The following is a 107185-nucleotide window of genomic DNA, read 5'->3' as shown; positions in this document are numbered from 1 at the left end:
CTCTCTATTGGAGTGATGCCCCCGAAACGCGGCGGGCATGTGGCACGAATGCCAAAGGCACATTCGCGCCAACCGACATATATAGGAACAAAACCAGAAAGACAGGCATTTGTTCAACACGAAACAGTGTGTCACGCTGAAGTGAACAACGCCGGTCAGGTTTTCAGGTGGTTGGTTCAGAGCTTGCGGAAGCCGTCGACGAGTTCCTCCATGTCCCACGGTATCGCTGCTTCGAACCTCATCGTTAGATGGGTATCGGGATGGCGAAATGCAAGGAGGCGGGCGTGCAAAGCTTGTCGCGGAAACGCCTTTACCTTGCTCCTTAGCGGCTCGGGTAACCGGTTGGCCTTGGTGCGGAAAGCCTGGCCGTATTCGGGGTCGCCGATCACCGGATGGCCGATATGGGCCAGGTGGACGCGTATCTGGTGGGTGCGACCGGTCTCCAGCCGGCATTCGACCAGGCTCGCCGTGGCGAATTCCTGCTGCTGCTCGCCAAAGCGCTCGACGACGGTGAAATGCGTTATGGCATGGCGCGCATCGTCGCGGCCTTGCGGCACCACGGCACGGCGTACCCGGTCGGCGGCGCGGCCGAGCGGCGCATCGACCGTCCCGGTCGGCCTTGCCGGTATGCCCCAGACCAACGCCAGATAGGCGCGCTCGAGATCGCCGGTCAGGCCGTGGTCGGCAAAGGCCTCCGACAACGCCTTGTGGGCGCGATCGGTCTTGGCGACGACCATGACGCCACTGGTCTCCTTGTCGAGGCGGTGGACGATGCCCGGCCGTCTCACCCCGCCGATGCCCGACAGGCTGTCACCGCAATGATGGATCAGCGCGTTGACCAGCGTGCCGGTCCAGTTGCCGGCGCCGGGATGCACGACCAGCCCGGCCGGCTTGTTGATGACGATCAGCTCGCTGTCCTCGTAGAGGACGTCCAGCGCAATATCTTCGCCTTGCGGCTCCGCCGGTTCCGGCTCCGGCATGTCGACCGACACGCTGTCGCCTTGTGCCATCTTGCGCTTCGTCTCGTTGGCTGGCTTGCCGCCGATCCTGACCGCGCCCTGCTTTATCAGCATCTGCACCCGGCTGCGCGACATGTCGGGGCCGAGCCTGGCCGCCAGCCATTGGTCGAGCCGCTGGCCGGCGGCATCGGCGCCCGCCTCCAGCACGATCGGTCCGGCCCCTATTAATTGTCTGACCTCTTCGTTATGAGCGCTCATCGAAAACAGTTCCGGAATCTGCTGCCATGGCCCGGCCGCTTGCCGACGAAGACGAGGAAAAGCCGCTCGACCCCGAGGTCGAAAAGGTGCGGAGGAAGCTCGTCCGCTTCGTCGCCATCAATCTCGGCCTGCTGTTCCTCGCCCTTATGGTGGTGATAGCAGCACTTGTCTACGAAGCGCGCAACGCGCCGCCTGCCGCCCCGCCGCTGAGCAGCGACATCCAGGTGCCGATCGGCGAAACGGTCAACGGCGACATCGTGCTGCCGGTCGGCGCCAGGGTGGTCAGCCAATCGCTCTCCGGCAATCACCTGTCGATCGACGCCGAGCTGCCCGACGGCAGCCGCGCTATCTTCGTCTATGACATCACTGAGCGCCGTATCATCGGCCGTTTTTCGATCAGGAACAAATGACCGGTTTTGCCGAACGCCGCAGCATTGCCACGGTCGCGCTTGTCGTCGCAAATTATGACGAGGCGATTTCCTGGTATGTCGACCGGCTGGGTTTTGTCCTCACCGAAGATGTCGATCTCGGCGGCGGCAAACGCTGGGTCACCATCACGCCGGGCAAAGGGCAGGGCGCGCGGCTGCTTCTCGCCGAGGCATCCGGCGATGCGCAAAGGGACGCGATCGGCAACCAGACCGGCGGGCGGGTCTTTTTGTTCCTCGAAACCGACGATTTTGCCCGTGACCATGCGCTGATGCTCGAAAAGGGCGTGGAATTCCGTGAGGCGCCCCGGCACGAGACCTATGGCACTGTGGCGGTTTTCGCTGATCTCTATGGCAATCTCTGGGACCTGATCGAGCCAAAACGATAGGCTTGCAGCGGATATTTCGTCTATGCGAGCAGTGGCCCTGAGCCTAGTTGCTTTTTCCCAGCCGTCAGCCTATATCGCCGGTTCTTGAACGCGCCCATCGTCTAGCGGTCAGGACACCGCCCTCTCACGGCGGGAACAGGGGTTCGATTCCCCTTGGGCGTACCAAGTCTCTCCAAGGTCTCGGCAAACCATCAATCCGATCCATCGCCTAGGGTCGCGGCGGATTTGGCTCATTGCCGTTTCTGACGCAGCGGAGCCGATTGCATTAGTATTGCATCATGGGCCTTGAGGCACCGCTTAGCGGCGCGCAGAACGTCGCGCTGACCAGGGCAGTCGATGCCACGCGGGGAGGAGCCAGATATAGAAACTACAATCGCAAGGCGTCCATCACGCTGGTCGGCACTGCCTGGAGCCGACCTGAGCTACAGCGGCCGGCGGCGGATCGTTTTGGCGAGCTCGGCGAAGGCGCCTCTCCCTCGAAGGGTGGATGACGGAATACTCGGCCCTTTAGCACCGGCCAGCGAAGCTGCGCGCGACGCGCATGGCTGGGCTCTAAACGCGCCATACTCCAGTTGCGGTATCGTAGTTTCTTTGTCGTTCGAACTTCTCTCAGTCATGGTTTCGCACGATACCAAGATGTGCTGCGAACGACACGTCCACGGCGCGCTCAACCATTCGATCTATTCCGGCAAGCCGAAAAGTGTTTGCGCGCCTGCTATTCCTCCGAGCGGATGACTGCCCATGGCGATCATCGGCTCGGTAGTTTCTGCTTCGAACACTGTCGACGCGAGCACCGTCCGTCCCAACCGCTTGCACAGCCCTTCGATGCGGCTGACAAGATTTACAGCCTTGCCGATCGCGGTGAAGTCCAACCTGCTGGCAGTGCCGATATTCCCCCAGAGTATCTCGCCGACATGCAGGCCAACGCCATATCCGAGCTCAGGGCCGCCATTGCGGCGCCGAGTTTGGTTGAGATGATCTATCCCGGCGCGCGTAGCCTTCACGGCTCGGACCGCAGCGTCACATGCGGCATTTGCATCGCGCTCGCCAATCGGGAAAATCGCGAGGACGCCATCACCTATAAACTTGAGAACCTCACCACCAAATGCGTGCACCGCGCCGGCGACGCAATCGAACCAGGCATCAAGTACCAATACGATCTCGTCTGCATCATAAACCTCGGATAGATCAGTGAAACCTCGAAGGTCCGCGCACAGAAGCGCAGCCCGTATCGTCTCTCCCCTTACTCGACGAGAATGACCGTTGAGCACATGTGCTGCACTGCGCTTTCCCAAATATGCTTCGAGCAATGCGCGTTTCGCGGACCGTTCTGCGAGTGCGGTCATCGGAGCCGCAGCAAACCGGGAGATTTGCCGCAGCAGCTCTGACTGCGCCTGATCCGGAGTATGATCGAAGGCCCACACCAAAGTCGGTGCGACACCGCCCGCTCGCTCGTCGAACATGATCGCCCGCGTCGTGCCAAGCCACTCCCGCAGCACGAGCCGGGGATCGGCATTCTGACGGTCGGCGCCTATTCCCAAAGCCTCGACCACTTCACCCCCAGGCGCTCGCCAGAGCCAGATACGGCGTGAAATGATTGGGTCGGGAGCATCCTGCGCCAGCGCGCCGGCGATGATCGGCAAGCCGTCTTCCATCAAATGCGTTGAGAGCTGCAATAGAAGTCGCCCACCGTCGCCAATATGCGCGGCGTCGTCCAGAAGGAATGAAAGCGACTTTGCGAGAAGCATCGGTAGAAGGTCACTCGGCACCGGCTTATGCTTACGCCTCGAACATCTTCTTGCAACTCCCCATATTCGCTTAAATAGCACGGTATTCGATGCGGATGTGACCTGGAGTGAGCTATGGCGGAATCGGTTTACACAGAGATTGAGGTCGCCGCGCCACAAGCGACCGTGTTCGCGCTTTTGACGGATCCGGACCAGATCGTGCGATGGATCGGGACCGAAGCGAATTTGGATGCAACGCCGGGCGGTTTGTTCCTCGTCAATGTCGGTGGTCGCCATATGGCGCGCGGTGAGTTCACCGAGGTGATCCCGGTCCACCGTCTTGCCTACAGTTTTGGCTGGGAAGACAACGAGACCGTGCCGCCCGGCTCCAGTCATGTCGAGATCGACCTGATCGCGAGGGATGCGGGGACACTGATCCGCTTCACGCACAGCGGACTGCCGAACGCAAAGGAGCGTGACAGCCACCGAAGGGGATGGGAGCACTACCTCTCAAGGCTGAAGATCACTGCCGATGGGGGACATGTCGGCCCCGACGTGCCGATGAAGAATATGTGATTTCATCTAAGGGCCGCGGATGCCCGTAATCCGAACCAGGCGCGGCATGCGTCAACGAGGCCCCTTTGACCTGCAGTCGCCAAACCGGCCGCTCGGGAAACCCAGCGACCTGCGGGCCGCCGCACCATTACAGCTGCCGGCGACGGATCGTTTCAGCGAGCTCGGCGAAGGCGTCCGCGATCCCGGTGCTGCTCTTGGCGCCTGCGTGGAGTTCTTAAAACTCAGCGCTTCTGGCGCAACGCCTCGGATTGAATTAGCATCCGTTCATCAAAGCTCCGGCCGAACTCCTGCAGGATGCGGAATGCGGAGCGCAGGCGCGCGAGGCCGGGCGCGGTCACATGCCGGGCGCCGATCCAAGCGCGACTGGGCATCCGAACTTCCGTTCGGCGGCAAGACGGCGTGGCCGGGAGGAGTCAGATGCAGAAGCTGCAGTCACAAGGCGTTCATCACATCACGCTGGTCGGCGCCGGGCGTCAGACCTCGATCGATTTCTGGGAGGGCGTGCTCGGCATGCCTTTCATCTTCGAGCAGCCCAACCTCGACAAAGCCACCGAAAGCCATCTCTATTTCGATCCGGGCGATGGCCGGCTGATCACCGTCTTCACCGACGAGAGCCGCACGCCGGAGAAACGGCGCACGCCGACCGATACGGGCTGCGTGCATCACATCGCGTTTGCGGTGTCGCGCGTCACCTTCCTGCAGGCGGTCGCCCGGCTCGACGAGCGCGGCATCAAGCACAGTGGCGTCAAGGATCGCGGCTTCATGGACTCGATCTATTTCGAGGATCCGCTCGGCCTGCTGATCGAGCTCGCCTCCTACCGCTTCGAGCCGCCGGCCGGCTTCAGCCATGCCGACGTGCTGATGCAGGCGCACAAGCTGCGTGTCGCGCGCGGCGACTACAACATCGCCGAAGTGCACCTTGCCGATGCGATCCAGGCGCTGGTCGAGCGTTCGCGCACGACCTTGTCGGAGGATCGCGCACCGAAAAATCCGTACTGACGGCACGCCGAACAAAGGGAGGATATAATGGCAAAGACAGCAACCATGAGTGCAAAGAAGCCCGCGGCCAAGGCAGCCAGGCCAGGAGCGAAGCCGGCGGCCAAAGCCGCCGCCAAGTCAGCGGCGAAAGTGGCAAAGCCGGCGACGAAAGTCTCCACCAAAAAGACCGCGAAGGCCAAGGCGAAACCGGCGAAAAAGCCGGCGCTCACGCTCAGCATGCTGAAGCCGAGCGTCAACAATATGAGCGTTCGGGTGTTTGCACGCGCCGCCGGGCTCGACCATTCCGAGACCGACGTATGGGGCCTCACGCGCTCGCCCGAATACATGGCGCGAAACCCGGCCCATTTGACGCCGATGATCGAGGACAAGGGCCTGCCGAGAGGTGTCTTGTGGGAAAGCTGCGCCATCATGCAGTACCTCGCCAACAAGCACGGCCTGGAGAAACTATATCCCAAGGCGCCGGCCAAGCGGGCAATGATCGACAGTGCCATGTTCTACCTGATCGGGACGCTCTACCCCTATGTGGCGCGCGCCACCTATCCTGCACTGAATTTCCCGCAATATGCCGGCGAGGTCGGGCACAGCGACGCTCATCCCGACAAGAAGTCGGAAGCCCAGAAGGCCGCTATAGAAGCGATAGCCGAGCCGCTGGAGGTGTTTCACTCCTTCTTCAGGAACGGCAAGCCGTTCATCGGCGGCAAGGACCCGTCGATCGCCGACATCCGTCTGGCGGCGACGCTCGAGTTCCTCGCCGTCATCGACTATGCGTTGCCCCAATGGGCAAAAGACTATATGGCGGCGATCGAGAAGAAGCTCGGCAAGGCCTATGCCGAGCCGGCCGGCGACGTGCGCGGCTATATCGCCTATGTGAGGTCGCAGGCCAACGCCTGAGGCACATGCCAATAGCGGTCGTCCGCACGTCTGCAGGAGCCGGTAATGAATTGGGGATTTTTTTAATCTCCCCTGTTTGCACGATGTGGGGAGCTTAAGGTTTCGTTAACCTAAACCCTTTCTACTGAATCCACCTCCAGCCCGCGACCACGGATGTACTGGCGCGGATGGGAAGCAAAGGTCGGCTGCGCGCCGGCCTTTTGCTTATTTCAGCCCCTGCCGAAGTTGCGCCAGACGGCGTTTCACGACGCCTGCATGGCTGATGAAACGCGTCGCCGCCATCTTGTCATCGCCGCCGTCGGCCCTACCATCGAAGTTCGTCCCGTCCTCGAGGGCGGTTCAAGGACAGAGGCCCTGCCATGAAAAGCATTGCTGGAATGATCGTGATTGCAGGCGCCATGCTGGTGGGCGCAACCGGTCAATCGAATGCAGCGACGCTCAACACCATGCCCGAGGTCGGGGCTGCCATCCAGGCGTGCTGGACCCCTCCGGCGAATGCCGGGAATTCCACCGTCACCCTGAGCTTCAGCTTCAGGCGCGATGGCACGCTGATCGGCCGGCCCAAGCCGACCGCCATCCGCGTCGCCGGCGAGGAGAAGGCGCGCCAAGCTTTTGTCGACGCGGCGGTCGCGGCCGTGGACCATTGCCTGCCGTTGAGCTTTTCACCGGCGCTGGCTCAAGGCATCCCGGGCAAGGTGTTCACTCTGCAATTCAACTCGCCCAAACAAGAACAGGCTGCACCGCGAGTGAAGGCTTCGCCTTGATCTTTTCCAAAAACCGGATTCCACTTTTCGGGATCTAGTGGCGGCTTCGTCTGGCCTCGACATGTCGCGCCAGTTCCGGCATCTCGAAGACATAGTCGCTCCAGGCCGATTCCGGAATCTGGCCGGCGAGATAGCACTCCAGCAAAAGCCTCTGCTCGTGATCGAGTGGCCTTGGTGCGCGTTCATGGTCCAGCCCAAGTGAATGGAACAGATTCCTGGTCAGCCCCGCGACAGTGAAGTGGATCGACATCTTCGGTCTCCTCCTTTGGCCGCTCAACGCCGAACCTGGGGCTAAGGTTTCAGCAACGGCCGGCCGGCAACGCCGGATTGATCGCGGTGCGGAACCAGCCGCGCGCTTCAAATTTCGCCGTGGCGGGCGTCGTTGCTGCCGGTTCGTCTCAATCTTGAAATAAAAATGTAATATTGAATTCACGCGAGTGGATTTACTACACTAGAACTGAAGTCACCGATGGTGTTGTGGTCTACTTCAATTAGGTATAACTGATTTAGCCAGCACTTATCCATAGTCGACAAAGAAATCCTGTTCTCGGTGCAACAAGGACAATGGTCGTTCCAATGACACGCTTCTGGTTCCTCACGATTCTGATGCTGGTGTCGGCAATAGCCATTGCGCTCGGGACATCCTTCTCCTACGCGGATAGCTGCGGTGCTATCAGGAGCCAATTGTTTTCGGCGGGGCGCAGCGGCGGGACCAGCCCCGAGCTTGCCCGACTGCGCCGGCAACTCGCCGCGCTTCAAAAGCTGGAGAGACAACGCCGATGCACGGCAAAAACGGCCGGCTTCTTCTTCAACCCCTGCGCCGACCTGGTCGCCAGCAAGGCGGAGGTGCAACGCCAGATCGCCAGACTGTCGAATTCGGGCAGGGACACGTCCGGATTGAAGGCCAGGTTTGTCGCGCTGGGCTGCGCCGCCCCCGCTGCCAAGAAACAGCCGGCGCAGCAGCGCACAGCACCCAAACCCCAGTTCGCAGGCACAATAATGGGCGGCAATCGGATGCTGTTTTGCGTTCGCTTGTCGGACGGATATTTCTTCCCCGCGCCAAAATCGCAGTTCGCCAAGAGCGACGATCTGAAGGAAACGGTCGATCAGTGCCGCTATATCTGCGACGATGCCGGCGTCGACCTCTACACGCTGAGCGACGCCACTCGCGAGACTGAAGAGATGGTCGCGCTCCAGTCGGGAAAACCCTATGTGGAGCTACCTGCCGCGTTCCGGTACCGCGACGACGCGAACTTCAAGGCCTGCGACGTCAAGCGCTATTATCGGCGCGTCGCCGAACTCAGGGCACGAACCGTGACACCGGCCAACATGACCAACGCCATCATTCCCTTGCCGACGGCAAAGCCGGATTTTGGCATCGTCGCGGAAATTCCTGAATCCGGGATCGAAACCGCCGGTGCCGTTCCCGCAGAGGCAAAAACGCCTGTTGCCGAGGTGCAAGGCGCCGCCCAGCATCAGCCGATCGAAACGGCGATCGGCGCGCGGCCGGTGAGAGTGGTCGGGCCGGCCTTTTTCCCGGCGGACTGATTCAGGCGGGCGATGTTCCGAGACGGCGAACTTTTGACCGGATAGCCGCTTCGAGGCGTAGGGCCGTCGACCGACGTCGGCTGGTTATTCGCAGACCATGCGGGCACGTTTGCCGGGCTCGCTGACGTTCCTGCAAGTTAGCGCCTTCGTCGGCTCCGGCGACAGCACGGGTGGGTTGTTGGTGGCCCTCCTCCGTGGCGCTGCAACGGAAGCTGCATTCCTGCGCATCGCCGGCCTTTTCGTCGTTTGCGGCGCCACTGGAAAGACGTCGGTCTCCAGTTGCGACTGTTCGGCTTGCGCCTGCGGCGAAGGCCGGTCCCAGAACCGGCGAACATCGAGCGGCTTGGGAATGATCACGGTGCCGTCATAGCTGCGAGCGCAGCCGCTTCCCAGAGGCAGCGCCAGGCACAGGAAGACAGGCAGAATCCGTCGAGACATCAGCAATACCCCTGCAAGCTTATAACGCCGCTTCGGCCTAACCGACAACCGGCGGAATAGGGCGAAGGGAGTAGATACCGTGAAGTAGAAGTCGTCGCGCTTCCCGTCGAAGGCCTTGCTCGAAGATCGAGCGCCGAGTCGGGCGCGAATGGGGATCCAGCGCGAGTTAGAAACTTGCGATTCGTCAACGCTTCCAGCGTAAGGCCATGGTGCGATCGCACCATACCAAAGCCGCGCTCAGTGGCGACAATGGGATGTTCGAAGTTCCGCTCCTCCAGTTACGGGCGGGAGCAGCGACCGCCGGCAAGAAACAGGGTCAGATTTACCCCAACGGACCTGTTTCGGCGATGGCGCGGCCATGACACGTTCTGGCTGCATGCAACGCGCTCCCGTCCGGTTTTTTTCTTTTAAAGCCGGTGGCTGCGATCGCCGAGCCGACGATGCCGGCCGGAAATCACGCAAGCTGCTGATTCCAGCGGCAAACCGCGGCCCATGCCGACAAAGCCCGCGGCCGCTCCTTCTTAACCCGGCTGGACGACGTTACCGGAGCGACATGAAACTGTCATGCGACTGTAATAATCGGGGGCTATTGGCCTCAGCGGGCGCCGGAGGAATGGCGCCGAGAGACCATATTCCGAACAGGAGCAGGCCACATGAGACATTTCATCCGCTCGGCGGCCGTTGCGATTGCAATGGCGGCGACGACCACCCTCACCCTGTCCGCCGCGCTCGCCGCGGACATCTCCGGCGCCGGCGCCACCTTCCCCTACCCGATCTATGCGAAGTGGGCCGACACCTACAAGAAAGACACCGGCGTTGGCCTCAACTACCAGTCGATCGGTTCCGGCGGCGGCATCAAGCAGATCAAGGCCAAGACCGTTACCTTCGGCGCTTCGGATGCGCCGCTCAAGGGCGACGAGCTTGAAGCGTCCGGACTGGCTCAGTTCCCGATGGTGATGGGCGGCATCGTTCCGGTCGTCAACCTCGAAGGCCTCAAGCCGGGCGAGTTGGTTCTCGACGGCCCGACGCTGGCCGACATCTTCCTCGGCAAGATCACGAGCTGGGATGACGAGGCGATCAAGAAGCTCAATCCCGACGTCAAGCTGCCTTCGCAGGCGATCGCGGTCGTTCACCGTTCCGATGGTTCGGGCACGACGTTCAACTTCACATACTACCTCGGCGACGTCAGCGCGGACTGGAAAGAAAAGGTCGGCGTCGACAAGGCCGTGGAATGGCCGGTCGGCATCGGCGCCAAAGGCAATGAGGGCGTTGCCAACAACGTCTCCCAGACCGGCGGCGCGATCGGTTATGTCGAATACGCCTACGCCAAGCAGAACAAGCTCACCCACACCGACATGATCAACAAGGACGGCAAGAAGGTCGAGCCCACCGCAGCCGCGTTCTCGGCGGCAGCGGCCAATGCCGACTGGAGCTCGCAGCCGGGCTATGGGGTGATCCTCGCCAATGAGCCGGGCGCCGAGTCCTGGCCGATGACGGCGGCGACGTGGATCCTCCTGTATAAGAAGCCGGACGACGCGGCGGCCACCGCCGAAGCGCTCAAATTCTTCGCCTGGGCGTATGACAAGGGCGACGAGATGGCCGGCGAGCTGGACTACGTTCCGATGCCCGACAAGGTGGTTGAGAGCGTCAAGGCCATGTGGGCCAAGGAAGTCGTCGGCGATGATGGCAAGCCGCTCTACTCGGCTATGTAATCTCCTCCAGGGAGGGCGTCGACGGCGCCCTCCCTGTTGCCTTTAATCGCGAGGACCCAATGACCATCGCTTCCGATGCCATGCCATCATCTGCAGCAGCCCGGGCCAGGGACGCTACGGTGCGGCGCTTCGCGCTCACAGATGCCATATTTCGCGGACTCACCCGCGCTTCCGCAATCCTTGTGCTGGTCATCCTCGGCGGTGTCGCGATCTCGCTGTTTGCCGGCTCATGGCAGGCGCTGTCGTCCTTCGGCTTTTCTTTCCTGACGACTGAGAGCTGGAATCCGGTCACGGAAAAATTTGGCGCACTGGCGCCGATCTACGGCACCCTGGTGACGGCGGCCATCGCCATCCTGATCGCGGTTCCGATCGGCATCGGCATTGCGATCTTTCTCACCGAGCTCTGCCCGCGCCCGCTCAGGCGCCCGATCGGCATAGCGGTCGAGCTATTGGCCGGCATTCCCTCGATCATCTATGGTATCTGGGGCCTGTTCGTGTTCGCGCCATTCCTGCAGACGACGATACAGCCCTTCATCATCAACATCTTCCACGGCGTGCCGGGACTATCCAGCCTTTTCGCCGGCCCTCCTTACGGCATCGGCCTTCTGACCTCGGCGCTGATCCTCGCCATAATGGTGTTGCCCTTCATCACCTCGATCACCAAGGATGTCTTCGATACGGTGCCGGCGGTGCTGAAGGAATCGGCCTACGGCATCGGTTGCACGACCTGGGAAGTGACCCGGCGCGTGGTCATTCCCTATACCCGCATCGGCATCATGGGCGGCGTCATGCTTGGCCTCGGCCGGGCACTCGGCGAAACCATGGCGGTGACTTTCGTCATCGGCAACGCGCATCGCATCAGTGCCTCCCTGTTCGCACCGGGCACGACGATCTCGGCGACCATCGCCAATGAATTTACCGAGGCCGACGGCGACCTCTACACCTCCTCGCTGGTCGCGCTCGGCCTGATCCTGTTCGTCATCACCTTCCTGATCCTTGCCGCCGCCCGCTATATGCTGATGCGGATCGACGCCCGTACGGGAGCCTGACCGATGTCGACATCCTCATCGCTCCACAGCCGCCGCAAAGCCAGGAATTCGGTGATGATGGCGCTTTGCGTCGTCGCCGCCGGCATCGGACTTGCCTGGCTGGCGCTCATTCTCGGTGCGTTGGTCTATAAGGGCACAGCCGGGCTTTCGTTCGCGGTCTTCACCGAGATGACGCCACCACCGGGCGAAGCCGGCGGCCTGCTCAATGCCATCGCGGGCAGCCTGCTGATGACGATCATCGCCGTTGTCGTCGGCACGCCGATCGGCGTGCTGGCGGGAACCTACATGGCCGAGTATGGACGCTTTTCGCGCATCACCACCGTCGTCCGCTTCATCAACGACATCCTGTTGTCGGCGCCGTCGATCATCATCGGCTTGTTCGTCTATGAATTGATGGTGCGGCCAATGGGACATTTCTCGGCCATTGCCGGCGCCGTGGCGCTTGCCATCCTGGTCATTCCGGTGGTCGTGCGCACCACTGAAGACATGCTCAACCTGGTGCCGAACGCGTTGCGTGAAGCCGGTGCCGCGATCGGCGCGCCACGCTGGGTGGTGATCCGTTCGGTCGCCTACCGCGCCGCATTGTCCGGCATCGTCACCGGCATATTGCTGGCGATAGCACGCATTTCCGGCGAGACGGCGCCGCTGCTTTTCACCGCGCTCAACAACCAGTTCTGGAGCAGCAATATCAACGCGCCGATGGCCAGCCTGCCGGTGACCATCTTCCAGTTCGCTCTCAGCCCTTACGAGGAATGGCAGCAACTGGCGTGGACCGGCGCACTCATAATCACCCTGACGGTTCTGGGCTTGAGCATCCTCGCCCGCAGCCTTACCGGACGCAGAGAGGACAGATGACACAGATGTTGTCCCCAGACATGACGATGACCGAAACGGTCGCCAAGAAGACGAAGATCGAGGTCAAGAACCTCAACTTCTACTACGGCCAGAGCAAGGCGCTTAAGGACATCAGCCTGTCGCTGCCCGAGCGCAGCGTCACGGCCTTCATCGGCCCTTCGGGTTGCGGGAAATCGACGCTGCTGCGCGTCTTCAACCGCATCTACGAGCTCTACCCGAAACAGACCGCCGAGGGCCAGGTGCTGCTTGACGGCAAGAACATTCTCGACCGGTCGCAGGATCTCAACCTCCTCAGGACAAAGATCGGCATGGTATTCCAGAAGCCGACGCCGTTCCCGATGTCGATCTATGAGAACATCGCCTTCGGCGTCAGGCTCTACGAGAATCTCGGCAAGTCCGAGATGGACGGCCGCGTCGAGCAAGCGTTGAAGCGGGCCGCGCTGTGGAGCGAGGTCAAGGACAAGCTAAACGCCAGCGGCTTGAGCCTGTCCGGCGGCCAGCAGCAGCGGCTCTGCATTGCCCGCACCGTGGCAGTGAAGCCGGAAGTCATCCTGCTCGACGAACCGGCTTCGGCCCTCGACCCGCTGTCGACGGCCAAGATCGAGGAACTGATCGACGAGTTGCAAGCCGACTACACGATCGTCATCGTCACCCACAACATGCAGCAAGCGGCGCGCGTGTCGCGCCAGACCGCCTTCATGTATCTGGGTGAACTGGTCGAGTTCGACCGGACCGAGAAGATCTTCACGTCGCCCCGCGAGAAGCGCACGCAGGACTACATCACTGGCCGCTTCGGCTGAGCCGTTCCGATCATGCATATGAGGACAGGACCATGGGCGAACACACAGTCGCTTCTTTCGACGAGGATCTCGAGCAGATCAGCAAGCTGATCCGCGACATGGCCGACCTCGCCGGTTCGATGGTCGGCGGGGCGACCAAGGCCCTGTTGAATTCCGACAACGTGCTGGCGCAACGCGTCGTCTCCGACGACGCCATCATGGATGCGCGTCAACGCGAACTGGACGATCGCGCCATCACCCTGATCGCCAAGCGCCAGCCAATGGCTCACGATCTGCGCCATGTCGTCGGAGCGATCCGCATGGCGGGCGACCTCGAACGCATCGGCGACCTTGCCAAGAACATCGCCAAGCGTGTGAGCGCGGTCGGCCTCAGCGTCACGCCGCGCGACCTATCGCATTCCATCGATGCGATGGCGCAGCTGGTGCTCATCCAGGTGCAGGGCGTCATCGAGGAATATGCCGCAGGCGATGCGGCCGCGTTGGCCAAGCTGCGCGCCGCCGACGAGCGTATCGACGTCAAATACACGTCCGTGTTCCGCGAGCTGTTGACCTACATGATGGAAGATCCGCGCAACATCACCGCTTGCACGCATCTGCTGTTCTGCGCCAAGAATCTCGAGCGGATCGGCGACCATGTCACCAACATCGCCGAGAATGCGTATTATGTGCTGACCGGCGAGCAATTGCCCGTCAATCGTCCGAAGCAGGACGAAACGACAATGTCCGCGCCGGTGACATGATGGGGGTGCCCAGCCGATGATCGCACCACGCATAATGGTGGTGGAGGACGAGGAGCCGTTGGGCGTGCTGCTCCGCTACAATCTCGAATCCGAAGGCTACCAGGTCGAGGTGGTGACACGTGGCGACGAAGCCGAGATCCGTTTGCAGGAGAATGTGCCCGACCTTCTGGTGCTCGACTGGATGATACCAGCGGTTTCCGGCATCGAGCTCTGCCGCCGGTTGCGGGTGCGCCCTGAAACCGAGCGGCTGCCGATCATTATGCTGACCGCGCGCGGCGAGGAGAGCGACCGGGTGCGCGGTCTTTCGACCGGCGCCGACGACTATCTGGTCAAACCGTTTTCGACACCGGAATTCATGGCCAGGGTCAAGGCGCTGCTGCGCCGCGCCAAGCCGGAAGTGCTGTCCAGCGTGCTGAAGGTCGGCGACATCGTGCTCGATCGCGAATCGCACAGGGTTTATCGCAAGAAGAGCGAGATCCGGCTCGGGCCGACCGAATTCCGGTTGCTCGAGTTCATGATGCGGCATCCGGGCCGCGTCTTCTCGCGTAGCCAGTTGCTCGATAATGTCTGGGGCGAGACGATCTATATCGACGAACGCACCGTTGACGTGCATGTCGGGCGGCTGCGCAAAGCCGTCAACAACGGCCGCATGCCGGATGTCATCCGCACCATCCGCGGTGCCGGTTACGCGATCCGGGAAGATTGACCCGCCTGGTCAGGCGACGTTCTTTCTGACGCCGGGCCTCATTTGCGCGCCCGGCGCGAAAATCTCCTGGTCGACGAAGCTTAACGCCCGCATCGCGCAGCCTTCGCGGATCAGCGGCAATTCGTTCGGCTCGGTATCGAAGGAGATCGAGCCGGAGTGCTGGCCGCCGGCGGTCTGGGCGATGGCCTTGCGCAAGGCCGGCTCGATCAGATCGAAGGCGGCGGCACTGGCGCCGACCATCGCGACCGGTGCCGGATCGATCAGCGCGAACAGCGAGCCGAGACCGAAACCCAGCGCTTCGCCGGCCTTGCGGTAGGCCTCGCGTTCCGGCCCATCCTTCTCGCGCGCGCGGGCGGCCAGCGCGCGCATGTCGGCGTCGCTGACGTCGGCGACCGGTTCGCTGTCTTCGCTCATCTGCCTGGCGTTGCGCCAGATGGCATAGTTGCCGGCATAGGCTTCGATGCAGCCGCGCCGCCCGCAACGGCAGAGCGCTCCGCCCGGACGATGGATCATGTGGCCAAATTCGCCGCCCGAGGAATGCGTCCCGGTGAACAGTTCGCCCTTCAGCACAAGCCCCATACCGATGCCATGCGAAAGCAGGATGGCGATGAAGTCGTCGCGATAGCGATCCGGATTGCGCCAGCGCAAAGCCACCGCCATCATATTGCAGTCGTTCTCCACCGTGGCCGGGATGCCGAATTCGTCCTCCAGCATGTCGGCAAAGGCGATGTCGGTCTGCGGCGTGATCGGCGACCACAGCATGGCGCGTGCAGGGGAGTCGGTAATGCCCTGAATCGCCAGGGCGATGCGGGCGACACTGCGGACGTCAAGGTCTGGGTCCTCAAGCCGGCGCCGGACGATGGCCATGCATTCGCGGATCAGCTCGTCGCGCGGCATGGTCAGCGTGTCCGGCCGGCGCTGTTCCTCGGCGACCACCTGTCCCGCATAGTCGATAATGGCGGCCGACAGGAAATTCAGCGACAACACCACAGTCAGCACCGCCGCCGCTTCCGGGTTGAGGGCGAGGCCGACCTGTGGACGACCGCGTTTCAACGAAACGGGCTCACTTGCCTTGCTCTCGGCGAGGATGCCTTCCCGTATCAGGTCGGAGGAGATCGCCGATATGGTTGAATGACTGAGGCCGGTGGTGGCTGCGATCTCCGTACGCGATGGCTGGCCGGCCCGGCGCACCGCCGAGATCACCATCGCCCGGTTGCGCCGGCGCAAATCGTCATGGCGGATTCCGACCGACATCGTTTTGCTTTCCTCCCGGTTGCCGCGGCCGCTCATGAACCGGAAGCCGTCGGTAATGTCCGACAAATAGTGTCGGATGCGGCAAATAGTGTCAGATGCAGGTGGCGCTGTCATCGTTTATTCCGACGCTCGAAAAAACTCGCACAGTGATCAAAATCCATCAGAATCGATGTTGACAGCAGCCGGAGATCGGGCCAGTATTTTTTCGAGGCTCGAAAAAATTAGAGCTTCTAAGCTGGTCTTTGAGCCAATTGGTCACGCCGTACGCGGCGCAGGGAGGATATGATGAAGAAATTCACGACCGCCATTCTGGCGGGTGTCGCCATGACGCTGGCGCTGGCGTCGGTGGCGCAGGCGAAAGACAAGGTCATCGGCGTTTCCTGGTCGAACTTCCAGGAAGAGCGCTGGAAGACCGACGAGGCCGCAATGAAGGCGGCCATCGAGGCCGCCGGCGACAAGTATATTTCCGCCGACGCACAGTCCAACCCCGGCAAGCAGCTCACCGACGTCGAGAGCCTGATCTCGCAGGGTGCCAATGCGCTGATCATCCTGGCACAGGATGCCTCGGCCATCGGGCCGGCCGTGCAGAAGGCACTGGACGAAGGCATCCCGGTCGTCGGCTATGACCGGCTGATCGAGAACAAGGACGTGTTCTATCTGACCTTCGACAACAAGGAAGTCGGCCGCATGCAGGCCCGCGAAGTCTTCAAGGTGAAGCCGGAAGGCAACTACGTCTTCATCAAGGGTTCGGGTTCCGATCCGAATGCCGATTTCCTGTTTGCCGGTTCGATGGAGGTGCTGAAGGAGGCCATCGACAGCGGCAAGATCAAGAATGTCGGCGAGGCCTATACGGACGGCTGGCTGCCGGCCAACGCTCAGAAGAACATGGAACAGTTCCTGACCGCCAACGACAACAAGGTCGATGCCGTGGTCGCGGCCAATGACGGCACCGCCGGTGGCGTCGTCGCCGCGCTGACGGCGCAAGGGCTGGCCGGATCGGTTCCGGTCTCGGGCCAGGACGGCGACCACGCCGCACTGAACCGCATCGCGCTTGGCACACAGACCGTGTCGGTGTGGAAGGACGCGCGCGAGCTCGGTAAGAACGCCGCCGAGATCGCCTCGCAGCTTGCCGACGGCAAGCAGATGACCGACATTGCCGGCGTGAAGGATTTCACCACGCCCGGCGGCAACACGGTCAAGTCGCTGTTCCTGACTCCGGTCGCCATCACCAAGGATAACCTCAACGTCGTCATCGACACCGGCTGGATCAAGAAAGAAGAGGTCTGCGCCGGCGTGGCGGCTGGCACTGTTGCGGTCTGCAACTGAGCCGACGTTTCCGAGAAGCCCGAACGCCGCGGCCGCTCGCCGCGGCGTTTTTTCAAAAAGAATTGTTTTTCCGCTTCCGGCGGATAACTTCTAGGCTGCTTCCGGCATCCGCGGCAGACGGCAACCCGGCGGGAGAAACATCATGACCGACACGACTTCCAACACGCCGGTCGACAGCACGGCAGACCGGGCGCGGGAATCCGAGCTCGGCATCGTTGCCCGATTTCTCAAGGCAACCGAGATCGACACCCGCATGCTCGGCATGGTCGGCGCGCTGTTGGTCATCTGGATCGGCCTGCATGTCGTTTCCAGCGTACGGCTCGGCGTCAATCCGTTCGACTTCGACAGCCGGACCTTCCTGACGCCACGCAATCTCTGGAACCTCTCGGTGCAGACTTCCGCCGTGGCCATAATGGCCGCCGGAATGGTGCTGGTTATCGTCATGCGCAATATCGACCTGTCGGTCGGTTCCGCCGAAGGCCTGATCGGCGTGGTCATGGGCTTTGCGCAGGTGCATTTCCTGGTGCGAATGATCGGTCTGCAACTCGGCAACCCCTGGATCTGGATCCTGGCGCTGGCCATTGGCCTGGCGCTCGGCCTTCTGATCGGAGCGTTCCAGGGATACATCATCGCTTATCTCGAGGTGCCGGCCTTCATCGTGACGCTGGGCGGCCTTCTGGTCTGGCGGGGTGCCGCATGGTGGGTCGCCAGCGGTCAGACGATTGCGCCGCTTGATGCCACGTTCCAGCTGATGGGCGGTGGGCCGGCGGGTTCGATCGGCGCGCGATGGAGCTGGATCGTCGGAATTATCGCGTGCCTGGCGGTTGTGTTCATGCTGCTCAACGGACGGGTGCAGCGCAAGCGGTTCCGCTTTCCGTTGCGCCCGATCTGGGCCGAGACGTTCCTCGGTGTCCTCACCTGCGCTGTCATCATGGGCGCCATATGGCTCGCCAATTCCTATCCTTGGCCGGTCGGCATCGTGAACAGATACGCGGCGGCCAACAATATAACAGTTCCCGAAGGCGGGCTGTTCATCGCCCATGGCATCGCCATACCCGTGCTGATGGCTGTGGCGGTCGGGCTGATCATGACCTTCATCACCAAGCGTACCCGTTTCGGCCGCTATGTCTTCGCTATCGGCGGCAATCCGGAAGCCGCCAACCTTGCCGGTATCAACACGCGTTGGGTGACCATGAAGGTTTTCATGATCATGGGCGTGCTGGCAACGATCGCCGCGGCGATCTCGTCAGCCAGGCAGAACTCGTCGACCAATGCGCTGGGCACGCTAGACGAACTGCTGGTCATCGCCGCCGCGGTCATCGGCGGCACGTCACTTGCAGGCGGCTCCGGCACGGTGCTCGGCGCCATGCTCGGCGCCCTTTTGATGCAGTCGCTGCAATCCGGCATGGTGCTGCTCGGCATCGATTCACCGCTGCAGAGCATCGTCGTCGGTGCCGTGCTGGTGCTCGCGGTCTGGCTCGATACCGTCTATCGCAAACGCGTTTAGGGAGGAGGAACGATCATGGCCGACAAGACCGCTCCCACGGGCACGCCGCTGATCGACATGCGCAACATCTCGATCGCCTTCGGCGGCATTCGCGCCGTCGACGATGCCTCGGTCGATCTTTTCCCGGGCGAGGTGATGGCTTTGCTCGGCCACAACGGTGCCGGCAAATCGACGTTGATAAAAATCCTGTCCGGCGCCTACAAGCGCGATGCGGGCCAGATTTTCGTCAACGGCGAGGAGGCTTCGATCTCCAACCCTCGCGACGCCAAGAAGTACGGCATCGAGACGATCTATCAGACGCTGGCGCTGGCCGACAATGTCGATGCGGCCGCCAACCTTTTTCTCGGCCGCGAGCTGATGACCGGCTGGGGTACGCTCGACGACGTCGCCATGGAGGCCGAGGCGCGCAAGGTGATGGGCAGGCTCAATCCGCGTTTCCAACGCTTCAAGGAGCCGGTGGTAAAGCTTTCGGGCGGGCAGCGGCAGTCGGTGGCGATCGCCCGCGCCATCCTGTTCAATGCTCGCATTCTGATCATGGACGAGCCGACGGCGGCACTCGGGCCGCAAGAGACGGCGCAGGTCGGCGAACTGGTCAAGCAGCTCAAGGCCGACGGCATCGGCATCTTCCTGATCAGCCATGATATTCACGACGTGTTCGAGCTTGCCGACCGTGTCTGCGTCATGAAGAACGGTCGGGTTGTCGGCACGGCGCGCACAACCGACGTCACCCAGGACGAAGTGCTCGGCATGATCATCCTCGGCAAGTGCCCACCCGGCGCCATTCCGGGGCCGGGCGCGCTGAAGATCGCCGCATGAACGAGAATTAGCCGGCTAATCACAAGCCGCCAAAATGTGCCAGCCGTCACCATGCTTTGGCCTGGGCATTGTGTTGGCGTCGGGACTTGCCCATAAAAGATGCCGAACCGTCCACGGGACGTATCAGCAATTGAAGAAGCTGTTTCCGACCGTCGCTTTTATCGCCGTCGCGCTGATCAGCCTGACGATGGCGGGCTTTGCCTATTTTGCCACCCAGGAGGCGGCCCGCATAAAATTCGAGGCGACGGCGGACGACGCGCTTAACCGGATCGAAAGCCGCATCGACCTGGACCTGTCGCTGCTGCGCTCAACGCGAGCGCTGTTCGACGCTCGCAATGGCGGTATCTCGCAAGGCGAGTTCAAGGCTTTCTTCAACGCGCTCGACATCGACAATAATTTCGCCGGCCTGCGCGGCATCGGTTTCCTCCGCCTGGCGAAAACTGGCAACGAGGCGGCGGTCGAGCGCGACATCCTGCACGATCACGGCGCAAGCCATCCGATCTACCCCGACACGAACTTACCGTGGCGTACGCCCATCGTGCTGTTCGAACCGCTGGATCCGTCCAACCAATCCAGCATCGGCTACGACATGTTCACCGGGCCGGCGCGGCGCGAGGCGATCGAAAAGGCGATGGCCGACGATCAGCAGCACGCCAGCGGGCTCGTGCAGCTCGGCAAGGATACGGGTGCCGCGCAGACCTTTACCGGGTTCCTCGTCTTCGTCCGGCTCAATGTCGAAACCGCGCCGGACGCCGTGAACGCGACGAGATCCTCGACTGCCGGCTTCCTTTATGCGGCCTTCCGCGCCCGTGACCTGTTCCAGGCTGCGCTCAGTCGGGCACCATTGCTGCCGGTCAACACCGAGATCTATGACGGCACAGTTGACAGCGACAACCTGCTGTTCCAATCGGAAACGCCGCCTGTTTCGAGCCTCGGCGACAGGCTGCTGGTCACCCGCAAGATCACCGTCGCCGGCCGGCCGTGGGTCGTCCTGTTCAGGCCGACAAGTGCTTTCTCGCAACCTTCCTCGCGCGCCATCCCGGTGATGCTCGGATTGTTCGGACTGCTGCTTGCGGGCGCCATCGCGCTGGTGGCCCGCTATCAGGAGCGGGCCTATGAGGCGATCTCGCTGCTTCACGAAACGACCGAAAAGAGCCTGCTGGAAAAAGACCTGATGCTGCAGGAGATGAAGCATCGCATCAAGAACTCGATCACGCGGGTGCTGGCAATCGCGCGCCAGACAGCATCGCACACTACCGACGTCCAGGAATTCTCGGCTTCTTTCTCGGCCCGGCTGCAGGCGATGGCGGCTTCCCAGGACATGCTGACGCGCTCACGCTGGCAGAAAGCCGATCTCGGCGACCTGCTGCGCATCGAGCTAGGCCAGGTGTTCGGCAGTGAGCTTCCTGAAGGGCTGCTGTCGGGACCGCAGGTTCTTCTCGATGAAAAGACGACGCAGGCACTCGGCCTCGTCTTTCACGAACTGGCGACTAACGCGCTGAAGCATGGCGAAGCCGGCAATTCAGTCGGTGCGCTGAAGGTCGACTGGTCGCTCGAAGGCCGTAGCGGCGCCCGGACATTGGCCCTCAACTGGCGCGAGGCCGGTCAGAAGAAGCTCGCGACACCGGCAAAGAGCGGTTTTGGCACCAGACTGATCGATCTCAACATCACACGCGAATTGCGTGGCACAATCAGGCGCGATTTTCGCGAAGATGGTTTGAACGTGGAAATCAGGGTTCCGCTGCCGGCCTGAAACGCCTCTCGCGGGCCGCGTCGCAACAGCGCTTCAAAGGGCAAACGCGAAGACAGGTGGCCTGCCTCCGCGTTTGCTATTCGCCTGGAGCTCGAAACTAGTTGCAGCGAGCTGTGTAAATCCGGCCGTGACGATCTCTGTATTGGCAGTAGCCATTTTGCAGACGGCGAACCAGCAGACCGCCAATCGCACCAGCGCCAGCGCCGATCAAAGCGCCCTTGCCGCCGCCGACAGCGCCACCAATGAGCGCGCCGCCCACAGTGCCGATACCCACGTTCTCTTCCGTGGTGGTGCAGCCGCTGACCGCAACCACGGCAACCATGGCAATAATCATCTTCCGCATGAAGTCATCCTCACTTTTGTCCTCACTTTAATAAGCTCCAGCCGCCATTTAGCATGAAAGTACGGCCTTTGCCCGCACGATTTCATTGTTGATTAAGATAGTCTTTTTCGGGGCGTGCGCCGTTCGATGCTACCACGAACCCGGAAATCTCCAAGGACGCATCGAGCGTGCCGTCGGGACGCACGTTCCAGACGATCCTGTCATAGTCGTCCTCGAGCGCCGGATCGACGGCAAGGCATTTGGCGACGAGATGTTGGGCCTGGCCTTGCAGGTCGGTGACCGCGAATGGGCACGGCCAGTACTCGGGCAGTGGTTTCAAAGCGATCAAGCAGAGGCGAACTCGATCAGATCAACTGGGACGCTGCGGTCAGGACGATCGCGGCCATAAGCGCGACGGCGGCGAAGCGGAGGGGCGAAGCACGAGGCGCGGGCGCTGCGGACGCTTCGGGATCCTGAAAACCGCCCATCGAGACACGAGCGGCCTGTTCCAGTCTGTTCAAGTCGGCAGCCGTCAAGGCCCATTCCTTTCATTTTGTGCCAAACTCAATCGATGGATCGACACGTCGGACAGGATCGGACTTTATGGTGAACAGTCGGTTAAAGTTGGCGATGCGCAGAACCCTTCTCGCGGCGGCCGCCGTTCGTTCAATCCGTCTCGAAATTGCCGTGAGGAACAACAAGGCGGTATTCGAGGCGGTTCCCGGTGATCTCAAGTGTCGCCGTTCCATTCAACGATGTGGGTACGACGCGTTCAAGCGCGACGCTGCCAAAACGCTTCTCGCTGCGCTGATTGTCGTTGGCTCCGATCGCTTCTGCCCATGTCAGCGACAGCGCAGGCTCGCCAGCGGAAGCTGCCGTCAGATCGGCCGTCACCTCGACGAAACCGTCGCTGCGCGACAGCGCGCCATAGCTGACCGAATTGACGGCGAGCTCATGCATGGCCAAGCCGATGTGCAAGGCGGCATTGGGGTTGAGATATGGATTTGCGCCGCGGAAACGCAGGCTGTGTAAAGGGTCCGCGCCGTACCTGCCGACCTGACCGGAAACCAGCTCGCGCAGCGCTGCGCCCCGCCAGTTGGATGACGTGACTAGGTCCTGCGAGGAGGCCAGCGACTGCAATCGGCCACGGAAACGCGTCAGGAAATCATCAATGCTGCCGGAATAACGGCCTGTCTGGGTGGCGATGCTCTGGATGATGGCCAAAAGGTTCTTGGAGCGATGACTGACTTCACGCAGCAGCGCCTTCAGCGTCTGCTCCCGGCGTTTCTGCTCGGTTGTTTCGACCATGGTGGTCACGACGCCCTGCACCGCGCCGGTGTCGCTGCGGTCGGCGTCGATCCACACCTGAAACCAGCGGGCGCCATCATCGGCCGGCACGCTGAGTTCGAGATGTTGAGGATTGCCGGAGACGATGACGTCGTGCTTGGCGGCGCCGATACGCTCTGCCTGCGCCGGTGGCAAGATGCCGTTGTTGTCGGAGGCATCGGAATTCCATGGTGCGCGCATGTTGCGCGCCCACACAGTTTTCATCTCGCGATCCTGGTATAGAACGGAAATCCCGGTATTGTGCAGTGCATGGAGAAGGACCCGGCCAAGCTGCATTCCGGGATGCAAAGCGATGATCTCATCACTCCGGCCGCGGTCTTTCATTTTTCCGACTCTGGAACGCATCGGTCAATTTTGCTCAACCCACGTCAGGCTGAACGGCTCACGGAAAAATGGGTTCCAAAAGGAGGAGCTGCGGATCAAGCCCTAAAAGCGGTCCGCCGAGCGGCATCCCGTTGGAGGACACTGCCCGGCGGTGGCTGGAAACCGTTTGAGGGGTGCGGCTTCCAGTGTTCGCTTGAATGGCCGCTGGCATTCACGCCCGTCTGATCAGGCCGGCAATTAGCGATATGATCAGGAAGGCGAGAAAGATGAAGAACAATATCTGCGCTATGCCGGCCGAAGTGCCAGCGATGCCGCCGAAACCAAGCGCACCGGCGATGATCGCCACGACTAGAAATACGAGCGCCCAGTAAAGCATGATCCATCTCCTTCCAATGCTGCGGTGAAAACGTGATTCGCCTCCGTTTGTTCCACCATTTCCCGAAAAAGACGATGCTGAAAATCGTTACGGCCCGAATTGCTGCGATGTGTGCGAAAAGGTCCTCGTCAGGTTCGGCAGCAGTTGGCTGCGTATGTTAAGCCGGCGTCACGCCCCCTCGGGTCCAAGAAGAGTGGCTATCCCACACCCTGGCGGCGGCAACTCGGCCGCCCGCTGTTCATGCCGCGGCTTTCGCGTGCCGGTCAAAGAACAGGGCCTGGCTGATAAGAGCCTTGACCATATCCGGGTTGAACGGCTTGGTGACGAGGAAAGCCGGTTCCGGCCGCTCGCCGGTGAGCAGGCGCTCGGGAAAGGCGGTGATGAAGATCACCGGCACCGAGGTGGACGACAGGATCTCATTGACGGCCGCGATGCCCGAACTGCCGTCGGCAAGCTGAATATCGGCAAGCACCATCTTTGGCCGCGTCTTGCCGAACATCGCCACCGCCTCGGCGTGGGTGCGCGCCGTTCCGACGACGCGGTGGCCGAGGCTTTCGACCATTTCCTCGATATCCATGGCGATCAGCGGCTCATCCTCGATGATCAGCACATCGGTTGCCACCTGGCGGGAGATCTCGTTGCTCGCCTGCGCGAGAAGTTCGGAGAATTCCTGTTCGTCGACGTCGAGAATCTCCGCCGCCTCGTCTTCGCTGAAGCCTTCAACCGCGACCAGCAGAAAGGCTTGGCGGGGACGAGGCGCAATTGCATTCAGATTGGCCGCGGCACGCTGTTCCCATGCCGACTGGGCATGCTCCTGCGGAACGCGAATGGCCACTGAGGTGAAGAGCTTGGCAAAGACCTTGTAGAGCGCGATGCGGTCGTTCGATGCGTTCGGAAAGATGTCGACATCGGCAATGATGGCCTCGAGCATTGCGGCGACCAGCGCGTCGCCGCTCTCCTGCGATCCGGATACAGCGCGCGAGAAGCGACGCAGGAACGGCAGGTGCGGAGCGATGGTTGCTGATAGGCTCATATTGGACGTCTCCCTCATATGACGTGATGCATGTTACAGCTAAAAACGGTTCGCAGGGCCCAAGGGTGAAAACGCAGGTTCTGCGAAAAAGTTCCGATCATGCGGAACTAAGTATATGGGCTGGCGTTTAAGGGCGGGTTGGGCAACCAGACGAGGCTGCCGCTTGCCTTGCGTTATGTGTTGAAGGGCGGCTTAAGGCTGGGACAAAAGGGCGAATGAAGAACATGACGAAAGCTACCATGGGTGGCGTTGGCAACGGGCGCCGGGCTGCTTCCCGCGACCCGCTTGGGCCGAACTCGGAAATCGGCCGCAAACTCAAACAATACTACGACGAGCTGGTCTCCGACAATGTGCCGGATCGCTTCGCCCAACTGCTCAGCCAGTTGGAAAAGGCCGAACCTGTACAAAAGAAGGACTGAGGCATGGCGGCCGTCTCCCAGGGCTTCAAGACCGACTTGCTCGGCTCGATCCCGAGCCTGCGGGCTTTTGCCGTGTCGCTGACGCAAAACGCCGACAAGGCCGACGACCTGGTGCAGGAAACATTGGTCAAGGCCTGGGACAAGCATGAAAGCTTCCAGCCCGGCACCAATCTGAAGGCATGGCTGTTCACGATCTTGCGCAACGAATTCTATTCGCAGATGCGCAAGCGCGGCCGCGAGGTGCAGGACAGCGATGGCGTCATGACGGCCAGGCTTGCCGTTCACCCGGCCCAGCACGGCCAGCTTGACCTCGAGGACTTTCGCGGCGCGCTCGAATTGCTGCCAGAAGACCAGCGCGAAGCCATTATCCTCATCGGCGCGTCCGGCTTCTCCTACGAGGAAGCGGCCGAGATCTGCGGCTGCGCCGTCGGAACGATCAAGAGCCGCGTCAGCCGCGCCCGCACACGGCTGCAGGAAATCCTGAAGATCTCCGGTGAAGACGAGTATGGCCCGGACGCAATTTCGGCTCAGGTAACCGGGTCGACGGCTGCGTGAGGCGCGGCGTGTTCGAACCGCTCCGCGCCTCAGCGGAGAGGCGTTCGCCTGCAGGCCGCCGCCACTGCCTCGAGGAGATCGTCTCCCGAATAGGGCTTGGTGACCAGCCTGACGCCGGGAAAGGATTTCTTGATCTCATCGGTATCCGAATAGCCCGAGGCGAAGACGAACGGGATGCCCGCTTCACGCAGCCGCGAAGCAAATTGGAGCGTCGAAACGCCGCTCAGCATGAGGTCGACGATGGCGACATCGAACTGCGCGGCAACGTCTTGCTGTTCGATCTCAGTCAGATCACGGGCGATGACCACATTGAGCGCGCCGTAGTCGCGGCAAAGCTGCTCGATATCCATGGCAATCAGGAACTCATCTTCCAGGATAAGAATCCGCAAACCGTCAAGTGATGCGCGCACGCAGCAATATCTCCTTAAATGCGTATCGTGAAACGAGGGAAGTCATGATCGTTATTTGGCATGCTGTCATTTAAAAAAGACGTGCCGGCGCGGATGCGTCGGCCTCGGCCCATGCAAGGCATTTGCAACGCGCGCTGCCGGAGATAGGGTTAGAAGAGGTTCGCGCCGGAACCTTGGGGTCTGTCGGGCGTTTCGACCGAGCAAAATCATGGAGAGTGAAGCAATGGCGACTGCCGCAGGTAAGGCCGGGAACGAAGCCCGCACGAATTCCGATATTGAGGCCGACATCGCACAATTGAAGGCCGACATCGATCAACTTACCAAGCTGTTGGCCAAAACTGGCGAACATGGCTACGGGGCAGCGCGGCGAGCCGCCGCCGAAGGCGTCGAGCAGTTGCGAACCCAAGGCGAGGCAGCTTTCGATAGCTTGCGCGCCAACGCCAGGGACATCGAGGCGCAGATGATAGCGCATATGCGCGAAAAACCGGTGACTTCGCTGGCGATCGCCGCAGGCGTCGGATTCCTCTTCGCGCTTCTCGCGCGCCGCTAGTTCTGCACGCATGGGAATGCTTGCATCGCTGATCTCGGGCCTTGCCTCGGGCGAAACCATTGCGGCGGTGCAACGCGTGCGCGTCGCTGCGATTGTCTATTCGGTCGCAGCGCTCGCGGCGCTGTGCGGCCTCGGGTTCCTCGTCGGGGCGGCCTATATCTGGGCGGCGGCCCGCTATGGGCCGATGGCAGCTTGCCTGAGCTTCGGGATCGGCTTTCTGGCAATCGCCGGTCTCATCCTGCTCGTCTACCGGATGTCGGCCGGCTCGCGCGCCAGGCGCCGGGCGAAGCGACGCAACGCCGACATGAAGGCTATCGGCATCACTGCGGCACTCGCCGTGCTGCCGGCGCTGCTCAAGGGCAAAGGTGGCCTGGCGAAGGGCGGGTTGGGCGCCATTCTCGGCCCGGCGATAGCACTCGCTGCCTACGCCATCTACCGCGAGAATGTGAAGCGCGGCTCGGATAATCCGGATACCGGCAAACCCGAATAGTTCGGAGGGGATAGTTCAGGGCAAACGGTTCTGGCGCCGGTCGCAAAATGCCGGCGTTACAAATCTTCGAGCGGAATCGATATTTCCGCGACCACGCCATCCGGCCGGAATTCATGGGTCACCTCGCTGGAAATGACCTTGGCCAGGCTGCGGCGGATCAGGATCGAGCCGAAGCCATGGCGTTCGGGCGGCGCAACCCGCGGGCCGCCGCTTTCGCGCCAGGCCAGCAACAGACGCCGTGCACCCTTCCTGCCTTGTACCTTCCAATCGAGATCGACCTTTCCGGAAGAAACCGAGAGCGACCCGTATTGCAGTGCGTTGCTTGCCAGTTCATGCAGGATCAGCCCGAGTCCGACTGCCTGGTCGGGTGAGAGCAAGACATCGGCGCCGGAGATCGCCATCCGCGATTGTCCGGCGGCTTGGAACGGCTTTACCTCGATCTGCACCAGCTCGCGGATGCCGATGCCGCGCCACTCGCGGTCCGACAGCAGGCTGTGCGCAACGCCCAGTGCCTGCAGCCTGGCGCTGAAGGCGCCGAGGAATTCGCTTGGCTGGCGGGCATGGCGAACGGTCTGCGTGGCCAGCGCCTGTACAGTTGCCAACGTGTTCTTGACGCGATGATTGAGCTCGCGCAGCAACAGCCGTTGGCGTTCGTCGCCTAGCTTGCGTTCAGTGATGTCGTAATTGACGCCGAAGATCAGCGTCGGCTTGCCCTCGCCGTCGCGCTCTATGACGCGGCCGCGCGTTGCGACCCATCGTGGCGGATCGAGGCCTCTGACACGGTATTCGCCAAAATAGTCATCGCTGCCGGTCAGCGCGTCGCGAAAGCGTGTTTCGGTCTGGTGAACGTCGCGCGGGTCGATGGCGGTCAGGATGTCGCGCGCCCTCAGCCTGTTCGACTTCGGCAGGTTGAACAATTCGGGCAGCAGGACGTCGCAGTCGATCATGTCGCTGCGGATATCCCATGCCCAGCTGGCAAGCGAAGCCGCGTCGAGCGCGATAGCGCGCCGCTTTTCCTCTCGAACCAATGCGGCCTTGGCGATCGCCGCGCTGCGGGTTGCATCCTTCAGCGTGAACAGGCTGGCGGCGAGTCCAGCCAGCGCCGACAACTGGTCGAGCTGGACAGAGGAGGGATGCGCGTGCGGCTTCCGGTCGAGCACGCACAGCGTGCCGATCAGCGCGCCGTCGATCATGATCGGCACGCCTGCGTAAAAGCGGATATGATGCTCGCCGGTGACCAGCGGATTGGCTTTGAACCGCGGATCGGCCGCCGCGTCGGCCACCACCATCGGCACGTTGCCGGCTGCGATGGCATAGGCACAGAACGATGTCTCGGTCGCGGTTTCGGTCTGGTCGAGGCCGATACAGGACTTGAACCACTGCCGCTCGGCGTCGAGCAGCGTGATCAGTGCGACAGGCGTTTGCATCGCCGAAGCGGCAAGACCGCCGATGCGATCGAAATCAGGGTCGGCAGCCCTGTCCAGCGCGTCGAGGCCGTGCAGCACGGCAAGACGGTCCGCGGCGCCCACCACACGGCGAATATCGGCCGGCAGACCCGGCGTGTTCTGGCTATTGTCGTCCACTATGCCCCCAGTGGCCGGCTCCGCTGATTGATCAGGCCAACCGGCCCGTTTGCCGCCTTGCAGAACCGGAACTTTCGCTGCGGGGGACCGTTACCAGCCAACGCCCCGCCAGTTACGCCTGCCGGCGCCAAATATGGAGCCAGACAATGCCAAAAACCATTCCTGAAAACAAAGCCCGTCAAGGGCGGCGGGGTCGGCATGTCCTTCGTATCCTGATCGCCGCGCTGCTGCTGGCCTTTATCGCCTGGGGCGTCGCCGAAATCTACGGCTGGATGATCGAGACGCCGAAGACCGAACAGGGCAACACGCCCAGCGGCTAGGTTCTCCCCATCGCTCGTGCCAGCTCGCATCACGCAACCCCACATCAGGCATCCCACGTCAGGCAACCTTTGCCTCGGCGGCGCGCGCCGGGACGAGAACATTCAACGCGCGCGGATGGATTTCGACGGTCGTCTCGCGATCGAGCTTTACCAGTTCGCCGTCCATGACGGCCTGAACTTTCCTGTTCGTCGAATGGATTTTCAACACGGCGCGGTTTGCCTGATGGATTTCGACATGCTCGTTGCCGCGCCATTTCCCACGGGCGACGTCAAAGAGGAACCTGATCAATTCGCCGCGCCGCCGTGCCACGGTGACATAGATGCCCAGCACGCCGCCTGCCGGATCATCGGCATAGGGCAGGTGGCCCTCGCCAAACAGATTGTTGGTGATGCCGATACCGGTGGTCCGGGTTTTGATCTCGGCCTCGCCGATCGTCAGCGTTACGTTCATCGCCGGCGGGTTGTTGATCGTTGCCCAAGCGGCTCGCACCGAGGCACGCATCTTCCCCAGCCGCGAGCCGAATTCCATCTTCTGGCGCAGTTGCACCATCCTGGCATGCATGCCGATCGAAAATTGATGCACGAAAGGCCGGCCGTTGGCTGTTGCAATGTCAATCGCCATCACCCCGCCGTCGGCAAACGATTTCAGCGCCGCATCGAGGGTCTGCGGAATACCGAGGCCGCGCGCAAAAAGGTTCATTGTGCCAGCCGGCAGAATTGCCAGTGCCTTCTCCCCATTCATCAAACGGGCTGCCGCGGCCGAAATGGTGCCGTCGCCGCCGCCGGCCAGCACGACGTCGATGCCGCGCCTGGAAGCTACGCCGTCCAGCGTGGCGACGATATCCTTGCCGGCAACGATTTCGATATCGATCGAGTGGCCGGCAGTCTCAAGCGTGCTGCGCATCCGACTGGCGAAGGCCTCAAGATCGATGGTGCGCAGGGTGCCGCCGTCCTTGTTCAGCACCGCTGCAAACCGCATGGCCGTTCCATTTTTTCCAGCACCTATCCGGCCGGGACGGGGTCCCAGCCGGGAGTGGAACGGCGCGGTCGAGAAAATGTTCCTTTCGACCAGCGCGGTGAATCCGAGAACCATTGACATCATACCGGGTGCACCACGGCTTTTTTCGGAACAACAGTGTGGTCACAACGTTGTGAACATGCAGAAGACGCTGCGCCCGCAGTGACGCCAGGCGGGCAGGGCGTGCACGAAATCACCGACGAGGAGACACTAAGATGATCCGCACCCTTTTAACCACGACAGCAGTCGCAACATTGATTGCGACGGGTGCCTTTGCGCAGTCAGCGACGACCCCGGCGCCGGCGCAACCACCCGCAGTAGAGAACCCTGCTCCAGCCGCTCCTGTGCAACGGGCCGAGGGCAGCCTCGCTACCAACATCATCGGCGAATCCGTCTATAACGGCACCGGCGCCGATGCCCAGAATATCGGCAATGTCAGCGACATCGTCTTCGACGAGCGCGGCGAGGTAAAATCCGTCGTCATTGGCGTTGGCGGTTTTCTTGGCATAGGAACCAAAAACGTCGCTTTCGACTACAAGAAGATGCAATGGGCCGAAAAAAATGGCGACCGTTGGCTGATAGCGCAAACGACGAAGGATGAGTTGACGGCTCAGCCGGATTTCGACCGGAAGCCTTACGATCCGCCTCCGCCGCCAGCTTCGGCCGATAACGCGGCACCCGCCGCCCCTTCGGCTTCCACCAGCGCGCAAAATACAACGCCAGCGCCTGCCGCGCAGGCTGAGCCAGTGAAGCGCGCCGAAGGCAATCTCGCCACCAATATCATCGGCGAGACCGTCTATAACGGCACCGGCGACGACGCCCAAAACATCGGTGACGTAAACGACATCGTCATCAACAAGGAAGCCAAAGCGCAATCGCTGATCATCGGCGTCGGCGGCTTCCTCGGCATCGGCGAAAAGAACGTCGCCTATGATTTCGACAAGGCGCAGTGGGCCGAGAGGAACGGCGATCGCTGGCTGGTCGCGCAAACCACTAAGGAAGAGCTGCAGGCGCAGCCGGACTTCAACCGCAAGGCCTATGATCCGGCGCCGGCATCCACTGCGTCGAACGATGCCAATGCGCCTGCTACCGTCACGCCTACCGTGATGGCCAGCAACACCGCGCCGACCAACAACACCGCGACGACCAACAACGCCGACCAGGCCGGCAAGACGGCTCAAAACGCCCCAGCGCCCGCAACGGCCGACCAGACCAAGACCGGGTCGATCGACAAGTCGACGTTGACTGAAATGCCGATCGGCCAGATCCGGGCCGAGGATCTGGTTGGCACCACCGTTTATGGCGCCAACGATGTCAATGTCGGCGAGATCGGCGATATCGTGCTGGGCGCCGATAAAAAGGTCGATGCAGTCATTATCGATGTCGGCGGGTTCCTCGGTGTCGGCGAGAAGGAGGTGGCGGTCGGCATGGACAACCTGAAATTCATGACCGACAAGAACGGCAAGCGCTATCTCTACACGAACTTCACCAAGGAGCAGCTCGAAGCGCAGGCCCCCTATGACAAGGCCACCTATGCGCAAAACCGCGACAAACAGCGCATGATCATGCGCTAAGCAGCACACAGGTCGATAGAAGCCCGCGCCGGCAACGGCGCGGGCTTTGTTTATGGCGAGGGAAAGCCGGCGACATGGCCGGCAACGCCATTGTCCGTCAATTCGGCGAGCGCCAGAGATTGGTCGAGATGCTCGGCCCGCCAGGCAAGCAGCCTTTCGGCAAGTTCCAACCGCACCGGCAGATAGGCTGGGTCGTCAGCGACGTTGGTCAGCTCGCCGGCATCTTTTTCCAGGTCGAAGAGCAAGGGCGGCAGGCCGCCCCCGAACTTCACATATTTGAACTTTTGGGTGCGGATGACAGCGAGATTGCACTGACGCGGACCGATACCGAAATAGCGTTCTGCATCACCATCGGCGATCGAGCGGAAATCGAACTCCCAATGCGCCGCATCGCGCCAATCGTCCGGCTCCGTTGCGTCCAGGAAAGGCGCCAGCGAGCGGCCGTCGAGATGCGGCAGCACTTCGCCGCCGGTGAGCTCGAGCCCAGTGAGCTCGAGCAAGGTCGGTGCCAAATCGACCGCCTCGGTGAAGCGGTCGACACTGCTGCCGGCAGCCTTGCGGCGGCGCGGATCGCGAATGATCAGCGGAATATGGAAGCTGCCGTCGAAGAAGCCGCCCTTGCCCAGCATGAAATGATCGCCCATCATCTCGGCGTGGTCTGAGGTCAGCACGATGACGGTGTCGTCCCATGCATCGGCCGCCTTGACCGCTTGCCAGACACGGCCAAGCTGCGCGTCGACCTCCGAGATCATGCCGTAATAGAGCGCCCGGATGCGGCGAAAACTATCGTCGCTCCAGTCGCGCACCTTACCTTCCGAGCCGGGGCGGAATTTCGACCGTTCCTGCCGGTCTAATTCATAGGCGAGATAGGGGTGGCTTGCTGCTTCGGCCTGCCAGCTTTCAGCGCCGTCAAAAGCTGGGCCGACGGCCGGATCGTACATGGTGTTGTAAGGCGCCGGCACGATGAAGGGCGGATGGGGGCTGATGAAGGAAAGGTGCGCGAACCACGGCGCATCGTGCTCCTGCTCGCCGAGCCAGCGGATGAATTCGCCAGCCAGGAAGGCCGACGGCGTCTCGTCCTTCGAATAGATTGGCGGGGCGTTGCTGATCTCGCCGTCGTTTTCCAGGATTTCGCCCGCCGGGCGGTGGATGTCGGGGGAGCCGGCGCCGGCATCGACGCCGCGCGCCTTGAGCCATGACAGCCAGGGCCTCTGATGCTCGGGCAGAAGCTGGCGCACGGTAAAGCCCGGCAGCACGCCTTCATAACTCTTCAGCTGCGGATCGCCAGGCGCCAGCGTGCGCGGGTCGCGCGCCGTGTCGGTATAACCGAACAGCGTCGGATCATAGCTGAGAGCGCGCGCCCAGAGCGCTATGTTGCCGTGGCGGGCGTCGAGCGGTGTGCCGTTGCGGCAGACACGATTGTTCATCTGATAGAGGCCGGTGTAGAGGCAGGCGCGCGCCGGCGAGCAAGGTGCGGCGCCGCCATAGTGCTTCCGGAACAAAACGCCCTCGGCAGCCAGCGCGTCGGCATTGGGCGTCCTTACCACCTTGTGGCCAGCAGCTGACAGGCAGTCGCCGCGCCACTGGTCGCAGGTGATCAGGAGAATGTTGGGGCGTTTTCCACTCAACCGCTGTATCCTCATGCTGGCTACATGCGTCGCTCATGGAGCGCAATTTCGGCGAGTATGCAAGCCGGTCCAGTTTGCCGAATGGTGAACAAGACCTGCTTCGTCGTTCACTTTAACAGCACAGTCCATTCTGTGTTTGCCGCCTTTGCGGCCAGGAGGCGGATGCTCATATTTGCGTGGACAGCGGCAAGCGCCGCACCGGCACAAGGAAGGGAGCCACAGATATGCTCGACCAGGTCAAAGGCCTGCATCACGTCACCTCGATGGCCAGCGATGCGCGTCAGAACAATGAATTCTTCACAGGGACGCTCGGCCTGCGGCGGGTCAAGAAAACCGTCAATTTCGACGCACCCGACGTCTACCACCTCTATTACGGCGACGAGGTCGGCACGCCCGGCTCGGTGATGACCTACTTTCCGTTCCCGAACATCGGCAAAGGCCGCCATGGAGTCGGCGAAGTCGGCACCACCGCTTATTCGGTGCCCGAGGGCACGCTCGGCTATTGGGAGAAACGGTTTGCCGAGCAAGGTGTCACTGGGCTGTCACGCGAGGAGACGTTCGGCGAGAAGCGTCTTGCGTTTGCCGGTCCCGACGGCGACGGGTTTGCGCTGGTCGAGGACAGAGCGGACAGCCGTGCGCCATGGGCCAAGGGTGGCATCCCCACCGACGAGGCGATCCGCGGCTTCCACTCGGTGTCGCTCAGGCTGAAAGATGGCGGCGCCACCGAAGAGCTGCTGAAATTCATGGGTTATGAGGAGGTCGACAAATCCGGCAACGTCAGGCGGCTGGCGGTGAAGAACGGCAACGGCGCCGATGTGGTCGATATCGAATCGCTGCCAGGGGCCGGCTTCGCCAATCTCGGCGCCGGCTCGGTCCACCATGTCGCTTTCGCCGTCGAGAACCGCGCCAAGCAGCTCGAAGTGCGCAAGGCGCTGCTCGATACAGGTTATCAGGTGACGCCAGTGATCGACCGCGATTATTTCTGGGCGATCTACTTCCGCACACCGGGCGGCGTGCTGTTCGAAGTCGCCACCAACGAGCCGGGCTTCGACCGCGACGAGGATACCGCCCATCTCGGCGAGGCGCTGAAACTGCCGTCGCAACACCAGCATTTGCGGCCCTATCTCGAGCAGCATCTGCAGAAACTGGAAGACTGAGGGCAAGGTTATGAGCAAGGATTCGTATATTCACAAGGTGCTGCCCGGTTCGCCGGGCGGACCGTTGCTCTTCGTCTTCCATGGCACTGGCGGCGACGAGGATCAGCTTCTGTCGCTTGGGCGCGATCTTGCGCCGCAAGCAACGATCGTTGCCCCGCGGGGCGATGTCTCGGAACAAGGCGCCGCACGCTTTTTTCGTCGTACCGGCGAGGGCGTTTACGACATGGGCGACCTCACGCGAGCGACGGACAAGATGGCCGGCTTCGTCAAGGCGCATGTCGAGGCGGCAAAGCCATCTTCGGTGCTAGGCCTCGGTTATTCCAACGGCGCCAACATCCTGGCCTCGGTGCTGTTTGCCGAGCCGTCGCTATTCGACGCAACGGTGCTGATGCATCCGCTGATCCCGTTCGAGCCGGAGGTCAAGGGCAGCCTTGGCGGCAGCCGCATCCTGGTCACCGCCGGCAGGCGAGACCCGATCTGTCCGCCTAATTTGACGGCGCGGCTCGAAGCCTATTTGCGCGCCGATGGCGCCGATGTCACAGTCGAGTGGCATGACGGCGGCCATGAGGTGCGGCCGGGCGAGATCGAGGCGGCGCGGCAGTTGTTCGCCGTGGCGTCGGATGAAAGGACCGCAAGCCATGTCTGACCTATTGCCGGAAATTGAACTGGAGGACCGCGGCTCGAAGGGCCGCTACTTCCTGCGTGGGCCGGACGGCGCCGAGGCGGAGATGACCTTCACCAAGATCGGCGAGCACCAAATCATCATCGACCATACAGAAGTGCCGGATGCATTTCGCGGCCAGGGCGCGGGACTTCGCCTGGTCACCCGTGCCGTCGAGGATGCGCGTGCGGCGGGCAAGACGATCATCCCGCTTTGCCCGTTCGCCAATGCTCAGTTCCGCCGCCATCCGGAATGGGCGGACGTGCTGAAGCGGTAAGAGACAGCCCCTCGATGAGTGACAGGAGAAAGGGTGCGCGGCTTTACCGCGTGCCCCTTCGACCATTGGCGGCGTACAAACACAAGGCAAACATGCGGGATTTGCGCAGAGCGCCCGTCTTGCCTAAGTATTGGCAACAACCGGCTCGCCTTCTGCGGCCCGACCACTTCAACCGAATGGCCCCCCATGACCGAATCCGATCTCGTTCCCGTCTTCGACGGCCACAACGACACGCTGCTCAGGCTCTACCAGTCGAAGGATGCGGACGTCGAAAAGCTGTTCGTCGAGGGGACGCCGGGTGGCCATATCGACCTGCCGCGCGCGAAGAAAGGCGGATTTGCCGGCGGCATGTTCGCGATCTTCCCGCCGCCTGCCGAGAAATCCAAACGCGGTGCGGTGCCGCTGGCGCCGAGCGACAGCGAGCCCTTGCCGCCCGAGGTTCCGCGCGCCGATGCGCTCAACTCCACCGTAGCGATGGCCTCGATCCTGTTCAGGCTGGAGCGGGCTTCGGCGCTTACCGTCTGCCGCAGCGCCGGCGATGTGAGGAAGGCGATGGCGCAAGGCTCGATTGCGGCGGTGTTTCATATCGAAGGGGTCGAGGCGATCGACCCTGAGCTCACCCTGCTCGACGTTCTCCACGCAGCCGGCCTGCGCTCGCTCGGCATCGTCTGGAGCCGTCCCAATGCCTTCGGCCACGGCGTGCCGTTCCGCTTCCCCTCGTCGCCCGATACAGGGCCGGGGCTGACCGATGCCGGTAAGGCGCTGGTGAAAGCGTGCAACCAGCTGAAGATCATGATCGATCTTTCGCATCTCAACGAAAAAGGTTTCCGCGACGTCGTCGAGATCAGTGACGCACCGCTGGTCGCGACCCATTCAAACGTGCACGCGATCTGCGGCCATTCGCGCAACCTCACCGAATGGCAGCTCGGCGCGATCCGCGACTCCGGCGGCATGGTCGGGCTGAACTTCGCCACCGGGTTCCTGCGTGAGGACGGCAGGATGAACGCCGACACCAGCCTCGACATCATGGTGCGCCATGTCGATTCACTGCTGCAGGCGCTGGGCGAAGACGGCGTCGGCCTGGGCTCGGATTTCGACGGCGCTATGATCCCGGCCGTGATAGGCGACGTTGCCGGCCTGCCAAGATTGCTCGACGCTTTCGCGGCGCGCGGCTTCGGGCGCGCGCTGATCGAGAAGATCGCCTATCGCAACTGGCTCGGCATCTTGGAGAAGACCATCGGCTAAGCGGGTGATGCCGGCTTGTCCGGAACACAGTTTGGAGGCGGACTATTCGAAACCCATGCGTTTAAGCCAGTCCTGGCCAATGCCGCGGTCGCGGATGATCGGCAGCGGATCGGTCGAATCCAGCCTTGCACAAATGCGGTAGACCTCCAGCGTCTCAGCGCTCATCTCGCCGCGCTTGTAGAAGAACATGGCCGCGGCATAGCGGGTGCGGCCCGACCATTTTTCGCCGAGCGGCGTGTTGACCAGCTGCCACTGTTCGGCGGCTTCGGCGTGGATTTCGTGACTGTCGATGTCGTCGGCCATATTCAGAAATCCGCAGGCGATTGGCAGTGCGGCGGCCGAGCTTGATGACCAGCCGCGGCACCAGTTTGGCACGCTTCAGCAGCTTTTGATATTGCAGCTCGCGCCTGGCGTAGATCTCGACCCCAGATCCGCTGCAGGCGGACTCGGCGGCGCTGATCTGGTCCGCGTGCCGGGATCGCTGCCTTCCGCCGATGGCGCCTTCGACGTCGTTCTCTCCAAGGATGCAATCTCGACGAGAACATTCGAATATGGGCAGCCATGCAGAAGGTGCTTGACAGTGGCAAACACCGCCCCACTGATCTTCGCGGCCGAAGCCGGTCGGCTAGCCGGCGATGCTGGAGACCATCACCCGATGAAGACAACAGAGGCGCGCGAAGCCCTCCTCGAACCGGCGCGAAAAAGCGATTCCGATAAGCGCGGCCGCAAAGCGTCGAAAGAGACAAGGCAGGTTCAACTGATCGACGCGACTATCGATTCATTGGCCAAGCGCGGCTATTCGGAAACGACTATGGCCGACGTCGCCGACGGCGCCGGCCTGTCGCGCGGCATCGTCAATTTCCATTTCGAGAGCAAGGAGAAGCTGCTCGTCGCCACTTTGCAGTACATGCATGACGAGTATTCGGCGCATTGGCGCAGCGCCTTGCAAAGGGCCGGCGATGATCCCGCCCGCCAGCTGCAGGCATTGGTGGCGGCCGATTTCGACCGCTCGATCTGCAACAAGCGGAAGCTGGCTGCCTGGTGTGCCTTCTGGGGCGAGGCCAAATCGCGACCGAAATATCAGGCGCTGAGCAGCGCACGCGATGCCGTCTACCAGAACATCTTCATCGATCTTTGCGCGGCGCTCAAGCAGAGCGGCTTCTATGCCTATGAGCCGCAAGTCATGGCGCTGGCGCTCAGCGCCATGCTGGATGGTCTGTGGCTGCATTTGATGATGGGCACCGAGGACGCCACACGCGAGACGGCGCTGCAGGCCGCGAATGAGTTCCTGTCTGCGGCATTCCCCAAGCACTATCCGAACTCCGCAGCCCGCGGTGCCAGGCCGGCGTGAACCATCAAAAAGAGGGTGGACCAGCAATGAAGACAATGATCCGGCCCCTGACATTCGAGAAGATCAAGGCCGGCTAATGAAGTTCAAGATCGAACGAGCCGATGTGGCGATCGTCGGCGCCGGCTTCACCGGGCTGTCGGCCGCGCGTGAATTGAACCACGCCGGCATCGATGTCGTGCTGCTCGAAGCCCGCGACCGTGTCGGCGGCCGCGTCGAAGCCGTGCAGAACGGGCTCGGCGAGCGGATCGACAGCGGCGGCCAGTTCCTGTGCGAAGACATGCCGGAATTGATGGCGCTGGTGCGAGCGCGCGACAAGACATTGGTCGAGACCCATGTCGCAGGCGAATTCGTCACGCAGCCGCGAATGGGCGAGGCGCAAGCCGGGCGCACTTACGGCACCGCGATGCGAATGCGCGAGCGGATGAACGCGATCGCACCGGACGACCCGACTATTGCCGGCTTGACGGTCGCGGCATGGCTCGATCGCCAGGCCGATCCCGACGATGCGAAGGCCGCCTTTCGGTCGATGATCGAGGGTCTGTGGTGCCTGGCAATGGAAAGGCTGCCGCTGTGGTACTTGATCGACAATGATCGCCGCATCACCAACGAGGTGTCGGAGCTGCAGTATTTCGTGGGCGAAACCATGCATTCGCTGGCGGATGATCTTGCGCGGGATCTCGGCGATCGACTGCGGCTGAATACAGCTGTCGAGGCCATTGAGCACGGCCCGGGAGGGGTTCGCGTCGTTTCGCCTGCCGGCGCGATCGAGGCACGAGCGGTACTGGTCGCCGTACCGCCGATGATGGCCTCGAGAGTGGATTTCGTGCCGCCGCTGCCGGCTGCGCTGGAAGGAGCGCTCGGCGTCTGGCAAAGCGGCGCGGTGATCAAGATGCTGGTGCGCTACCCCAAGGCTTTCTGGCGCGACAGGGGCTTGAGCGGCATGGTGATGTGGCGCGACCCGCACGGGCTTTTTGCCTGCGATGCCAGCAGGGACGAGGATCATGCAGCACTTGTCGTCTTCATCGGCGGGCCGCTGGCGCAGCGCTGGCGGGATATGGACGACGCGGCGTTACGCGCAAAGGTGACGTCAAAGCTGGAAGAGGCGCTCGGTATCGAGGCGGCCGGCATTATCGATCTCAGTTATCGCGACTGGACCGGGGATCGCTGGAGCGGCGGCGGTTACAGCGATCTGATCGTCGATGCGACGGCAACGGATGCCGAACGCATTATCCGTGCGGGCGCTCCGCCGGTCCATTTTGCCTCGTCGGAGCTGTCGCCGTCATTTCCGGGCTATGTCGAGGGCGCCATCGTCGCCGGCCGCATTGCTGCCCGAAAAATTATTCAGTCGGCCATCGACAGCAGAGCTTCGGGGTCATAAGCGAGGCGGATCAGGCTGCCGAGCGGGATCGACACGCATTGCCGCGAGCTCGGCCTGCTGGTCAGGCCGCTGATCAATATGTGCGTCATGTCCCGCCGCTGATCATCACGCGCGAGCAGATCGACGACATGGTGTCGATCCTGCGCCAAGGCATTTCGCGCACGATGGACGATCTGCGCCGGGAAGGGGTCTGGCGGGGATATGCGTTTATCACTGGCGATCTCGCCGGTCGTTTGGGCCATATCGGGTTTCCAGGAGGCGAACTGCCGTCCTGAACTATGCGTGCTGTGCCCGCGTTCTGGCGGCCTTCTGCGCCGCCGCCTTCCTTCCGCTGGCGCCTTTCGTCTCGGCGGCCTTCTTTGCGGCGGCCGAGCGCTCCTCAGCCGTCCGGCGCGAGGCCGCACGCTTGGCCTGCTGCGAGAGCGCCTCGTGCGACGCCGTGCTCTTCGGCTCATGCTCGAGCACCTTGGAGACGGCCTTCGAGACCCGCGGGCGGCGTTTCGGCGTGCGTTCGCCCTGGCCGGCCTCATAGGCGTATTCGGCGCTCTTGCGCGTGCTCTCCTTCACCTTGCCCTTTTTGGGCGGGGGCAGGTCTACGCCTGCGCGCCTGGCCTCGGAAAGCCCGATGGCGATAGCCTGCTGGGTCGACCGCGCGCCGTGCTCGCCGCGGCGGATTTTATCGATCTCCTCGTGCACGAACTCGCCGGCCTGGGTGCTCGGCGATTTGCCCTCGCGCTTGTCCTTTCGGGCCTTCTCGATGGTTTTCTTGTCCGGCATTGTCTTTCTCCCACATACGGGTTGCGGCAGCCTTTCGGGTTGCCGCTGCGCGCGGTCTTATGAGGATCATAACGCGTTGAGGACGCAAATGATCCCGGGACTGGTGATCCAAGCCCCGGCTGTCAGGACGTCGACGCCGATCTGTCCGAAACCAGATGGCGCAAGAACCATTGGGTAGCGAGATCCGCGACTTCGTCCAGGGCGCCGGGCTCCTCGAACAGATGTGTCGCGCCAGGGACGATGGCGAGCTCCTTCTCGCCGCGGAGCGCCACCAAAGCCGAGCGGTTGAGTGCGATCACTTGCGTGTCCGCGCCTCCGACGACGAGCAAGGTCGGCGCCCGGACGCGCGGCAGGGCGAGCGCTGCGAGATCGGGCCGGCCACCACGCGAAACCACCGCCGCGGCCTGGTCGGGCCGCTCGGCCGCCGCCACCAGGGCGGCACCGGCGCCCGTGCTCGCGCCGAAATAGCCAAGACGCAACCCCGACGTGTCCGGGGAGGCGGCGAGCCAATCCGTGACGCCGACCAGCCGATCGGCGAGCAGTCCGATATTGAAGCGCAACTCGGCCGTGACCTGGTCGATCCGCTCCTCTTCGGCCGTCAACAGGTCGACGAGGAAGGTGGCGAGGTTCGCCTCGTTCAGCCTTGCGGCCACGTAGCGGTTGCGCGGGCTGTGGCGGCTGCTTCCGCTGCCATGGGCGAAGAGCACGAGGCCGCGAGCATCCGGGGGCAACGAAAGATTGCCCTCAAGCGTGACAGGCCCCGCGGGAACATGAACGACGTGCTCGCTATGCCGGTCCATATCCACCTCCGCTATGGCGATCTGGTGCCGCGCGCCGGACCCGCGCCCGCGTGCCCAGCCAACTCCTCTTCGGAAGCGGCAGTCTTGTCGGAAGCTGCAGGCTTGGGCACGGACCTGGCGAGGAGCGCGCGGACCTCTTCATCGCTCGTCTGCGAGAAATCCACGTACCAGCGCCCGACACCGAGCAACGGCTCTGGTGTCGTCGCGCAAACGACCTCGTCGGCGTCCGCCCGCATCGCGTCGCAAGTGTCGGGGCTACCGACGGGAACGGCCGCGACAATACGGGCGGCGTGGTTTTTTCGCAGCGCCTTGATTCCGGCCCGCATGGTCGATCCGGTCGCAAGCCCGTCATCCACGAGGATAATGGTCCGTCCATTCAACTGCGGTGGGGGTCGCCCGGCCCTATAGAGGTGCTCGCGGCGCAGAAGCTCTTTTTCCTCCTTTGCTGCGACCGCGTCGATGACATATGGCGGGATCGCGAGACCGCTGACGATTTCGTCGTTCAGGACACGTACGCCGGAGGGCGCGATCGCCCCCATGGCCAGTTCCTCGTGGCCGGGGACGCCGAGCTTGCGCACGACGAAGACGTCGAGTGGTGCCTTGAGTGCCTGCGCGACCTCGTAGCCGACCGGCACGCCGCCTCGGGGCAGCGCCAATACGATCACGTCGTCGCGGCCGGCAAAGCGAACGAGCTCCCCGGCGAGCCGCCGCCCGGCCTCGCGGCGATCTGAAAAGAGGACAGCCATGACCTTCAATCCGCGTGCATCTGTTTTCCCGGTGGATGTTCTTTCACCAACCTGCGGCCACATCCCGTGGGATGGCTGCGGCACCGGTATCATTTTGGAACTCGCTCGCTGCCGGGACGTTCCAAGAATAGTTTCGATCGCGAGGTGCCGGGAGGCGCGTTCGCGCGCGGATCGAGAAGATCGTGATCCGTACATGCCTCGTCAGGATAGCTGGCGATCTCGCGATGCGCAGCAGCAGGCGCGGTTGGCGGCTTGTTGCCTCAGCAGTCAGAGAGAGGAATATCCCATGCAAGTTCAGGAGATCATGAGCCGTCGGACCGAACTGGTCGGCCCGAACACGACAATTAGGGATGCCGCCCGGAAAATGCGGGCCGACAATCTCGGCGCCCTTCCGGTCGGCGAGAATGACAGGCTGGTCGGCATGGTGACAGACCGCGACATCGTGATGCGCGGCGTCGCCGAGGAGCGCTCAGCCGGCAACACGACCGTGCGCGAGGTCATGTCCGAGCATGTCTATTGGTGCTTCGACGACGCCGATATCACCGATGCGGCGAAGATCATGGCCAAGCATCAGGTGCGTCGTCTTCCGGTGATCAACCACGACAAGCGCCTCGTCGGCGTCATCGCCCTGGCCGACCTCGGGCGGACCGATGAGGAAGCCGCCAAAATCGCTCTCGAAGGCGTTTCCGAGGCGACGGACAATCCCCGGCGCTAGGGCGCTTGCCCGCAGGTTGTACCGCGCTCGCCGTTTAGCTGAGCACCGCCTGCTCAGGCAGCCTTCAGCTTGGCAACTATCGCGCTTTCACTTCAATGCGGCGTGTCTTGTCCTTTGCTGCGGGGTTCTTCGGAAGCTCGACAGCCAAAACGCCGTTCTTGAAAGTGGCCTGCACCTTGTCGGCATCGACCTCCGCATCCAGGGAGATGGTCCGCTGAAACCGGCCATAACTGCGTTCGCTATAGGTGCGGCCGCCAACGCCTTCCTTGTGCTCCGAACGCTTCTCGCCCGTGATGGAGAGGGTGTTGTCGCGCAGCTTGAGCTCAACGTCCTTCTGCTCGAGCCCCGGCAATTCGGCGGTGACCTTATAGGCTTGGTCTGTTTCATATACGTCGACGCTCGGCCAAAGATCGCCGGCCGTAGTCGCTTCGGCCATTGGCGCAAAGAAGTCGTCGAACAGGCGATCGATCTGCCGGTGGAATGACGTAAGCGGATCTCGTCCGGATGGATAAAGACTTCGGGATGGCGGCCAGGACGCCAAGTCACGGTTTGCCATGGTTCTTCTCCTGTTTTTCCTATTTGCATCGCTCGCCGCCATGTGATCGGCGACAGCAAATAAAACTCGTCCGCCCATGAGGATGTTCCGCACGCCGGCCGGGAAAGGCGGTCCGAAAAACCGCGGAATGCGCATCGGAGAACAACCGGCAGGTAGGACTGTTTGGTCACATCCGCCGTAATCGGATTTGAACGGAAGGAGGATTCGATGAACGCCACCAGACTCGACGTATTCGACAAGACACTGCAGACCACGAACATCTGGCTCGACGAGATCATGGACGAGATCGGACCGGATCGGCAGGTCGCCTGGCACGTTCTCGGAGCGGTGCTGCACGCCCTGCGCGACCGTATGCAGCCGGATCTTGCAGCCCACCTCGGCTCGCAGCTGCCGATTCTGGTGCGCGGCGCCTTCTATGACCAATATCAACCTTCCAAGGCCCCCGAGAAGGTGCGGTCGCTCGACGAGTTTCTGGCCAAGATCAAGGCGGAGCTTGAATTCACCCGTCCGGTCGATTCCAAGGATGCATTCAGGGCCGTGTCCAAGGTGCTTGCCCATCATGTCGGAGAAGGACAGATGCACAAGGTCTGGGAATCCCTGCCAGGAGAGATCAGACGCGTCGCCGAAGCTCAGCAAGCGGCGTGAATGGCGCCGGCGCGGGTTTCTTGGTCGCAATCTTCTTGGGGAAACAGCAATGCCACTCACCCTTATCAGCCCGGCGTTCCCGGCAGGCGGAAAAATTCCCGAAAGGTATACGCGTGACGGCCAGAACGTCTCGCCGCCACTGAAGTGGTCCGGTGTTCCGGATGGTGCCAAGAGCCTTGTTCTTGTCGTGTTGGATCCCGATGCGCCAAGCGGGACTTTCGGGCATTGGGCGGTATTCAACATCCCGCCCGATGCCGGCGAACTCGCCGAGGCAGCAGACGGCAAGCCCGGTCCGTCGGCACTCAGGCAGGGCACCAACGATTTCGGCAATGCCTATTACGATGGCCCGCAGCCGCCCGTAGGGCATGGCGTCCATCATTACCATTTCCGGCTGGCCGCGCTTGATGTGCCGAGCCTCAGCGTACCGGGACAGGCGGGCGTGCATCAGGTCTGGAAGCAAGCCCAGAAACACGCATTGGAGGAGACGGAGTTGGTCGGAACCTACGAACGGCCGGCGTGACGCGGAGGGCGTCGGTCGCCGCCTTCACAGCGTAATCTGGGCAAGCGGTTTTCGGGCAGGGCCGTGGATGACCGAACCATCGGCCGCGAAGATCGAGCCGTGGCAGGGACAATCCCAGGTGTGGTCCGCAGTGTTCCAGGTTACGGTGCAGCCCTTGTGGGTGCAAGTCGCCGAAACCGCCTGTAGTGCGCCTTCGGTGTCTCTCCACGCCGCAATCTTTTCCTCTCCCCTGACGATCACGCCCCCCATACCAGGCGCAATGTCGTGGGTGCTCGAGACGATCGATTGACTGCGGCCGTTCTTGTGGAAGTCCTCAGGATGGGGCCGGGCCGGATCGTAGAGTTTTTGCCATGGGCTCGGGCGGCCGCAGATCAGGTCGGCGATCATCGCGCCCACGGCCGTCCCGTTGGTGATGCCCCAGGCGTTGAAGCCGGTGGCAATGTGGAAGCCGGCTGCCTTGGCGGGATCGGGCTCGCCGGCATATGGAATCCTGTCGGCCGTATCATAATCCTCATTGCACCAGCGCCACGCGACGTCGCCGACCGAAAGGTTCTTTCTTGCCCATTTTTCCAGTTCGACAAACCGTTTGGCCACGTCGCCGTCCCAGCCGGTGTTGAACTTGGGGCCGAGCGCGACCAGCAGCGGGCCTTCGGCATCGTGGCCCGTGCGGATGGAATGCGTCGGATCGTCGATGCCGATGAACATGCCGTCGACAGTGAGGGGATCGTCGATCCGAAAGGCCATGGCGGTGTGGCAGCGCGGTTGCGTCCGGTTCGCCATGCCGATGGGGCTCTTCACCGTCATGTTGGTGGCGACGACGACATGCCCGGCATCAACGGCGCCGCCATCGGTGACGATGCGCCAGCGGCTTGCCTCGTCGATCGACGTGGCGCGGCTGTCTTCGAAGATCCGACCACCATGGGCCGTCACCGCTTCCGCCAGGCCAACCAGATACATCGCCGGATTGAACTGCGCCTGGCCAGAAAACCGTAGCGCGGCGGCCGTTTCGAAAGGCAGCGGCGCGTGGTCGAGGATCTCGGCCTCCAGCCCGACCTGGCGCGCGGCCTCGGCCTCGGCCGCGACCTCCGCGCGCCGGCTTTCATCGCAGGTGTAGGTGTAGGCATCCTTGCTCTCGAGATCGCAGGCGATGGCGTACTCGCGAACCCAATCGCGGATCTGTCGGGCGCCGGCGGAATTCGCATCGGCGTAGACCTGGGCCAACTCCGGGCCGACAGTGTCGATGAGATGACGATAGATCAGTGCATGCTGCGTGGTGATCTTGGCCGTCGAGCGGCCGGTCACCTGGCCGCCCGTGCGCAGGCCTTCAACGACGACCACCGACCGGCCTGCCTCGCAAAGGCGAAGCGCCGTCGTCAGCCCGACAATTCCAGCACCTACGACAACGGCGTCCGCACGGATCGAACCTTCGAGCTGGGGATAGTTCCTGGATCTGGCTGCCGCTACCCAACAGCTTCCCGGTTTTCCCAAGAGAATGGCCATTTCAACCGCGCTCCTTGCGTCTCGATGCACTTCCATCGACAACCGCGCCAGCAGGGGAACGTTCCCGAGCTTGGTTGCTTCTTTCAGTCATTGTCCCGCCACCCCGGGTCAGAAAAGCACCGGGAAGGCGCGAGGTGCAGGCCATCACCCAGGTGATCGCCTCGCGGTCGTATTCGTCGCCGGAGCGCCAGTCCTCGAAGAAGGCATTCAGCCTATCGACACGCCCCGGCCAGATGCCGGCGGCTTGCAGGCCGAGCGATACGCCGTAATTGGTGAAGGCGAACTTGGTATCGCGCAGCCATGGCGCGCGGCTGAAATAACCGGGCGGGTCGACCCACATCGTTTCCAGGGTTCGTAGCGAACGCCTCGTCTGGGCCTCGGCCCACGGCTCGTCGGGAAAGAAATGGGCGAGCCACAGCATCATGCCGAGGCCGAGGTCCTGGTCGACGTCGAGTGTGCGCCAATCGCGCTCCATCAGGTCACGCATCTGCGCGATCTCGGGCGCCAGTTCCTCTTCGTCGAGCATCCGATAAGAGACGTAGCCGTCATAGGCATCCATGCTGCCGAGGCCGTAGCCGGGGTAAGGACCGCTCAAATCCTCCTGCATCTTCCAGATCACGCCGCGGCCGGGGACCACAAATGCCGGGTGAATGTCCCGCGCCAGCGTAATGCCGCGCTTGCGGTATTCCGGCTTCAGATCGCCGAGACGCGCCAGGGCGAACAGCCACATCGCCAGATAGTGGAAATACTGGCCGTCGCGATCCGGCGCTTCGCCGATCCTCAATCCGCGCCGGCGGCCGAGCACACGCTCGACATCCACCACCAGCCGCTCGGCCTCGTCCAGCCAGCGCTCTTCGCCAAGTTCCGTGTAAAGCGAGACGTAGAGCACGACCCCGAATGCATCGGTCCACAGATATCGCAAGCCGTTGGGCCAGATGCCTTCGGCGCGCATCCAGTCGAGTTTTTGCAGGACATAATCGACGTCACGCAGCATTGCGCCAAGCCCCGAATCCACGGCAGACTTTGCCGATGTTCGGTTCCATGCGATTGCGAGCATGCGGCATATCTGCCTCAGGTTGATCTGGCCAGATGTCGCCAAACGATCTGATCGGCGGCGGGGTTCCTTGGTCGCTTCCACCGCCGCGACCGGGAACCCTCGACCTGATCATGAGTTTCGGGTCCAGGCGCTCACAACGGGATGCGGGAGGTTACCAGTCATTTTCGGAGCCTTTCAATCGAGGAGGCAAAGTTGCGACACCGCCAAATCAGAGTTGACGGAATTACTGTCTTCTTTCGCGAGGAAGGCCCGGCCGACGCTCCCGTGCTTCTGCTGCCGCACGGCTATCCCTGTTCCTCTTATCAGTTTCGAAGGCTGATGCCCGGACTGGCTGATCGCTGGCACACGTTCGCCCCGGACTTTCCTGGCTTCGGCTATAGCGCTACGCCCGACATGGCTGCATTCGGCTACGATTTCGAGACCTATGCCGGGTTTTTGGCGGCTTTCGCGGACACGCTCGGCCTGTCCCACTATGCGCTCTGGCTGCACGATTACGGCTCGCAGATCGGATTGCGCCACGCCATCGCCTATCCGGAGCGCGTTGCCGCGCTTATCATCCAGAACGGCGACATCTACGAAGACGTGCTCGGCCCGAAATACGCAGCCATCAAGGCGTATTGGAACGACAAGACGCCCGACAAGCATCGCCCGCTGGAAGAAGCAGTGAGCGAGGAGGGCTTCCGGCACGAGTTCATCGGTCAGGTTGGCGAGGCCGTGGCCGAGCGCGTGCCACCGGATCTGTGGAAACTCCATTGGCCTCTGATGGACACGCCGCCCCGTCGGCGGCTCGCGGTCGGCCTGATGGAGAAGCTGGAGGCGAACCTCAACTGGTTCCCGAAATACCAGGCTTATCTGCGCGAACGGCAACCACCGACACTGATCGTCTGGGGTCCTGCGGATGGCTATATGCCGGCCGCATCCGCCCGCGCCTACAAGCGCGACTTGCCGCAAGCAGAACTCCATCTCCTCGATGGCGCCGGCCACTGGCTACTGGAAACCCATTTCGATGAGGCGCTTGCGTTGGTGCGCGACTTCCTCGCACGCGTTCACAGCCGAGCACCGATGCAACCGTCTGGTAACCTGTTGAAAACGTGGTGATCCCGACAGGGATTGAACCTGTGACCTACAGATTAGGAATTTGGGTGCCGGGGCCGGCGTCCGGAAGCCCTCCAGGGAACGAACGCGCGGGTGGTGATCGCGAATTCGACCCTATGGAGATTTGACGAGAACTGCCAATACTCCTCAATGAGGCCCTCGCCGACATGGTCAGACACGGTCCAGGAACTCGAGCACCCGCCGCGTGAGCAGTGCGCTGGCAGCCGCGTCGTACGACGGCAGCGAGCTGTCGGCGAAGTAGTGCTGGTCGCCGGGATAGAGGAACAGCTCCGCGTCCTCGACCTTCTCCACGATCTCGCGAGCGGCGTGTATGTCGCCCTCGCCGATGAAGATCGGGTCGTTATCCATACCGTGGATCTGGACCGGGACGCCGTCCGGCCAGGGTCCGAACGCCCACTCGCCGCTAATCGGCAGACAGGAGTGGAAGAGCAGGGCTCCGCAGGCACCGGGTCGTGTCTGTGTGAGCTTCTGCGCCGGCAGTACGCCGAACGAGAATCCGGCGTAAACGAGCTCGGGCGTCAGTTCGTCGGCGACGCGGACGCCGCGCTCCCGCATGTCGTCGAACCCGATCTCACCGATGTAGGCGAGACCCTCGTCAATACTCTGGAATGTGCGTCCATCGAACAGGTCCGGCGTATGCACGGTGTGCCCGGCTGCCCGCAGGTCGTCAGCGAACGCGCGCACGCCGGGAGTCAACCCTTGTGCGTGGTGGAACAGCAGGACCTCGGCCATGGGAGCCTCCAGGTGGGACGTGGATTGCGGCGATAATTGCGAATCGCTTCGCAGAGCTGCAAGCGATTTCGCTGTGCATCGAAGAACTTCCAAATGATGACAAGCCTCGGCGCATCGTCTTTTCCCGGTGTGACGACGCGGGGCCGATCTACACCAACAGACAGGCGGCGACGAAAATGCTTTCCGGCGTTAGCTGCATCCGCCAGACGGACGCACCGCGACGGTAATGTCTTGGTTCGAATTCCACCAAGGTCAATTTTGGGTCACCACGAAACGCTATCCTACGAAAGTGCCACGAGAGCTCGCCGGCTGTTCACAGCTGCTCTACGCGCTCGGTCCTCGACAAGCCGGCCAGAGAACTATCCTTCCTGAAGCGACGCGGGATCAAGGGGCGCGTCGCCTGGCCGGACGTGACGCGCAGGAGAGGGCATCTTTGCAACCGCGACGATCACTCCGGCACGCCGGCAATACCCAACGCTTCGACGTAGTGCTCGGCGAACACCTTGTCCCGCCACGGGTTGATCTGCCTCTGCAGGCCGAGCGTGTAGGTCGGGAACGCCTCCATCAGCCGCCGCGCCGCCGCCTGCGCTTCGTCCAGCCGGTTGAGTTTGACCAGCGCCATGATCACCACCCGGTGCGAGGAGCCGTAATTCGGCATCTCGCGCAGCGCTCGTTCTCCCCAAGCCAGCGCTTCCTCGTAGCGTTCGAGCATCAGGTAGCTCATCCCGATGCCGGAGAGCGCGATGCCCTTCTCGGGGTCGACCGGGCTCAGCCGCATCGCCCTGTGGAAGTGCTCGATCGCAACGAGGGGGTGGCCGGAATGGGCGTTCACCCAGCCGCTGCCCGTATGGCCCTGCGCCGAATTGGGGTTGAGGAGCAGGGACCGTTCGATCGTGTCTAGCGCCGTCTCGTAATCCTTGGCGCTGTAGGCGATCACCTGCGCGGCGAAACGCAAGCTTGTCGGGTCGTCTCGCGCGTCCGCCAGCACCTCGCGGGCCATGCGCACGGCGACGCGGATATCGTCGGGCTCGTGCCAGCACTGACTCACCGACAGGCTGCGGATATAGGCACCGAGTGCCTTCGCCAGGGTGAAGTCTGGGTCGATGCTGAGCGCCTCGTTGGTGAGCCGGCGCACGTCGGCGAAGCCTTCGCGCGTCATGCTGTAGAAGCGCGGCAGCGCACGAAGGTAAAGGTCGTAGGCACCGATGTAGTCGGTCGGCTTCATGCGCGCCTGCTTGATCTCCTGCAGCCGGATGCTCGGTTCGACAGCGCCGACGACGCTCTCGGTCACCTTGTCCTGCAGGTCGAAGATGTCGCTCACGTCGCCCTCGAAGCGGTCGGCCCAGACATGGTGTCCGCTGATCGCGTCCACCAACTGCCCACTGATGCGCACCCGCGATCCTGCTCTGCGGATGCTGCCTTCGAGCACGTAGCGGACGCCCAGCTCGCGCCCGACTTGGCGCAGGTCCACCGCCCGGCCCTTGTAGGTGAAGGACGAGTTGCGGGCGATCACGAAGAAGGAGTTCACCCGGCTCAATCCCGTGATGATGTCCTCCACCAGCCCGTCGGCGAAGTATTCCTGGTCGGGATCGCCGCTCATGTTGGTAAAAGGCAGAACCGCGATCGAGGGTTTCGCGGGCAGCGGAGGCGATGCAGCCACCGAGGCGCCGGCGTCGGTCTCGACGCGGTAGGCGCGCACAGGCCGCTCGATGTTCTTGAGGCGCAGATTGCCGAGCGGCGTGAAGCCGCAGTCGAGCTTGCCCTGAAGGTGGTCGTAGGCGGTGCCTGAGACGACCACGGTGCCGGGGTCGGCGATGCCGTCCAGGCGGGCTGCGATATTGACCCCGTCGCCGTAGAGGTCGCCGTCCTCCTCGCAGACCACGTCGCCGAGATTGACGCCGATGCGAAAGCGAATCCGCTCTTCCTCGGGCATCTCCGCCTCGTGTTCTGCCAGGGCCTGCTGGATCGCCATCGCCGAGGCCACCGCGTTGACGACGCTCGCGAACTCACACAGCATGCCGTCGCCGGTGAGCTTGACGATCCGACCCCGGTGCTCAGAGACCAGCGGTTCGAGCAGGTCCTTGCGGTAGATCTTCAGCCGCTCGAGCGTGCCGCGCTCGTCGCGCTCCGTCAGGCGCGAATAGCCGACCACGTCGCAAACCATGATCGCTGCGAGGTGGCGCTGCGTGGTCATTGCACCGCTCGACCAAGCGCCTGCGCGCGGGCCGCCCCGCGTCCATGTCCTGGCACCTTCCAGACGCCCCATGTGCATAGTATCCGTCTCTCCCAGTCGCCGCCGGTCGCCGATACAGAACGGAAAACGCAGCTCGACTTTGCCTTCACGAGATTTCGCTATCCCGCTTGCGAGGCGTGGAGCGATCCAGTCGCCGCGCTAACAGCCAACCGGCGATACGCCCACGCAGCCTCTGGGGACGCTGACACGGCACTCCTCCCAGAAGGCCGGAGATATTTACTGCCCTTGGTAACCGGTTGACGCCACCGTGGCGGTGTTTTTGTCACCGCGATGTAACAGCGAGATGCCTACGAACGCGCATCGGGCATCACACCAGACGTTCGCGCTTAGAGGTGCTGAGGTCGTTGGCTAGCGCGGACCGTCTGCCAACGAGCTTAGTGCCCGGCGGATAGAATCGCGCGAAAATGGCTTCTCGACAACTGGTCGACCGGCCCGTTCAAGGAAGCGCGCCGCAGCGCCGCCGAGCGTGTCGCCGGTAACGAAAACGAATCGCTCCGCCATGCCCGGGGTTGCCTGACAGGCCCAGTCGAACAAGGCGGGGCCGTCGATGTTCGGCATCCGCAGATCGCAAAAGATCACATCGAAAACAGCACTCATCAGCGCTGCCTTGGCACCGGCACCGTCCTCGACGATCCTGACGGCAAAACCTTCAGCCTCTAGTAGTTCTGCCACCGTTTCTCCAACCTCCCGCTCGTCATCGACCACAAGGGCGGTACAACCGATGTCCGCGACCGAGTGAGCCGCAACACCTTCGACTGAATCTGACGAAGTGCAGGCCTCCACCGGCAACAGCAACCGGAAATGCGCGCCGTCCGCACGGTCAAGCAGGGTCAGCCGTCCATTGTGCGACTGCACCACGCCGAGCGAGAAAGCGAGCCCGATCCCGGTGCCCGCACCCTGAGCCTTGGTGGTAAAAAACGGATCGAAAATGCGGTTCCGGATCTCGGCGGGCACACCGGGGCCATTGTCGGCGATCACGATCTGGAGGTCATTGCCTTCAAGCGACGTTTCGATCTCGACCCGCCGCGGTGCCGGTATCTCCTGCAGGGCGTGTTGCGCGTTGACGATCAGGTTGTAGAACACCTGATGCATCTGGTCAGGGTCGACTTCCAAAGGCGGCAGGCCCTCGGCGAGCCGGCATTGCACCTCGATGCCTGCCGTGCGCAAACCGTAGCCGGCGATGTCAAGAACTGCGCGGATCAGATCGTTGACGTCGGTACTGCGGCGCTCCGGCTGGCGTTGTCGCGCCATTGCCAGGAAAGTCTTCACGATGCGCGCGCAGCGCTCGGCGGCGAGTCTGATCTTGCCGGCCCGCTGTGCGTGGGCGGTTCCGGCTAGAAATTCTTCCAGCAACTGGGCCTGCGCGACGACGACCGCCAAGGGGTTATTGAGTTCGTGCGAAACGCCGGCAAGCAGCGAACCAAGTGCATTGAGCCGCTCGCTCTGCGCCAATGCCTCGCGCGACCGCGCCAGTTCGGCTTCAGCCGCCTTGGTTGCGGTGAGATCAAGAATGCTGCCGACGATCACCGGTCGGTCGTCCATCTCGATGTGGCGCCAACTCAGCGACACGGGAAACACGGAGCCGTCCAGACGCCGAAGTTGAGCCTCCACGCCGTCGGCGCGCGGCTGCTGACGTGACAGGGCCTTGAGGCGCCGATAGTCTTCCCGTGTGGCGAACCAGCGGTGCTGGCGGAAGCGGTCCTCGTCACGGGGGCCGATACCCATGATCTCGCGGAAGGCGGGATTTGCGGTAATCAGGTGCCTCGTTCGCGAGTCTATGAACACGACCGGAACCGGATGATGGTGAGTGAGGTCTCGGAAGCGCCGCTCGCTTTGCTGCAGGCGCTCGGCCGCGCGCTTCTGCTCGGTGATATCGATATCGAAGCCGCCGATGCGCGCCTGTTGCTGATCGGCCCACAGCACGGGAAAGCGAACGACAAGGCTCCAGGCATAATCGACCGCGTTGCTTAGAAATTCCTCGATTGCAATCGCCTGTCCCGATTCCAGCACGCGGCGATCGTTTTCCGCGATCATCGCGGCCTCCTGCGGCCCGAAAATGTCGGCCGCGCTTAGTCCGATCGCGCTCTCGGCTGGCCGGCCGAAGACCTTTCCCATTTCCGGATTGGCGACCAGATAGCGTCCGTCGGTATCCTTCAGGTACATGCCTACGGGAGCATGCTTCATGAATGCCGCCAAGCGGGCTTCGCTGGCACGCAGAGCTGCGTCGGCAGCGTGGCGCTGCGACAGGTCGCGCAAGCTCGCCGTGAAGAAACGACGTTTGCCGCTCCGGGCTTCGGTGATCGTGAGTTCCACCGGAAACTCGGTGCCGTTCGCTCGCATGGCAGTCTGCTCTGTGCGACGCCCGAGCAACCGCGGGGCGCCACCCGCAAGATAGGCGGCAAGCCCGTTTGCGTGCGCCTTGCGCAGATGCGGCGGGACGATGAGCTCCGAGATCTGTCTGCCGACCGCTTCAGCGCGCGAATAGCCGAAGGTCGCCTCGGCCGCCGCGTTGAATTCCACAACCAATCCGGCTTCGTCCGTGACGATCACGCAGTCGAGCGATGAGCGAACCACCGAAGCGAGGATCGCCTCTTGGAATGCGTTTCCGGCGTCGTCTTCTTGCAAGGGCGGGCTCCGTGACGACCGGTCGGAACGCTGGCCGTCGGGCTGGCAAGGATGACGATTATCGTGAGTTCCGGCAAGATGCCTGAATCCGACCGCAGTACGGTGCGGGGTGGGGAAACGCTTGCACCAGCAGGACAGGAGCGCCATTTGCTGACCCTCATGGCGCGTTTCGAAACCTGCCGTTCGCGCTATGACCTGATGCGACCCTTCTTTGCTCCGAGCGCCTGACCGCGATGCCGCGATCTCGTGGTACACCGAAAAGCTGGATTTCAGAGTCGTGGATACCGTACCGTCTGGCGACGATATGACCTTCGTCTTTCTTTCGCCGGCAGTGGATGACGGCTTCCGCCTTGAACTTCTGGCAGGCCCCGGCGCTGCCGAGCGCCCCGTATACGCGGATCTTGGCGCCAGCCTCGGCCTGTCGGGGTGGCATCACCTTTGCCTTCGCCTGGACGACGTCGACAAGGCCGTTGCCGAGTTGAAGCGCCGTAGCGTGAAAATCGTGCATGAGCCATTCGATGTTCCGGCGATCAGCAGCCGCATCGCGTTCTTCTCCGATCCTTGGGGCAACATCTTCGAACTGATGCAGCCAGTCACCGCCTGATTATCGGCCAAGGAGTTAGCGTCAAAGGCGTCCTTTTCCTGCGCCATGTCTAACGCAGTGGGTAGGCGCCCACACAGCCCAGCTCAGACACACGGACTAACTTCAGACGCGCATGGCCAAGGAACCGGTGGCGAGGGTAGCTTTGTCCGCAGAGCGGCCGTTCCGCACCAGGGCGTCGGCTTCGTTGATCTGGTTAGGGTTCTTTCTTCGGCAGGTCCTTTACAACATCGAGAAAAGCTCGCAGTGCGGGCGGTACGGCTCGATGTCCGGGGTAGTAGACCGCAACTTCTTCCGGTGCTGGCGTCCACGCGGTCAGGACCTTGCGTAGCCGGCCATCGGACAACGCCGCTTCGGCGGCCCAATCCGCCACATAGGCGATGCCCAGACCCTCTATTGCGGTTTCGACCATCAGTTCCTCGTCATCAAGGACGATGGGGCCGTTTGCCCCGATCACCAGTTCCTGGCCTGCGCGTTCGAACTCCCATCGATAGAGCTTGCCGCTGGGCATACGGTGGCCGATGCAATGGTGGCGTTGCAATTCCTCGGGCGTTCCCGGCTCCCCGAAGCGATCGAGATAGGCGGGCGACGCGATACAGATGAACGTCAACGCGCGTGCAAACGGCACGGCGATCATGTCTTTGGGAATTGATGTGATGAGGCGTACGCCGGCATCGAACCCGCTGGACACGATATCGATGAGCCGCCCCTCGACGACGATGTCCACGGTCACGTCCGGATGGCGCTCCGCCATCTGCGGAAGGACCCGGCGAACGAGAAGCCCGGCCACCAATCGCGGTGCGTTGATGCGGACCGTGCCCGCGACATTGCCCCGGAACCCCGCGACGCTGTCGAGCGCCTCGTCCAGCGAGGCGAGCGCCGGCTGAAGACGGTCGAGCAACCGGAACCCGGCTTCTGTCGGCGAGACGCTGCGTGTGGTGCGGTTCAGAAGTCGCACGCCCATGTGTTCCTCGAGCGCACGCATCGCATGGCTCAATGTGGAAGGTGCCGTGCCGACCTCGTCCGCTGCGCGGCGGAAGCCGCGGTGTGTGGCAACGGCGACGAAGGCGGTGAGATCGTTGAGCGACGGGCGGGGCATTGATGGGGATTTTGCATTATCCCATGCCGATTTCAACGGCTAATGCGCGCAATGCGACTGCCCTATCTCCTGCCTGGATCAATTGGAGAAATGAGAAATGGAAAAGACCTGGCTCATAACGGGTGTGTCTTCCGGTCTAGGCCGGCTGCTGGCGGAGAAGGCCCTGATCAGGGGAGACCGCGTCGTCGGTGCCAGCCGCAGCGAGGACGCACTTCCCGACCTGCGTGCAAGTTACCCCGAACGGCTCCGCATCGTCGCAATGGACCTCAAGGACCAGAGCTCGGTCCGCGCCGCGGTCGACCGCGCCTTCGCGGCATCCGCTCGGATCGACCTCGTCGTCAGCAATGCTGGCTATGGCCTCCTCGGCGCGGCTGAAGAGGCTGGCGATGTGCAGGTCCGGGACATCATCGACACCAATCTCATCGGCTCGATCGCACTCATCCGGGCGGCGGTGCCGCATCTGCGCAGCCAGGGTGGCGGCCGGATTTTACAGGTATCGAGCGAGGGAGGCCAGATCGCCTATCCGGCTTTCAGCCTCTATCACGCGACCAAGTGGGGTATCGAGGGATTCGTCGAGTCCGTGGCGCAGGAGGCTGCTCCCTTCGGCATCGAATTCAGCCTTGTGGAACCTGGGCCGGCGCGGACCGGGTTCGGCGGCAACCTCGCGCGGACCAAGCCGCTCGCGGCCTATGAGGGAACACCCGCCGGTCAGATCCGCGAGGCGCTGGGTGTCTCATGGGTGATCAAGGGCGACCCCGACCGCATGACGGACGCAATGATCCGGCTTGCGGATCAGGATGGTCCGCTCCCGAAACGGCTGGTGCTTGGTGCCGAGGCCTATGCCGGCATCCGCAAGGCACTCGGCGGGCGCATCGAGGAGCTCGACCGGCAGAAGGACATCGCGGTTGCGGCGGATTTCACCGTCGAGGAGCTGGCGCGGCTGTGACCCAACCTTTCCCGCCGATCCAGAGCCGCATGGCACCGGCATGCAGCTCCGCCCGTTGATTCCGATAGATGCCCCCGGCTCCGGCCCGGCGCCGTTATTAAGACAGAAGGGAACACGAGATGCCTGCACGTGACGCCATTTTCCCGGCCAAACGCCACGCGTTATACGATATTCATCGATATTCCGCGGCCATTCGCTCTGGCGATCTTCTCTTCGTGTCGGGTCAGGTCGGGAGCCGTGAGGACGGCTCGCCTGAGCCCGTATTCGAGGATCAGGTTCGGCGGGCCTTCGCCAATATGCGTGAGGTCTTGGCCGCCGCCGGGTGTAGCTTCGATGACGTTGTCGACGTCACCACCTTCCACACCAACCCGGACGAACAGATCGAAACGGTGCTGGCTGTCCGCGCGGAAGAAATCGGCGCACCTCCCTATCCGAACTGGACGGCAGTGGGCGTCAATTGGCTCGCGGGTTTCGATTTCGAGATCAAGGTCATCGCCCGCATCCCTTTGACGACAAGCGGTCAGCCAGCGGACAAGCGATGATCGTTTACCCTGCAATTTTCTGCATCGGCGATTTGGGCCGATTTCAGACCGTCCGGTCAAAGGGGCTGGTTCAAGGATAGCTGCCATTCAACTCCCAACCCGGAGCGGACGTTAACTCCAATCAGCCGCAAGGGAGTTTTGATGGGGCGATTGCTGTTATTGACCCGCCAAGCGTGATCGTCCCTTCGTGCGAACAGTAGACAATCCAATCAACTTCCTCAGAGGTCCAATAACCCTCGCCGCTCGTGCCATAGACGAGGTGCCGTACTAATTGGCAAAAAAGTACGGCACCAATTCGCTAAGTTATTGAAAACTTTGGTGATCCCGACAGGAATCGAACCTGTGACCTACAGATTAGGAATCTGCCGCTCTATCCTACTGAGCTACGGGACCACGCGGCCCGACACATAACCGCTTCGGGACGTTTCGCCAAGGGGCAGTTAGGCCGCTCGCTTCGGCTCCACCGCGAACGGACTCAGGCCGAGCCAGGTCTGCATTTTGCGCGCGATATCCTGGTCGCCCGTCAGAACGACTTTCGCCCCGGCCTTCTCGACGGTGATCAATCCCATCCAGATTTCGGTCATGGTGTGCAGGTCGGTCGAGACGTAGAGATCGACATCGAAGCCCGGATCGTACCAGCAGAGGTCGACCTCGCCGTGCTTCTCGACGATCAGCCACCACGACCGTTTGGAGGCGGGGAGCTCCTGATACAGAAATTGTATCACCGTGCGCCCGTCGGGCAGCGGCGACGCGTTGAGATTGCGCCGCATGTCCCACATCAGCAGCGACGGATCGAGGTTCTTCAGCGACAGCCGCGACTCGACCCATTTCTGCCCCCAAAAACCCATCGCCTCGACGACGGAACGCAGATCCCTGCCTGCCTCGGTCATCCGGTATTCGAAGATGCCTTTCTCGCCGCGTACCTCCTTGCGCTCGACGATCCCGGCCAGCTCGAGTTCCTTGAGGCGTTGCGACAGAAGGGTCGGCGACATTTTGGGGACGCCGCGGCGCAGATCGTTGAAACGGGTCGAGCCCGCCACCAATTCGCGAAGCAGAACCATGGTCCAGCGGGTGCACAGCACCTCCGCGGCCATCGATAACGGGCAGAACTGTTTGTATCCGGACTGGGTCACGATGTTGCCTTCCCTCAAACTCCGCCGGAACCATAGGCCTTTCCCGGCAACGCGGCGAGTACAGAAACTGTACCGGCCCAGTACAGATGGCGGACTGGCTGGCGCCGGCCCTGCCATGCGACCCCTTGGCCGCTGCACGGGATACCCCTGTGCACGACCAGGAGACATGACCCATGACCGCTTACGTTATCGCAGACATCAAGGTGAGAGACCCAAAGTGGATGCCGGCCTATGCCGCGTCGGTCCACGACCTCGTCCACAAGCACGGCGGCAGATATCTGTCGCGCAGCGGCAATGTGAAGACGCTCGAAGGCAAGCCGCTCGACACCACGCTGATTGCCTTGATGGCGTTCCCGACCGAGGCCGCGGCGCGCGCCTTTACCGACGATCCTGCCTACGCACCCTTCGTTTCGGCCCGTCAGGGCGGCAGCGACAGCCGTTTCCAGCTGATCGACAATTCCGATCTGGCCGGAACCATCCCGTATTTGCCGAAGGGATGATCTCCCCCTGCATTCGTCGCATCGGGGCGGGGATCTCCCAGCAACAACAGCCACAGCGCCCACCTGCCGGACCTCCCTACTTCCGGCGGCCGGCCGGGCTGTGCTATTCAAGAAGAATGGAACGACTATGACAATCAACTTTCGCACCAAGTTCCTCGCTGCCGCGGCGCTGCTGTCGGCCTGCACTGCGTTGGCGCAGGCGCATCAGGCAGCGCCCACGTCCGGTCCCAATCCGCTGGCCGACAAGGTGCGCGCCGCCAACAGCCGCTTCGAGAATGTGGCGGCGGCGACCGCCGAGGGCTATGCGCCCATTCCTTGCGCCAGCGGCATCACCGGCGGCGCCATGGGCATCCACTACGTCAATCCCGGCTACCTCAAGGACGACGCGGTCGATGTCGCCAAGCCTGAAGCCGTCATGTACGAGCCGATGGCCGACGGCACGCTAAAACTGATCGCGGTCGAATACATCACCTCGAAAGGCCCGGCCTCGCTCGATGGACATCTGTTCAATTTCAACAGCGCGCCCAACCGCTATGGCCTCGGACCTTTCTACGAGCTGCATGTCTGGGCCTGGAAGGGCAACCCGACCGGCGCGTTCGCCGATATGAACCCGAACGTGTCGTGCGAACCGACTGCTGCCAGCCAGTAAGCAGCCGAGCCCCGCGGCGCCATCGCCGCCTGGCCGCTCTGAATTGCGGGACAGCCAGCAACGGGCGCAAAGACGGCTCAGATAGCGGAACTTTCGGGATGCCAGCGCGCTTTAGTGTCCCGAAGGAGAGACCGCATGAGCGCCACCAAAGAGTTCTTTGAAACCTGGCTGCAGGAGAATGTCGGCAATCTACCGGCCGAGAGCGAAGTGAGCGTCGCCGTCCTGGCGCAGCAATTCGAGCAGGATGCCGACGCTGCCGGCTATGGCCACGAGGTTCGCGAAGACGAACTCGGCAATATCCAGGAGGCGATCGAGGCAGCCCTGAAGAAGGCGAGGACAGGCGAAGAACCGCAACCCGCCGACGACAACGAGCTGGCGCCGGTCATGGAAGCGCTGGAGGTCGAGGATCCGAAGAGCGGGCCGTAAGCCAATGCCGAACGGCTACGCCGCCAGCGCCGTTTCCGCCAGCTTCACCCAATAGCTCATGCCGTGCGGGATGACCTCGTCGTTGAAGTCATAGGCCGGGTTGTGCAGGCCGGCGGTATCGCCATTGCCGATGAAGATGAAGGCGCCCGGCCGGGCTTCCAGCATGTAGGAGAAATCCTCGCCGCCCATCACCGGCTGGATGGCGCGGTGAACATGACTGTCGCCGGCGACGTCGGCCGCGATGTCGCTGGCAAAGACCGTCTCTTCGGGATGGTTGAAGGTGACGGGGTAGTTGGCGTTGTAATCGACCTCGATTGTCGCGCCGAAGGCAGCGCCCAGGCCTTGGCAAAGCGCGCGGATGCGTTCTTCGGCCTTCTTGGCGATCTCCTTCTTCAGCGTGCGTACCGTGCCGGCGATCTCGGCGCTCTCGGGAATGACGTTGTAGGCGTCGCCGGCATGGAATTTCGTCACCGAGACGACCACCGCCTCGACCGGATCGGTGCTGCGCGAGGCGATCGTCTGCAATGCGCCGACGAGCTGGCTGGTGATGACGATCGGATCGATGGTGCCGTGCGGCATCGCCGCGTGACCGCCCCGGCCCTTGACCGTGATGGTGAATTCGGCGGTCGCCGCCATGATCGGGCCCGGCCTGATGGCGAACTGGCCGACCGGCAGGCCCGGCATGTTGTGCATGCCGAACACCTTGGAGATGCCGAAGCGCTCCATCATGCCGTCCTTGACCATCTCGTTGCCGCCGCCGCCGCCCTCTTCGGCCGGCTGGAAGATGACCGCGACCGAGCCGGCGAAATTGCGCGTTTCGGCGAGGTATTTGGCGGCGCCCAACAGCATCGCGGTGTGGCCGTCATGGCCGCAGGCGTGCATCTTGCCGGGGACCGTCGAGGCATAGGATTTGCCGGTGATCTCGTTGAGCGGCAGGGCATCCATGTCGGCGCGCAGGCCGATGGTCGAGCCTTCGCCGTGACGGCCGCGGATGATGCCGACGACGCCGGTCTTGCCCAAACCCGTCACGATGTCGTCGCAGCCGAACGCCTTCAGCTTCTCGGTGACAAAGGCGGCGGTCTTGAAGACGTCGAAATTCAGCTCCGGCGTCTGGTGCAAATAGCGGCGCCAGCCGGCCACCTCGTCCTGCATTTCGGCGGCTCGGTTCAGGATCGGCATGATGGTTCCATTTCGCTGTTGGAGCAGGCGGTCTTGGCCTGCTGCTTTGCAATTGTGCCTGCTGCCTTGCAACCATGCACGCTGCTTTGCATTGTGCTGCTGCTTCCACATTGTGATCGGCAGCACTTTGCCATGTTGACGTCACATAGAGTAAATAGCACCGCGACTGTGGTCCGGGAACAGAGAGCCGGACCATTATCCTGGCGATCGTGTAACGAAATCTTACGGAGCCAGGTGCGACTGCGGCAAGAGGCTATTTCGGTTTTCATGATGCGCTACAGGCATTTCCTCAAACTGTTGGTGGCGGGCGCGGTGGTGCTTCCGGCGCTGGCCGGGCCTGCCTTGGCCAATCCGACCATCCTGTTCGACCTGAACAGCGGCAAGATCCTGCAGCACCAGGAGGCGTTCAGGCGCTGGTACCCGGCATCGCTGACCAAGCTGATGACCGCCTATGTGGCGTTTCGGGCGATTGCCGCGGGCGAGGTCCAGCTCGATTCGCCGATCAAGGTAACGAAACATTCGGCGGGCGAGCCGCCGAGCAAGATGGGCTTCAAGCCGGGCTCGGTGATGCGGCTCGACAACGCGCTGAAGATGATGCTGGTCAAATCGGCCAACGATATCGCCATGGCGGTCGGCGAGAATATCGGCGGTTCGCAGGCCGCCTTTGCCGAACGCATGAACGCCGAAGCGCAACGGCTCGGCATGAGCGGGTCGCACTTCGTCAATCCGAACGGGCTCTATTCGCCGGACCAATATACGACAGCACGCGATCTCGCTTTGCTGGTGATGGCGATCCGTAAGGAATTTCCGCAATATGCCCCCTGGTTCTCGATCGAAGGCCTTGCCGTCGGCAAGAAGGCGATCTCCAACTACAACCTCCTGATCGGCCGCTATCCGGGCGCCGACGGCATGAAGACGGGTTTCGTCTGCTCGTCCGGCTTCAACATGATTGGCTCGGCGACCCGCAACGGCCGCACCCTGGTCGCCGTGGTGCTCGGCGAACGGTCAGCCATTACCCGCGCCGAAACGGCGGCAAAACTGCTCGACCAGGGCTTTGCAACGCCGGCGCCGAGCTGGCTGACGGTCGCGGCGCTGCCCGCCTATGGCGACACGATGTCGGCCAACGATATGAATGACGAAATCTGCAAGAAGAAGCCGGCCGAGGAGCAGTCGGAAGCAGCACCCGCCGTCGGCGACAAGGGCAAGGACGTGCCGAAGTCGCCCTATCAGGAAAAGCTCGACCATGTGCCGACGCTGATCGCTGTCGGCCTCGGGGGCGCCACGGGACCGACGCCGAAGGCGATGCTCGACGCCTCCGGGCAGGAATATGCCGACGTGCCGCTGCCGACATGGCGGCCGGACCGGGCGCCGCCGTCCGGCGCCGAGCCTGTTGTGGCCGGATCCGCCACCGCCGCGCAGGTCCAGCAGCCGGCCAAGGCGTTGAACTAGCCTGATGGCCGGCTTCCCGATCCCCGTTTCGGTGCTCACCGGCTTTCTTGGTGCGGGCAAGACGACGCTGCTCAACCGGCTGCTGCGGGATCCCGCGCTCGCCGACACCGCCGTCATCATCAACGAGTTCGGCGAGGTGGCGATCGACCATCTCCTGGTCGAGCAGGCCTCCGACGGCATCATCCAGCTCTCCGATGGCTGCCTCTGCTGTACGGTGCGCGGCGAGCTGGTCGATACGCTGGCCGATCTCGTCGACCGGCTGCAGACCGGCCGCATCGACCGGCTTGCCCGCGTCGTCGTCGAGACCACCGGGCTCGCCGATCCCGCCCCCGTGCTGCAGTCGATCATGGCGCATCCGGCCCTGGTCCAGGCCTTCCGGCTCGACGGCGTCATCACCCTGGTCGACGCCGTCAACGGCAATGCGGCGCTCGATGCCCATGTCGAGGCGGTGAAGCAGGTGGCGGTCGCCGACCGTATCGTGCTCAGCAAGGCCGACCTGGCCACGGATGCAGGCGATGTCGAGGCGTTGCGGGCGCGGCTCAGGCAGCTCAACCCGGGCGCCGTGGTGCTCGACGCGAGTCAGGCAAGCGCCGCGACTCTGTTCGATTGCGGCCTCTACAATCCGGCCACCAAATCGGTCGATGTGCAGCGTTGGCTGGGCGAAGAAGCCGGCGACGACCATGACCATAGCCGGCATGACCACAGCGGGCATGATGACGACGGGCATCATGACGACGGGCATGACGGTGGCGATCACCATCACCATGGTCATGGTCATGGCCATAGGCACGATTCCCGCGTGCGTTCGCATTCGTTGGTTCACGACGGGCCGGTGCCGTTTTCGGCAATCGAGATGTTCCTCGATCTGCTGCGCTCGGCGCATGGCGAGCGCCTGTTGCGGATGAAGGGCGTCATCGAGCTTGCAGAAGACCCGTCGCGGCCGCTGGTTATCCATGGCGTGCAGAAGATCCTGCATCCGCCGGTGCAACTGCCGGCCTGGCCGGACAGCCAGCGCGGCACCAGGCTGGTGCTGATCACGCTCGACATGCCGGAAGACTATGTCCGCCGGCTGTTCGCCGCCTTCACCAACCAGCCGTCGATCGACACGCCGGACCGGGCGGCACTGGAGAGCAATCCGCTGGCCATCGCCGGGCGGTGAAGCGGCTGATCTCCCCCCTCGAGGGGAAGATGGCCGGCAGGCCAGAGGGGGTTGCCGCGCGTGAAGCGCCAACTTTCTCTTTGGTCGTACATGGCGTCGCGCCAGCCGAGGCAACCCCCTCTGTCGCCTTCGGCGACATCTCCCCCTCGAGGGGGGAGATCACGCGCTCAGCCGCGCTCGACCAGGAAGCGGTGGCCGCCTGCCATCGCCGTTGTCTCGACCAGCCGATGGCCGCTCTCGGCGCAGAAGGCGGGAATGTCGATGACGGCGAGGGGGTCGGTGGTTTCGAGCCACAGGCGGCTGCCCGGCTGCATTGTGGCCAGGCGCTTTTTTGCCTTGAGCACGGGCAACGGGCAGTTCAGGCCTTTGAGGTCGTAGACGGCGGCGGGGCTGGTTGAGGGCCTCTCTTCTTGGCCCCCATCTTCTTGTTCAAGCATGAAGTTCAGCCGCCAAACATGCCGAGCAGCTTTTTCTTCAACCTTGTCGCCGTGCTTTCGGCGTCCGCAGCCTGCGTTTCGACTGCCGGGGCGGCGTCCGATGGCGCTACGGTGGCAGTGGCGACAGGCATCTCTGCGGCGGTCTTGGCAGCTTCCTTTTCGGCGAGCGCCTGGGCTTTGGCAGCTTCCTTCTCGGCCAAGGCCTGTGCCTTGGCTGCCGCTTTCGCTGCCTTCGCCGCTTCTATCGCGGCAAGCCGCTGTTCCTCGGCCTTCTGCTTGGCAGCCTTTTCGGCGTCGAGCGCCGCCATCTTGCGGCCCGCCGGCGAATCGATGCGGCCCATGCGCGCCGTTTCGGCCACCGTGCCGTCCGGGTTGAGCGAGGGCGGCTCGATCGGAACGCGTTCGCCGCGGGCACGCCGCTTCGACCAGTCGGAAACGATGCTGGCTTCCTTGATCCCGGCGATGGTCGGCTTGGGTGCCGGCACGCTGGCCTTGACGGCGCCGTTGAAGGCCGCCTCATAGGTGCTTTGATAGGCGTTGATGGCGCTCTTCAGCGAATCGGGCTGGGTGGTCGCAGGGCAAGCGCCGGTCGGATTGAAGGTCGAGCCGTCGGCCGCAACCTGGTTGAAGACGTAGCGCTTCTCGCAGACGTCGACTTTCGGCGGCACCTTGGTGACCTCGAAATTGTCGTAGCCGACCTTCAGCATCTTCCAGAATTCGTAGTTCGGGTCGTTGCGATAGCGCGCCATGTTGGCGGCGGTCATGCGGAACGGAAAAGCCTGGATCTGGAACTCGGTCTGGCCGCCCTGGAAGGCGTCGCGGCCGAAAGCGTAAATCTGCTCGATCTGCGCGTCGGTCATCGAATAGCAGCCGGACGACGAGCAGGCGCCATGGACCATCAGGTTGGAACCGGTGCGGCCATTGGCACGGTCATAGGCGTTGGGGTAGCCGATATTGAAGGACAGGTGGTAATTCGACCGCGGGTTCATCTGTGCCGGGCGGACCGTGTAAAAGCCTTCCGGCGCCTGGCGATCGCCTTCGGTGAATTTCGGGCCGAGCTTGCCCGACCATTTGCAGATGTCGTAGCTCGCGACCAAGTCGTAGCGGCCGTTGGTCTTGGCCTTCCAGATTTCGAGCTTGCCTTCTTCCTTGAAGATGCGGGCCATCACCGAGGAGGTGCGGACCATGCCCTTGGCTTTCATTTCGGCCAGGATCTTGTCCGGCAGCGGCTTGTTGGCTTGCGGCGCAAAATCCTTCATCGAAGCGTCATTGCAGCCGGCGACGCCGATCGCAGCGATCAGAACTCCGGTGCGGGCAAGCTTGGCAAACATGGATATGGCTATCGTCTTCATTTCTGCGCCGCGGATGCCGCAGCTGCTAAACCGACCACTGACGGACTCTAAGCCCGTTAACCTTGAAAATTCCTTACCGCAAGCATGCGGCGCGTCCCCTTACGGCAAGCCCACTGAGCCGAATGCAGCGGCATTTTTGTGGCGAAACTGGTTCACGCCGCCACATTTCAGGCCGCGTGACTGGGTTGGTTACAGATTGCGGCCCATCGCCAGGTATTTCTCGCGGCGATGCTCGCGGAAGTCGGTGTTGGCGCCGGAGAATTCCTTCATCGTCCTGGCGATGAGGTCGCCGGTGGCGGCGATCACCGTTTCAGGGGCGCGATGGGCGCCGCCGAGCGGCTCGGCAATGATGGCGTCGATGATCTTCAGCTCCAGCAGGTCCTGCGCCGTGATTTTCATGTTGGTCGCGGCATCCCTGGATCGCGTGGTGTCGCGCCACAGGATCGAGGCGGCGCCCTCCGGCGAGATCACCGAATAGATGGCGTGTTCGAGCATGTAGACGCGGTTGGCAGTGGCGATCGCTATGGCGCCGCCCGAGCCGCCTTCGCCGATCACCACCGAGATCGACGGCACCTTCAGGCCAAGGCAGGCCGAAGTCGAGCGGGCGATGGCCTCCGCCTGGCCGCGCTCTTCGGCGTTGACGCCGGGATAGGCGCCGGCAGTATCGACCAGCGTCAGCAGCGGGATTTGGAAACGGTCGGCGAGTTCCATCAGCCGCACCGCCTTGCGGTAGCCCTCCGGCCGCACCGAGCCGAAATTATGCTTCAGCCGGCTTGCCGTGTCGGAGCCCTTCTCCTGGCCGATGATCGCCACCGGCTCGCCACGGAAGCGGGCGAAGCCGCCGACGATCGCCTGGTCCTCGCCGAAGTTGCGGTCGCCGGCGAGCGGCGTGAAATCGGTAAGCAGGCCCTTGATGTAGTCGATGCAGTGCGGCCTGTCCGGATGGCGCGCCACCTGCACCTTCTGCCACGGCGTCAGCGCCTTGTAGGCGTCGCGCAGCGCATCGCGCGAGCGCTTCTCGAGACGGGCGATCTCATCGCCGACATCGACCGCCTCGCCGTTCTCGGCAAGCTTCTTCAGCTCGAGGATCTTGCCTTCGAGATCCTGTACAGGCTTTTCGAAATCGAGGTAATTGTACATTCTTGGGCGGACCGGCAAGTCGGAAGGCAATGACTGACGCAAGCCTGAAAATGCAGGCTGGGCGCGGTGGAACGTCGTTCTCACATAGCGACATGACGCCTAGTCGGCAAGCGGATGATGATCGTTGACCAGACGCATCAGCCGCTCCTCCAGCACATGCGTGTAGATCTGCGTCGTTGAAATATCGGCGTGGCCGAGCAGCTGCTGCACGGCCCTGAGATCGGCGCCGTTCTGCAGCAGATGGCTGGCGAAAGCATGCCGCAGCACATGCGGCGATATCTTCGCCGCGGCAATGCCGGCCCGCGCGGCAAGCGCTTTCAGCTCGCGGGCAAAGACCTGTCTCGAGAGATAGCCGCTGTCGGCGGCGGCCGGAAACAGGAACGGGCTGTCGGCAAGAGCCGGCACCGCCGCCCGTGCGGCAAGCCAGGTCCGCATCGCCGTGCGCGCCTTGGCCGACAGCGGCACCATGCGCTCCTTGTTGCCCTTGCCGCGCACCATGAAGAAGCGGTCGTCGCGCTGCGCCACCGTCACAGGAAGCCCGACCAGCTCGGAAACGCGCAAGCCGGTGGCGTAGAGCACCTCGACCAGTGCGTGGAGGCGCAGCGCCGCGAGCGTGTCGCCGTCATGCATGGAGGGGTCCTTCACCTCTTGCGCGGCGCGGTCGAGCAGCCGGCCGGTATCGGCTTCGCTCATCGTCTTCGGCAGCGGCCGGCCCTTCTTCGGGCTGTCCAGCGTGCCGGTCGGATCGTCGCCGCGCAGGCCCTCGGCATAGAGGAACTTGAAGAACTGCCGAATCGCCGACAATTTGCGCGCCTGCGAGGTGGCGGCAAAGCCGCGCGCGGCGATGTCGTCGAGATAGGCACGGATGTCGGCGCTGGTGGCACCGGCAAGTCCGCCGGCGATCCCGGCGGAAGCGTCCTCGAGGTCGCGGCGATAGGACGAAAGCGTGTTTTCGGCGGCGCCGCGCTCGGCGCTCATCATTTCCAGGAAGGCTTCGATGCGGGCGGCGCTGTTCATTTTTTCGGATTGAGCTTTTCCGGAGGGATACGCACGCTCATTTCCGCCTTTCTCGGCTCGACGAACATGACCAAGGCGAACATCGCGCCATAGACAATGCCGGCCAGAATCGCGAGCGTCACGACAAAGCGAAACAGTGTTGGCATTAATTTTCGCCCGTCGTCTTATTCTGCATTTCCAACCCTGTGCCCTTATGAGATGCCAATCCGGGCAATTCAAGGGAGAAGCCATATCCGGTCCTGGGTGCGTTACGCTTGACGCAAACAGGCTTTTGATGTCGATACGCCGGCAAAGAGGCCCTAGAAGCATGAACGCGCTACCAGCAAATCCTCCGGGCGAGAGCCATGCCGCGCTGCTCGGCCGGCTGGGCGGCCGTTCCATCGTCTTTGTCGGGCTGATGGGCGCCGGCAAGACGGCCATCGGCCGCAAGGTGGCGGCGATGCTGGCGCTGCCCTTCATCGACAGCGATCAGGAGATCGAAACTGTTTCGCGCATGAGCGTCCCGGACCTGTTCGAGCGCTATGGCGAGGCGGAGTTCCGGGCACTGGAGCAGCGCGTCATCCTGCGTGTGCTGGAGCACGGGCCGCAGGTGCTGTCGACAGGCGGCGGCGCCTTCATGAACGCGCAGACGCGCGAGGCGATCGCCAGCCATGGCGTTTCGGTATGGCTGAAGGCCGAAATCGATCTGTTGATGGAGCGCGTTTCCAAGAAGCAGAACCGGCCGCTGCTGAAAAGCGCCGATCCGCGCGCCGTGCTGGAACGGCTGATGGCGGAACGCTACCCGGTTTACGCCGCGGCCGATGTCACCGTGCCGACCCGCGACGACCGCAAGGAGATCATTGCCGCCGAGGTGGTGGACGCGCTGCGCGGCCATCTCGGCGTTGCCGACATTGACGAGGTGCGGACGTGAGCGCCGATGCAACGGTCTCTGTCGAAGTCGGGCTTGGCGAGCGTGCCTACGACATTTTGATCGGCCCCGGCCTGCTGTCACGCGCCGGCGCCGAGATTTCGCGGCGCCTGCCGGGCACAAGGGCGGCGGTCGTCACCGACGAAAACGTCGCAGCCGCGCATCTCGCAACGCTTGCGGCCGGCCTGGCAAGCGGTGGCATCCAACATGCCGTCATCACGCTGCCGCCAGGCGAAAAGACCAAGAGCTTTGCGCATCTCGAAGAGGTGGTCGACGGCGTGCTGGCCGCCAAGCTGGAGCGCGGCGACGTCGTCATCGCGCTCGGCGGCGGCGTCATCGGCGACCTGGCCGGCTTTGCCGCCGGCATCGCACGGCGCGGCATGAATTTCGTGCAGGTTCCGACCTCGCTGCTGGCGCAGGTCGATTCCTCCGTCGGCGGCAAGACCGGCATCAACAGCAAGCGCGGCAAGAACCTCGTCGGGGTGTTCCACCAGCCCAAGCTGGTGCTGGCCGATACCGAAGTGCTCGACACGCTGCCGATCCGCGAGTTTCGCGCCGGCTATGCCGAACTGGCCAAATACGGGCTGATCGACCGGCCGGAGTTCTTCGCCTGGCTGGAAGAAAACTGGCGCCAAGTGTTTGCCGGCGGGCCGGAGCGGGCTGCCGCCATCGCCGAGGCCTGTCGTGCCAAGGCCGACGTCGTTGCCCGCGACGAGTTCGAGACCGGCGACCGCGCCCTGCTCAATCTCGGCCACACCTTCGGCCATGCGCTGGAGGCGGCGACCGGCTATGACGGCGCAAGGCTCGTGCATGGCGAAGGCGTCGCCATCGGCATGGCGCTGGCGCACCGCTTTTCGTCAAGGCTCAATTTGGCGAGCCCCGACGATGCGGCACGCGTCGAGGCGCATCTTCGCGCTGTCGGCCTGCCCTGGCGCATGGCCGACATTCCGGGCGAATTGCCCGACGCCGAGCAGCTGTTCTCCTTCATCACCCAGGACAAGAAGGTGTCGCGCGGCGCGCTGACCTTCATCCTGACGCGCGGCGTCGGACAGGCCTTCATCGCCAGGGATGTGCCGGCCTCGGAAGTACTGGCGTTCCTCAGGGAGAACCATCCGGGCCGGCAGGAAAGCCGCCCGGGATGAGTCAGGCCGGCTGGATCGCGGCTGCAGTGCTCGCCGGCCTCGGCCTGCTGGGCTTCGTCTTGCGCCGGCACCTGCTCGCCGCCTTCGGCTATGAGCTGCAGCGCATCGAGCCGCAGCGCTCGGCGCGCGAGGAACTGCGCGGCGCCGTCGACGATTTCCGCCGCGACGGCCAGGTGGTGCGCGAGGACCGCGCCCGCATCGGCGGCCTGTTCGACCTCGAGGAGCTCGAAGTGTCGGACGTCATGGTCCACCGCACGAATATGCGCTCGGTCAATGCCGATGACCCGCCCGAAGCGGTGGTTCGCGAGATCCTGCAGAGCCCGCACACCCGCATGCCGTTGTGGAAGGGTTCGCTCGACAACATTGTCGGCGTGCTGCACGCGAAGGATCTGCTGCGCGCGCTGAACGAGGTCGGCAACGATTTCTCCCGGATCGACGTGATGAAGATCGCGTCCAAACCGTGGTTCGTGCCCGACACCACGACGCTGCAGGAGCAGCTCAACGCCTTCCTGCGCCGCAAGGCGCATTTCGCCATCGTCGTCGACGAATATGGCGAGGTCGAAGGGCTGGTGACGCTGGAGGACATCATCGAGGAGATCGTCGGCGAGATCGCCGACGAGCACGACATCGACATCCAGGGCGTCAAGCAGGAGGCCGACGGCTCCGTCGTCGTCGACGGCACGGTGCCGATCCGCGACCTTAACCGGGCGCTCGACTGGAACCTGCCGGACGAGGAAGCCACCACCATTGCCGGCCTTGTCATTCACGAGGCGCAGTCGATCCCGGACGAAAAGCAGGCCTTTACGTTTCACGGCAAGCGCTTCGTCGTCATGAAGCGCGACAAGAACCGTATCGCGCGGCTGAGGATCAAGCCGGCGATGCTTGGCGAATGACAGCGCGCATCTTGCGGCACCTGAGGGCGGTCAGGAGCGGATGACAATCGATCGGCGAAGCCTGCTTCTGGTGTCGATGGCGGCGCTGTTGCCGGGGCAGGCGGCGGCATTGCAGCTGCGTTCGCCGTCGCCCGAAACCTTCGACTATGGGCCGGCCAAGCTCGACATCTATTCCCGCGACGGCGCAAGCGGCCTGCCGGTCGTCTTCTTCGTCCATGGCGGCGCCTGGCGGGTCGGCAGTCGTGGCAACGTCAATGCCAAGCCGCAATTCCTGCTCGACAATGGCTTCTGCTTCGTCTCGATCGACTACCGGATGCTGCCCGAGGCCGACGTCGCCACCCAGGCGGCGGATGTCGAACTGGCCTATCGCTACGTCCGCGCCAACATCGCCAGGCATGGCGGCGATCCGGACCGGATCGTCGCGATGGGCCATTCGGCCGGCTGCCATCTCGTCGCATTGACCGGCCTGCGCGGCGGCCTGCCCGGGGTCGCGGCGCTGATCCTCGACGACACCAGGGCTTACGACCTGGAGGCATTGGCCAGGAGCGGCGGCATGGCAGGGGTCTATGCCCGCGCCTTTCCCGATCCGGCGCAGTGGCGCGCGCTGTCGCCTGTCACCTATGTGGAAGGCCGCAAGCACCCGCCGACCTTTATCGCCCATTCACGGGCGAAAGCCCGCGCGGCGGACGCGCAGGCCTTCGCCGGGCGTCTGCGCGCCACCGGAACCAGGGTCACGCTGTTCGACGGCAGCGCCTATTCGCACATGTCGATCAATCGCGACTTCGGCACCGAAGGCGATGCATTGACAGCGGCGGTGATAGCTTTCCTGAGGGCGAGCCTCGGCTGAGTCACCAGCGCGTCGTTTCACCGGGCGCTGCCGGCTCGATCGCCAGGGCGTGGACGCCGGATTTCAACTCTTCGGCCAGGAGATCGTTGACTGCACGGTGACGCTCGACGCGGCTCATGCCGGCAAAGGCTGGCGCGACGATGCGGATGCGGAAATGCGTCTCGCCGGCGCCGTCGAAGGCAGCGTGATGGCCGGAATCCGCGTGATGATGACCGGCATGGAGATGGCTTTCGTTGATGACGTCCAGCCGTTCCGGCGAAAACGCCTTTTTCAGCTTATCTTCCATCGTTGCCTGTATGGACATCGTCGCTTCCCTTCACCACATCTATGTCATCGCACAAATTCGCCATTCGCCGGTTTTATGCCGCGATTCAGCGGTTAGGGCGATCATCGCGAAAATGTCAATTCTTGTTTCGCATCCGCGAACGGCCCATAAATGGGTGAGATGAAGCCGTACCCAAAATATTTCGAGAAGATTCGCATCCGCCCGGAGAAGGACGCGGAGCTGAAGTCGCGTTCGCCGATCTGCCAATGGGATGGCTGCAAGGAGGCCGGTACCCACCGCGCCCCGGTCGGGCGGATGAAGGAAGGCGAGTATTTCCAGTTCTGCTTCGACCATGTGCGCGAGTACAACAAGGGCTTCAATTATTTCTCGGGCGTTCCCGACACCGAGATCGCGCGCTTCCAGAAGGAAGCCATGACCGGCCACCGGCCGACCTGGAAAATGGGCGTCAACGGCGCCTCGACACGCTCCTCGCCCGACTTCGCCCAGGCGCGTTCCGGCCGTGCCGGCTACTACAATCGCATGCGCGATCCCTTCGACCTGTTCAAAGGCCCGAAGGACCCGCGCGAAGCACGCGAGCGCAAGGCCAAGCCGCTTGAGGCCAAGGCACTGGAAACGCTTGGCCTTGATACAAAGGCAAGTGGCAAGGATATCAAGGCGCGCTATAAGGAACTTGTGAAACGCCACCATCCGGATGCGAATGGCGGCGACAGAGGTTCGGAAGACCGGTTCCGCGATGTGCTCCAGGCGTATCGCGTGCTCAAGCAGGCAGGTTTGTGCTGAGCGACCTTACGGTTCGTGTCGCTTTCCAACTTTCATAGGGTTGGAAAAGGCTCTAAGACCGCCCCCGAACAAAATCGATTACCAGCGAAACGCGGCGTTTCGCTTGTGGAGACGTGATAGAGATGAACAAGGTCGATCGCGACATCGCCAACTTGCCCGACACCACGGTGTCGGTGAAGGAGACATTCGGCTTCGACTCCAAGATGGTGGTGCCGGCCTATTCGGTGACGAGCGAGCATGTGCCCGACATCGATCCGGACTACCTGTTCGACAAGAACACGACGATGGCGATCCTCGCCGGCTTTGCCTATAACCGCCGCGTCATGGTGTCGGGCTATCACGGCACCGGCAAGTCGACGCATATCGAGCAGGTCGCCGCCCGCCTCAACTGGCCTTGCGTGCGTGTCAACCTCGACAGCCATGTCAGCCGTATCGATCTCGTCGGCAAGGATGCCATCGTCGTCAAGGAAGGGCTGCAGATCACCGAATTCCGCGACGGCATCCTGCCCTGGGCCTATCAGCACAATGTCGCGCTGTGCTTCGACGAGTACGATGCCGGCCGCCCGGACGTGATGTTCGTCATCCAGCGCGTGCTGGAATCGTCGGGCCGGCTGACGCTGCTCGACCAGAGCCGGGTTATCCGCCCGCATCCGGCCTTCCGGCTGTTTTCGACCGCGAATACGGTCGGGCTCGGCGACACCACAGGCCTCTACCACGGCACCCAGCAGATCAACCAGGCGCAGATGGACCGCTGGTCGATCGTCACTACGCTGAACTATTTGCCGCACGACAATGAAGTGAACATCGTGCTGGCCAAGGCCAAGCATTATCGCGACGGCAAGGGCAAGGAGATCGTCAACAAGATGGTTCGTGTCGCCGACATGACGCGCTCGGCCTTCATCAACGGCGATTTGTCGACGGTTATGAGCCCGCGCACGGTTATCACCTGGGCCGAGAATGCCGAAATCTTCGGCAATATCGGCATGGCGTTCCGGCTGACCTTCCTCAATAAATGCGACGAGCTGGAACGCTCGCTGGTCGCCGAGTTCTACCAGCGCGCCTTCGGCGAAGATTTGCCGGAATCGGCGGCGAATGTGGTGCTGGGCTAAGCAGAGTCTCGATGGCGGGTCCGGGCGACAACACACGAAACAAATCCAAGACCGGCGCTGAGGCCGACAGCTTCAAGCGCGCGGTTACCGTCTGCATGCGCGCCATCGCCGGCGACAAGGATCTCGAGGTCGGTTTCGCCAAGGACCGGCCGGCGCTGGCCGGCAGTCGCGCCCGGCTGCCCGAACTGCCGAAGAAGGCATCGAAGGCGGATATCGCCATTACCCGCGGGCTCGGCGATTCCATGGCGCTGAAGCGCGCCTGCCATGATACGCGCATCCACACCAGGCTGGCGCCGGAAGGCAAACAGGCCCGCGCCATCTACGACGCGGTCGAGCAGGCCCGGGTCGAGGCGATCGGCAGCCGCGCCATGCAGGGCGTTGCCGACAATATCGGCTCGATGCTCGAGGACAAATACGCCAGGGCCAACCTCGCCGACGTCAAGGACAAGGCCGACGCGCCGATCGAGGAGGCGCTGGCGCTGATGGTGCGCGAAAAGCTGACCGGCCGCACTGTGCCGAAGAGCGGCGAACGGCTGGTCGATCTCTGGCGCCCCTGGGTCGAGGAAAAAGCCAGTGCCGATCTGGACGGGCTGTCGGCAAAGCTCGACGACCAGCAGGCGTTCGCCCGCGTCGTGCGCGAGATGCTCGCCTCCATGGAAATGGCGGAGGAGCTCGGCGACGACCAGGAGACGGAAGACTCCGAGGACAACGACGAAAACCAGCCGCAAGGCGAGGAGCAGAGCGAGGAGGGCGGCGAAGACGATTCGGGCTCCGAGCAGTCGCAGTCCGAGGATACCGAGGCATCGTCGGACGACGAGCAATCGGCCGAGACGGAAGCCTCCGACGCCACCGCCGAGGATCTCTCCGACGATGACGACGCCGATGCGGAGACGCCCGGCGAGGCGCGCCGCAACGACAATCCCTTCACCAATCTGCCGAAAGAGATCGACTACAAGGTCTTCACCACGGCCTTCGACGAGACCGTTGGTGCGGAGGAACTGTGCGAGGAGGAGGAGCTCGACCGGCTGCGCGCCTTCCTCGACAAGCAGCTCGCCAACCTTTCCGGCGTCGTCGGGCGGCTGGCCAACCGGCTGCAGCGCCGCCTGATGGCGCAGCAGAACCGCTCCTGGGATTTCGACCTCGAAGAAGGCTATCTCGATCCGGCACGGCTGGTGCGCGTCGTCATCGACCCGATGCAGCCTCTGTCCTTCAAGCAGGAGCGCGATACCAAATTCCGCGACACGGTGGTGTCGCTGGTGCTCGATAATTCGGGTTCGATGCGCGGCCGGCCGATCACGGTCGCCGCGACCTGCGCCGACATCCTGGCGCGCACGCTGGAACGCTGCGGCGTCTCGGTCGAAATCCTCGGCTTCACCACCCGCGCCTGGAAGGGCGGGCAGGCGCGCGAGAAATGGCTGAAGGAAGGCAAACCGCCGAACCCCGGCCGGCTCAACGATCTGCGCCACATCATCTACAAATCCGCCGACCACCCGTGGCGGCGGGCGCGCCGCAATCTCGGGCTGATGATGCGCGAGGGCCTGCTCAAGGAAAACATCGACGGCGAGGCGCTGCTGTGGGCGCACAACCGGCTGATCGCGCGGCCGGAGCAGCGCAAGATCCTGATGATGATCTCGGACGGGGCGCCGGTCGACGATTCGACGCTGTCGGTCAATTCGGGCAATTATCTCGAGCGGCATCTGCGCGCCATCATCGAGCTCATCGAGACGCGCTCGCCTGTCGAGCTTTTGGCCATCGGCATCGGCCACGACGTCACCCGCTACTATCGCCGCGCCGTCACCATCGTCGATGCCGAAGAACTGGCCGGCGCCATGACCGAGCAGCTGGCCTCGCTGTTCGCCGAGGAAACCGTGCGGGACACGCGGCGCGGCGGCATGCGGCGCGCCGGATGATTTTTTCCCGCGGCGGCTTTTGGCAGAAGCTTTTGGCCGCCAGTGCGTTGTTAGGCATCAGTTTGGCGCCGGCTATCGCTGCCGGCCTGGCCTCGGTCGAGCCGGCCGAAATCTCGGCACGGCCGATCAGCGAATTCCATATCGGCCGGCCGGACAAACAGTTCGGGCCGCTCGAATTCGTCGGCGGGCTCGAAATGACCTCGTCGACGCGCGATTTCGGCGCGCTCTCGGCGCTTCGGTTCCTCAAGCCCGGCAGCGATTTCATCGGCGTTGCCGACACCGGCTTCTGGTTCTTCGGCACCCTCGTCCACGATGCCGAGAAGCGGCCTTCCGGCATCCAGAATTTTCGCATGCAGCAGATGGTCGATGCGGCCGGCCAGCCGATCGACGAGAAATGGGCGGTCGATGCCGAAGGCCTCGCGGTCAAGGACGGTATTGCCACGGTCGGTTTCGAGGGCGATCACCGTATCGCAGAGTTCAAGATCGATCCGGACGGCATGAAGGTGCCGTTCAGGCAATTGGACTTCCTGATCCCAGCCTGGGAACTTCGCCGCAATCGCGGCTTTGAGACCGTCACCCGCGCCAGTCCCAACGGGCAGCACGCGGGCGGACTGGTCGTGGTGTCGGAAAAGAGCCTCGACAAGGCCGGCAACATCTTTGCCGCGATCATCGAAGGGCCGCACAAGGGCGTCTTCACCGTCAAGCGCAATGGCGATTTCGACATCACCGACGGCGCCTTCCTGCCGGACGGCGACCTGTTGCTTCTGGAGCGCAGTTTTTCGATGGCCGGCGGCGTCAAGATGCGGCTGCGGCGCATCTATGGCGAAGGCGTCGAGAAGGGCGCCGTCGCCGACGGGCCGGTGCTGCTCGAAGCCGACATGGGCTACCAGATCGACAATATGGAAGCGCTCGACGTCTGGACCCGCGACGATGGCGCGCTGATCGTGTCGCTGATGTCCGATGACAACCACTCGATCCTGCAGCGCAATCTTTACCTGGAATTTGTGCTGCACGAGGATTGACGCGCGACCGGCCTGCTGGCTGACAGCATCGCTGGCGTTTCCGCGCCGTTTTGCAGCGCAGGCAATTTCCCTTGCAATTTCGCCTGGCGATTTTCTCTGGCAATGACCCGCGTCGCGGGTTTTCCAGCCGGCTCTCACCATTTGCAAAAATACTTTAGTCGTGACTTGACAGTTGGTGTCATCGGCGAAATACTCAAGTCCATGCTTAAGTATTCCGAGATCGACAGCATCCTGCGGGCTCTTGCCGAGCCGACGCGCCGGGCAATCCTGGAAAGGCTGAGCCGCGGGCCGGCCACCGTCAGCCAGTTGGCGGAGCCGTTCGGCATGACCTTCGCCGCCGTGCTCCAGCACCTCCAGGCGCTGGAAGCGTGCGGGCTGATCCGCAGCGAGAAGGTCGGACGCGTGCGCACCTGCCGGATCGAGCCCGGCGGGCTAGCCCCGCTCGCCGACTGGATCGCCGCGCGCCGTACGCCCGCCGAACGCCAGCTCGACCGTCTCGGCCAGATCCTGGCGGAGACTGACCAACCGAAAGCAACACTCCACGAGCAGGAAAAGGACGACAAGAAATGAACCAGATTGCCCCGGTTAACGACGAGCACTCCGTCATCCATTCGACCTTCACGATCGAGCGGACCTATCCGCAATCGCCCGAGAGCGTCTTCTTCGCCTTTGCCGACAAGGCGACGGTGCGGCGCTGGCGCGCCGAAGGCGACGGGTTCACCATCGCCGAATTCACCTTCGATTTCCGTGTCGGCGGTGGCGAGGTTTCGCGGTTCAGCTACCAGGGCGGCCCGGAGATCAGGCTCGATGCGCAGTTCCAGGACATCGTCCCTGACCGGCGCATCGTATTTTCATACCGGATGGCGGTCGGGGCGCAGCCGCTGTCGGCGTCGCTCACCACGGTCGAGCTTGCACCTTCCGGCGAGGGCACCCGCCTGACCTATACCGAACAGGGTGCGTTCTTCGATGGCGTCGATTCAGCGCAAGGGCGCGAGGAGGGCACACGCGGGCTGCTGCAGGCGCTCGCCGCCGAGCTTCAGAAGGCGAAGTAGAGGTTCGTCGGCGTGGCGGGCGGCGACCACAAGGCCCGCCCGGATTGCGAGGTGGCCTATTGCCCCTTGGTCGCGAGCCAGACGATGTGCCGGGCGCCGCGCTTGCCGTGAGCCCGCACCTTGACCTCCTCGACCGTGAAGCCGCCCTGCTTGAGCCTTCGGGTGAAACCTGCGTCAGGGCCCTGCGACCAGACCGCCAGCACACCGCCGGGCTTGAGAGCTGCTCTCGCGCTGATCAGGCCGGCTGCGCTGTAGAGCGCATCGTTGGCCTTGTAGACGATGCCCTCGGGGCCATTGTCGACATCGAGCAGGATCGCGTCCCAGGTCGATGCTTCCGAACGGATGAGCTGACCGACATCGGCCTCGCGAATGCTGACGCGCCGGTCATCAAGGCAGCCGTCGAAAACCTCGGCCATCGGGCCGCGCGCCCAAATCACGACTGCCGGCACCAGTTCGGCAACGGCGACCTGCGCACCGTCGCCGAGCTCGGCCAGCGCCGCGCGCAAGGTAAAGCCCATGCCGAGGCCGCCGATCAGGATGTTTGGGGTCCGGCGGCCGGCAATCCTTTGGCAGGACAGTTTCGCAAGCGCCTCTTCGGAACCGCTGAGCCGGCTGTTCATCAGCTCGTTCGGGCCAAGCATGATCGAGAATTCGCCGCCGCGCCGCTTCAGGCGGAGTTCCTGTCCGCCGTCAGGCGTTTTTGCCGAGTCCAGTTGAAGCCAGGGGATCATGCTCGATAGTCTTTGAGCATGATCTTGTCCGAAAACCGGTTCCCACTTTTCGGGATCATGCTGCCAGTGCCGGCTGGCTCCAGCGGGCGGCAAGCAGCCGGTAGGGGATCAGCGCCACCACCGCTATGACCAGCTTGACGCTGAGATCGCCGAGCGCCCAGGATACCCAGCGCATCGTCTCGACCGGCAACACACCCATCAGCGGCGCGGTTTCCAACGCAAAGCCGTCGTTCGGTCCGGCGAAGGCGAAAGCCGCCGCAAAGGCGACGGTGAAAAACACCACCGTGTCGAAGACAGAGCCGACCAGCGTGCCGACAATCGGCGCGCGCCACCAACTCTGCCGGCGCAACCGGTTGAACACGGTGACGTCGAGCAACTGCGCGGTGAGGAAGGCGGCGCCCGAGGCCGCGGCAATGCGCACCAGCCGGTCGGCGGCGGTCTCGAATTCGATCAGGCCGTGGCGAAACAGCAGCGGCGGGATGACGATCGAGCAGATCACCGCTGTGATGAAGCCGATAAAGACGATCCTGCGCGCCACCGCCGGCCCATAACGGCGATTGGCGAGATCGGTGACCAGGAATGAGAACGGATAGGTGAAGGCGCCCCAGGTCAGGATGTCGGCCAACGACAATCCGCCGATAGCACCCTGCATCGGGAACTGCACGAGGATGTTCGAGGCCACGACGACGAGCGCCATGGCCGCCACGAAGGGCAGGTACCGCGAGAGGAAGATCATTTTTTTATCCTGGGTAATGGAACCAGCGGAACGCGATCCGGAACCCGGGTCACGCCCTGGAAGGCGGCTGCCGCCGAAAAACTCAGGCGGCCGGCTGTTCGGCGAGCTTCTTGGCGATCTGCTTCTTCAACAGGCGGGCGCGCTGCGACAATTCCTTGGCATCGGCCTTGGCCAGGAAGGCATCGAGACCGCCGCGATGCTCGACCGAACGCAGCGCGTTGGCCGAAATGCGCAGGCGCACATTCTGGTTCAGCGCTTCCGAGATCAGCGTCACATTGACGAGATTGGGCAGGAAGCGACGCTTGGTCTTGTTGTTGGCGTGGCTCACATTGTTGCCGGACATGACTGCCTTGGCAGTGAGTTCGCAAGTGCGGGACATGATACTAACCTTCGGTTCTCGGTCCTGGCCAAACATTCGACCCGCGCCGGGTGGCGCGCGGTTTCGGTCAGGCGGCCTCATGGAAAAAGTTGGCGTTCCATAGTTGCATTTCGCCGAGGCGTCAAGCTTGGGGGTTGCTTCGGGGATGGGGAATCGCACTTTCGGAGTAGGTGTCGTCAGTGAAGCTGCTGATCGCCCTCTTCTGGAGGAGATATTGCTGTCCCGCAGTTCTCTCAAGACCTGGGTTCCTCGCCCACCGCATGATGGTTGCGCTCTCCCCACTTTCGTGGGGCGAGGAGCCCAAGCCGGAGTGAAGCCGCAACCCTTTCCCTCATCCGGGCCGAGGCAGATCCGCAAATTCGTCGATGGCCGCATTTTGTTCTTGCTTTGTGCCGGCAGCTATGCTACTAATTTAGGTATGGTGCTGATTCGCACCGACGACCCGCCCGCCGAGGCGGGTTTTTTTCTGGCCCTGGACCCTCCCCAGCGTTCCCTGCCGACGCCGCCTTTCACATTAAGGCCGGAATTCAGCCTATAAGCGGTCGCACAGGGACATGCCAGACCGGAGCCGCCCGTCCGGTCGACAACCAAGGACCCGCCATGCCTCGTTCTTTCCTCCATGCCCTGGTCGTGCTGATGGCCGTCGCGCTGTCGACGACGGTTTCGGCCGCTGAGCCGCAATCCTTCACGGGCGAGTATTCGGTATCGTTCCTCGGCCTTTCCGTGGCCAAAGCGAAATTCTCCAGCCATTACGAGGGCGACACCTATTCGATCGAGGGCAGCGTCTCCGCTGCCGGCCTCGCCACTTTGTTCGACGATACGCGAGGTACGATCTCGTCGAAGGGCAAGATTTCGGGCAAGCGGTTGCAGCCGCAAGCGTTCCACGCCGACTACACCTCCGGCAAGAAGGCATCGATGATCGACATCCGGTTTGCCAACGGCGTCGTCACCTCGACCAAGGTCGTGCCTGAGCCGAAGAAGCGCAATCCCAACAACTGGATACCGCTGGCCGGCAGCGATCTCGTATCGGTCCTCGACCCCATGGCCGCGACCGTCATCCATGCCGACAGCCTCGACCAGGTCTGCGGGCGCACGGTGAAGCTCTATGACGGCGAAATGCGGGCCGATCTCAAATTGACCTACGAGTCCAAAGGGTCGATTTCGGTGGCCGGCTACAAGGGCGATACGGTCACTTGCAGGCTGGGCTTCGAGCCGGTGGCCGGTTACCGCAAGAACCGCAAAGCGCTGAACTACCTGAAGAAACGCAGCCGCATCATGGTGACGTTTGCACCAGTCGGCCAAAGCGGCGTATATGCGCCGATCCGCGCCACGGTCAGCACGCAAATCGGTCCGTTGACGATCAGCGCGGAGCGGTTCGAAGCAAACGAATAGGCGTGATGGTGCGCCGCCAACGGGGCACGGGGCGACGGGTATGGCGCGCGCAACACTGATCGGCTTCTCCGCGGTCGCCATGTGGGCGCTGCTGGCGCTGCTTACGGATGCTTCGGGCGCCGTGCCGCCGTTCCTGCTTTCGGCAATCACCTTTACGATCGGCACTTGCGTCGGGCTGGTTGCCCGGCTGTTGATGCCGGCAGCCGATGGCGCCGCGAAGATACCGCGCCAGGTCTGGGTGATCGGCATTGCCGGCCTGTTCGGCTACCACTTCTTCTACTTCACCGCGCTGCGCAATGCGCCGGCCGTCGAGGCCAGCCTGATCGCCTATCTGTGGCCGCTGCTGATCGTGCTGGGGTCGGCGCTGATGCCGGGCGAGCGGCTGGCCTGGAATCACGTCGCCGGCGCGCTGCTCGGCCTTGCCGGCACGGTCCTGATCGTCACCAAAGGTGGCGGGCTTGCCTTCGACGCGCGTTATGCCTTCGGCTACGCCATGGCCGGCGTCTGTGCGGTGCTGTGGTCGTCCTATTCGCTGTTGTCGCGGCGCTTCCCGTCGGTGCCGACCAGCATCGTTACCTGGTTCTGCGCCGCCACCGCGGTCCTTTCGCTGGTCTGCCACCTATTGCTTGAACAGACGGTGCTGCCCGCCGGCGCCGGCCAGTGGCTGGCCGTGCTCGGCCTCGGTCTGATGCCGGTGGGGGCGGCGTTCTATGCCTGGGACATCGGCGTCAAGCGCGGCAACATCCAGGTGCTGGGGGCGGCGAGCTATGCCGCGCCGCTGCTGTCCACCCTGGTGCTGATCGCCGCCGGCTTCGCCCAGCCGTCATGGCGCATCCTCGCCGCCTGCGTGCTGATCACCGGCGGCGCGGCACTCGCGGCGAAATCGCTGTTCCTGCGCAAGAGGGCTACGAGCGAGGCAAACGCTTGATGCCGTTTCCCGGCGGCATCGATGCCAATGCCAATGCGACGCTGGTGTTTTCGCTGGCGGCGGCGGTGATTTACGCGTTCAGCCTCGGCATGCCGCCGCGCCTTTCGCGGTCGGCGGCAAGGACGTTGGCGGTGGCGATGCTTGCGGTGCTGGTCGTGCAGCAGGGCGGTCCATGGCTGCTCGTCGCCGCACTCGGCGTCAGCGCCGTCGGCGACGCCCTCCTGTCGCGCGACGGCGAGAAGGCATTTCTTGGCGGCGCAACCAGTTTTCTTGCCGCGCACGTGCTTTACGTCGTGCTGTTCCTGCGTGCCGGCGGCGGCCTCGGGCTGCTTTTGGCCGAGCCGTGGCGAGCAGCGATCGTGCTGGCGATGGCCGTGTTGGTGTTGGCGATGGTTTTCGCGCTCCGGCGCCGCGTCGGCCCCGCCTTGCGTTTGCCGATTGGCGTGCATGCCGCGGCACTGCTTGCCATGGGCATTGCGGCGCTCACCCTGAACAGCGTCGGGGTCATTGGCGGCATCGTCCTGCTCATCCTGTCCGACGGGCTGCATGCCGCGGAAAAGTTCCTGCTGCCCGCCATCTCGCCGCACCGCATTTGGGTGCGCCATGCGGCATGGGCGCTGTATTACGTCGGCCAGCTGGCGATCACGCTGGGTTTCCTGCTGGGCTAGGTGCCTATGGGGTTCCCGGCAGCCAGCCTGGTTCGGCAAGTTCGAAGGCGGCGAAATCGAAACCCGGCGCCACAGTGCAGCCGACCAGGGTCCATTCGCCGAGGCTGCGTGCCGACTGCCACCAGCCTGCCGGCACGACGATCTGCGGCCGCTCGCCTGCAGCGAGCCCGGTACCGAGGATCTCCTCGATGCCGGGACCGCCTTCTCGATGTATCGACAGCGCCAGCGGCGCACCGTCATAGAAATGCCAGACCTCGGCCGCGTCCTTGACCCGGTGCCAGGCCGACAATTGGTCCTTCTCGAGGAGGAAATAGATCGCCGTCGAATGGCCGCGCGTGCCTGCCGCGCCGTCGCGAAAGGTCTCGGCATACCAGCCGCCTTCCGGATGCGGCTTCAGGCCGAGCAGAGCGATGATTTCGGCGGAACTGGTCATGACCCTAGCTCCTGGCGCCGCTCAGAAATTGTCCTTGCGCTTGCGGATCTCGGCGAACACTTCGGCGTCGGAGGCCTTCTCCAGGCCGAGATGTCTGCGGATCGCCGGATCGTGCCAGCGCAGGAACGGATTGGTCGACAGTTCCTCGCCGATCGTCGTCGGCAGCGTCGGCTTGCCGTCGGCGCGCAACGCATCGACTTTCGCGGCGCGCTCTTTCAGCGCCGAATTGGTCGGGTCGACGGTCAGCGCGAAACGGGCGTTGGCCAGCGTATATTCATGGCCGCAATAGACGACCGTGTCGGCCGGCAGCGCCGCGAGCTTCTTCAGGGATTCGTACATCACCGGCGGCTTGCATTCGAGCAGCCGCCCGCAGCCGAGCGCAAACAGCGTGTCGGCGGCGAATGCCACTTTCGACGCCGGCAGATGATAGGTGACATGGCCCGCAGTGTGGCCGGGCGTGGCGATGACCTCGATCCGCTCGTCGCCGAGGCGGACAACCGAGCCCTGTTCGACGGTTTCGTCGATGCCGGGAATCTTTGCCTTTTCGGCTTCCGGACCGACAATGCGCAGCTTGAAACGCTCCTTCAGCGCCAGATTGGCCTCGACATGGTCGAGATGGTGGTGGGTGGTCAGGATCATCGTCGGGGTCCAGCCGGTGCGCTTGATCGCCGCCAGGATGGGCGCCTCCTCGGGCGCATCGATGAGCGCCGTCTGGCCGCTTTTCGGGTCGTGCACCAGCACGCCGAAATTGTCGCTGCGGCACATGAATTGTTCGATCTCGACCGGCATCGCATCTCTCCCTTTATTGCCGCAGACATAGGGCGCCTGCCAGCCGATGTCATCTGCCTTTGTTGAACTTGGACTGCTTCGAAGCTACCGTTCCGCGCATGCATTCAGACATTGTCGATCTCCGTTCTTTTTATTCGACCACGCTCGGCCGCCTGGCCGAACGCTCGATCACCATGGCGCTGTCCTCGATATGGGCCGTAGTGCCCAACGAGCGGCTGGTCGGTCTCGGCTATACCTTGCCGTGGCTGGAACGCTTCGGCAGCGATGCCGAGCGTGTCTTTGCCTTCATGCCGGCAACACAGGGCGCGGTGGTCTGGCCGGCGACGGGGCCGACGGCGACCGCGCTGGTGTTCGACGAGGAACTGCCGCTGGTCGATTCCTGCATCGACCGCATGCTGCTCGTCCATTCGCTCGAACATGTCGAGAACCCGCGCGAGACGCTGAACGAGATCTGGCGGGTGCTGTCGCCGGCCGGCCGTGTCGTCATCGTTGTGCCCAACCGGCGCGGCGTCTGGGCGCGCTTCGAGCATACGCCTTTCGGCAATGGCCGGCCGTTCTCGCGCGGCCAGCTCACTGAATTGCTGCGCGAAGCGAATTTCACGCCGGCGGCATGGTCCGATGCGCTGTTCTTCCCGCCGTCGCCGCGACGTTTCATGATGCAGTTTCACAATGTGCTGGAACGCGCCGGCCGGCGCTTCTGGCCGATCTTTTCGGGCGTTATCGTCGTCGAGGCGCAGAAGCGGCTTTATCAAGGCGTGCCGGTTGCCCAGCGCGCGTCCCGCCGCGTCTTCGTGCCGGTTCTCTCGCCGCATGGCGCGCCGACGCTTGGCCGGACTGTCGCGGGCCAAACGTCCGGCGCCGCCAAGATGACGCGTTCGTGATCCGACGCAGGCTTTTTCTCACCTATCTGTCGCGGACGGGTTCGCTGCCCGATTGAAGGCATACGCAATCGGTTCTATGACCGGCGATTTCTATGACCGGGCTTCAGCACCGCTTCCGAATGCAAGGATTCACTCATGGCTGATCATCCGGATGTCGAGGCCAGCGCCCAGAAGCTTGCCGCGTCGATCGAAGCCAGCAGCCTGCGTGAGCAGCTGGCAACAATCAAGATAGCGCTGACCACCTCGCCAGTGCGAAAACAATTGTTTTGGGCCGCAATCGGCATCGTCGCCGTCATTGTCGCAACCTCCGTCGGGCAGGTTCTGCTCAACCGCTGGAACCAACCGTTCTTCGACGCGCTGGCGCGGCGCGACATGCAGGCCTTCCTGCATCAGCTTCTGGTCTTTGCGGCAATAGCCGGCGGGCTGCTTCTGTTTAACGTGGGCCAGACCTGGCTCGACCAGATGATCCGCCTGAAGCTGCGCGAGGCGCTGACGCTCGATCTGATCGGCGAGTGGATGCGGCCGGCGCGCGCCTTCCGGCTGGCCCATGCCGGCGCCATCGGCGTCAATCCCGACCAGCGCCTGCAGCAGGATGTCGCGCATCTCTCGGATCTTTCCACCGGCCTCGGCATCGGCCTGCTGCAGTCCTGCATCCTGCTTGCCTCATTCGTCGGCGTCTTGTGGTCGCTGTCTTCCGGCTTCGTCTTCCACATAGGCAGCCATTCGCTGGCCATACCCGGTTACATGGTCTGGGCGGCGATCCTTTATGCCGGCACCGCCTCCTGGTTGAGCTGGTTGGTCGGGCGGCCGCTGATCCGCTTCAACAACGATCGCTATACGCGTGAAGCGGAGCTGCGCTCCTCGGTGGTTCGCGTCAACGAGAATGTCGATGCCATCGCGCTGGCGCATGGCGAGGCCGATGCCAGACGCCGGCTCGAATTCGATCTCGGCATGGTGCTGGGCGCCATGCGGCGCATCTACAGCGCCCAGATCAATCTTTCCTGGGTTACCGACACCTACGGCTGGATCACAGTCGTTGCGCCGATCCTGGTCGCCTCACCGGTCTATTTCGCCGGCGATATCAGCTTTGGCGGCTTGATGATGGCAGTCGGCGCTTTCAACCAGGTTCATTCCTCGCTGCGCTGGTTCATCAACAATATCGGCGGCATCGCCGATTGGCGCGCCACGCTGATGCGGGTCGCCGACTTCCGCATCGCGCTTGGCGACACCGACGCGCTGCACGATACGGAAAGGCGCATTTCGTTCGGCGAAAACCCGGACGGCAGCCTGACCTTCGAGAAACTCGAGATCGCCTCGCCCGAGGGATGCACCAAGCTTGCCGAGCCGCATGTCGAAATCCGCGCCGGCGACCGGGTCATGATCACCGGAGATCCGGGCGCCGGCAAGACGCTGTTCTTCCGGGCCATTGCCGGTCTGTGGCCGTGGGGCAGCGGACGGATCGGCATGCCGGCCGGAGAAGCGCCGATCTTTGTTCCGCGCACCCCCTATTTCCCGCTCGGCAGGCTGCGCGAGGTGCTCAACCATGCAGACGGCGCGGCGGAGGCGGCCGATGCCGAGATCTCGGAGGTGCTGGCCGATGTCGGGCTGCAGCGCCTGTCGTCCTCGCTCGATCGGTCGGCGCGCTGGGAGCGTGAGCTCAGCGACGACGAGCAGCGTCTGCTGGCCTTTGCCAGGCTCGCCTTGCGACGGCCGAAATGGGTGATTATCGACGAGGCGCTGGACGCGTTCGACGGCCCGACGCTGAGGCAAGTGCTGTCGATGCTGGAGAAGCGCATTCCCGACGCCGCGATCCTCAATATCGGCCGCGGCCAGCACAATGGCCGCTTCTTCCGGCGGGCGTTGACCATCGTCAAGGATGCCGGCCAACCGGCCCTCAAGCCGGCCCGTATCAGGGCAGGGGCCATCGAACCGCCCCCGGCCATCGCCTCGGCTGGCCGAAAGAAATAGAAACCAAGCTTTATTTCGCCGCGATCGCGGCGAAAAACTGTCGCGATCGTTCAGATGGGAACGTTCCGATCGGCCATGCTTGACGCTTTCGCCCTGCTCGCCTGCCTTGCCTGCGCCCCGGCGGCACCCGTGGCCGCGCCGGCCAATGCACTTGCCGTCGATGTCGAGCTGGTGCTGGCCGTCGACATCTCGCAGTCGATGGATGAAAGGGAGTTTGCCCTGCAGCGCGCCGGCTATGTCGCGGCGCTGCGCCATCCCGACTTCATCAACGCCGTGCGTGCCGGCACCTCCGGCCGCATCGCCATCGCCTATTTCGAATGGGCCGGCACCATCCGCGACGATGCGGTCATTGCCTGGCAGGTCGTCGACAGCAAGGAGAGCGCCAACGCTTTCGCCGACAAGATCGCGGCCCGCCCGTTCAGAAGCTTTCGCGGCACCTCGATTTCCGGCGCAGTGGCTTTCGGCGTCGAGCTTTTCAACGGCACGGCCTTCACCGGCAAACGTCGCGTCATCGACGTCTCGGGCGACGGCCCAAACAACACCGGCTTGCCGGTCACGACGGCACGCGATGCGGCGCTGGCGAAGGGCATCGTCATCAACGGGCTGCCGATCCTGATCAGCCCGTCACCCACCTTCAGCCATCTCGACCGGTATTATGCCGAATGCGTCACCGGCGGGCCTGGCTCGTTCGTGCTACCGATCTATGCTGCTTCCGAATTCGCCACCGCCACTCGCCGCAAACTGATCCTCGAGGTCAGCGGCATCGAGTATCCCAAGGTGGATCCGAGGACGATCCGCATCGACACACCGATCGACTGCCTGCAAGGCGAGCGCGACCGGCGGTTTTTCTCGGACCCATATTTCCCGGAACTCGACCGATAAGGCTAGCCCAGGGGCAGGTTAGGCTGGTGGCAGGCCGAAGGCCGGGAACAGAGATGGCCCGAGCGGTCCTATGAAGATCGTCAAGGAAGCGATCCCGCCCTCGGCTGCGTCGAACACGTGCAGGGAATGGGCCCGCCATTCAGGGCCATCGTGGCTGCGGGAATAAACCCCGACCGCCGGCTGGGCATTGGCCCGGGTGGCCAGCGTGCGGAAGCCGCCAAACCTCGGCCAGACGGTCTCGAAGAAACCGCGGATCGCTTCGCGGCCTTGATACCATTCGCGCCAAGGCGGCATTGTATAGATGGCGTCCTCACGCAGCAGCTCGATCAAGCTGTCGAGATTGGCGGCCTGCCAGGCCTGCATGTAGCGTTCGAGCAGCAGGCCTTCTTCGGGGCTGGGTCGTGATCGGCTGGCCGGCCGTCCCTGAGGATAGCGCGCCGCCAGCGTTGCACGGGCCCGCTGCAACGCACTGTTGATCGAAGCCGTCGATCCACCCAGCAAACGCGCCGTCTCAACAGCCGACCATCCCAGGACGTCGGCAAGCAGCAGCGCGGCGCGCTGCCTGGGCGGCAGATCCTGGATCGCGGCGACGAAGGCGAGCTGGACGGCCTCGCGGCTCTCGTAACGAGCTTCCGGACCTGGCTCGCTGCCGGCAATGTCTGGAAGCTCGGCGTCGGGGTAGGGCTCCAGCCAGGCGATGTCGGCTACGGGCCCGCCTACGGCCGCCCCGTGCGAGGGCGGCCGTCCGAGTTCCCGGAGAATGCGACGCGCCCTCGACCTCGCATTGATGGCGTTGAGGCAAGCGTTGGTCGCGATCATGTAGAGCCAACCGCGAACCGAACCCCGCCCGTCGAACTCCGACCTGGCGCGCCAGGCGCGAAGCAACGTGTCCTGGACGAGGTCGTCGGCCTCGTGCAGCGAACCCATCATGCGATAGCAATGCAGCTTGAGCTCGCGGCGATGGACGGCCGTGACCTTCTCGAAGGCCAGCCGATCGAGGATCGGCTGGCCTGCTGGTTCCAGAGGTGGTTGAGCGTCTGTCATGCGGGCTGTGCGGTTACGAGTGAGCGTTGCATTACGCGCGCCTCAAGCGGCCGGTGCAAGCCCGCTCCCGCTCACCATGAAGGAACTGCCTTGCGGCTGGCCGGTGGCGAGCGCGACCACCGCCCGTCCGACGTCGGCCGGGGTTTGCATGTCCGTCATGGCGGCGATGAAGTCCGCCGGCTGGATGCCCATATAGGCAGCGACGCTGTCGACGCCGGCCTTGCCCACGCCGGTTTCCGGCATGATGCGCATCGGCGCGAGCGCCATGAAGCGAAGGCCGAGGCCGAGCCGGTCGGCTTCCTTCTGGCTATGACCGGCCAGGAACATCTGCATGCGTTTTGCGCCGGCATAGCCGCCGGTATTGGGTGGCCCGCCGGTCAAGGCCGCGCCACTGGAGATCAGAACGATACGGGTTCCCGGCTTGAGCGGACGCCGCAGAGCGGCCCGGCAAAACAGGAACGATGCCTTGACGTCCGTGTCCCAATTTGCGGAGAACGCCTTCCAGTTCTGTTCGTGCAGCGGCGCGGAAGGGGCCAGCGCGCCTGCGCAGATTACCAGCACGTCCGGTTCCAGCGCGGCGAAGACCTTATCGGGGGCGGAGTCCACCGTCGCATCGACCACGAGCGTCTTCACGCCCGAGACCTCCCAGGCAAATTGCGCCAGGGCCTGTTTTCCGCGGGCCACGGCCAGCACCGTCGCTCTCTCCTTGAGGGCGGCCTCCGCGATGGAGCGGCCGACCCCGCGGCTGCCTCCGACGACTACAACATTCTGACCTTGCAACGATCCCATGGATCACCTCTCTGCTCCCGGCCGCCGGACCATCCAGGCGCGCTCATCGATAAGGACAGCGCAGGCGTGCGGAAATCATCGGCGCCAGGCGGAAATATTTTTCAGGTGACAGCAGGGCTCGCGCACGGCCCTGTTCGGAGCAGCAACGGCAGAGGCGCGTCGGTTTTGTATTCAGTGTCATTACCAGCGTGCAAGGTCTCGGCAAACTGCTCCCATCAAGCCGGTTGTCCGGCTTCGACCACCAGGGAGTACAGCCATGACCGCCTACGCCGTCGCGCATATGCGCCAGGTCACGCCGGGGCCGCAGATCGTCGAGTACCTGCACAAGATCGATGCCACGCTGGAGCCGTTTGGCGGGCGCTTCATCGTGCATGGCAGCGAGGTGGAAGTCGTTGAAAACACCTGGCCGGGCCACCTCGTCATGATCGAATTTCCAGACATGCAGCAGGTGCGTGCATGGTACCGCTCGCCCGCCTATCAGGAGATCTTGCCGCTGCGCACCGAGAATTCTCAGTCCGACGTGGTCCTGGTCGATGGCGTCCAGCACCCGCACAAGGCCACCGACGTTCTCGAATAAGGGGACGATCCGCGACGATTGGCTCTTATCGTTTCAGCAGAAACACCGCCTGCTGGCCGAAAAAATTCCAGAACCACCACGGCATCGAGAAGCCGATCCGCTGGCCATTGGCGTCGAGCGCGGTCGCCTTTTCCACCGTCGCGCCAAGCTCGTCGCACAGATTGACGAAATCGCGAATGGTGCAGAAATGGATGTTGGGGGTGTCATACCAGGAATAGGGCAGGTCCTTGGTCACCGGCATGCGGCCGTTGAACAGTAGCGAAAAGCGCACCCGCCAGTGACCAAAATTTGGGAATGAGACGATAGCGCGGTTGCCGATCCTGAGCAGTTCGTCGAGCACCAATTTCGGATTGCGGGTCGCCTGCAAGGTCTGCGACAAAACGACGAAGTCGAAGCCCTTATCGGGATAGAATTGGAGATCCTTATCGGCATCGCCCTGGATGACCGACAGGCCGCGCGCCACGCATTCGTTGACGCCGCGCTGCGACAGTTCCAGCCCGCGACCGTCGACCTTCTTGGTCGCCTGCAGCAATTCGAGCAGCAGGCCGTCGCCGGAACCGACGTCTAGCACCCGCGACTGCGGCGGGATGAGATCGGCGATGACCTCGAGGTCGACGCGCTGGGCGCGGTTGACGCTCATGGGCTCGTCACTTGCCTGGCGCATGGTCCTGATCCGAACAATCCGGAACTTTTCGGGGTCATGCGCCGAGCCCTCTCGCCCGCGCCGCCGAGGCGATGAAGCCTTTGATGGCGGCGAACAGTTCCGGTTCGTCGAGCAGGAAGGCGTCGTGGCCGCGGTCGGTCTCGATCTCGACGAACGAGACCGAGGCGCCGGCCGCGTTCAGCGCGTGCACGACCGAGCGGCTTTCCTCGGTCGGGAACAGCCAATCGCTGGTGAACGAAACCAGGCAGAAGCGCGTCTTGGTGCCGGCGAAGGCATCGGCCAACCGGCCGCCATGGTCGGCGGCGAGATCGAAATAGTCCATCGCCCGGGTCATGTAGAGATAGGAGTTGGCATCGAAGCGATCGACGAAGGTCATGCCCTGATGGCGCAGGTAGCTCTCGATCTGGAAGTCGGCATCGAAGCCGAAGGTCAGGGCTTCGCGATCCTGAAGGTTGCGGCCGAACTTGCGGTGCAGCGCTGCTTCCGACAGATAGGTGATGTGAGCGGCCATGCGCGCCACCGCCAGCCCCTTTTCCGGCCGCTTGCCGTGCTCGAAGTATTTGCCGCCATGCCAGTCCGGGTCGGCCATCACTGCCTGCCTGCCGACCTCGTGGAAAGCGATGTTCTGCGAAGAATGGCGGGCGCCGGTGGCGATCGGCAGCGCCGAGAAGACGCGCTCGGGATAGCTCGAGGCCCATTGCAGCACCTGCATGCCGCCCATCGAGCCGCCCAGCACGCTGAACAGCTGTTCGATACCGAAATGCTCGACCAGCATCAGCTGCGCGCGCACCATGTCGCGGATGGTGATGATCGGCAGGTCGAGCCCGTAGGGCTTGGCGGTGGCGGGATTGGTCGAGGCGGGGCCGGTGGAGCCGAGACAGCCGCCGATGACGTTGGACGAGATGACGAAGAAACGATCGGTGTCGATGATCTTGCCGGGGCCGATCAGCACTTCCCACCAGCCTGGCTTGCCGGTCACCGGATTGGTGTTGGCGACATGCTGGTCGCCGGTCAGCGCATGGCAGACGAGGATGGCGTTGGAGCGCGCGTCGTTGAGCGTGCCATAGGTCTGGTAGGCAATCTGGAAGGGCGACAGCAGCGTGCCGGCGTCGAGCTTGAGCGGCTTGTCGGCGCCGAAACGCAACACCGGGCTCGACGGCTGGTCGGCCTCGTTGTTGGTTTTTCGCGCGCGCAAAGCGACCATCACATCTCCTTGCCCGGCCTTCAGTTGTCCACCGCCGGTCCGGGCAACAACCAGCCAGGGCAACAAAAAACCGGCCATGCCTTCGCAAAGCCGGTTACAAGATGCAAGCGGCCCTTTAGCAAGTTGTTTAACGTGGCTGCAAGCCGACCGGCCAAATCACCACGGAACTTTCGCTGCTCTTCTAGGACCGACGCATGGCTTCGTCAACGGCAAGTTCTTGATCCCGAATTGCCGCCCCTCGACATTCCGGGCCACGGCTTGTATTTCCGCTGCGGCCTCCGGATGGAGGCACTCTCGACGGATTTCATGGAATGAGCCAGATACCGGATCAGACACGTCCAAGGCCCCGCGCCGGCATCATGGATATCGAAGCCTATGTGCCCGGCAAGAGCACGGCGCCTGAAGGTGTCGCCAAGGTCCACAAATTGTCGTCGAATGAGAACCCACTCGGCCCTTCGCCAAAGGCGATAGAGGCCGCGCGCGCGGTCGCAGACAAGCTCGCGGTCTATCCCGACGGCAGCGCCAGGCGCCTGAGGGAAGCGATCGCCGAGGTGCACGGGCTCAACCCGGCGAACATCGTCTGTTCCAACGGCTCCGACGAGATTCTGGGCCTGCTGGCGCAGACCTACCTCGCACCCGGCGACGAAGCGATCATCACCGAACACGGCTTCATGGTCTACAAGATCTACATACAATCGGCCGGTGCCGTCCCGGTAACGGTCAAGGAGACCGATGAACGCGCCGATGTCGATGCAATTCTTGCCGCGGTGACGCCGCGTACCAGGATCATCTTCCTTGCCAATCCCAACAATCCAACCGGCACCTACGTGCCGTTCCAGGAGGTGCGCCGCCTGCATGCCGGCCTGCCGCGAAACGTGCTTCTGGTGCTGGATGCAGCTTACGCCGAATATGTCCGGCGCAACGATTATGAAGCCGGCGTCGAGTTGGTGGGCAGCGCGGAAAACGTGGTCATGACCCGCACTTTCTCCAAATTGGGCCTGGGCGGGGCGCGGATCGGCTGGATGTATGCGCCAATGCACGTCATCGACGCGATCAACCGCGTGCGGGGACCCTTCAACGTCAATGCGACGGCAATCGAGGCCGGCATCGCAGCGATCCGCGACCGCGTCCATATCGAGCGCAGCGTGGCGCATAACGAGACCTGGCTGGCATGGCTGACCGAGCAACTAAGCGGGCTTGGGCTGCGGGTGACACCGAGCGTCGGCAATTTCATCCTTATCCACTTTCCCGAGGACAAAAAGCATTCGGCGGCGGCCGCCGACGACTACCTCAGTGCGCGCGGCTACATATTGCGGCGCGTTTCCGGCTACGGTTTTCCGAACGCGCTGCGCATGAGCATCGGCACCGAAGAGGCCAACCGCGGCGTTGTCGCCGCACTCGCGACATTCCTGAAAAGCTAGAACACCATGACCTCACCGATGTTCGAAAAGATCGCGCTGGTCGGCATCGGCCTGATCGGCTCGTCGCTGGCCCGCGTCATCCGCCGTGAGGGGCTCGCCGGCCAAGTCGCGATTTCGACGCGCAGCGAAGCGACGCTGGCGCGGGCGAGCCTACTCGCCCTCGGCGACACCTACACGACGGATGCGAAAGAGGCGGTTCGCGATGCCGATCTGGTCGTCGTTTCGGTGCCGGTCGGCTCTTCGGGTACCGTCGCCGCGGAAATCGCGCCGACGCTGAAGAAGGGCGCCATCCTTACCGATGTCGGCTCGACCAAGGCATCGGTGATCGCGCAGATGCAGCCGCATGTGCCTGATGGCGTGCACTTCATTCCCGGCCATCCTTTGGCCGGCACCGAAAAGTCGGGACCAGATGCCGGTTTTGCCGAACTGTTCGAGAACCGCTGGTGCATCTTCACGCCGCTGCCCGGCACCGATCCCGCGGCACTGGAAAGGCTCTCGGAATTCTGGCGCCGCTGCGGCTCCAACATCGACACGATGGACCCGCAGCATCACGACATGACGCTGGCCATCGTTTCGCACCTGCCGCACATCATCGCCTATAACATCGTCGGTACCGCCGACGATCTGGAGTCGGTGACCAAGTCCGAGGTCATCAAATACTCGGCTTCCGGCTTTCGCGACTTCACCCGTCTCGCGGCGTCCGACCCGACCATGTGGCGTGACGTCTGCCTGCACAACAAGGACGCCATCCTCGAAATGCTGGCGCGATTCTCGGAAGATCTGTCCTCGCTGCAGCGGGCGATCCGCTGGGGCGACGGCGAAAAGCTGTTCGACCTGTTCACCCGCACCCGCGCCGTCCGCCGCTCGATCATCGAGGCCGGCCAGGACATCGACGTACCGGATTTCGGTCGCCAGGCAGTCGAACACCCGCCGAAGGGATAAGCCGCGGCAGGCCGATCGCAGTCCCGACCGCCTAGTCAAGCGGCTTGATCTTGCCGAGCGGGATGAAGCCGAGCGAGGCCTTGCCCCTGACGATCTTCAGCGGCATCGACGGCTGGTTGCCGAGCAGCGCCAGTCCGGCAAAGCCGGTTTGGATCTCTTTCTTCTGCTCGGGGATGGCGGTGGCAAGGATCGCCGCCACGGCCTTTGGATCATTGAGCTTGATCGTCAGATCGGCATTTATGAGACCGCCGTCATCGACCGACAGCGGTCCGGAAACGGTGATGCGCGCAGTTCCGGACGACAGATCGAGCTCGTGGATTTCGGCCGCGAGGCCGCGCAGGCTCTTCGGGTTTGCCATGATCAGCATCACGCCGTTCTTCAGCGTCACATCGCCGCTGCCATCGAGCGGCGGCAAGACGCGCCCGTCGATGGCCGCCGCGTCGATTTCGAGATCGGTGAAATTGCCGGCATAGTCGATGTCCGGGCCGTTTGGGCGCAATTGCCCGCTGGCAGTTCCGGCGCTGAACAGCGAGACGGGATCGGTATCGTCTGCGGGATCGGTCTGGCCGGACAGGCCTTCTGCCTGCAGCGAGAGGCGTCTCGGCAGCGGCCAGGACAGCTTCATGTCGGCCCGCAGATCATCCCAGTCGATCCAGAGCGGGGTCATGCCGGGAACGGAGGTCCTGAGTGGCCCCCTAAGCTCGGCGGCAGGCGACAGAAGCCGCGTGATCTGGGTGGCGGCGTTGATCTTGCCTGTCGAGGCCGCGACGTTGCGGCTGTCGTCCTCGTAAGCCAGACTGTCGCAGGAAAGGGTGAAGCTGAAGGGATAGCCGCTGACCGCGAGATTGGCACAGTCGGCCTTGACGCCCTTGTCATCGAGATCGGCGACCGCCTTGTCGGCGGCGCTCTCGACCAGATCCGCCAGGTAGAACCAGCCCGCGCTGTAGATGCCGAACAGCACGAGAATGAAAGCGGCAAGCCACAACAGGCGGCGACGCTGGCTGGGCGGCTGGCGCTCGTCACTTGACGTCATGCTGCGGCTTTCGTTAACGCGGTGGCACGGGCGGGCTGTCGCTTGCGGCAACAACAGGTAGACGGACTGAAACACCACCGGTGGAGTGGTTCGTTACAATCAGGCTTGGCGATATGGGCGATTTTTGGGTTTTTGGCTACGGCTCACTGATCTGGCGGCCGGGATTCGCGCATGTCGAGACGCGGCGTGCCCGCCTGCATGGCTACCGCCGTTCGCTCTGCGTCTATTCTTTCGTGCATCGCGGCACGCGCGAACGGCCGGGCCTGGTGCTCGGACTCGACCGCGGCGGCTCCTGCATCGGGCTGGCGTTCCGGGTCCCAGGCGAGCTGCGCAACGAGGTCATCACCTATCTGCGCGAACGCGAGCTGGTCACCAACGTCTATCTCGAACGTGTGCTCAGTGTTCGCCTCGACAAGAGTGAAACGGATGGGAGCCGGACGGTCGAAGCCATCGCCTATGTCGTGGACCGCAGCCATGAGCAATATGCCGGTGCGCTCGACCCGGCCGAGGCGGCGGCCGTCGTTCGCGGCGCCGTCGGCCAGTCGGGGAGGAATGAGGATTACGTGCTCAGTACGCTGGAGCACCTCGAAGCACTGGGTATAAGCGATCATTGGCTGGAAGACGTGACGAGACGGATCACGACATAGCGCCTTTTATCGCGTTACCATGATGTTTTCGGTGTCGTGACGCGGGCTACATCCTGAAAATCTGTTTACCAAGATCGGCGCGATCCAGGCTGTTTGCCACCGCAAGCTTGAACTCGGTCAGCGCGTGGAGACCGCCGACAGGAACGTGGAAGCCCGGCTGGCCAAAGATGTCGATGATCTCGCGTAGGACAGGCCGGTCGGCTTCGGCAGGCGGCGAAAAGAAGTAGCGATAGATATTTGCCCTGATTTCGACGCCGCTCAGCAGCACATCGAAATTGTGCAGTTCGAAGCGCTCAGCACTCATTCCGCCATTGATCACCATCTGCCCGCCGAGCGCCAGGGTGCGGATCAATTCGCCGCTGACAGGTCCGCCGACATTGTCGACAATCCCGTTCAATCCGGCGCCGCCGGTGATATCCATCACCGCTTCCCGGATACTTGCCTTCAAGTCCGAAAGGTCAAGAATGGCAGAGGCGCCAAGCGTCTTCAGGTCGAAGCTCTGGTGCGAGCGCCGCACAAGCGCGATGACGTTGATGCCGCGTCGTTGGGCGAACTGCATCACCATTGTTGAAATCGACGAATAGCCGGCCGTGACAGCCAGCCACTGCCCGGGCCGGACACGGGAATCCGTCAGCAGATCCCACGCGGTAATGGGGTTCACCATCTGCCCGGCGCGTTCGACCGGATAGTCCGCAGGTAACGGGATCAGCCATTCGGCGGGAATGGCCGCGTACTCGGCCCAGCTGCCATAATAGCTGAACGCGACAAGCGTGCCCGGTTCCAGCAAGACGTTCGCGCCAACGGCTTCGACGATGCCGGCACCGTGGTTTCCCGCGATCTGCCGGGGAAAATGCGGCTTCTTCGGTTCGGGATAGAGGTTCTGGATAAACAGGAAGTCGCCCGGATTGATCGAAGCCGAGACCATCCTGACCAGCACCTCGCCGTCGCCGATGCGCGGCATCGGCAGGTCGTCCATGTAGAGCACGTCGCGCGGCGAACCGATGGCGTCAAATACGATTGCTTTCATGCCGTTCTCCATAACAAATGATCCCAGGCCAACAGTCTGGGCCCGGCCCGACCGCGTCGGCGCGGCGGAACCTACGGTCGGCCGGCAAAAGTCAGAATTGGCAGATTTGACAATCTATGTGCCAGATTTGCCAGATCGTTTCTTCAGAGGCTGCTGGTTTGGATATCCGGGACCAGCGCCTTGAGCCGGACACGGCGCGGCGGGTCGCGGCTTTGTGAAGCGCCGGCGGGTTGGCAAAGAGGCTATGCGTTTGACGTTGCCACGGCGCGACATAGGTTAGCCCGGTCGGCGGCTCCCATCCGCCCCAGCATGAATCACCATGGAGATCAGTCTTGCAGAAACGTCGTCTCGGTCGCACCGACCTATCCATCGCGCCATTGGTTCTGGGCGGCAACGTGTTTGGCTGGACCGCCGATGAGAAAACCTCGTTCGACCTCCTCGATGCCTTCATTGAGGCCGGTTTCAACGCCATCGACACGGCGGATTCCTATTCGCGCTGGATTGCCGGCCACCAGGGCGGCGAATCGGAAACCATCATCGGCAGATGGATGAAGAGCCGTGGCAACCGCGACAAGGTCGTCGTCATCACCAAGGTCGGTTCGGACATGGGGCAGGGCAAGAGGGACCTTTCCGCCGCCTATATCGAAAAGGCCATCGACGCCTCCCTGACGCGGCTGCAGGTCGATAGCGTCGATCTCTATCTGTCGCATTGGCCCGACCCGGCGACGCCGTATGAGGAAACGCTCGGCGCTTATCAGAAACTGCTCGACAAGGGCAAAATCCGCTATGCCGGTGCCTCCAACCTCGACGCCGCCCAACTGCGCGCCGCACTCGACGTAGCAAGCCTGCGCGGCCTGCCGCGCTACGACGTGCTGCAGCCGGAATACAACCTCTACGACCGCTCGTCCTTCGATGGTCCGCTGCGCGATCTGTGCGTAGCCGAGGACATTGGCGTCATCACCTATTTCAGCCTCGCCAAGGGATTTTTGAGCGGCAAGTACCGCAGCGAGTCCGACCTCGGCAAAAGCCCGCGCGGTGGCGGTGTGAAAGGCTATCTCAACACGCGCGGCATGCGCATCCTCTCAGCGCTCGATGCCGTGTCGGCCAGACATTCGGCCAAGCCGGCAGAAGTGGCGCTGGCCTGGGTGATGGCGCGGCCCGGCGTCACCGCTCCGATCGCCAGCGCGACGACGCTCGACCAGCTCTACAGCCTGGTGCGGGCCGCGTCGTTGCAGCTCAGCCCGGACGATATCGCCGAGCTCGACAAGGGCAGCGCATAGCCGCGCACGATCGTTCAAGACCGGCGCCGCTGCCTTGCCCTACCGTCCCTGCATCGTCACAGGATGCAGGGACGTCGCATGGCCGGACAGGGTCTTCTCGATCAGCAGCTATGGCAGCAATTGCTGGCGCTTGTGCTGGCATCGGCCATCGTTATGGGCAGCCCGGGGCCGGCGACGATAAGTGTCACCGCGATCGGCGCCGCGTTCGGCCTGCGCGATTCGCTCCGTTATGCCTCGGGAATCGTTGTCGGCACGGTCCTCGTGCTTTTGGTGGTGGCGACGGGCATCATGGCCGTTCTCACCGCGCTGCCGAAGCTCGCAGCGCTGTTGGCGGTCGCCTCGGCAGCCTACATCCTCTATCTGGCGTTCAAGATAGCGACGGCGCCGCCACTGGCGGCACGCGTCGGTAGGGCAGCGCTTCCCACTTTCCTTGGCGGGTTCCTTCTGGCCGTTGCCAATCCGAAAGCCTATGTGGCGATTGCCGCCGTGTTTGCCGGCGCGTCTTCCGGCACCGGCGGTCTTGCTATTTCAGCCAAGCTGGCGGTCCTCGCCTTGATGATCGTTGCCATTCATCTCTTGTGGCTTCTCGCCGGCGCGGCTTTTGCACGTTTGCTGCGCAAACCGCTGGCGTCGCGGATCATCAATCTGGTGTTTGCCGTGACGCTGATTGCAACAGCCGCCCTGGCTGTCTTGCCGTGAGCCCTTCTGGCGTTCGCGGCGGGGTGTCTCAGCCTTTCAATTCACGTTTCGCGTCCAGCTCACCAAGCCTTTTCACCGCCGTCGGCGGCATCGGCGGCGGGTTCGGCGTCTGCGACGCCTCGACGAGGAGCTGGTCGCAGGCGGCTTCCGTCTCGCCGATCAGCCGGTGCATGAATTCTTCCTTGCCGAGGCCCGGCGGAATCGGCGGCAGGAAGCGCGCCTTGATCGTACCGGGATAGCGCAGGAATTTGCGGCGCGGCCAATAGAGGCCGGCGACGTGAGCGACGGGCACCACTGGAATGCCAAGTTGCGCATAAAGTTCGACGATGCCGTATTTGTAGACCGGTTCGTCACCCGGCGCACGGCGCGTGCCCTCGGGATAGATGATGAGCTGGCGCGGATTGCGCGCCAATTCCTGTTTGGTCGCGGCGATCACCATCTTCAATGCCTTCGAGCGGCTGCCGCGATCGACCGGAATCATCCGCATCTTCAAGATGTACCAACCGAAGAACGGGATCCAGGTCAGCTCCCGCTTCAATATGTAAACGGGATCGTCGAGATACGGCAGGAAAGCGATCGTGTCCCAGAAGGACTGATGCTTCGGCGCCAGGATGAAGGAGCCTTCAGGCAGGTTTTCCTGGCCGGTGATCTCACTTCTGGTGCCGGCGACCTTGTCGTAGAGCCACATGCTGGTGCGCGACCAGAATTTCGGCACAAACCAGGCGCGATGGCGCGGCGACAGGAAATAATACGGAGTCCAGAGGATCATCTGGACGATCAAGTTGAGGTAGAAGGCGAGATTGAACGCCAGCGAGCGGAAATAGAGCATACAGCAAGTGCCCGGTGAGGAGGTGTGCGTTGGTACACCAAGCGCCGGCAAAAAGGAAACGCTGCGAGGCGGGCGATCGGCCGCTCTTGCGATGGACCGTCTTCGTCACATTTGCCACGTCGCCTGCAGCAGGCGCTGTCTCAGGCGCGGGGCGGCGAAGTCGAGGAATGCACGCAGCTTCACCGGCAGAAGCCCCTGGCCGGCATGGACGAGGCTCACCGGCCATGGGTCCGGCTCAAACTCCTGCAACACCGGGCGCAGCGTACCCGACCGGACGGCGGGGGCGATCTGGTAGGAAAGCAGCCTCGTCACGCCGACGCCGGCAATCGCCGCATCGATTGCTGCCTCAGCCGTGTTGACCCGTAACCTGGAGCGGACCGGCACGCTGAATTCAGTCTTGCCGGTGGCGAAGCTCCAACTGGCGGCGGTGAGCCCTTCGAAGGTGATTGCACTGTGTCCTGCAAGGTCTTGCGGCGTTTTCGGTGTGCCGTGCTCGGCGAGATAGGCCGGGCTCGCGCAAACGACGCGGCGGATTGAACCCAGGCGGGTGGCGATCAGGCTCGAATCGGCAAGCTCGCCGATGCGGATGGCGAGGTCGATGTGCTCTTCGACCAGCTGGGTTATCCGGTCGGCGAGTGTAAGCCGCACACTTACCTCGGGATAGACGGAGAGAAAGCCGGTGACGACCGGCAGCACATGCAGGCGGCCGAAGACGATCGGCGCAGTGACGATCAGTTCGCCGGTCGGGGCGCTGTATTCGCCGGCGGCCATTCGCTCGGCCTCGCCGATCTCATCGAGAATGCGACGACAGGCGGCGAGATAGGCGTGGCCCGCATCGGTCAGCGACAGCTGCCGCGCCGAGCGGTTCAACAGCCGTGTCTTCAGGTGCCTTTCCAGGTCCGAAACCTTGCGGCTGACCGTCGTCAGCGGAATGCCGAAGCGACGCCCGGCAGCCGAGAGGCTGCCTGTCTCCGCCGCGGCAACGAAAAGCGACATGGACTGGAGGCGATCCATAGCTCTACCGAAAATTTGCCCTTCCGAAAAACGGAAGGATAGGTTGCAGATATGGCATCTGCATCTCGAAGACGGAAGGCCCTATTCTCGTAAGCGAACAATGCAGCGCACTCGGCGCCTAAGGAGATCTTCATGAACGCTCACACCAGCGATGTCGCCTTCACCCCGACGGTGAAGGCGATCCAGGCCCGCAAGGGCTCGCGCCAGGCCTATGCCCGTGTCGAGGAGCGTGGCGGCTGGCAGGCGGCAATCACGCCCGATCTCGCCGCCTTCATCGAGGCGCAGACCAGCGTCTTTCTGTCGACCGCCAATGCGGACGGGCAGCCTTACATCCAGCATCGCGGCGGGCCTGCCGGTTTCCTCAAGGTGCTCGACGAATGGACGATCGGCTTTGCCGATTTTTCCGGCAACAGGCAGTTCATCACCCAGGGCAACCTCAGCGACAACCCACAGGCTTTCCTGTTTCTGATCGATTATGCGCACCGGCAGCGCATCAAGATCTGGGGCAAAGCGCAAGTCGTCGAGGGCGATGCCGAGCTGACGGCAAAGCTGATGCCGCAAGACTATAGGGCGCGACCCGAGCAGGTTATCCTGTTTACGGTTTCGGCTTGGGATTCAAATTGTTCGCAGCACATCCCGCAGCGTTTCGAAGCGGCCGACGTGGCGGCGGCGCTGGGCGAACGCGACAAGCGCATCGAACGGCTCGAACAGGAGATCGCACGCTTGCGATCGGATGCAGCAGCCAGGGGATAAGAGCCAGGGGATAAAAAGTGCCGGTGCCGTTCAGCTTCCGCCTGCGGCGTCGGCCAGCGCGACGCTCTCGGTTTGCTTCACCGGCATGATGCCGCGCGCCAGCGCCAGCAGGTATTTGTTATATTCGGTGAACAGTACACGCAGCGCTTCCGGCTTGGTCAGCCAGCCGCCATTCTCGAGGTTGGTGTTGACCACCGGATAGGGCTCGAGCCTTGCGCCGTGCAGCAGCCGGCCCATTTCCAGCAGGCTGCGCGGCATGTGATAATTGTTGGTGACGAGAATGACGGTGCCGTAGGCATGGTCCTCGACCCATTTGGCGCTTTCCTCGGCATTGCCGATCGTGTCGAGCGCAGCGCGGTCGATGTCGACACAGCATGAAAACAGCCTCTTGTCGCCGCCGGTCGCGGCTTGAAGCTGGCGGCGGCTGGCGGAAGGATGGACGCCGCTGATCAGCAGCCGCTCGCCCTTGCCTGACGCAAGCAGGCCCATAGCAGCGTCGAGTCGCGACTGGCCGCCGGTCAGCACGATGATAGCGTCGGCCCTTGCCGGATTGGCGGGCGTCGTCAGATGGCTGACGGTATTGGCGAACCAGCCGAAGCCGGCAACAAACAACGCCACAAGGGCGAGCAGAAGGAGAGCCGAGAGGCGCAAGGAGCGGGCTGCCAGCAGCCGCCCATGTTTGGCGGATTGATGTTTGGCGGATTGATCCGGCTTGGCAAATTCATCAGGCCCGGCGAATTCATGCGGACGCGCAACCAGCACTGGCATGCACCCAGCGGTATCGGTCGAGTCCCGAACGTCCATCATGAAATGGTTAATCCCGAAATACGGCCTTTGGTAGGAAAAAAATGCAATTTTCGTGACGAGGCGTTTTCATCCGTGATCGATCTTTCCTTTAGCCGGCGTCCGGCTGGCGAATATCGATGTCGCTGAGATAGGTAACCACGGTGAAATGGGAGGTTGCCGCCGTCAGCGCGCCGATCACCAGCACCATGACAGCGACCCCGAGATAACCCGCCGAGCCGATGGCGAAATTGCCGAACAGGGCGGTCGCCTGGTCGGCCTGCGGTGTCGCCATATTGCGTGACGACCACCAGGAGAAGACGATGAAGACGAGGATCGCCGCGGCGCCGCCTGCCGCGGCGCCCTTCATGCCGGTGACCAGAAAATGCCGGCGGAATTCGCGCGCGATGAAGCGCGCCTCGGCGCCGACGAAATGCAGCACCTCGATGATGTGGCCGTTGCCGGCCATGGCGCCGCGCGTCGCGAATACAACGGTCAGCACCGTCGCAGACAGCATCAGCGCCAGCACTGCGATACCGATCGTTACCGTGGTGCGGGCCATAGCAACCAGCCGGTCCACCCAGGTGCGATGATCGTCGAGCGAGGCGCTCGGCAGCTTCGGCGTGATTGCCGCACGCAGTGCGGCGAAATCGGGCGGACTGTTCTCGTCAATGGTGATGATGATCAGGCGCGGCACCGGCAGCTCATCGATGTTCAGGCCCGAGCCCAGCCAAGGCTCGAGCAGTCGGGCCGTTGCTTCGCGATCGACGATCCTGGCGCTTTTCACGCCAGGGAACTCGCCGGCGATCTGCGAGGCAAGCGCAAGTGCGGCCTCCATGTCGAGGCCATCGACCGGCTTGATCTGGATGGTCGCTTCGCGCGAGATCTGGTTCTCCCAGACGGAGGCGGTGTCACGCACCAGCGTGACTGCGCCAAACGTCAGGCAGGACAGAAACGTCATGATGGCGATGACCAGCACCAGCGCCCGGCCGGCGATGTTCTGCGCCGGCACGATCGGCGCCATCTTGCGCTGGACGCGGGGCTTTGCCGCCGCGGCGTCCTGACCCTCGAAATGTTCGACGGAGAGCTCAGTCATAGATGTCCAGCCTTCCGCCGGCCAGGATCATTCGCCGTGCGTCGACCTGTTCCATCAGGCCGAGGTCGTGTGTGGCGATCACCACGGCGGTCCCCAGCCGGTTGAGCTCGATGAACAATCGCAGCAAGCGTCGCGCCAGCGGCGGGTCGACATTGCCGGTCGGCTCGTCGGCGAGCAGGATCTCGGGCTGCTCGATCAACGCGCGGGCGATGGCGGCGCGCTGCTTCTCGCCGCCAGACAGCACCGGCGGCAGCACATGCATGCGCTCGCCGAGGCCGACCCATTTCAGCAGCTCGGTGACGTCGGTGCGGTAGGTCGCTTCCTCGCGGCCGCGTACGCGTAGCGGCAAGGCCACGTTCTCATAGGTGGTCATATGGTCGAGCAGACGAAAATCCTGGAACACCACGCCGATGCGCCGTCTCAGATGCGGCAATTCGGTGCGCGAGATGCGCGAACGGTCCTTGCCGAAAATGGTGATCAGGCCGCGCGTCGGCTTCAGCGACATGAACAAAAGCCGCAGCAACGTCGTCTTGCCGGCGCCTGAAGGTCCGCTCAGGAACTGAAAGGAGCGCTCCGGAATGTGCAAGGAGATGTCGCGGAGAATCTCCGGACCCATGCCATAGCGGAGGCCGACATTTTCGAAGCGGATCACTTTCGACGACCTGAAATTCTTGGCGGCAAGATGCCAGCCCTTTCTGTGGTAAGACCATCGGCCGGCATGGTTAACCGACGGTTAATTTGGCGGCTTTTCGAGCGAGTCCCAGGGGTTCCGGTGGGGAAGCGTTAACCATTTCCGTTTACCCAAAAGAAACGAACAGCGAACAGGTGCTGTAGTGTCAGGCCATGATGGCTGAGGATCGAACCGCGCGCCCGGTTTCCGGCGAAATCATGACCGATCCGGCCGCCGGGCCGGAACGCATCATGCATGACGTGACCGCCGACGTCATCGATGCCGACTATGAGGTGCTGCCCCGCCATTTTACACGTCCAGACTTTGCGCCGCCGCCTGCCCGCATGATTTCCACGCCTTCCATCGAAGGCATGGACATGTTGCGCAAGCCCGAAACCGCCGTCGAACGGCCGTTGTGGGTGCACGGTGGGCCGATCTTCTGGATTGTCGGCGTCGGTGCCGCCTTTGCCGCCTTCTGGATGTCGGGCGGCCATGCGCTGATTCGTTAGGACGGCGCCGGAAAATCAACGGGTCACCAAGTAAACGATTCGCGACGCGCTGGGGCATCCGACCGTTCGCGGGCGTCCTGCGAAAGATTGGCCTTGCCAGCCGGCTCGACATGCCTAGAAACGGGGTTGAAGACCGTTTCGGTCGGCTTCGCCTACAAGGCGATCATTTCTGGAAGGGCAGCCAATGCCAGTCGTGCGCGGCAAGGACATCGAAGTCCTGTTTTCAGCGTCCGCCATTGCGCGGCGGAACCTGGAACTTGCCAAGGAGATCGCCGGGCACGACTACCACGACCTTCTGGTAATCTCGGTGCTGAAAGGATCATTCATCTTCGCCGCCGATCTTATCCGTGCCATGCACGATGTCGGCCTGTCGCCGGAGGTCGAGTTCATCTTCATCTCCAGCTATGGCGCCGGCACGACCAGCGGTGAGGTGAGGGTGCTGCGCGACATCGACAACGAGGTCGCCGGCCGCGACGTGCTTCTCATCGACGACATTCTGGAATCCGGCAAAACGCTGAGTTTCACCCGCGACCTCATGCTGTCGCGCGGCGCGAGGAGCTGTGCCATCGCCGTGCTGCTCGACAAGCGCATGCGCCGCCAGACCACGCTCAACGCCGACTATGTCGGCTTCGACTGCCCCGATTATTTCGTCGTCGGTTATGGCATGGACGTCGCCCACGCGTTTCGCGAATTGCCGTTCGTCGGCATCGTCAAGGGCGACGCTTGAGGTCTTTTGATAATTCTACTCCGGCGGCCACCTGACGCAGTTTTGAGCGCTTCCGGTGCTCTCGGAGTCGACAGTCCGCTCCGCTCCGGTTCTCGAAAACCACGCCATCTGACTCGCCAGAGCGAATTCTGAAAAGGCCTCATCGACCCTCAGCGCCTTCAGGAAACATCAACTTTTCCTCGCCAAATATCCTGCCCATGGCAAAGCTCCTGATCGTCGAGGACGATGAATCCGTCCGCAGCCTCGCCGCCCGTGCGCTCGAACGCGCCGGGCATAATGTCACTGTTGCCGCCGATGGCGCGCACGGTCTTTCTCTGATCGGGGCGGCGCAGGGGGGCTACGACCTTGTGCTGTCCGACATCCGCATGCCGGAGATGGACGGCATCGAGATGGCCAAGGCGGCAGCGGCGCTGTTCCCGGCGGTGAAGATCGTTCTGATGACCGGCTATGCCGACCAACGCGAGCGCGCCGAGGAATTGGACGGCATTATTCTCGACGTCGTGCAAAAACCGTTCGCGCTGGCTGAAATCCGCGCCCGCGTCGAACAGGCGCTCGCCTGCTTCGCCTAAAGCCCAAGGTCGACCGCCTTCAGGCAGGGTCGCAGGTCGCCGCAATGGCTGGCTCGCCGCTCCGGCGCCGGCCGGCATTGAGCGCAAAAAGCCCGGCGCCGATGATGAGGGCTGCGCCGGCCGCCGTCGCTGGTCGCGGCATTTCGGCAAAGAACAGAAAACCCCATAGCGGCGACCAGATGATACCGGTGTATTCGAAGGTGGCGACGCTGTTGGCGGGCGCCAGCCGGTAGGCCTGCGACAACAGGATCATTCCGGCCGAGGCAACGAAGCCGCATGCCCCCATCTTGAGGAGATCCGGCGTCGCCGGCCAGGCCCATGGCCGGACGAGGAACTCGAGGCTCGGATGCACGGCGTGGTCAATGCCTGCCAGCCAAAACAATGCCGCTACCAAGGCCGCGCCGACCAGATAGGCGCCGTTCTGATAGAACGCCATGACGGTCGAGGATTCGGTGTCGCCGATCTTGCGCGCCATCAGCTGCGAGAAACCGTAGAGCAGAGCCGAACCTAGCGACAGCAGCGCCGCCCAGTCGAACAAGCCGGCGCCTGGGCGCACCATCACCAGCACGCCGAGCATGCCGACCAGGACGGTGGCGAGCGCCTGCCAGGACACGCGTTCGCCGAGATAGGGGCCGGCCAGCGCCATGATGAACAGCGGCGCCATGAAATAGAGCGCCACCGCGTCAGCCAGCGGCAGGGCGGCGATTGCCAGATAGTAGGCCGTGTAGGAGGTGAACTGGATGAAGGCGCGCATCGTCAGCATGCCGAACCGCTTCGACAGGATTGCCTGCAATCCGACATCGGCGTGGACGAGGAAAACCAGGATCGGCAGGGCGACGATCGAGCGGATCGCCATCACCTCGGTGACCGGATAGTGGCTCGACACCGCCTTGACCAGCGGGTCCTGCAGCGAAAAGACCAGTACGCCGAGACAGAGGCTGAGGATGCCGAGCACAAGCCGATTCTGCATAGGCGCTCCTGTCCCCGCGTGCGCGGCCGAACACAGGCCTGCATCCGGGTAAAAAGAACCCGCCGCCATTTCGGGCAGCGGGTACGAGTGAGGACTTTTGATTGGTCCGCGGCCGATTTCGCGGCCGCATATCCAATGGGTAAGGCGAACTATTGTCCGCCGTTTGACATGTTGCAAACGAATTGGAATGATGCCAGCAATCAGATTTTCTTATGGCGGGCACATGCGACCCAATCTCGACAGCGACCTGTTGCGAACCTTCGTGGCGGTCGCCGACAGTGGTAATTTCACCAAGGCGGCGGAGCGGGCCGGGCGCACCCAGTCGGCGGTCTCGATGCAGATGAAGAAGCTTGAAGGCATGATCGGCGACAGCCTGTTCGAGCGCGGCTCGCGCGGTGTGGCGCTGACACGGCGCGGCGGCGAGCTCATCGCCAACGCCAGGCGCATCGTTTCACTGCTCGACGAGACGGCGGCATCGATGGTCGCGGCGCCGCTTGGCGGGCCGGTGCGCATCGGTATCCCGGAGGAATATGGCCACGCGATCCTGTCGCGCGCGCTCGGCGCCTTTGCCAAGCGCCATCCTCAGGTCGACATCACCGTCCGCTACGCGCATTCCGGTGCGCAGATCGCGGCGCTCGCCGCTGGCGAGCTCGATCTGGCGGTGGTGTTCGAATGGCAGGATCTGTCGGGCGGTGAGGTGCTGATGCATGACCCGACCGTATGGGTGACGTCAGAGCTGCATCACATGCATGAGGAGCGGCCGGTGCCGATCGCGCTCTACAACCGTGCCGGTTGGTGCAAGGATTTCGCGATAAAGTCGCTGGAACAGCGCGATCTCGCCTATCGTGTCGCCTACACCAGCGATACCAATGGCGGCCTGCGGCTCGCCGTCACCTCCGGGCTGGCGATTGCGCCGATCTCGCGCAGCAACATTCCGGCCGGCTGCCGCGAGCTTACGACCGCCGACGGGTTCGGCGACATCGATTCCTCGAACGTGGTGCTGCGGCGCAACCCGAACGCT

General features: G+C 63.1%; 120 protein-coding genes, 2 tRNA genes, 2 pseudogenes and 1 riboswitch (1 of these 125 only partly in view). Of the genes and pseudogenes, 72 read left to right on the top strand and 52 right to left on the bottom strand.

The features are described from left to right. Positions 1–176: 176 nt before the first annotated feature. Positions 177–1217 carry an RluA family pseudouridine synthase gene (locus NKH80_RS15080; protein WP_352992180.1) on the bottom strand — a complete coding sequence of 347 codons (1041 nt, stop codon included), beginning with the start codon at positions 1215–1217 and terminating at the stop codon, positions 177–179. Positions 1218–1243: 26 nt separating this feature from the next. On the opposite strand from NKH80_RS15080, the gene NKH80_RS15075 reads away from it, so the two are divergent. The 4 genes from NKH80_RS15075 (at position 1244) to NKH80_RS15060 (ending at position 2522) form a co-directional block, all read left to right on the top strand. After that, complete coding sequence (locus tag NKH80_RS15075; RefSeq protein WP_352992178.1) at positions 1244–1627, top strand: fimbrial protein; 384 nt, start codon at positions 1244–1246, stop codon at positions 1625–1627. Next, positions 1624–2031 (top strand): VOC family protein, encoded by a 408-nt coding sequence (locus tag NKH80_RS15070; RefSeq protein ID WP_352992177.1) that lies wholly within the window; start codon positions 1624–1626, stop codon positions 2029–2031. Before NKH80_RS15075 ends, NKH80_RS15070 begins: the two co-directional genes overlap by 4 nt. 90 nt (positions 2032–2121) lie before the next feature. Next, positions 2122–2196: transfer RNA gene (locus NKH80_RS15065), tRNA-Glu, on the top strand. Between the two features lie 113 nt (positions 2197–2309). Then, complete coding sequence (locus tag NKH80_RS15060; protein WP_352992175.1) at positions 2310–2522, top strand: hypothetical protein; 213 nt, start codon at positions 2310–2312, stop codon at positions 2520–2522. 189 nt (positions 2523–2711) lie between these two features. On the opposite strand, the gene NKH80_RS15055 is transcribed toward NKH80_RS15060, so the two are convergent. Then, positions 2712–3779: an adenylate/guanylate cyclase domain-containing protein gene (locus NKH80_RS15055; RefSeq protein WP_352992174.1), complete on the bottom strand. Its 1068-nt coding sequence runs from the start codon at positions 3777–3779 to the stop codon at positions 2712–2714. A gap of 114 nt (positions 3780–3893) precedes the next feature. Here NKH80_RS15055 and NKH80_RS15050 point away from each other — a divergent pair, with 114 nt between their 5' ends. The 4 genes from NKH80_RS15050 (at position 3894) to tolA (ending at position 6988) form a co-directional block, all read left to right on the top strand. Further along, on the top strand, positions 3894–4334 hold the full coding sequence (locus NKH80_RS15050; protein ID WP_352687306.1) for an SRPBCC family protein: 441 nt from the start codon (positions 3894–3896) through the stop codon (positions 4332–4334). 417 nt (positions 4335–4751) lie between these two features. After that, positions 4752–5333: a VOC family protein gene (locus tag NKH80_RS15045; RefSeq protein ID WP_352687308.1), complete on the top strand. Its 582-nt coding sequence runs from the start codon at positions 4752–4754 to the stop codon at positions 5331–5333. Positions 5334–5360: 27 nt separating this feature from the next. Next, complete coding sequence (locus NKH80_RS15040) at positions 5361–6224, top strand: glutathione S-transferase family protein (RefSeq protein WP_352687310.1); 864 nt, start codon at positions 5361–5363, stop codon at positions 6222–6224. 359 nt (positions 6225–6583) lie between these two features. Beyond that, entirely contained in the window at positions 6584–6988 is a 405-nt protein-coding gene (gene tolA / locus NKH80_RS15035) for a cell envelope integrity protein TolA (protein ID WP_254816565.1), read from the top strand. 34 nt (positions 6989–7022) lie between these two features. On the opposite strand, the gene NKH80_RS15030 is transcribed toward tolA, so the two are convergent. Continuing rightward, on the bottom strand, positions 7023–7238 hold the full coding sequence (locus NKH80_RS15030) for a hypothetical protein (RefSeq protein ID WP_254816566.1): 216 nt from the start codon (positions 7236–7238) through the stop codon (positions 7023–7025). 326 nt (positions 7239–7564) lie between these two features. Between NKH80_RS15030 and NKH80_RS15025 the strand changes: the two genes are divergently transcribed. Continuing rightward, on the top strand, positions 7565–8536 hold the full coding sequence (locus tag NKH80_RS15025) for a DUF2865 domain-containing protein (RefSeq protein ID WP_352687312.1): 972 nt from the start codon (positions 7565–7567) through the stop codon (positions 8534–8536). An 84-nt stretch (positions 8537–8620) separates the two neighbouring features. On the opposite strand, the gene NKH80_RS15020 is transcribed toward NKH80_RS15025, so the two are convergent. Continuing rightward, a complete protein-coding gene (locus tag NKH80_RS15020) occupies positions 8621–8974 on the bottom strand; it encodes a hypothetical protein (protein WP_254816568.1) in 354 nt (117 codons plus the stop codon). 653 nt (positions 8975–9627) lie between these two features. Between NKH80_RS15020 and pstS the strand changes: the two genes are divergently transcribed. The 6 genes from pstS to phoB are packed head-to-tail and all read left to right on the top strand — an operon-like array spanning position 9628 to position 14836. Further along, positions 9628–10686 (top strand): phosphate ABC transporter substrate-binding protein PstS, encoded by a 1059-nt coding sequence (pstS, locus tag NKH80_RS15015; RefSeq protein WP_352687314.1) that lies wholly within the window; start codon positions 9628–9630, stop codon positions 10684–10686. Between the two features lie 59 nt (positions 10687–10745). Then, positions 10746–11735, top strand: coding sequence for a phosphate ABC transporter permease subunit PstC (gene pstC, locus NKH80_RS15010; protein ID WP_254816570.1), 990 nt, complete (start codon positions 10746–10748; stop codon positions 11733–11735). Between the two features lie 3 nt (positions 11736–11738). Then, positions 11739–12590 carry a phosphate ABC transporter permease PstA gene (pstA, locus tag NKH80_RS15005; protein WP_023720929.1) on the top strand — a complete coding sequence of 284 codons (852 nt, stop codon included), beginning with the start codon at positions 11739–11741 and terminating at the stop codon, positions 12588–12590. Further along, the gene (pstB, locus tag NKH80_RS15000) at positions 12587–13390 is read left to right on the top strand and encodes a phosphate ABC transporter ATP-binding protein PstB (protein ID WP_352687316.1); all 804 of its coding nucleotides are present in this window, start codon (positions 12587–12589) and stop codon (positions 13388–13390) included. Before pstA ends, pstB begins: the two co-directional genes overlap by 4 nt. Before the next feature lie 32 nt (positions 13391–13422). Next, positions 13423–14130, top strand: coding sequence for a phosphate signaling complex protein PhoU (gene phoU, locus NKH80_RS14995; RefSeq protein ID WP_254816572.1), 708 nt, complete (start codon positions 13423–13425; stop codon positions 14128–14130). Positions 14131–14146: 16 nt separating this feature from the next. After that, positions 14147–14836, top strand: a complete 690-nt coding sequence (phoB, locus tag NKH80_RS14990) for a phosphate regulon transcriptional regulator PhoB (RefSeq protein WP_031212149.1) — start codon at positions 14147–14149, stop codon at positions 14834–14836. A gap of 9 nt (positions 14837–14845) precedes the next feature. Here the strand turns inward: phoB and NKH80_RS14985 are convergent, their stop codons facing one another. Further along, positions 14846–16090 (bottom strand): ROK family protein, encoded by a 1245-nt coding sequence (locus tag NKH80_RS14985; RefSeq protein ID WP_352992172.1) that lies wholly within the window; start codon positions 16088–16090, stop codon positions 14846–14848. A gap of 285 nt (positions 16091–16375) precedes the next feature. Between NKH80_RS14985 and xylF the strand changes: the two genes are divergently transcribed. The 4 genes from xylF (at position 16376) to NKH80_RS14965 (ending at position 21492) form a co-directional block, all read left to right on the top strand. Continuing rightward, the gene (gene xylF, locus NKH80_RS14980; RefSeq protein WP_352992204.1) at positions 16376–17416 is read left to right on the top strand and encodes a D-xylose ABC transporter substrate-binding protein; all 1041 of its coding nucleotides are present in this window, start codon (positions 16376–16378) and stop codon (positions 17414–17416) included. Positions 17417–17558: 142 nt separating this feature from the next. Then, positions 17559–18923 carry a sugar ABC transporter permease gene (locus NKH80_RS14975; protein ID WP_352476199.1) on the top strand — a complete coding sequence of 455 codons (1365 nt, stop codon included), beginning with the start codon at positions 17559–17561 and terminating at the stop codon, positions 18921–18923. A 15-nt stretch (positions 18924–18938) separates the two neighbouring features. Then, complete coding sequence (locus tag NKH80_RS14970; RefSeq protein ID WP_254816576.1) at positions 18939–19739, top strand: ATP-binding cassette domain-containing protein; 801 nt, start codon at positions 18939–18941, stop codon at positions 19737–19739. Between the two features lie 130 nt (positions 19740–19869). Next, a complete protein-coding gene (locus NKH80_RS14965) occupies positions 19870–21492 on the top strand; it encodes a CHASE domain-containing protein (protein WP_352505026.1) in 1623 nt (540 codons plus the stop codon). A 97-nt stretch (positions 21493–21589) separates the two neighbouring features. Here the strand turns inward: NKH80_RS14965 and NKH80_RS14960 are convergent, their stop codons facing one another. The 6 genes and pseudogenes from NKH80_RS14960 to NKH80_RS14935 form a co-directional block, all read right to left on the bottom strand. Next, on the bottom strand, positions 21590–21835 hold the full coding sequence (locus NKH80_RS14960; protein WP_006328050.1) for a YMGG-like glycine zipper-containing protein: 246 nt from the start codon (positions 21833–21835) through the stop codon (positions 21590–21592). An 82-nt stretch (positions 21836–21917) separates the two neighbouring features. Continuing rightward, positions 21918–22124 (bottom strand): annotated as a pseudogene (locus tag NKH80_RS14955) (hypothetical protein); the annotation flags it as partial. 55 nt (positions 22125–22179) lie between these two features. After that, the gene (locus NKH80_RS14950) at positions 22180–22350 is read right to left on the bottom strand and encodes a hypothetical protein (protein WP_352476202.1); all 171 of its coding nucleotides are present in this window, start codon (positions 22348–22350) and stop codon (positions 22180–22182) included. 130 nt (positions 22351–22480) lie between these two features. Then, positions 22481–23506 carry a sensor histidine kinase gene (locus NKH80_RS14945; RefSeq protein WP_352992169.1) on the bottom strand — a complete coding sequence of 342 codons (1026 nt, stop codon included), beginning with the start codon at positions 23504–23506 and terminating at the stop codon, positions 22481–22483. Between the two features lie 190 nt (positions 23507–23696). Further along, entirely contained in the window at positions 23697–23861 is a 165-nt protein-coding gene (locus NKH80_RS14940) for a DUF1328 domain-containing protein (RefSeq protein ID WP_023678541.1), read from the bottom strand. Between the two features lie 238 nt (positions 23862–24099). Further along, on the bottom strand, positions 24100–24894 hold the full coding sequence (locus NKH80_RS14935) for a response regulator (protein WP_352476204.1): 795 nt from the start codon (positions 24892–24894) through the stop codon (positions 24100–24102). Between the two features lie 215 nt (positions 24895–25109). On the opposite strand from NKH80_RS14935, the gene NKH80_RS14930 reads away from it, so the two are divergent. Then, complete coding sequence (locus NKH80_RS14930) at positions 25110–25313, top strand: NepR family anti-sigma factor (protein ID WP_023678543.1); 204 nt, start codon at positions 25110–25112, stop codon at positions 25311–25313. Positions 25314–25316: 3 nt separating this feature from the next. Continuing rightward, a complete protein-coding gene (locus tag NKH80_RS14925) occupies positions 25317–25868 on the top strand; it encodes a sigma-70 family RNA polymerase sigma factor (protein WP_023678544.1) in 552 nt (183 codons plus the stop codon). Positions 25869–25897: 29 nt separating this feature from the next. Here NKH80_RS14925 and NKH80_RS14920 read toward each other — a convergent pair whose 3' ends face one another. Beyond that, entirely contained in the window at positions 25898–26218 is a 321-nt protein-coding gene (locus NKH80_RS14920) for a response regulator (protein WP_502896068.1), read from the bottom strand. Positions 26219–26501: 283 nt separating this feature from the next. Here NKH80_RS14920 and NKH80_RS14915 point away from each other — a divergent pair, with 283 nt between their 5' ends. Both NKH80_RS14915 and NKH80_RS14910 read left to right on the top strand, forming a co-directional pair. Further along, entirely contained in the window at positions 26502–26828 is a 327-nt protein-coding gene (locus NKH80_RS14915) for an ElaB/YgaM/YqjD family protein (protein ID WP_352505030.1), read from the top strand. A gap of 10 nt (positions 26829–26838) precedes the next feature. After that, positions 26839–27318, top strand: coding sequence for a hypothetical protein (locus NKH80_RS14910; RefSeq protein WP_352505031.1), 480 nt, complete (start codon positions 26839–26841; stop codon positions 27316–27318). A 56-nt stretch (positions 27319–27374) separates the two neighbouring features. Here the strand turns inward: NKH80_RS14910 and NKH80_RS14905 are convergent, their stop codons facing one another. After that, on the bottom strand, positions 27375–28901 hold the full coding sequence (locus tag NKH80_RS14905) for a sensor histidine kinase (protein ID WP_352505032.1): 1527 nt from the start codon (positions 28899–28901) through the stop codon (positions 27375–27377). A gap of 146 nt (positions 28902–29047) precedes the next feature. Between NKH80_RS14905 and NKH80_RS14900 the strand changes: the two genes are divergently transcribed. Beyond that, entirely contained in the window at positions 29048–29221 is a 174-nt protein-coding gene (locus NKH80_RS14900) for a hypothetical protein (RefSeq protein ID WP_292659198.1), read from the top strand. A 58-nt stretch (positions 29222–29279) separates the two neighbouring features. On the opposite strand, the gene NKH80_RS14895 is transcribed toward NKH80_RS14900, so the two are convergent. Continuing rightward, positions 29280–30200 carry a diacylglycerol/lipid kinase family protein gene (locus tag NKH80_RS14895; protein WP_352992167.1) on the bottom strand — a complete coding sequence of 307 codons (921 nt, stop codon included), beginning with the start codon at positions 30198–30200 and terminating at the stop codon, positions 29280–29282. Between the two features lie 254 nt (positions 30201–30454). On the opposite strand from NKH80_RS14895, the gene NKH80_RS14890 reads away from it, so the two are divergent. Beyond that, complete coding sequence (locus NKH80_RS14890; protein ID WP_352505034.1) at positions 30455–31813, top strand: PRC-barrel domain-containing protein; 1359 nt, start codon at positions 30455–30457, stop codon at positions 31811–31813. A gap of 50 nt (positions 31814–31863) precedes the next feature. Here NKH80_RS14890 and NKH80_RS14885 read toward each other — a convergent pair whose 3' ends face one another. Continuing rightward, a complete protein-coding gene (locus tag NKH80_RS14885; protein WP_352992165.1) occupies positions 31864–33456 on the bottom strand; it encodes an alkaline phosphatase family protein in 1593 nt (530 codons plus the stop codon). A 209-nt stretch (positions 33457–33665) separates the two neighbouring features. Between NKH80_RS14885 and NKH80_RS14880 the strand changes: the two genes are divergently transcribed. The 4 genes from NKH80_RS14880 to NKH80_RS14865 all read left to right on the top strand — a co-directional run bounded on the left by NKH80_RS14880 (position 33666) and on the right by NKH80_RS14865 (position 36781). Then, positions 33666–34598 carry a VOC family protein gene (locus NKH80_RS14880; protein ID WP_352476214.1) on the top strand — a complete coding sequence of 311 codons (933 nt, stop codon included), beginning with the start codon at positions 33666–33668 and terminating at the stop codon, positions 34596–34598. Positions 34599–34608: 10 nt separating this feature from the next. Continuing rightward, positions 34609–35244, top strand: a complete 636-nt coding sequence (locus tag NKH80_RS14875) for an alpha/beta hydrolase (RefSeq protein WP_352505036.1) — start codon at positions 34609–34611, stop codon at positions 35242–35244. Next, a complete protein-coding gene (locus tag NKH80_RS14870; RefSeq protein WP_352687334.1) occupies positions 35237–35536 on the top strand; it encodes a GNAT family N-acetyltransferase in 300 nt (99 codons plus the stop codon). Before NKH80_RS14875 ends, NKH80_RS14870 begins: the two co-directional genes overlap by 8 nt. Before the next feature lie 186 nt (positions 35537–35722). Beyond that, positions 35723–36781: a dipeptidase gene (locus tag NKH80_RS14865; RefSeq protein ID WP_352476217.1), complete on the top strand. Its 1059-nt coding sequence runs from the start codon at positions 35723–35725 to the stop codon at positions 36779–36781. A gap of 42 nt (positions 36782–36823) precedes the next feature. Here NKH80_RS14865 and NKH80_RS14860 read toward each other — a convergent pair whose 3' ends face one another. Beyond that, the gene (locus tag NKH80_RS14860) at positions 36824–37084 is read right to left on the bottom strand and encodes a hypothetical protein (RefSeq protein WP_352992161.1); all 261 of its coding nucleotides are present in this window, start codon (positions 37082–37084) and stop codon (positions 36824–36826) included. Between the two features lie 352 nt (positions 37085–37436). Between NKH80_RS14860 and betI the strand changes: the two genes are divergently transcribed. The 3 genes and pseudogenes from betI to NKH80_RS14845 form a co-directional block, all read left to right on the top strand. Further along, positions 37437–38132: a transcriptional regulator BetI gene (gene betI / locus NKH80_RS14855; RefSeq protein ID WP_352992202.1), complete on the top strand. Its 696-nt coding sequence runs from the start codon at positions 37437–37439 to the stop codon at positions 38130–38132. Positions 38133–38208: 76 nt separating this feature from the next. Beyond that, a complete protein-coding gene (locus NKH80_RS14850) occupies positions 38209–39510 on the top strand; it encodes a flavin monoamine oxidase family protein (protein WP_352992159.1) in 1302 nt (433 codons plus the stop codon). Between the two features lie 27 nt (positions 39511–39537). Continuing rightward, a pseudogene (locus tag NKH80_RS14845) lies at positions 39538–39710 on the top strand (aspartate aminotransferase family protein); the annotation flags it as partial. 76 nt (positions 39711–39786) lie between these two features. On the opposite strand, the gene NKH80_RS14840 reads toward NKH80_RS14845, so the two are convergent. The 3 genes from NKH80_RS14840 to NKH80_RS14830 form a co-directional block, all read right to left on the bottom strand. After that, the gene (locus NKH80_RS14840; protein ID WP_352476220.1) at positions 39787–40287 is read right to left on the bottom strand and encodes a DUF6496 domain-containing protein; all 501 of its coding nucleotides are present in this window, start codon (positions 40285–40287) and stop codon (positions 39787–39789) included. Between the two features lie 122 nt (positions 40288–40409). Further along, positions 40410–41087, bottom strand: coding sequence for a dienelactone hydrolase family protein (locus NKH80_RS14835; protein ID WP_352476221.1), 678 nt, complete (start codon positions 41085–41087; stop codon positions 40410–40412). Between the two features lie 11 nt (positions 41088–41098). Then, positions 41099–41833, bottom strand: a complete 735-nt coding sequence (locus NKH80_RS14830; protein WP_352805134.1) for a phosphoribosyltransferase — start codon at positions 41831–41833, stop codon at positions 41099–41101. Positions 41834–42119: 286 nt separating this feature from the next. Here NKH80_RS14830 and NKH80_RS14825 point away from each other — a divergent pair, with 286 nt between their 5' ends. Further along, entirely contained in the window at positions 42120–42548 is a 429-nt protein-coding gene (locus tag NKH80_RS14825) for a CBS domain-containing protein (protein ID WP_502895512.1), read from the top strand. Between the two features lie 76 nt (positions 42549–42624). On the opposite strand, the gene NKH80_RS14820 is transcribed toward NKH80_RS14825, so the two are convergent. Next, on the bottom strand, positions 42625–43239 hold the full coding sequence (locus NKH80_RS14820; RefSeq protein ID WP_352805136.1) for an Hsp20/alpha crystallin family protein: 615 nt from the start codon (positions 43237–43239) through the stop codon (positions 42625–42627). 72 nt (positions 43240–43311) lie between these two features. Between NKH80_RS14820 and NKH80_RS14815 the strand changes: the two genes are divergently transcribed. Together NKH80_RS14815 and NKH80_RS14810 are read left to right on the top strand one after the other, a co-directional pair. Beyond that, positions 43312–43749: a DUF2267 domain-containing protein gene (locus NKH80_RS14815; protein WP_352992157.1), complete on the top strand. Its 438-nt coding sequence runs from the start codon at positions 43312–43314 to the stop codon at positions 43747–43749. Between the two features lie 49 nt (positions 43750–43798). Further along, positions 43799–44269 carry a YbhB/YbcL family Raf kinase inhibitor-like protein gene (locus NKH80_RS14810; RefSeq protein WP_352505044.1) on the top strand — a complete coding sequence of 157 codons (471 nt, stop codon included), beginning with the start codon at positions 43799–43801 and terminating at the stop codon, positions 44267–44269. 24 nt (positions 44270–44293) lie between these two features. On the opposite strand, the gene NKH80_RS14805 is transcribed toward NKH80_RS14810, so the two are convergent. Both NKH80_RS14805 and NKH80_RS14800 read right to left on the bottom strand, forming a co-directional pair. Then, positions 44294–45769 carry an FAD-dependent oxidoreductase gene (locus tag NKH80_RS14805; RefSeq protein ID WP_352992155.1) on the bottom strand — a complete coding sequence of 492 codons (1476 nt, stop codon included), beginning with the start codon at positions 45767–45769 and terminating at the stop codon, positions 44294–44296. A gap of 1 nt (position 45770) precedes the next feature. After that, positions 45771–46826 (bottom strand): hypothetical protein, encoded by a 1056-nt coding sequence (locus tag NKH80_RS14800; protein WP_352992153.1) that lies wholly within the window; start codon positions 46824–46826, stop codon positions 45771–45773. Between the two features lie 141 nt (positions 46827–46967). Here NKH80_RS14800 and NKH80_RS14795 point away from each other — a divergent pair, with 141 nt between their 5' ends. Continuing rightward, positions 46968–47924 (top strand): alpha/beta fold hydrolase, encoded by a 957-nt coding sequence (locus NKH80_RS14795; RefSeq protein ID WP_352992151.1) that lies wholly within the window; start codon positions 46968–46970, stop codon positions 47922–47924. A 168-nt stretch (positions 47925–48092) separates the two neighbouring features. On the opposite strand, the gene NKH80_RS14790 is transcribed toward NKH80_RS14795, so the two are convergent. The 3 genes from NKH80_RS14790 to NKH80_RS14780 all read right to left on the bottom strand — a co-directional run bounded on the left by NKH80_RS14790 (position 48093) and on the right by NKH80_RS14780 (position 53700). Next, a complete protein-coding gene (locus NKH80_RS14790; RefSeq protein WP_352992149.1) occupies positions 48093–48674 on the bottom strand; it encodes a dienelactone hydrolase family protein in 582 nt (193 codons plus the stop codon). 448 nt (positions 48675–49122) lie between these two features. After that, positions 49123–50868 carry an adenylate/guanylate cyclase domain-containing protein gene (locus NKH80_RS14785; protein WP_352805152.1) on the bottom strand — a complete coding sequence of 582 codons (1746 nt, stop codon included), beginning with the start codon at positions 50866–50868 and terminating at the stop codon, positions 49123–49125. Between the two features lie 408 nt (positions 50869–51276). After that, complete coding sequence (locus tag NKH80_RS14780) at positions 51277–53700, bottom strand: hybrid sensor histidine kinase/response regulator (protein WP_352992146.1); 2424 nt, start codon at positions 53698–53700, stop codon at positions 51277–51279. Between the two features lie 64 nt (positions 53701–53764). On the opposite strand from NKH80_RS14780, the gene NKH80_RS14775 reads away from it, so the two are divergent. After that, positions 53765–54157: a VOC family protein gene (locus tag NKH80_RS14775; protein ID WP_352992144.1), complete on the top strand. Its 393-nt coding sequence runs from the start codon at positions 53765–53767 to the stop codon at positions 54155–54157. 193 nt (positions 54158–54350) lie between these two features. Here NKH80_RS14775 and NKH80_RS14770 read toward each other — a convergent pair whose 3' ends face one another. Then, positions 54351–55253 carry a LysR family transcriptional regulator gene (locus NKH80_RS14770; protein ID WP_352880669.1) on the bottom strand — a complete coding sequence of 301 codons (903 nt, stop codon included), beginning with the start codon at positions 55251–55253 and terminating at the stop codon, positions 54351–54353. Positions 55254–55350: 97 nt separating this feature from the next. Here NKH80_RS14770 and NKH80_RS14765 point away from each other — a divergent pair, with 97 nt between their 5' ends. After that, positions 55351–56199, top strand: a complete 849-nt coding sequence (locus NKH80_RS14765) for an SDR family oxidoreductase (protein ID WP_352992142.1) — start codon at positions 55351–55353, stop codon at positions 56197–56199. 119 nt (positions 56200–56318) lie between these two features. Then, complete coding sequence (locus tag NKH80_RS14760) at positions 56319–56741, top strand: RidA family protein (protein ID WP_254816612.1); 423 nt, start codon at positions 56319–56321, stop codon at positions 56739–56741. Between the two features lie 316 nt (positions 56742–57057). On the opposite strand, the gene NKH80_RS14755 is transcribed toward NKH80_RS14760, so the two are convergent. Together NKH80_RS14755 and NKH80_RS14750 are read right to left on the bottom strand one after the other, a co-directional pair. Next, positions 57058–57134: transfer RNA gene (locus NKH80_RS14755), tRNA-Arg, on the bottom strand. A 47-nt stretch (positions 57135–57181) separates the two neighbouring features. Continuing rightward, positions 57182–57874 (bottom strand): winged helix-turn-helix transcriptional regulator, encoded by a 693-nt coding sequence (locus NKH80_RS14750; RefSeq protein WP_254816613.1) that lies wholly within the window; start codon positions 57872–57874, stop codon positions 57182–57184. Positions 57875–58047: 173 nt separating this feature from the next. Between NKH80_RS14750 and NKH80_RS14745 the strand changes: the two genes are divergently transcribed. The 3 genes from NKH80_RS14745 (at position 58048) to NKH80_RS14735 (ending at position 59449) form a co-directional block, all read left to right on the top strand. Next, positions 58048–58374 carry a DUF1330 domain-containing protein gene (locus NKH80_RS14745; protein WP_023677873.1) on the top strand — a complete coding sequence of 109 codons (327 nt, stop codon included), beginning with the start codon at positions 58048–58050 and terminating at the stop codon, positions 58372–58374. Between the two features lie 127 nt (positions 58375–58501). Beyond that, on the top strand, positions 58502–59023 hold the full coding sequence (locus tag NKH80_RS14740; RefSeq protein ID WP_352880665.1) for a hypothetical protein: 522 nt from the start codon (positions 58502–58504) through the stop codon (positions 59021–59023). 135 nt (positions 59024–59158) lie between these two features. Further along, positions 59159–59449, top strand: coding sequence for a hypothetical protein (locus NKH80_RS14735; protein ID WP_352468681.1), 291 nt, complete (start codon positions 59159–59161; stop codon positions 59447–59449). Positions 59450–59464: 15 nt separating this feature from the next. Here NKH80_RS14735 and NKH80_RS14730 read toward each other — a convergent pair whose 3' ends face one another. Then, the gene (locus NKH80_RS14730) at positions 59465–60628 is read right to left on the bottom strand and encodes a M20 aminoacylase family protein (RefSeq protein WP_352880662.1); all 1164 of its coding nucleotides are present in this window, start codon (positions 60626–60628) and stop codon (positions 59465–59467) included. A 270-nt stretch (positions 60629–60898) separates the two neighbouring features. On the opposite strand from NKH80_RS14730, the gene NKH80_RS14725 reads away from it, so the two are divergent. Beyond that, complete coding sequence (locus NKH80_RS14725) at positions 60899–62077, top strand: D-alanyl-D-alanine carboxypeptidase family protein (protein ID WP_352880773.1); 1179 nt, start codon at positions 60899–60901, stop codon at positions 62075–62077. A 4-nt stretch (positions 62078–62081) separates the two neighbouring features. Then, complete coding sequence (locus NKH80_RS14720) at positions 62082–63236, top strand: CobW family GTP-binding protein (protein ID WP_352880660.1); 1155 nt, start codon at positions 62082–62084, stop codon at positions 63234–63236. 167 nt (positions 63237–63403) lie between these two features. Here the strand turns inward: NKH80_RS14720 and NKH80_RS14715 are convergent, their stop codons facing one another. The 5 genes from NKH80_RS14715 to NKH80_RS14695 form a co-directional block, all read right to left on the bottom strand. Then, positions 63404–63673 (bottom strand): sulfurtransferase TusA family protein, encoded by a 270-nt coding sequence (locus NKH80_RS14715; protein ID WP_352992138.1) that lies wholly within the window; start codon positions 63671–63673, stop codon positions 63404–63406. 5 nt (positions 63674–63678) lie between these two features. Beyond that, positions 63679–65004 carry a L,D-transpeptidase family protein gene (locus tag NKH80_RS14710; RefSeq protein ID WP_352505155.1) on the bottom strand — a complete coding sequence of 442 codons (1326 nt, stop codon included), beginning with the start codon at positions 65002–65004 and terminating at the stop codon, positions 63679–63681. Between the two features lie 210 nt (positions 65005–65214). Continuing rightward, positions 65215–66165 (bottom strand): acetyl-CoA carboxylase carboxyltransferase subunit alpha, encoded by a 951-nt coding sequence (locus tag NKH80_RS14705; protein ID WP_254816618.1) that lies wholly within the window; start codon positions 66163–66165, stop codon positions 65215–65217. Positions 66166–66264: 99 nt separating this feature from the next. Then, on the bottom strand, positions 66265–67182 hold the full coding sequence (locus tag NKH80_RS14700; RefSeq protein WP_352992136.1) for a site-specific tyrosine recombinase XerD: 918 nt from the start codon (positions 67180–67182) through the stop codon (positions 66265–66267). Further along, positions 67179–67328 carry a hypothetical protein gene (locus tag NKH80_RS14695; RefSeq protein ID WP_023677884.1) on the bottom strand — a complete coding sequence of 50 codons (150 nt, stop codon included), beginning with the start codon at positions 67326–67328 and terminating at the stop codon, positions 67179–67181. Before NKH80_RS14695 ends, NKH80_RS14700 begins: the two co-directional genes overlap by 4 nt. Positions 67329–67489: 161 nt before the next feature. Here NKH80_RS14695 and NKH80_RS14690 point away from each other — a divergent pair, with 161 nt between their 5' ends. From NKH80_RS14690 to NKH80_RS14675, 4 genes are read left to right on the top strand one after another with little or no spacing between them, the layout of a single operon-like run. After that, positions 67490–68092 carry a shikimate kinase gene (locus tag NKH80_RS14690; RefSeq protein WP_352777827.1) on the top strand — a complete coding sequence of 201 codons (603 nt, stop codon included), beginning with the start codon at positions 67490–67492 and terminating at the stop codon, positions 68090–68092. Beyond that, on the top strand, positions 68089–69231 hold the full coding sequence (gene aroB, locus NKH80_RS14685) for a 3-dehydroquinate synthase (protein ID WP_352476243.1): 1143 nt from the start codon (positions 68089–68091) through the stop codon (positions 69229–69231). Before NKH80_RS14690 ends, aroB begins: the two co-directional genes overlap by 4 nt. Then, the gene (locus NKH80_RS14680; protein ID WP_352476244.1) at positions 69228–70124 is read left to right on the top strand and encodes an HlyC/CorC family transporter; all 897 of its coding nucleotides are present in this window, start codon (positions 69228–69230) and stop codon (positions 70122–70124) included. The genes aroB and NKH80_RS14680 overlap by 4 nt, the downstream gene beginning before the upstream one ends. A 40-nt stretch (positions 70125–70164) precedes the next feature. Beyond that, positions 70165–70971: an alpha/beta hydrolase gene (locus NKH80_RS14675; protein ID WP_352992134.1), complete on the top strand. Its 807-nt coding sequence runs from the start codon at positions 70165–70167 to the stop codon at positions 70969–70971. Position 70972: 1 nt separating this feature from the next. Here the strand turns inward: NKH80_RS14675 and NKH80_RS14670 are convergent, their stop codons facing one another. After that, on the bottom strand, positions 70973–71275 hold the full coding sequence (locus tag NKH80_RS14670) for a BolA family protein (RefSeq protein ID WP_352992132.1): 303 nt from the start codon (positions 71273–71275) through the stop codon (positions 70973–70975). 132 nt (positions 71276–71407) lie between these two features. Between NKH80_RS14670 and NKH80_RS14665 the strand changes: the two genes are divergently transcribed. The 6 genes from NKH80_RS14665 to NKH80_RS14640 all read left to right on the top strand — a co-directional run bounded on the left by NKH80_RS14665 (position 71408) and on the right by NKH80_RS14640 (position 77130). Continuing rightward, positions 71408–72037: a J domain-containing protein gene (locus NKH80_RS14665; RefSeq protein WP_254816626.1), complete on the top strand. Its 630-nt coding sequence runs from the start codon at positions 71408–71410 to the stop codon at positions 72035–72037. Positions 72038–72159: 122 nt separating this feature from the next. After that, positions 72160–73146 carry a cobaltochelatase subunit CobS gene (gene cobS / locus NKH80_RS14660; RefSeq protein ID WP_352505069.1) on the top strand — a complete coding sequence of 329 codons (987 nt, stop codon included), beginning with the start codon at positions 72160–72162 and terminating at the stop codon, positions 73144–73146. Positions 73147–73157: 11 nt separating this feature from the next. Then, positions 73158–75056 carry a cobaltochelatase subunit CobT gene (gene cobT / locus NKH80_RS14655; protein WP_352992130.1) on the top strand — a complete coding sequence of 633 codons (1899 nt, stop codon included), beginning with the start codon at positions 73158–73160 and terminating at the stop codon, positions 75054–75056. Then, positions 75053–76078 (top strand): esterase-like activity of phytase family protein, encoded by a 1026-nt coding sequence (locus NKH80_RS14650; RefSeq protein WP_352880639.1) that lies wholly within the window; start codon positions 75053–75055, stop codon positions 76076–76078. The genes cobT and NKH80_RS14650 overlap by 4 nt, the downstream gene beginning before the upstream one ends. Before the next feature lie 201 nt (positions 76079–76279). After that, positions 76280–76648 carry an ArsR/SmtB family transcription factor gene (locus tag NKH80_RS14645; RefSeq protein WP_352687410.1) on the top strand — a complete coding sequence of 123 codons (369 nt, stop codon included), beginning with the start codon at positions 76280–76282 and terminating at the stop codon, positions 76646–76648. Beyond that, positions 76645–77130, top strand: a complete 486-nt coding sequence (locus NKH80_RS14640) for an SRPBCC family protein (protein ID WP_352992127.1) — start codon at positions 76645–76647, stop codon at positions 77128–77130. The genes NKH80_RS14645 and NKH80_RS14640 overlap by 4 nt, the downstream gene beginning before the upstream one ends. Before the next feature lie 56 nt (positions 77131–77186). Here NKH80_RS14640 and NKH80_RS14635 read toward each other — a convergent pair whose 3' ends face one another. From NKH80_RS14635 to rpmB, 3 genes are all read right to left on the bottom strand, one after another. Further along, complete coding sequence (locus NKH80_RS14635) at positions 77187–77861, bottom strand: polyamine aminopropyltransferase (RefSeq protein ID WP_352687360.1); 675 nt, start codon at positions 77859–77861, stop codon at positions 77187–77189. Between the two features lie 55 nt (positions 77862–77916). After that, the gene (locus NKH80_RS14630) at positions 77917–78597 is read right to left on the bottom strand and encodes a queuosine precursor transporter (protein ID WP_352992125.1); all 681 of its coding nucleotides are present in this window, start codon (positions 78595–78597) and stop codon (positions 77917–77919) included. Positions 78598–78679: 82 nt separating this feature from the next. Continuing rightward, positions 78680–78976 carry a 50S ribosomal protein L28 gene (gene rpmB, locus NKH80_RS14625; protein WP_006328411.1) on the bottom strand — a complete coding sequence of 99 codons (297 nt, stop codon included), beginning with the start codon at positions 78974–78976 and terminating at the stop codon, positions 78680–78682. 310 nt (positions 78977–79286) lie between these two features. Between rpmB and NKH80_RS14620 the strand changes: the two genes are divergently transcribed. From NKH80_RS14620 to NKH80_RS14605, 4 genes are all read left to right on the top strand, one after another. Then, positions 79287–79514 carry a hypothetical protein gene (locus NKH80_RS14620; RefSeq protein ID WP_352687362.1) on the top strand — a complete coding sequence of 76 codons (228 nt, stop codon included), beginning with the start codon at positions 79287–79289 and terminating at the stop codon, positions 79512–79514. Positions 79515–79576: 62 nt separating this feature from the next. Next, a complete protein-coding gene (locus NKH80_RS14615; RefSeq protein ID WP_352649297.1) occupies positions 79577–80368 on the top strand; it encodes a DUF3108 domain-containing protein in 792 nt (263 codons plus the stop codon). A 40-nt stretch (positions 80369–80408) separates the two neighbouring features. Beyond that, positions 80409–81296, top strand: a complete 888-nt coding sequence (gene yddG, locus NKH80_RS14610) for an aromatic amino acid exporter YddG (protein ID WP_254816632.1) — start codon at positions 80409–80411, stop codon at positions 81294–81296. Further along, the gene (locus NKH80_RS14605; RefSeq protein WP_352737943.1) at positions 81296–81964 is read left to right on the top strand and encodes a lysoplasmalogenase family protein; all 669 of its coding nucleotides are present in this window, start codon (positions 81296–81298) and stop codon (positions 81962–81964) included. The genes yddG and NKH80_RS14605 overlap by 1 nt, the downstream gene beginning before the upstream one ends. A gap of 4 nt (positions 81965–81968) precedes the next feature. Here NKH80_RS14605 and NKH80_RS14600 read toward each other — a convergent pair whose 3' ends face one another. Both NKH80_RS14600 and gloB read right to left on the bottom strand, forming a co-directional pair. Then, complete coding sequence (locus NKH80_RS14600) at positions 81969–82397, bottom strand: cupin domain-containing protein (RefSeq protein WP_352687368.1); 429 nt, start codon at positions 82395–82397, stop codon at positions 81969–81971. A gap of 21 nt (positions 82398–82418) precedes the next feature. Continuing rightward, positions 82419–83186 carry a hydroxyacylglutathione hydrolase gene (gene gloB, locus NKH80_RS14595; RefSeq protein ID WP_352821193.1) on the bottom strand — a complete coding sequence of 256 codons (768 nt, stop codon included), beginning with the start codon at positions 83184–83186 and terminating at the stop codon, positions 82419–82421. A gap of 98 nt (positions 83187–83284) precedes the next feature. Between gloB and NKH80_RS14590 the strand changes: the two genes are divergently transcribed. The 3 genes from NKH80_RS14590 (at position 83285) to NKH80_RS14580 (ending at position 86917) form a co-directional block, all read left to right on the top strand. Next, positions 83285–84067: a class I SAM-dependent methyltransferase gene (locus NKH80_RS14590; RefSeq protein ID WP_352687372.1), complete on the top strand. Its 783-nt coding sequence runs from the start codon at positions 83285–83287 to the stop codon at positions 84065–84067. Between the two features lie 135 nt (positions 84068–84202). After that, positions 84203–86035: an ABC transporter ATP-binding protein/permease gene (locus NKH80_RS14585; protein WP_352687374.1), complete on the top strand. Its 1833-nt coding sequence runs from the start codon at positions 84203–84205 to the stop codon at positions 86033–86035. 75 nt (positions 86036–86110) lie between these two features. Continuing rightward, positions 86111–86917, top strand: coding sequence for a DUF1194 domain-containing protein (locus NKH80_RS14580; RefSeq protein WP_352687375.1), 807 nt, complete (start codon positions 86111–86113; stop codon positions 86915–86917). A gap of 18 nt (positions 86918–86935) precedes the next feature. On the opposite strand, the gene NKH80_RS14575 is transcribed toward NKH80_RS14580, so the two are convergent. Further along, positions 86936–87961 (bottom strand): RNA polymerase subunit sigma-70, encoded by a 1026-nt coding sequence (locus NKH80_RS14575; protein WP_352687377.1) that lies wholly within the window; start codon positions 87959–87961, stop codon positions 86936–86938. 42 nt (positions 87962–88003) lie between these two features. Next, complete coding sequence (locus NKH80_RS14570; protein ID WP_352687379.1) at positions 88004–88750, bottom strand: SDR family NAD(P)-dependent oxidoreductase; 747 nt, start codon at positions 88748–88750, stop codon at positions 88004–88006. A gap of 256 nt (positions 88751–89006) precedes the next feature. Here NKH80_RS14570 and NKH80_RS14565 point away from each other — a divergent pair, with 256 nt between their 5' ends. Then, the gene (locus NKH80_RS14565; protein WP_352687381.1) at positions 89007–89327 is read left to right on the top strand and encodes a DUF1330 domain-containing protein; all 321 of its coding nucleotides are present in this window, start codon (positions 89007–89009) and stop codon (positions 89325–89327) included. Between the two features lie 25 nt (positions 89328–89352). Here the strand turns inward: NKH80_RS14565 and metW are convergent, their stop codons facing one another. Both metW and metX read right to left on the bottom strand, forming a co-directional pair. Next, on the bottom strand, positions 89353–89967 hold the full coding sequence (gene metW, locus NKH80_RS14560; RefSeq protein WP_352687412.1) for a methionine biosynthesis protein MetW: 615 nt from the start codon (positions 89965–89967) through the stop codon (positions 89353–89355). 58 nt (positions 89968–90025) lie between these two features. After that, positions 90026–91195 (bottom strand): homoserine O-acetyltransferase MetX, encoded by a 1170-nt coding sequence (gene metX / locus NKH80_RS14555; protein ID WP_292661143.1) that lies wholly within the window; start codon positions 91193–91195, stop codon positions 90026–90028. Positions 91196–91290: 95 nt separating this feature from the next. Beyond that, positions 91291–91368, bottom strand: a riboswitch (SAM riboswitch). Between the two features lie 138 nt (positions 91369–91506). Between metX and hisC the strand changes: the two genes are divergently transcribed. Beyond that, positions 91507–92616, top strand: a complete 1110-nt coding sequence (hisC, locus tag NKH80_RS14550) for a histidinol-phosphate transaminase (protein WP_352992120.1) — start codon at positions 91507–91509, stop codon at positions 92614–92616. A 6-nt stretch (positions 92617–92622) separates the two neighbouring features. Next, positions 92623–93558, top strand: a complete 936-nt coding sequence (locus NKH80_RS14545) for a prephenate/arogenate dehydrogenase family protein (protein WP_352687385.1) — start codon at positions 92623–92625, stop codon at positions 93556–93558. A 31-nt stretch (positions 93559–93589) separates the two neighbouring features. On the opposite strand, the gene NKH80_RS14540 is transcribed toward NKH80_RS14545, so the two are convergent. Continuing rightward, complete coding sequence (locus tag NKH80_RS14540; RefSeq protein ID WP_352751172.1) at positions 93590–94591, bottom strand: DUF2125 domain-containing protein; 1002 nt, start codon at positions 94589–94591, stop codon at positions 93590–93592. A 113-nt stretch (positions 94592–94704) separates the two neighbouring features. Between NKH80_RS14540 and NKH80_RS14535 the strand changes: the two genes are divergently transcribed. Next, positions 94705–95238: a gamma-glutamylcyclotransferase gene (locus NKH80_RS14535; RefSeq protein WP_352751171.1), complete on the top strand. Its 534-nt coding sequence runs from the start codon at positions 94705–94707 to the stop codon at positions 95236–95238. Between the two features lie 46 nt (positions 95239–95284). On the opposite strand, the gene NKH80_RS14530 is transcribed toward NKH80_RS14535, so the two are convergent. Next, positions 95285–96265 (bottom strand): quinone oxidoreductase family protein, encoded by a 981-nt coding sequence (locus NKH80_RS14530; RefSeq protein ID WP_352751169.1) that lies wholly within the window; start codon positions 96263–96265, stop codon positions 95285–95287. A 332-nt stretch (positions 96266–96597) separates the two neighbouring features. Here NKH80_RS14530 and NKH80_RS14525 point away from each other — a divergent pair, with 332 nt between their 5' ends. Further along, positions 96598–97545, top strand: a complete 948-nt coding sequence (locus NKH80_RS14525; RefSeq protein WP_352751167.1) for an aldo/keto reductase — start codon at positions 96598–96600, stop codon at positions 97543–97545. 78 nt (positions 97546–97623) lie between these two features. Beyond that, positions 97624–98244 (top strand): LysE family translocator, encoded by a 621-nt coding sequence (locus NKH80_RS14520; protein ID WP_352476268.1) that lies wholly within the window; start codon positions 97624–97626, stop codon positions 98242–98244. Positions 98245–98272: 28 nt separating this feature from the next. Here NKH80_RS14520 and NKH80_RS14515 read toward each other — a convergent pair whose 3' ends face one another. Then, a complete protein-coding gene (locus tag NKH80_RS14515) occupies positions 98273–99073 on the bottom strand; it encodes a lysophospholipid acyltransferase family protein (protein WP_352505091.1) in 801 nt (266 codons plus the stop codon). Between the two features lie 105 nt (positions 99074–99178). After that, positions 99179–100087, bottom strand: coding sequence for a LysR family transcriptional regulator (locus NKH80_RS14510; protein ID WP_352505092.1), 909 nt, complete (start codon positions 100085–100087; stop codon positions 99179–99181). A 132-nt stretch (positions 100088–100219) separates the two neighbouring features. Here NKH80_RS14510 and NKH80_RS14505 point away from each other — a divergent pair, with 132 nt between their 5' ends. Next, the gene (locus NKH80_RS14505) at positions 100220–100840 is read left to right on the top strand and encodes a pyridoxamine 5'-phosphate oxidase family protein (RefSeq protein ID WP_352476270.1); all 621 of its coding nucleotides are present in this window, start codon (positions 100220–100222) and stop codon (positions 100838–100840) included. Between the two features lie 30 nt (positions 100841–100870). Here NKH80_RS14505 and NKH80_RS14500 read toward each other — a convergent pair whose 3' ends face one another. The 3 genes from NKH80_RS14500 to ftsE all read right to left on the bottom strand — a co-directional run bounded on the left by NKH80_RS14500 (position 100871) and on the right by ftsE (position 103371). Continuing rightward, positions 100871–101647, bottom strand: coding sequence for a YdcF family protein (locus NKH80_RS14500; protein ID WP_352751164.1), 777 nt, complete (start codon positions 101645–101647; stop codon positions 100871–100873). 88 nt (positions 101648–101735) lie between these two features. Beyond that, positions 101736–102719 carry a cell division protein FtsX gene (locus NKH80_RS14495; protein ID WP_352505094.1) on the bottom strand — a complete coding sequence of 328 codons (984 nt, stop codon included), beginning with the start codon at positions 102717–102719 and terminating at the stop codon, positions 101736–101738. Next, positions 102712–103371 carry a cell division ATP-binding protein FtsE gene (ftsE, locus tag NKH80_RS14490; RefSeq protein WP_023677923.1) on the bottom strand — a complete coding sequence of 220 codons (660 nt, stop codon included), beginning with the start codon at positions 103369–103371 and terminating at the stop codon, positions 102712–102714. The genes NKH80_RS14495 and ftsE overlap by 8 nt, the downstream gene beginning before the upstream one ends. A 236-nt stretch (positions 103372–103607) precedes the next feature. Here ftsE and NKH80_RS14485 point away from each other — a divergent pair, with 236 nt between their 5' ends. The 3 genes from NKH80_RS14485 (at position 103608) to NKH80_RS14475 (ending at position 105194) form a co-directional block, all read left to right on the top strand. After that, positions 103608–103898 (top strand): hypothetical protein, encoded by a 291-nt coding sequence (locus tag NKH80_RS14485; protein ID WP_352737921.1) that lies wholly within the window; start codon positions 103608–103610, stop codon positions 103896–103898. 184 nt (positions 103899–104082) lie between these two features. Further along, positions 104083–104625, top strand: coding sequence for a hypoxanthine phosphoribosyltransferase (gene hpt / locus NKH80_RS14480; protein ID WP_254816654.1), 543 nt, complete (start codon positions 104083–104085; stop codon positions 104623–104625). 197 nt (positions 104626–104822) lie between these two features. Next, positions 104823–105194: a response regulator gene (locus tag NKH80_RS14475; protein ID WP_352505095.1), complete on the top strand. Its 372-nt coding sequence runs from the start codon at positions 104823–104825 to the stop codon at positions 105192–105194. 19 nt (positions 105195–105213) lie between these two features. On the opposite strand, the gene NKH80_RS14470 is transcribed toward NKH80_RS14475, so the two are convergent. Further along, positions 105214–106164, bottom strand: coding sequence for a DMT family transporter (locus NKH80_RS14470; protein ID WP_352737919.1), 951 nt, complete (start codon positions 106162–106164; stop codon positions 105214–105216). Between the two features lie 223 nt (positions 106165–106387). On the opposite strand from NKH80_RS14470, the gene NKH80_RS14465 reads away from it, so the two are divergent. Further along, a protein-coding gene (locus NKH80_RS14465) for a LysR family transcriptional regulator (protein ID WP_352649318.1) crosses the window boundary here: on the top strand, positions 106388–107185 show its 5' portion. The gene runs 60 nt beyond the window's last position; only the first 798 of its 858 coding nucleotides appear in the window; its start codon is at positions 106388–106390; its stop codon lies beyond the right edge, outside the window.

This window comes from Mesorhizobium sp. M0904 (assembly GCF_040319475.1).
Lineage (GTDB): Bacteria > Pseudomonadota > Alphaproteobacteria > Rhizobiales > Rhizobiaceae > Mesorhizobium.
This window is presented reverse-complemented; position numbering and strand designations above follow the sequence as displayed.

What these genes read in the sequence shown, in the direction of transcription:
- NKH80_RS14635 (WP_352687360.1), bottom strand. Translation starts at nt 77,861, where the DNA reads ATGATCCCCTGGCTTCAACTGGACTCGGCAAAAACGCCTGACGGCGGA.
- NKH80_RS14785 (WP_352805152.1), bottom strand. Translation starts at nt 50,868, where the DNA reads ATGACCACGCAGCGCCACCTCGCAGCGATCATGGTTTGCGACGTGGTC.
- pstB (WP_352687316.1), top strand. Translation starts at nt 12,587, where the DNA reads ATGACACAGATGTTGTCCCCAGACATGACGATGACCGAAACGGTCGCC.
- NKH80_RS15040 (WP_352687310.1), top strand. Translation starts at nt 5,361, where the DNA reads ATGGCAAAGACAGCAACCATGAGTGCAAAGAAGCCCGCGGCCAAGGCA.
- NKH80_RS14920 (WP_502896068.1), bottom strand. Translation starts at nt 26,218, where the DNA reads ATGGATATCGAGCAGCTTTGCCGCGACTACGGCGCGCTCAATGTGGTC.
- NKH80_RS14590 (WP_352687372.1), top strand. Translation starts at nt 83,285, where the DNA reads ATGCATTCAGACATTGTCGATCTCCGTTCTTTTTATTCGACCACGCTC.
- NKH80_RS14885 (WP_352992165.1), bottom strand. Translation starts at nt 33,456, where the DNA reads ATGAGGATACAGCGGTTGAGTGGAAAACGCCCCAACATTCTCCTGATC.
- NKH80_RS14705 (WP_254816618.1), bottom strand. Translation starts at nt 66,165, where the DNA reads ATGTACAATTACCTCGATTTCGAAAAGCCTGTACAGGATCTCGAAGGC.
- NKH80_RS14820 (WP_352805136.1), bottom strand. Translation starts at nt 43,239, where the DNA reads ATGCGCATTCCGCGGTTTTTCGGACCGCCTTTCCCGGCCGGCGTGCGG.
- NKH80_RS14870 (WP_352687334.1), top strand. Translation starts at nt 35,237, where the DNA reads ATGTCTGACCTATTGCCGGAAATTGAACTGGAGGACCGCGGCTCGAAG.
- NKH80_RS14570 (WP_352687379.1), bottom strand. Translation starts at nt 88,750, where the DNA reads ATGGGATCGTTGCAAGGTCAGAATGTTGTAGTCGTCGGAGGCAGCCGC.
- NKH80_RS14865 (WP_352476217.1), top strand. Translation starts at nt 35,723, where the DNA reads ATGACCGAATCCGATCTCGTTCCCGTCTTCGACGGCCACAACGACACG.
- NKH80_RS14835 (WP_352476221.1), bottom strand. Translation starts at nt 41,087, where the DNA reads ATGGACCGGCATAGCGAGCACGTCGTTCATGTTCCCGCGGGGCCTGTC.
- NKH80_RS14945 (WP_352992169.1), bottom strand. Translation starts at nt 23,506, where the DNA reads ATGCGTTCCAGAGTCGGAAAAATGAAAGACCGCGGCCGGAGTGATGAG.
- NKH80_RS14665 (WP_254816626.1), top strand. Translation starts at nt 71,408, where the DNA reads ATGGGTGAGATGAAGCCGTACCCAAAATATTTCGAGAAGATTCGCATC.
- NKH80_RS14915 (WP_352505030.1), top strand. Translation starts at nt 26,502, where the DNA reads ATGGCGACTGCCGCAGGTAAGGCCGGGAACGAAGCCCGCACGAATTCC.
- NKH80_RS14585 (WP_352687374.1), top strand. Translation starts at nt 84,203, where the DNA reads ATGGCTGATCATCCGGATGTCGAGGCCAGCGCCCAGAAGCTTGCCGCG.
- rpmB (WP_006328411.1), bottom strand. Translation starts at nt 78,976, where the DNA reads ATGTCCCGCACTTGCGAACTCACTGCCAAGGCAGTCATGTCCGGCAAC.
- NKH80_RS14670 (WP_352992132.1), bottom strand. Translation starts at nt 71,275, where the DNA reads ATGTCCATACAGGCAACGATGGAAGATAAGCTGAAAAAGGCGTTTTCG.
- NKH80_RS14725 (WP_352880773.1), top strand. Translation starts at nt 60,899, where the DNA reads ATGCGCTACAGGCATTTCCTCAAACTGTTGGTGGCGGGCGCGGTGGTG.
- NKH80_RS14895 (WP_352992167.1), bottom strand. Translation starts at nt 30,200, where the DNA reads ATGCGGTTTGCAGCGGTGCTGAACAAGGACGGCGGCACCCTGCGCACC.
- NKH80_RS14640 (WP_352992127.1), top strand. Translation starts at nt 76,645, where the DNA reads ATGAACCAGATTGCCCCGGTTAACGACGAGCACTCCGTCATCCATTCG.
- NKH80_RS15025 (WP_352687312.1), top strand. Translation starts at nt 7,565, where the DNA reads ATGACACGCTTCTGGTTCCTCACGATTCTGATGCTGGTGTCGGCAATA.
- NKH80_RS14795 (WP_352992151.1), top strand. Translation starts at nt 46,968, where the DNA reads ATGCGGGAGGTTACCAGTCATTTTCGGAGCCTTTCAATCGAGGAGGCA.
- NKH80_RS14495 (WP_352505094.1), bottom strand. Translation starts at nt 102,719, where the DNA reads ATGACTGAGCTCTCCGTCGAACATTTCGAGGGTCAGGACGCCGCGGCG.
- NKH80_RS15080 (WP_352992180.1), bottom strand. Translation starts at nt 1,217, where the DNA reads ATGAGCGCTCATAACGAAGAGGTCAGACAATTAATAGGGGCCGGACCG.
- NKH80_RS14720 (WP_352880660.1), top strand. Translation starts at nt 62,082, where the DNA reads ATGGCCGGCTTCCCGATCCCCGTTTCGGTGCTCACCGGCTTTCTTGGT.
- NKH80_RS14975 (WP_352476199.1), top strand. Translation starts at nt 17,559, where the DNA reads ATGACCGACACGACTTCCAACACGCCGGTCGACAGCACGGCAGACCGG.
- phoU (WP_254816572.1), top strand. Translation starts at nt 13,423, where the DNA reads ATGGGCGAACACACAGTCGCTTCTTTCGACGAGGATCTCGAGCAGATC.
- tolA (WP_254816565.1), top strand. Translation starts at nt 6,584, where the DNA reads ATGAAAAGCATTGCTGGAATGATCGTGATTGCAGGCGCCATGCTGGTG.
- NKH80_RS15060 (WP_352992175.1), top strand. Translation starts at nt 2,310, where the DNA reads ATGGGCCTTGAGGCACCGCTTAGCGGCGCGCAGAACGTCGCGCTGACC.
- NKH80_RS15045 (WP_352687308.1), top strand. Translation starts at nt 4,752, where the DNA reads ATGCAGAAGCTGCAGTCACAAGGCGTTCATCACATCACGCTGGTCGGC.
- NKH80_RS14910 (WP_352505031.1), top strand. Translation starts at nt 26,839, where the DNA reads ATGGGAATGCTTGCATCGCTGATCTCGGGCCTTGCCTCGGGCGAAACC.
- phoB (WP_031212149.1), top strand. Translation starts at nt 14,147, where the DNA reads ATGATCGCACCACGCATAATGGTGGTGGAGGACGAGGAGCCGTTGGGC.
- NKH80_RS15070 (WP_352992177.1), top strand. Translation starts at nt 1,624, where the DNA reads ATGACCGGTTTTGCCGAACGCCGCAGCATTGCCACGGTCGCGCTTGTC.
- NKH80_RS14545 (WP_352687385.1), top strand. Translation starts at nt 92,623, where the DNA reads ATGACCTCACCGATGTTCGAAAAGATCGCGCTGGTCGGCATCGGCCTG.
- NKH80_RS14715 (WP_352992138.1), bottom strand. Translation starts at nt 63,673, where the DNA reads ATGCTTGAACAAGAAGATGGGGGCCAAGAAGAGAGGCCCTCAACCAGC.
- NKH80_RS14515 (WP_352505091.1), bottom strand. Translation starts at nt 99,073, where the DNA reads ATGCTCTATTTCCGCTCGCTGGCGTTCAATCTCGCCTTCTACCTCAAC.
- pstS (WP_352687314.1), top strand. Translation starts at nt 9,628, where the DNA reads ATGAGACATTTCATCCGCTCGGCGGCCGTTGCGATTGCAATGGCGGCG.
- NKH80_RS14760 (WP_254816612.1), top strand. Translation starts at nt 56,319, where the DNA reads ATGCCTGCACGTGACGCCATTTTCCCGGCCAAACGCCACGCGTTATAC.
- NKH80_RS14735 (WP_352468681.1), top strand. Translation starts at nt 59,159, where the DNA reads ATGAGCGCCACCAAAGAGTTCTTTGAAACCTGGCTGCAGGAGAATGTC.
- NKH80_RS14985 (WP_352992172.1), bottom strand. Translation starts at nt 16,090, where the DNA reads ATGTCGGTCGGAATCCGCCATGACGATTTGCGCCGGCGCAACCGGGCG.
- NKH80_RS14860 (WP_352992161.1), bottom strand. Translation starts at nt 37,084, where the DNA reads ATGGCCGACGACATCGACAGTCACGAAATCCACGCCGAAGCCGCCGAA.
- NKH80_RS15030 (WP_254816566.1), bottom strand. Translation starts at nt 7,238, where the DNA reads ATGTCGATCCACTTCACTGTCGCGGGGCTGACCAGGAATCTGTTCCAT.
- betI (WP_352992202.1), top strand. Translation starts at nt 37,437, where the DNA reads ATGAAGACAACAGAGGCGCGCGAAGCCCTCCTCGAACCGGCGCGAAAA.
- NKH80_RS14790 (WP_352992149.1), bottom strand. Translation starts at nt 48,674, where the DNA reads ATGGCCGAGGTCCTGCTGTTCCACCACGCACAAGGGTTGACTCCCGGC.
- metW (WP_352687412.1), bottom strand. Translation starts at nt 89,967, where the DNA reads ATGAGCGTCAACCGCGCCCAGCGCGTCGACCTCGAGGTCATCGCCGAT.
- NKH80_RS14900 (WP_292659198.1), top strand. Translation starts at nt 29,048, where the DNA reads ATGCCAAAAACCATTCCTGAAAACAAAGCCCGTCAAGGGCGGCGGGGT.
- NKH80_RS14535 (WP_352751171.1), top strand. Translation starts at nt 94,705, where the DNA reads ATGGGCGATTTTTGGGTTTTTGGCTACGGCTCACTGATCTGGCGGCCG.
- NKH80_RS14960 (WP_006328050.1), bottom strand. Translation starts at nt 21,835, where the DNA reads ATGCGGAAGATGATTATTGCCATGGTTGCCGTGGTTGCGGTCAGCGGC.
- hisC (WP_352992120.1), top strand. Translation starts at nt 91,507, where the DNA reads ATGAGCCAGATACCGGATCAGACACGTCCAAGGCCCCGCGCCGGCATC.
- NKH80_RS14880 (WP_352476214.1), top strand. Translation starts at nt 33,666, where the DNA reads ATGCTCGACCAGGTCAAAGGCCTGCATCACGTCACCTCGATGGCCAGC.
- NKH80_RS14815 (WP_352992157.1), top strand. Translation starts at nt 43,312, where the DNA reads ATGAACGCCACCAGACTCGACGTATTCGACAAGACACTGCAGACCACG.
- NKH80_RS14700 (WP_352992136.1), bottom strand. Translation starts at nt 67,182, where the DNA reads ATGAACAGCGCCGCCCGCATCGAAGCCTTCCTGGAAATGATGAGCGCC.
- NKH80_RS14675 (WP_352992134.1), top strand. Translation starts at nt 70,165, where the DNA reads ATGACAATCGATCGGCGAAGCCTGCTTCTGGTGTCGATGGCGGCGCTG.
- NKH80_RS14475 (WP_352505095.1), top strand. Translation starts at nt 104,823, where the DNA reads ATGGCAAAGCTCCTGATCGTCGAGGACGATGAATCCGTCCGCAGCCTC.
- NKH80_RS14690 (WP_352777827.1), top strand. Translation starts at nt 67,490, where the DNA reads ATGAACGCGCTACCAGCAAATCCTCCGGGCGAGAGCCATGCCGCGCTG.
- NKH80_RS14695 (WP_023677884.1), bottom strand. Translation starts at nt 67,328, where the DNA reads ATGCCAACACTGTTTCGCTTTGTCGTGACGCTCGCGATTCTGGCCGGC.
- NKH80_RS14935 (WP_352476204.1), bottom strand. Translation starts at nt 24,894, where the DNA reads ATGAGCCTATCAGCAACCATCGCTCCGCACCTGCCGTTCCTGCGTCGC.
- NKH80_RS14830 (WP_352805134.1), bottom strand. Translation starts at nt 41,833, where the DNA reads ATGGCTGTCCTCTTTTCAGATCGCCGCGAGGCCGGGCGGCGGCTCGCC.
- NKH80_RS14890 (WP_352505034.1), top strand. Translation starts at nt 30,455, where the DNA reads ATGATCCGCACCCTTTTAACCACGACAGCAGTCGCAACATTGATTGCG.
- NKH80_RS14810 (WP_352505044.1), top strand. Translation starts at nt 43,799, where the DNA reads ATGCCACTCACCCTTATCAGCCCGGCGTTCCCGGCAGGCGGAAAAATT.
- cobT (WP_352992130.1), top strand. Translation starts at nt 73,158, where the DNA reads ATGGCGGGTCCGGGCGACAACACACGAAACAAATCCAAGACCGGCGCT.
- metX (WP_292661143.1), bottom strand. Translation starts at nt 91,195, where the DNA reads ATGGTCGCTTTGCGCGCGCGAAAAACCAACAACGAGGCCGACCAGCCG.
- NKH80_RS14650 (WP_352880639.1), top strand. Translation starts at nt 75,053, where the DNA reads ATGATTTTTTCCCGCGGCGGCTTTTGGCAGAAGCTTTTGGCCGCCAGT.
- NKH80_RS14575 (WP_352687377.1), bottom strand. Translation starts at nt 87,961, where the DNA reads ATGACAGACGCTCAACCACCTCTGGAACCAGCAGGCCAGCCGATCCTC.
- NKH80_RS15055 (WP_352992174.1), bottom strand. Translation starts at nt 3,779, where the DNA reads ATGCTTCTCGCAAAGTCGCTTTCATTCCTTCTGGACGACGCCGCGCAT.
- NKH80_RS14780 (WP_352992146.1), bottom strand. Translation starts at nt 53,700, where the DNA reads ATGGCGCTCCTGTCCTGCTGGTGCAAGCGTTTCCCCACCCCGCACCGT.
- NKH80_RS14745 (WP_023677873.1), top strand. Translation starts at nt 58,048, where the DNA reads ATGACCGCTTACGTTATCGCAGACATCAAGGTGAGAGACCCAAAGTGG.
- gloB (WP_352821193.1), bottom strand. Translation starts at nt 83,186, where the DNA reads ATGCCGGTCGAGATCGAACAATTCATGTGCCGCAGCGACAATTTCGGC.
- NKH80_RS14765 (WP_352992142.1), top strand. Translation starts at nt 55,351, where the DNA reads ATGGAAAAGACCTGGCTCATAACGGGTGTGTCTTCCGGTCTAGGCCGG.
- NKH80_RS14710 (WP_352505155.1), bottom strand. Translation starts at nt 65,004, where the DNA reads ATGTTTGCCAAGCTTGCCCGCACCGGAGTTCTGATCGCTGCGATCGGC.
- NKH80_RS15020 (WP_254816568.1), bottom strand. Translation starts at nt 8,974, where the DNA reads ATGTCTCGACGGATTCTGCCTGTCTTCCTGTGCCTGGCGCTGCCTCTG.
- cobS (WP_352505069.1), top strand. Translation starts at nt 72,160, where the DNA reads ATGAACAAGGTCGATCGCGACATCGCCAACTTGCCCGACACCACGGTG.
- NKH80_RS14530 (WP_352751169.1), bottom strand. Translation starts at nt 96,265, where the DNA reads ATGAAAGCAATCGTATTTGACGCCATCGGTTCGCCGCGCGACGTGCTC.
- NKH80_RS14850 (WP_352992159.1), top strand. Translation starts at nt 38,209, where the DNA reads ATGAAGTTCAAGATCGAACGAGCCGATGTGGCGATCGTCGGCGCCGGC.
- yddG (WP_254816632.1), top strand. Translation starts at nt 80,409, where the DNA reads ATGGCGCGCGCAACACTGATCGGCTTCTCCGCGGTCGCCATGTGGGCG.
- NKH80_RS14505 (WP_352476270.1), top strand. Translation starts at nt 100,220, where the DNA reads ATGAACGCTCACACCAGCGATGTCGCCTTCACCCCGACGGTGAAGGCG.
- NKH80_RS14740 (WP_352880665.1), top strand. Translation starts at nt 58,502, where the DNA reads ATGACAATCAACTTTCGCACCAAGTTCCTCGCTGCCGCGGCGCTGCTG.
- NKH80_RS14630 (WP_352992125.1), bottom strand. Translation starts at nt 78,597, where the DNA reads ATGATCTTCCTCTCGCGGTACCTGCCCTTCGTGGCGGCCATGGCGCTC.
- NKH80_RS15050 (WP_352687306.1), top strand. Translation starts at nt 3,894, where the DNA reads ATGGCGGAATCGGTTTACACAGAGATTGAGGTCGCCGCGCCACAAGCG.
- NKH80_RS14645 (WP_352687410.1), top strand. Translation starts at nt 76,280, where the DNA reads ATGCTTAAGTATTCCGAGATCGACAGCATCCTGCGGGCTCTTGCCGAG.
- NKH80_RS14925 (WP_023678544.1), top strand. Translation starts at nt 25,317, where the DNA reads ATGGCGGCCGTCTCCCAGGGCTTCAAGACCGACTTGCTCGGCTCGATC.
- NKH80_RS14875 (WP_352505036.1), top strand. Translation starts at nt 34,609, where the DNA reads ATGAGCAAGGATTCGTATATTCACAAGGTGCTGCCCGGTTCGCCGGGC.
- NKH80_RS14510 (WP_352505092.1), bottom strand. Translation starts at nt 100,087, where the DNA reads ATGGATCGCCTCCAGTCCATGTCGCTTTTCGTTGCCGCGGCGGAGACA.
- NKH80_RS14605 (WP_352737943.1), top strand. Translation starts at nt 81,296, where the DNA reads ATGCCGTTTCCCGGCGGCATCGATGCCAATGCCAATGCGACGCTGGTG.
- NKH80_RS14600 (WP_352687368.1), bottom strand. Translation starts at nt 82,397, where the DNA reads ATGACCAGTTCCGCCGAAATCATCGCTCTGCTCGGCCTGAAGCCGCAT.
- NKH80_RS14470 (WP_352737919.1), bottom strand. Translation starts at nt 106,164, where the DNA reads ATGCAGAATCGGCTTGTGCTCGGCATCCTCAGCCTCTGTCTCGGCGTA.
- pstC (WP_254816570.1), top strand. Translation starts at nt 10,746, where the DNA reads ATGACCATCGCTTCCGATGCCATGCCATCATCTGCAGCAGCCCGGGCC.
- NKH80_RS14840 (WP_352476220.1), bottom strand. Translation starts at nt 40,287, where the DNA reads ATGCCGGACAAGAAAACCATCGAGAAGGCCCGAAAGGACAAGCGCGAG.
- NKH80_RS14970 (WP_254816576.1), top strand. Translation starts at nt 18,939, where the DNA reads ATGGCCGACAAGACCGCTCCCACGGGCACGCCGCTGATCGACATGCGC.
- NKH80_RS14940 (WP_023678541.1), bottom strand. Translation starts at nt 23,861, where the DNA reads ATGCTTTACTGGGCGCTCGTATTTCTAGTCGTGGCGATCATCGCCGGT.
- NKH80_RS14540 (WP_352751172.1), bottom strand. Translation starts at nt 94,591, where the DNA reads ATGACGTCAAGTGACGAGCGCCAGCCGCCCAGCCAGCGTCGCCGCCTG.
- NKH80_RS14805 (WP_352992155.1), bottom strand. Translation starts at nt 45,769, where the DNA reads ATGGCCATTCTCTTGGGAAAACCGGGAAGCTGTTGGGTAGCGGCAGCC.
- NKH80_RS14520 (WP_352476268.1), top strand. Translation starts at nt 97,624, where the DNA reads ATGGCCGGACAGGGTCTTCTCGATCAGCAGCTATGGCAGCAATTGCTG.
- NKH80_RS14770 (WP_352880669.1), bottom strand. Translation starts at nt 55,253, where the DNA reads ATGCCCCGCCCGTCGCTCAACGATCTCACCGCCTTCGTCGCCGTTGCC.
- NKH80_RS14800 (WP_352992153.1), bottom strand. Translation starts at nt 46,826, where the DNA reads ATGCTCGCAATCGCATGGAACCGAACATCGGCAAAGTCTGCCGTGGAT.
- hpt (WP_254816654.1), top strand. Translation starts at nt 104,083, where the DNA reads ATGCCAGTCGTGCGCGGCAAGGACATCGAAGTCCTGTTTTCAGCGTCC.
- pstA (WP_023720929.1), top strand. Translation starts at nt 11,739, where the DNA reads ATGTCGACATCCTCATCGCTCCACAGCCGCCGCAAAGCCAGGAATTCG.
- NKH80_RS14615 (WP_352649297.1), top strand. Translation starts at nt 79,577, where the DNA reads ATGCCTCGTTCTTTCCTCCATGCCCTGGTCGTGCTGATGGCCGTCGCG.
- NKH80_RS14500 (WP_352751164.1), bottom strand. Translation starts at nt 101,647, where the DNA reads ATGATGGACGTTCGGGACTCGACCGATACCGCTGGGTGCATGCCAGTG.
- NKH80_RS15075 (WP_352992178.1), top strand. Translation starts at nt 1,244, where the DNA reads ATGGCCCGGCCGCTTGCCGACGAAGACGAGGAAAAGCCGCTCGACCCC.
- NKH80_RS14565 (WP_352687381.1), top strand. Translation starts at nt 89,007, where the DNA reads ATGACCGCCTACGCCGTCGCGCATATGCGCCAGGTCACGCCGGGGCCG.
- NKH80_RS14930 (WP_023678543.1), top strand. Translation starts at nt 25,110, where the DNA reads ATGAAGAACATGACGAAAGCTACCATGGGTGGCGTTGGCAACGGGCGC.
- NKH80_RS14730 (WP_352880662.1), bottom strand. Translation starts at nt 60,628, where the DNA reads ATGCCGATCCTGAACCGAGCCGCCGAAATGCAGGACGAGGTGGCCGGC.
- NKH80_RS14580 (WP_352687375.1), top strand. Translation starts at nt 86,111, where the DNA reads ATGCTTGACGCTTTCGCCCTGCTCGCCTGCCTTGCCTGCGCCCCGGCG.
- xylF (WP_352992204.1), top strand. Translation starts at nt 16,376, where the DNA reads ATGAAGAAATTCACGACCGCCATTCTGGCGGGTGTCGCCATGACGCTG.
- NKH80_RS14825 (WP_502895512.1), top strand. Translation starts at nt 42,120, where the DNA reads ATGCAAGTTCAGGAGATCATGAGCCGTCGGACCGAACTGGTCGGCCCG.
- NKH80_RS14680 (WP_352476244.1), top strand. Translation starts at nt 69,228, where the DNA reads ATGAGTCAGGCCGGCTGGATCGCGGCTGCAGTGCTCGCCGGCCTCGGC.
- NKH80_RS14485 (WP_352737921.1), top strand. Translation starts at nt 103,608, where the DNA reads ATGACCGATCCGGCCGCCGGGCCGGAACGCATCATGCATGACGTGACC.